We start from the raw sequence: 85,799 nt of genomic DNA on the forward strand, positions 1-85,799 counted from the left end.
GCCGAGGTCGCCGCCCTCGCCGACGCCCAGACCGCCCGCTCGCGCGGCGCCTGACCCGCCCACCCGACACACCTGAGGACGGGCACCGGGCCCGGTGGAAGGATGGACGCTCGTGGCGCACACCCCTGAACGGTCGCGCGGCGGTCTCGCAGCCCTGGCGCTCGGCGCGCTCGGCGTCGTCTTCGGCGACATCGGCACCTCGCCGCTCTACGCCCTGCAGACCGTCTTCTCCGTCGACCACAACACCGTGGCGACGACCCCGGGCGACGTCTACGGCGTCATCTCGCTCGTCTTCTGGTCGGTGACGCTCGTCGTCTCCGTCAAGTACGTCGTGTTCATCCTGCGGGCCGACAACGACGGCGAGGGCGGCGTCATGGCGCTCGCCGCACTGGCGCGCACCGCCGTGCGTCCGGGCGGCAAGCGGTACGGGCTCGTCATGCTGCTCGGGGTCCTCGGCGCGTCGCTCTTCTACGGCGACAGCGTCATCACCCCGGCGATCTCCGTCATGTCAGCCATCGAGGGCCTGTCCGTGTCGACACCGGGAGTCGAGCACCTCGTCGTGCCGATCGGCGCCGCGATCATCGCCCTGCTCTTCGCCGGCCAGCGCTTCGGCACCGAGCTCGTCGGCCGCTTCTTCGGCCCCGTCATGGCGCTGTGGTTCGCCGTCCTCGCGGTACTGGGCGTCGCGCAGGTGGTGCGCGACCCGGCGATCATCGCCGGGCTCTCGCCGCACTACGCCGTGCTCTTCGTCGTCCAGCACCCGGGTGTCGCGTTCATCGCCATGGGTGCGGTCGTGCTGTCGATCACCGGCGCCGAGGCGCTCTACGCCGACATGGGCCACTTCGGTCGCGCCCCCATCCGGCGCGCGTGGTTCTTCGTCGTCTTCCCGGCCCTGACGCTGAACTACCTCGGCCAGGGGGCGCTCATCCTGCGCGACCCGTCGACGGCCGCGAGCCCGTTCTTCCACCTGGCGCCCGACGCCCTCGGCCTGCCGCTCGTCGTCCTGTCGACGGTCGCGACGATCATCGCCTCGCAGGCCGTCATCTCCGGGGCGTTCTCGGTGTCGCGGCAGGCCGAGCGCCTCGGCTACCTGCCCCGGCTCACGATCCGGCACACCTCGCGGCGCGAGCGCGGCCAGATCTACGTGCCGGCGGTCAACTGGACGCTCTTCGCCGGCGTCATCGCGCTGCTGCTGCTCTTCCGCTCCTCCGAGCGGCTCGCCACCGCGTACGGCCTCGCCGTCACCGGCACGTTCCTCATCACGACGACCCTGTTCCTCATCCACGCCGAGGCCGCGTGGGGCTGGGACCGTCGCCGCCTGCTGCTGCTCGGGATCCCGCTCGCGGCGCTCGAGCTGACGTACTTCGCCGCCAACCTCACCAAGGTGTTCCACGGCGGCTGGCTGCCCCTCGTCATCGCGATCCTCGTGGCGACGGTCATGCTGACGTGGCAGCGCGGGCGGCTGCTCGTCACCGACCGCCGCACCGAGATGGAGGGCCCGCTCGAGCCGTTCATCGACTGGCTGCACACCGACCCGGTGTCCAAGGTGCCGGGCACGGCGGTGTTCCTGCACCCCGGCAAGGTGTCGACACCCCTGGCACTGCGTGAGAACGCGATGTTCAACCACGTCATCCACGAGCTCGTCCTCATCGTCAGCACCTCCTCGGAGAACGTGCCGTTCGTGCCGGACGAGGAGCGCGTCGAGCTCGACCACCTCGGCGACCCCTACGACGCCATCACGCACCTGACGCTGCGGTTCGGGTTCCAGGAGGAGCAGGACGTGCCGCGGGCCCTCGCCCTCGCGCGCGACCAGGGCATCGTCGAGGTCGACCCCGACACCGCCTACTACTTCCTGTCGCGGATCTCGGTGAACCGCGGGCCCGAGCCGACGATGCGGGCCTGGCGCAAGCGGCTCTTCCTGGCCCTGGCCCACAACGCGGCCTCGCCGACCGGCTACTTCAACCTGCCCGAGGACCGCACCGTCTCGATGGGGGCCACCGTCACCTTCTGAGCCCGGGCGCATGGTGGGCGCGTCCACGATGACGACCACCATTGCCGTCGGCGGCGTCGCGCCGTGCTCGAGCAGGCCGCAGCGCGCCGTTCGTGGTCGCCATCCCGGACCCGACCTCCCGTTACTGTCGGACGCGTGACGCCGCCCGCCGAGAGTCCCGTCCGCCCCCGCCGGCCCGACCACCGCCACGCGGACGCGATCGCCTGGGCGCAGGAGCAGATCGACGCGCCGGTCACCTCGGTCCGGCCGCTGGAGGGCGGGCTCACCTCGACGATGCTCGAGCTGTCCGACGCGTCGGGCCGCGGCCACGTGCTCCGCCTCATGACGAACGAGCCGTGGCGCACCCACGGGGCCGAGCTGACGCGTCGGGAGCGCGCCGCGCAGGAGGCCGTGGCCGACACGCCCGTGCCCGCGCCGATGAGCGTCGCGCTCGACGCCGACGGTGCCGAGGCGGGCGTGGCCGCCCACCTCATGACGCGCCTGCCGGGCGCGCCGACGCGTGAGGTCGACGTGGCGACGGTCGAGGCGATGGCGGGCACCCTCGCCACCGTCCACGCGGTGCGTCCCGCCGAGCCCTTCCGCACGTACCAGTCGTGGGCGTGGGAGGCCAAGCGGGTGCTGCCCGCGTGGACGCGGCACCCGGCGTCGTGGACGCGGGCCTTCGAGGTGCTCGCGCAGGAGCCTCCCGGATACTTGCCGACCTTCCTGCACCGCGACTTCAGCCACCGCAACCTGCTCTGGAGCGACGGACGGGTGTCGGGGGTCGTCGACTGGGTCGAGGCCTCGACCGGGCCCGCGTGGCTCGACGCGGCGCACGCCGCCACCACCCTCGCGCTCGCCCACGGTCCGGCCCCGGCGCGGGCCTTCCTCGACGCGTACCGGCCCCTGGCGCCGGAGGAGCCGTCCGCCTTCTGGCTCGTCATGGACGCGGTCGGCTTCCTGCCTCCGCCGGGGCGGGCGCCGCTCTTCTCCACCCCGACCGAGCTGGCACGCCTGGACGCCTGGCTGCACGAGGTGGTGGCCCGATGATCGACGACTTCGCCCGGACCTACCTCCACGACGCGCTGCGGTGGGTGCGCGAGTCGATGCTGACCAAGCTCGACGGCCTGTCGGAGTACGACGCCCGCCGCCCGCTGACGAGCACCGGCACCAACGTGCTCGGCCTCGTGCGGCACCTCGCGATGAGCGAGGCGGTCTACCTCGGCGCCGTCCTCGACCGCCCCCTCCAGGGCATGCCGCGCTACGACGACCCCGGCTACACCAACCGCGACCGGCTCTGGGTGCCCGAGGACCTCTCGCGCGCCGACGTCCTCGAGGAGTACGAACGGGCCTGCCGGCACGCCGACGCAACCATCGAGGCGCTGCCGGTCGACGCTCCCGGCTTCGTCCCGTGGTGGCCGCGCCCGCACGTCATGCTCTTCAACGTCCTGGTCCACGTGCTCACCGAGACCAACCGGCACGCGGGCCACGCCGACCTGCTGCGCGAGCAGCTCGACGGCGTCACGAGCCACGACGCAGGGCCCGTCTCCGAGGAGGAGGATGCCGACCGGGCGCGCCACCGGGGCCGCGTCGAGCACGCCGCCCGGGCCGCGCAGGAGCGGGCGGACGCGCGTCGGGAAGATACCCATGGGGGTATGAGTTAGCATCGGTGGCAGTGACCGACGCACACCCGGAGGAATCCGTGATCTTCACCCAGTACTACCTCGACTGCCTGTCGCAGGCCTCCTACCTGGTCGGCGACGAGAGCACCGGCCGTGCGGTCGTCGTCGACCCGCGCCGCGACGTCGCCGAGTACCTGGCCGATGCCGAGGCGCGGGGCCTGCAGGTCGTCGGGGTCGTCAACACCCACTTCCATGCGGACTTCGTCTCCGGCCACCTCGAGCTGGCCCGCGCGACCGGCGCCTGGATCGGCTACGGCGAGGGCGCGGCCACCGACTTCCCGGTGCGCCACCTCGCCGACGGTGAGCGGATCTCCCTCGGCGAGGTGACGCTCGAGGTCATGGCCACGCCCGGCCACACGCCCGAGTCGATCTCGGTGCTGGTCTTCGAGCACGCCGACGACGACGTCGCCTACGGCGTCCTCACCGGCGACGCCCTCTTCATCGGCGACGTCGGCCGGCCCGACCTGCTCGCCTCGGTCGGGGCCTCCGCCGAGGAGCTGGGCCGGATGCTGTACGACTCCGTGCAGCGCAAGCTCATGGGGCTGCCCGACGCCGTCCGCGTCTTCCCCGCCCACGGGGCCGGGTCGGCGTGCGGCAAGAACCTGTCCACCGAGCGTCAGTCGACCATCGGTGAGCAGCGCGCCCTCAACTACGCGTGCCAGCCGATGACCGAGGGCGAGTTCCTCGCCGTCGTCACGGCCGGACAGCCGGCCGCGCCCGAGTACTTCCTCTACAACGCGACGCTGAACAAGCAGTCCCGTGACGTGCGCGCCGTGGATGCCGCGGTGCCCGCCCTCGGCGTCGACGCGGTCGCGGCGGCCCTCGCCCGTGGGGCGCGCGTCCACGACGCCCGCGACGTGCAGGAGTTCGCGGCCGGGCACCTGCGTGGGGCGGTCAACGTGCCGGTCGACGGGCGGATGGCCGAGACCGTCGGCATGGTCTTCGCGCCCGACGAGCAGATCGTCGTCATCGCCCCCGAGGGTCAGGAGCAGGAGGTCGCCACCCGCTTCGCCCGGATCGGCTACGACCACGTGCTCGGCTACGTCGCCGACCCCGAGGCCTACCTGCTGGCGCACCAGGACGAGGTGGTCCGGGCCAGCCGCCTGTCGGTCGCCGAGGTCGACGCGGCCCGCGAGCGTCACGACGTGCAGCTCGTCGACATCCGCAACGCCGGCGAGGTCGAGGCCGGGACCGTGCCCGGTGCGCGGCACATCCCGCTCGCCGAGCTGGCCCGCCGCGCACGCGAGCTCGACCCGACGCGTCCGGTCCTCGTCTTCTGCGCGGGTGGCTGGCGCAGCTCGGTCGGGGCGAGCCTGCTGCGCTCCCGGGGCTTCGTCGACGTGTCCGACATCCTCGGCGGCTTCGGCGCCTGGGACCGCGCCCGTGCCACCGTCGCCTGATCCCGGCCCCCGGACCGGGGTGTCGTCGTGCTGATCGCCGTCCCGCTCGGGCTCGCCATCGGCCTGGCGCTCGGCGCGCTCGGCGGGGGCGGCTCGATCCTCACCGTCCCGGCCCTCGTGTACGTGCTCGGCCAGGACGCCCGCACCGCCACGACGAGCTCGCTCGTCATCGTCGGGCTCACCTCCCTCATCGCCCTCGTCCCGCACGCCCGGGCCCGACGCGTCCGGTTCGGTCAGGGACTCCTCTTCGGCGCGCTCGGCACCGCGGGCTCCCTCGCCGGCTCCGCGCTGTCGGCGTCGGTGCACCCGGACACCCTGCTCACGGCGTTCGCAGCCCTCATGCTCCTCGTCGCCACCCTCATGGTGCGACGGGCCCGGCGCGCCCGCGACACCCCGCGCGACCTCGCCCACGAGTTCGACCCCACCCTCGAGCCGATGCTGAGGCTGCGGCCGTTCTCGTGCGCGTGCCCGCGGGTGGTCAGGATGGTCGTCACCGCCACCGCGGTCGGCCTGCTCACCGGGTTCTTCGGTGTGGGAGGCGGTTTCGCGCTCGTGCCGGCCCTCGTGCTCGCGCTCGGCTTCCCCATGCCGGTGGCCGTCGGCACGTCGCTGCTCGTCATCGCGGTCAACAGCGCCACGGCCCTCGCCGCCCGGCTCGGCTCGGGGGGCACCCACCTCGACTGGACGCTCATCGGCGTCTTCACCCTCGCGGCGGTCGCCGGCAGCCTCGTCGGCGGACGGCTCACGAGCCGTGTCGACCCGCGTCACCTCACGACCGCCTTCGCGGTGCTGCTCGTGCTCGTCGGCCTCTACACGGGCGCCCGCTCGCTCGGCGTCGTCGGCTAGGTCGACGCCCTCCGACGCGTCGTGCGGGCCAGACGTGCCACGCGATCGCGACACCAGGACGCCGGGACGCCGGCGAGGACGCCCAGCGCGCCTGGGTGGCGAAAAGCAGTCGCCGCAGGCTCGCCCGGCCGTGAGACTGCCGGGATGACGAGCAGCGAGGTGTGGACCGAGCAGGACGCGGCGACCTACGACGAGGACGCCGCCGAGCAGTTCGCGCCCGAGGTGCTCGGGCCCACCGTCGACCTGCTGGCTCGCCTGGCCGCGGACGGCCCGGCGCTCGAGCTCGCCGTCGGCACCGGACGCGTCGCGCTGCCGCTCGCGGCCCGAGGTGTACCCGTCTCGGGCATCGAGCTGTCCGAGCCGATGGCGGCCCGCCTGCGCGCCAAGGACCCCGACGGACGCGTGCCGGTCGTCGCCGGCGACATGGCCACGACCGTCGTCGACGGCGTCGGCGCCCACTCGCTCGTGTACCTCGTGTGGAACAGCATCTCCAACCTGCGCACCCAGGCCGAGCAGGTGCAGTGCTTCCGCAACGCCGCCCGCCACCTGCGCCCCGGCGGCCGGTTCGTCATCGACCTCTGGGTGCCTCCGCTGCAGCGGATGTCGCCCGGCCAGGACGCCGTGCCGATGGAGATCGGGCGCGACCACCTCGTCTTCGACACCTACGACCTCGTCACCCAGGAGAGCGCCTCGCACCACTACCGCACGCGCCCCGACGGCACGGTGCACCACGGCGTCGGGCCTTCCGCTACATCTGGCCCGCGGAGTGCGACCTCATGGCGCAGCTGGCCGGCCTCGAGCTGGAGTCGCGGTGGGCCGACTGGTCCGGCGCGCCGTTCACCGCTTCGAGCGAGTCCCACGTGTCGGTGTGGCGCAAGCCCGAGCCCGAGCCCAGGCCCTGACCCGGCGGGCCGGGCCAGGGCCGGACCGACGCGTCAGAACGTGCGCGTCACCTTGTTGAGGCCACGCGGCCGGTCGGGGTCGAGGCCCCGGCTCACGGCCAGCGACCGGGCGAGGCGCTGCAGCGGGAGGATCTGAACGACGGGAGCGAGCTGCTCGTCCATCCCCGTGGGCAGCGGCACGGCCGGCGCGGGCCCGCCGTCGGGTGGCGCGCCGACGACCGTGAGGTCGGCCCCGCGCGAGCGCAGCGCCTCGACGACCGGGTCGAGGGCACGGCCGCCGGGGCCCTCCGGCACGACGACGAGCACCGGGCGGTCGGCGTCGATCATCGCGAGCGGGCCGTGCAGCAGGTCGGCGCCGGAGAAGGCGTGCGCCGACAGGTAGCACGTCTCCATCAGCTTGAGGGCGGCCTCGCGCGCCGTCGGGTAGGCGTAGCCGCGGGAGGTGGTCACGAGCTTGTCGACGAAACGGAAGCGGGCCACGACGTCGTCGACGTCGGCCTCGAGCGCGGCGTGGGCCCAGTCGGGTACCCGGCGGGCGGGCTCGTGGGGCAGGGAGGCCCACGCGCGGACGACGAGCCACAGCGCGAGCAGGCTCGAGGTGTAGGTCTTCGTCGCCGCGACCGAGCGCTCGGGCCCGGCGAGCACGTCGACGGACAGCTCGCTCGCCCGCTGGAGGGGGGAGTCGTCGGTGTTGGTGACGGCGAGGGTCAGGGCGCCACCGGCTCGGGCCCGCTCGGTGGACTCGACGAGGTCGGGGGAGCCGCCGCTCTGGCTCACGGCCACCCAGAGGACGCCGTGGAGGTCGGGCTGGCGCTCGTACGCGGTGTAGACCGACGTCGAGACGAGGCCGCAGGGCAGGCCGAGCGTCGTCTCGACGAGGTACTTGGCGTAGAGGGCGGCGTGGTCGGAGGTGCCGCGGGCGGCGAGCAGCACGAACCGGGGACCGGCGGCGCGGATGCGCGCCGCGACGGCCTCGATCCGGTCGTGCGCCGCGAGCAGGCGGGTCAGGGCCTCGGGCTGCTCGGCGATCTCGGCCGCCATGAGACCGCCGGCGTGGGTGCTCACGACGTCCCCGCGCGGGCGACCGCGGCGCCGGACGCCTCGGAGGCCGCGGCCCGGGCCGACGCGTCGGCGAAGAGCGTGGCGATGGTGCGCCGGATCGGCTCGTAGTGCTCGGCGAACGCCGTCTGCAGCCGCTCGACGTCGCGGGCCACGATGGCGTCGACGATCTCCTCGTGGGCCTCGGCGGTGCGCATCCAGTCGGAGTCCTGGACCTTGAGGGTGGGGGCCACGCGTGCCTGCACCTGCCAGAACGCCTCGGTCAGCTGGGTCACGAGGTCGTTGCCGATGGCCTTCATGAGGCGGATGTGGAAGGCGCGGTCCTCCTCGACGTACGGCTTGCCCTCGATGGCGAGGCGCCGCATGCGCACGGCGAGCTCGCGCAGGTGGGCCACCTCGACCTCGTCGAGCGTCTCGATCATGTGGGCCGAGAGGCCCTGCTCGAGCATCTGGCGGATGTTGACGAGGTCGGTCATGACCTTGCCGTCGGTGCCGGTGCTGAGCAGCCCGCGGAAGGCAAGGCTCTCGACGAGGGCGTTCATCGACAGCCGCCCGACGTAGGAGCCGTGGCCGTGGCGCACCTCGACGATGTCGAGGGCGGAGAGGCTCTTGATCGCCTCGCGCACACTGGTGCGGCTCGCGCCGATGGCGGCGATGAGCTCGTTCTCGGTCGGCAGCAGGTCGCCGGGGCGCAGGCGCTCCTCGAGGATGAACTGCTTGATGCGTTCGACCACGTCGTGGTTGCGTGAGCGAACGGGACTGGCCGTGACGTGCCCGTCCGGTCGGAGATCCGACATCTGTACCCCTTCACATCGATTCGGTAGGAGCAATCTACAAGACATCCTTCCTCTTTTGGAAGACATATGATGTACTACCTGCGTTCACGGCGCGGTGAGTCCGCGCCCCCAGCACCGGATCGGCGACCCTCACGACCGATCCCCACGGACCCCAGCAGGAGAGAACCGTGACCCGTGACCTCGCGCAGCGCGACACCCCTCTGCTCGACCCCGCCGGCCTGACCGGCGTCTCCCGACGCAGCTTCCTGCGCCTGAGCGGCACCCTCGGCGCCGCGGCCGCCATCACCGGTGCCCTCGCCGCGTGCGGCGGTCCCAGCTCCACCGGCTCCGCGGCCGGCGGCGCGGGCGGCTCGGCCGACACGATCCAGGCCACGCTCGCCTTCACCCTCTCGAGCGGCCTCGACCCGATGAACGCCTCGAGCGCCGTCGCCACCGCCGCCAACCAGCACGTCTTCGAGGGGCTCGTCGACCTCGACCCGATCACCCGTGAGCCCTACGCGGCCCTCGCCGCCGCGATGCCGACCGCCTCCTCGGACGGCCTGACGTGGACCGCGAAGCTGCGTCCCGGTGCACAGTTCTCCGACGGCAAGCCGGTCACGGCCGAGGACGTCGCGTGGTCCTTCACCCGGGCGCTCGACCCGGCCAACGCCGCCCTCATGGCCCAGTTCCTGCCGTTCATCGACTCCGTCAAGGCCGTCGGCACCGACACCGTGGAGTTCGCCCTGAAGACGCCGTTCGCGCTCTTCCCGCAGCGCGTCGCCGTCATCAAGGTCGTGCCCAAGGCGCTCACCGCCACGGCCGACCTCGCCAAGGCCTTCGACGCCAAGCCGGTCGGCTCCGGCCCCTGGAAGCTCGACAGCGCCGACGCCACGACGGGCCTGCGCTTCTCGGCGCACGACGCGTACAACGGTCCCAGGAAGGCCCGCGCCAAGAAGATGGTGTGGAACACGACGACCGAGGGCGCCACCCGCATCGCCGACATCCAGGGTGGCCGCGTCCAGGCCATCGAGGCAGTGCCCTACGTCAACGTCGCCCAGCTCGAGGGCAAGGCCCAGGTCGAGGACCGGCAGGCCTTCAACCAGCTCTTCCTGCTCTTCAACTGCTCCGCCAAGCCCTTCGACGACAAGCGCGTCCGCCAGGCGCTGCACTACGCGCTCGACCGCGACGCCATCATCAAGACGGCGCTGCAGGGCTACGGCACGCCGGCCCGCAGCTACCTCGACGAGGGCAACAAGGACTTCCAGGAGGCTGCGACCGTCTACGGCTACGACCCGGGCAAGGCCAAGGCCCTGCTCGCCGAGGCCGGCGTCAGCAACCTGTCCTTCGAGCTCGTCACGACGAACACCGCCTTCATCGTCGACATCGCGCCGCTCCTCGTCGACCAGTGGAAGAAGATCGGCGTCACGGCGACGATCAACACCGCGCCCTCGGCGTCGGTCTACGCCCCGGCCCCCGACGGCCTCGTGTCCAAGGACGGCTTCCGCGTCCTCGCCGCGTCCGGCGACCCGACGGTCTTCGGTCCCGACGCCGACCTGCTCCTGCGCTGGTACTACACCGGTGATACGTGGCCCAGGACCCGCGCCCGCTGGACCGGCCCGGCCCCCACGAAGGTCGCGCAGCTGCTCGACCAGGGCGCCGCAGCGAGCGACGCCGGCACGCAGAAGCAGATCTGGAAGCAGGTGCTCGACATCGTCGCCGACGAGGCCGCGATCTACAGCGTCCTGCACACGAAGATCGTCACCGCCTGGGACGCCAAGCACCTCGACGGCTTCAAGGCCGCCGCGACCACCGGCCTCTACTTCCTCGACGCCACGCCCAAGGCGTGACCTCCCGGCTGGGCCGGCCCGATCCCCCGGGCCGGCCCGGCACCCCCTGACCACCCAGTACCCCTGTCCCCGAGGAGGATCGGATGCCAACGGTCCTGAAGATGACGCTGCGGCGCGTGATCACGCTCGTCCCGCTGCTCTTCGGCATCGCCCTGTTCGTCTTCGTCGTCATGCGCCTGTCACCCGTCAACTCCGCGGTGTCCGCGCTCGGCGACCAGGCCACCCCGGCCCAGATCGCCGAGTACGAGCACGCCCGCGGCCTCGACCAGCCCGCGCCCGTGCAGTTCTTCCGCTTCGTCGCCAACCTCCTGCACGGCGACCTCGGCGAGACGATCGGCGTGGCGCGGCCGGTGTCCGAGCTCGTCGCCCAGGCCCTGCCGCTGACCCTCCAGCTGACGGTCCTCGGGGTCGCGGCCGCCCTGCTCATCGCGCTCCCGCTCGGGATCCTCGCCGCCCTGTTCCGCGACCGGTGGCCCGACCAGGTCATCCGCGTCGTGTCGATGGCCGGCATCGCGATCCCGTCGTTCTGGCTCGCGCTGCTCATGATCCAGCACCTGTCGCTCGGGCTCGGCTGGTTCCCCAACGCCGGGTACGTCAACCCGTCCGACGGCGTCGGGGCGTGGTTGCAGTCGATGACGCTGCCTGCGCTCGCCCTCGCCGTCCCCGTGGGGTGCTCGCTCGCGCGCATCGTCCGCACCTCGATGGTCGAGGAGCTCGACCGCGACTACGTGCGCACCGCGTACGGCGCCGGGCTGCCCCCGGTCGTCGTCGTCGGCCGCAACGTGCTGCGCAACGCGCTCGTCAACCCGCTCACCGTGCTCGGCCTACGGATCGGCTACCTCCTCGGCGGCACGATCATCATCGAGGCGATCTTCACGATGCCCGGCATGGGCACCCTCGTCATGCAGGCGGTCGGCACCAACGACACCAACCTCGCCCAGGGCACGATCCTCGTCATCGCCTTCTGCTTCGTCGTAGTCAACCTCCTCGTCGACGTCCTCTACCTGTTCGCCAACCCCCGACTGCGGGGAGGTCACTGATGTCCTTGCGTCCCGAGCTCACCGCCCGGCTCTCCGACCCCCGCCGCCTCGGCCCGGCCCGTCTCGGCGCCCTGCGGCGCCTGCCCACCCTCTCGCGGGTGGCCGCGGGCTTCGTCCTGCTGCTGCTCGTCGTGGCCGTCTTCGCCGACGTCCTGACGCCGCACGACCCCACAGCCACCGGCCTGGCGCCGGTCAACACGGGCCCCGGTGCGGACTTCTGGTTCGGCGTCGACCGGTCCGGCCGCGACATCTTCTCGCGGCTCGTGGCCGGGACCCGGCGATCCCTCGTCGTCGGGTTCGGTTCTGCCGCCATCGCGCTCGTGCTCGGAACCGCGCTGGGCGCCATCGCGGCCACGAGCCGGCGCGCCGTCGACGAGACCGTCATGCGCGTCCTCGACGTCGTCATGGCCTTCCCGACCATCGCGCTGTCGGCGGTGCTCATCGTCGCCTTCGGCAAGAACAGCCTCGTGGTGCTCGTGCTCGCCATCGGGTTCGTCTTCACCCCGTCGATCGCCCGCGTCGTGCGCGCCAACGTCCAGTCGCAGTACCGCGAGGACTACGTCTCGGCGGCGCACGTCATCGGTGCCGGCCGCCTGCACGTGCTGGGCCGTCACGTCGTGCGCAACTGCGCGGCGCCCGTGCTCGTCTTCGTCACCGTCATGGTGGCCGACGCGATCGTCTTCGAGGCGTCGCTGTCGTTCATCGGCGGTGGCTTGCCCGGGCACGTCGCCGAGTCCTCGTGGGGCTCGGTCATCGCCTACGGCAAGGACGTCCTGCTCGCCGGGTCGTGGTGGGCCACGTTCTTCCCCGGCCTGCTCATCCTGCTCACCGTCCTGTCGCTCAACGTGCTCTCCGAGGGCATCTCCGACGCGTGGGCCGCGCCCGCCGTCCGGCCCGGTGCGCGCCGCGGTGGGGCGCAGGACGACGCCACGGCCGAGGGGGAGGCCGACGACGCCGCGCTCGAGGACGCCCACGTCACGCTCGACCTGACCGACGCGGCCGAGGCTGCGGCCCCGGCACCCGGCGAGGTGCTCGCCCTGCCCGGTCTCGACCTCGCGGCGCAGCGCCTGCGCGAGCGGGCGCGACCGCTGCCGCAGGGTGAGCCGATCCTGTCCGTACGCGGTCTCCGCGTCGGGTTCGAGGGCCGCCACGACGGCGTCGACATCGTCGACGGCATCAGCTTCGACGTGCGGCCCGGCGAGGTGCTCGGCCTCGTCGGGGAGTCCGGCTCCGGCAAGTCCCTGACGGCGCTGTCGATCATGGGGCTGCAGCCCCGCGGTGCGCGCCTCGGCGGCCGCGTGCTCTTCGACGGCACCGACCTGCTCACGCTCCCGGCGGCCCAGCGGCGCCGGCTGCTCGGGCGCGACATCGCGATGGTCTACCAGGACGCGCTCTCGGCCCTCAACCCGGCGCTGCGCGTCAAGTCCCAGCTCGACCAGCTGATCCGACGCGGCGGGACCCGAACCGCCACCGAGCTGATGGAGCTCGTGGGCCTGGACCCCGAGCGCACCCTCGGCGCCTACCCGCACGAGCTGTCCGGCGGCCAGCGCCAGCGCGTCGTCATCGCCATGGCCCTCTCGCGCGACCCGCGGCTCATCATCGCCGACGAGCCGACGACCGCCCTCGACGTCACGGTCCAGGCCCAGGTCATGCAGCTGCTGCTGACCCTGCGCGAACGGCTCGGCTTCGCCCTCGTCCTCGTCAGCCACGACCTCGCCCTCGTCAGCGACGTCAGCGACCGCGTCGTCGTCATGTACGGCGGGCAGATCGTCGAGGCCGGCGTGACCGCCGAGGTCATCGGGGCACCGGCGCACCACTACGCCCGCGGCCTGCTCGGGTCGGTGCTCTCCCTCGAGACCGGTGCCGAGCGGCTGACCCAGATCCGTGGCGTCGTGCCCTCGCCGGCCGACTTCCCGGCCGGCTGCCGGTTCGCCGACCGCTGCCCCCTCGCGACCGACGTGTGCCGCCGCGAGGCGCCGACGCTCGAGGGCGACGCCGGCACGCACGTCGTCGCCTGCCACCACCCGGCCCACCCGGTGGGCCCGCCCGAGCCCGACCGGGCTCCCCGGCTCACCGAAGGAGCGCTGTCGTGACGCGCCAGGACCCCCCGACCCTCGACCCGGTGCTGCGCCTCGAAGACGTCTCGGTGGTGCACCGCACCCAGGGCACCGGCCTCTTCGGCCACGGCAGCCTGCACGCCCTCACCTCGGCCGACCTCGTCGTCGGCCCCGGCGAGACCGTCGGCGTCGTCGGCGAGTCCGGCTGCGGCAAGTCGACGATGGCCAAGGTCATGGCCGGGCTGCAGCGCCCGACGACCGGCACCGTCACCTTCCGCGGCCGCGACGTCTGGGCCATGGGGGACCGCGAGCGGCGACGGCACCTCGGCCAGGGCATCGGGATGGTCTTCCAGGACCCCGCGGCCTCCCTCAACCGCAGGATGCCGGTGCGCCAGGTGGTCCGCGACCCCCTCGACGTGCACCGCGTCGGCTCCACGGCGGATCGCGACCGCAGGGTGGCCGAGCTGCTCGACCTCGTCGGGCTGCCGCAGTCGGCCGCCGACGTCCTGCCGGGCCAGCTCTCCGGCGGCCAGCGCCAGCGCGTCTCGATCGCCCGGGCCCTCGCGCTCGAGCCGTCGCTCGTCATCGCCGACGAGCCGACGAGCGCCCTCGACGTGTCGGTGCGTGCGCAGATCCTCAACCTGCTCCTCGACCTGCGCACCCGGCTCGGGATCGCGATGGTGTTCGTGTCCCACGACATCCAGACCGTCAAGCGGGTCAGCGACCGCGTCGTGACCATGTACCTCGGACGCGTCGTCGAGGACACCCCGGCCGGGCTGCTGCCCGACGACGGCGCCCACCCCTACACGCGGGCGCTCTTCTCCGCGACCCCCGGCCTGCTCGACCCCATCGAGCCGATCCCGCTCGTGGGCCCGGTGCCCTCGGCGGCCAACCCGCCGAGCGGCTGCCCGTTCCGTACGCGCTGCTGGAGGGCGACCGACGTCTGCGGCGAGCTCATGCCAGAGCCCGCCGTGACCGCCGGCCACCTCGTCCGCTGCCACCACCCCGTCCCCGCCGGGACCGGCACGGCCACGCTCGTGGCCGAGGCGGTCTCGGCCACGAAACCCGTTGCCACCAAGGAGCTCTCATGACCACGACCGCCGCCGCCTTCGGGGGGCTGGTGCCGCCGGTGATCACCCCCCTCACCGCCGAGCGCGAGGTCGACACGGGCTCCCTCGAGCGCGTCGTCGGCCGGATGCTCGACGCCGGCGTCGACGGCCTCTTCGCCCTCGGTTCGAGCGGCGAGACGGTCTTCCTCGACGACGCGCAGCGCGACCTCGCGCTCGAGGTCATCGTCAAGACGGCCGACGGGGCCGTGCCCGTCATCGCCGGGGCCATCGAACCCGCGACGGCCCGCGTGGTCGGCCGGGCCCGGGCGGCCGAACGCCTCGGGGCGCAGGCGGTCGTCACGACCGCGCCGTTCTACGCCATCGTCGGGCCGACCGAGGTGGAGCGGCACTTCCGCAGCGTCCACGCCGCCGTCGACCTGCCGCTGCTCGCCTACGACATCCCGGTCTGCGTCCACACGAAGATCTCCAACGGCCTCATGCTCGACCTCGCCCGTGACGGCGTCGTCGTCGGCGTCAAGGACTCGAGCGGCGACGACATCGGCTTCCGCCAGCTGCTCCTGCTCCTGAAGGACGCCGGCCTCGACGGCTTCGCGACCCTGACGGGCCACGAGGTCATGGTCGACGCGATGCTGCTGGCCGGGGCGTCCGGCTCGGTGCCCGGCCTGGCGAACGTCGACCCGGCCGGGTACGCCCGGCTGCACGCGGCCGTCGCGGCCGGGGACTCTGCCACGGCGCGCGCCGAGCAGGAGCGGCTCACCCGGCTCTTCCGCATCGTCGAGGCCGCGGACCCCGCGACGTCGGCTGGCATGACGCGTGGCGCCGGCTCGTTCAAGACGGCCCTGCACGTGCTCGGCGTCATCGAGAGCAACCAGGTGTCGCTGCCCCTGCGGCCCCTCGACGACGCCGAGGCGGCCCGCATCCGCACCGTCCTCGAGTCGGCCGAGCTGCTCTGAGCCATGGGTGATCTCGTCCCCGACGCGACGGCCGACGCGATGGCCGACCCCATGGCCGACCTCGCCGTCGGCCTCGACATCGGCGGCACGAAGTCCTCGGCCGCCCTCGTCGACCGGGAGGGCCGCGTGCACCGCTCGGTGTCCGCCCCCACCCCCGGTGCCGACGGGGCCGAGGCCGTGCTCGCCACGGCGGCCGGGCTCGTGCGCTCCCTGACCGACGCCGGCGAACGGGTCGTCGGCCTCGGCGTCGGCACCGCGGGCGTCGTGGCCCCGGGGTCGGGGCGCATCGTGTCGGCCACCGACGTGCTGCGCGGCTGGGCCGGCACCGACGTCGGTGCCGGCCTCACCGACCGCACCGGCATCGGTCGCGTCGTCGTCGACAACGACGTCCACGCCCACGCCCTCGGCGAGACGTGGCGCGGAGCCGCCACCGACGCGACGAGCGTGCTCTTCGTGGCCGCGGGCACCGGCATCGGCGCCTCGGTGGTCGTCGACGGACGCGTCTGGCACGGCGTCCGCGGCGTCGCCGGCCACCTCGGCCACCTGCCCTCACCGGAGGCGTCCGGGATCCTCTGCGTCTGTGGCGGATCCGGGCACGTCGAGGCCATCGCGGCGGGCCCCGCCATCGTGCGCCACCACGACGCGCACGCGGCTGAGCCCGCCGGCGACCTGCGCACGCTGGCGCGCCGCGCCGCCGGCGGTGACACCGGGGCCGCGGCGTCGATCGACCTCGGGGCTCGTGCCCTCGGCCGCGTCGTCGGCGGGGCCGCCAACCTGCTCGACCCGGACGCGGTCGTCGTCGGGGGAGGGGTGGTCGGCGCCGGTGCGCTGTGGTGGGCCGCCCTGGAGGACGCCCTGCGCGCCGAGCTGCTGCCACCCCTGCGCGACCTGTCCGTGCGCCCGGCGCTCCTCGCCGCCGACGCCGCGCTCGTCGGCGCCGCCCGCCTCGTCTGGGAGGACCTCGCGTGACCGTGATCGACACCATCCGCGGCGGACTCGTCGTCTCGTGCCAGGCCTACCCGGGCGAGCCGATGCGCCACAGCAACACGATGCGCCGGGTCGCCGAGGCCTGCGTCGCAGGGGGAGCGGTTGGCCTGCGCCTCCAGGGGCTCGACGACCTTCGCGCCGTGCGCGAGCACGTCGCGGTGCCGGTCATCGGCCTGTGGAAGGTCGGGCACGAGGGCGTCTTCATCACCCCGACCGTCCATCACGCCGTCGAGGTGGCGCGCACGGGCTGCGCCGTCGTCGCCGTCGACGGCACCCGCCGCCCGCGGCCCGACGGCTCGAGACTCGCCGACACCGTCGCGGCCGTGCACGCCGAGGGTGCCCTCGTCATGGCCGACTGCGCGACGCTCGCGGACGGCCTCGCCGCCGCCGACGCCGGTGCCGACGTCGTGGGCACGACGCTCTCCGGCTACACGACCGACACCGTCGCCGGCGACGGTCCCGACCTGAGCCTCGTCGCCGCCCTCGCCGCCCGTCTCCACGTCCCCGTGGTGGCCGAGGGCCGGGTGCACACGCCCGACCAGGCCCGCGCCGCCCTCGACGCGGGCGCGCACAGCGTTGTCGTCGGCACCGCGATCACCCACCCCACGACCATCACCTCCTGGTTCGCCCGGTCACTCGCCGGCTGAACCGCGCTCTCCCGCAAGACAACCCGTCCCAGCCCGGCGACCGTCGCCGGGTGATCCCGTCATGTCCGGAGGTACCGTGCACCACGCCCGACGACGCGCGTCCACGCCCGCGCCGACCCCATCGCCCACCCCGTCACCGACGTCGCCGACGTCGCCGACGTCGCCGACGTCGCCGACGTCGCCGACGAGAGCCGCACGCCGCACGCGCGGCGTCGTCGCGGCCGGCCTGGTCGCGGCTCTCACGGCCATCGCGCCGGCGGCTTCCGCGGCCTCCGCCGCCGGCACGACCGTGCCGACCGACCCGCCCGGCACCTTCACCGAGCAGAACCTCGCCGCCGACCGCACGGCGGCGAATCTCTTCTACCGGATCCCCGCCCTCGCCCACCTCGGCGGCGGTGTCGTGCTCGCCGCGTGGGACGCCCGGCCCGGCAGCTCGGCCGACGCCCCCAACCCCAACTCGATCGTCCAGCGGCGCAGCACCGACAACGGGCGCACGTGGGGGCCGATGACCACGGTCGCCGCCGGCCACGTCGCCGACGCGTCGGGGCCGAAGTACGGCTACAGCGACCCGAGCTACGTCGTCGACGCCGCAGCCGGGAAGGTCTTCGCCTTCTTCGTCTTCTCCAAGGACCAGGGCTTCGGCGGCAGCCACTACGGCAACGACGACGCCGACCGCGACGTCATCAGCGCCGCGGTCGTCGAGTCGACCGACGGTGGCCTGCACTGGTCCGCGCCGCGCCTCATCACCTCCGTCGTCAAGCCGGGGACGAGCGCCACGAACCCGCAGCCCGGCGACGTCCGCTCGATGTTCGCCTCGTCCGGCGAGGGCATCCAGCTGCGCCACGGCGCGCACGCCGGCCGGCTCGTGCAGCAGTACTCCGGCTACGTGCGGCAGGCCGACGGCTCCGAGGCGTTCCAGGCCTGGAGCGTCTACTCCGACGACCACGGCGCCACGTGGGTCAAGGGCGCTCCCGTCGGTACGGGGATGGACGAGAACAAGGTCGTCGAGCTGTCGGACGGGCGGGTCATGCTCAACAGCCGCGACAGCGCCGGCTCGAAGTACCGCAAGGTGGCGGTCTCGACCGACGGGGGAGCAACGTACGGCCCGGTCACCCTCGACCGCCAGCTCATCGACCCGACGAACAACGGCTCGGTCACGAGGCTGTTCCCCGACGCCGCCACCGGCAGCGCCGACGCCCGCAAGCTACTCTTCACCAACTCGGCGAGCCAGACCGACCGCGTCGACGTCACGGCCCGGGTCTCGTGCGACGACGGCGCCACCTGGCCCGGGCGGCGCGTCGTGCGCAGTGGCTTCTCGGCCTACTCGACGGCGACCCGCCTGGCCGACGGGCAGATCGGCGTTTTCTACGAGGCGGGCTACACGAGCGACATGGAGCTCGCGCGGTTCGACGACGCGTGGCTGGGCTACGTCTGCGCGCCTCTGTCCGCCGCCGACCGCACCGTTCAGGCGGGGTCGACGACCTCGGTGCCGGTGACCGTGACCAACCAGGAGGCATCGACGCTGTCGGGGGGCTCGGTCACCATGGCAGTCCCGGCCGGCTGGAGCGCCGGAACCGTCGCCGTGCCCGACGTCGCGCCCGGCGCGTCGGCCACCGTCGACGTACCACTCACCGTCCCCTCGACGGCCACCGCGGTGCAGCGCATCGACACCGTCTACACCGTCGGGGACGGACGCACCTCGCACCGCGACGTCGTCGTGACGCCGCAGGGCGCCGCGCAGGTCGGACTGACCGTGACGGGCGCCGCCCCGACGCGCGACGTCGTCGCGAGCCCCTACGCCGCAGGGGAGCGACTCGGCTACACCCTGACGGTCACCTCCACCGGCAACGTCACGGCCGCGTCCGTGCCGAAGGCGAGCAACCTCGAGGCGAACTTCGCACCGCCCGCGACGCCGAACTGCCGCTACCTGACGCTCGCCGCCGGAGCGCGGTACACGTGCACGCCCTCGCACGCCCTGACGGCGGTCGACGTCGACCGGGGCTGGTTCACGCCCACCGCCTCATTCACCGTCACCGCCTCGAGCGACCCCAACGTCACCAAGGACGTGTCGTTCACCGGCGCTCCCGTCTTCCTGCGCGACCCGGCCACCGTCCCGCTGTCGGCGTCGGTCACGGGCGAACGCGGCGACGGCGCAAGGGATCTCGCGACCCAGCCGTACGTGGCGGGTGAGCTGCTGCCGTACCGCTTCGCCGTCGCCAACACCTCGCCGTTCGTCGAGACCGTCGCCCCGACCGGTGGTGTCTTCGCCCCGCTCGTCCCGCCGGGCTCCGGCAACTGCCGGTGGACCAACCTCGCGGTGGGCGGGTCATACACGTGCTCGACGCCCCGGCACACGGTGACCCAGGACGAGGTCGACGCCGGCTTCTTCCGGGCGACGTCGACGTGGACGGCGACCGCGACGGGCAAGGCGACGGTCACCTACCCCGTCGACGGCGGCGAGGTCGACCTGAGGGTGCGTCAGCCCGCCCTCGCCGGCACGGTGACGCCGACCTGGGTCGACGTCGACGGCGACCGGTACGCCAGCGTGGGTGACCGCGTCGAGGTGGTGCGCACGCTCGGCAACGCCGGCAACGTCAGCCTCACCGACGTGAGGGCGGACGGTGCCGACCTCGCCGACTCGACCCTCGGCATCGGTGCGTCGAGCTCGGCGACCACGTCGGCGACGCTCACCGCCGACGACGTGGCGGCCGGCACGGTGACCGTGGCCGGGTTCACGGCCTCGGCGCGCAACGGCGACCGGGTCGTGACGACGCAGGTCGCGGCCGAGACGCTGCGCCTGGCCGTCCAGCCGCCACGCCCGACCCGCGAGCCGTCGTTCGTCCGCGAGGGCTATGCCGGGCAGGCCTCCCCGGTCGACCTCGGCCTCGAACCGGCCTACGCGCCGGGCCGTCGCCTGACGGTCCACGGCCTCGAGTACGGCCGTTGGTACTTCCTGCACCTCGACCGCTCGGGCACCCGGCTCGGCTGGGTCTTCCCGACGCCGGACGGGACCGCGGACCTCATCGTGCCGCCCACGGCGTACGGCGAGGACACGCTCGTCGCCACCGACGAGTCGGACGCCGTCGCCGGCTTCGGGGGCACGCGCATCCTGCCCCCGCAGGCCGTGCGCTGACGGCCGACGTCCTTCGCGTGACCGCTGACGCGCCCGCCCTGACGTCGCCCGACGTCCGGGGCGGGCGCGTCGCCCGACGCCCGGGGCGGGCGCGTCGCCCGACGCCCGGGGCGGGCGCGTCGCCCGGCGTCCACGCTGCGGGAACCACGGACGCGATGTCAGGAGTGATGCCACACTTTGCCCATGACATGGCAGAGCGTCTGGGCCTTCACCCTCTTCGCCGTCGTCGTCACCCTGGTGCCGGGGCCCGACTTCGCCGTCGTGCTGCGCGGTGCGCTCGTCGGTGGGCGTGGCCGTGGGCTGTGGACCGCCGCCGGCGTCACGACCTCGAACGCCGTCCAAGGGGTGGCGGTGGCCCTCGGCGTCGGCGCGCTCGTGGTGGCGAGCCGGCCGGTCTTCACCGCGGTCAAGTGGGTCGGTGTCGCCTACCTGATGTTCCTGGCTGCCCAGGCCCTGCGCGCCGCGCTGAGCGGACGCTATGCGGCCCCTGACCCCGACGCGCCACGCCTCAGCGGCGCGCGCCAGGCTTGGCTCGGGTGGCGCCGGGGGCTCACGTCGAACATCACCAACCCCAAGGTGCTGGCCTTCTACCTCGCCGTGCTGCCGCAGTTCCTGCCCGCGGGCGGGTCGGCGGTGCAGGCCGTGCCGCTCGCGCTCGTGCACGCCGCGGTCTCGGCCGCCTACCTCGCGCTCGTCGTGGTCGGGGCCGACCGGGCCCGACGCGTCCTGCAGCGTCGCCGGGTCCGCCGCGCGGTCGACGCCGTGACGGGCACGGCGATGCTCGGGTTCGGCCTCCGGCTCGCGACCGAGCACGCCTGAGGGGCGCCTGCGGGTCAGCTGCCCTCGGCGTCGTGGACGCCGGCGGGCACGCCGTCGCGCCCGTCGTCGCGCCCGTCGTCGCGCCCGTCGGAGCGCTCGGCCCGGTGACGCCGGACCTGCCACACGACGACGGCGACGACCACGAGGGCCGCGACGACGATCGCGGCTCCGCGCCCGAGGTAGGACTCGACCTTGGCGTACGACTGCCCGGCCACGTAGCCGATCGTCACGACGGTCGCGCCCCACGCGATGCCGCCGGCGGCGTTCCACCGCAGGAAGGTCGGGTAGTGCATCCGCGACATCCCGGCGAGTGCCGGCATGACCGCCCGCAGGAACGCGGTCCACCGGCCGAGGAACACGGCGACCCCGCCGCGTCGGCCGAGGAAGTCCTGGGCGTTGTCGATGCGCTCGCGGTGCCGGTCGAACGCCCGCAGCCGCACGACCCGGCCGCCGAGGTGGCGGCCGACCTCGAAGCCGACGCTGTCGCCGAGGATCGCGGCGACGATGACGACGACGAGCACGGCGGCGTACGGCACGTGGCCGAGCGAGGCGGCGACCCCGCCGAGGATGGCGACGGTCTCGCCCGGGATGACGAAGCCGACGAAGATCGCGTCCTCGGCGAAGACGACGAGCCCGACGGCGACGAGGACGAGCCAGGTCGGGGCCTGCAGGATCTGCTGCATGGCCGTGTCGAAGAACTGGGTCACGGTTGGGCTCCTCGTCCGCTCGTGGTCCGCCGGCGATCGGTGCCCCGGGTTCGAGGGTGTGGCGTGCATCCAGTCTGGGAAAGGAGTCTGGACGTCCGCTGGGAGGTGGTCACGCGCTCAGCCGCCCAGGACGAAGCCGACCGGGTCGATGCCGAGCACGAGCAGGAGCGCCGACGCGCCCGCGACGCCGGCCAGCACTCCGGCACCGATGCCGACGAGCGCCGCACCCCACGCTTGGCCGGGCCCGCGGGCCACGAACCACGCCAGGAGCGGGCCGCCGAGGAGCGTGAGGCACGCCCCGGTCGCGAGGGCCAGGACGTACCGGTGCTCGTCGGGCGGGGCGACGTGCGACTCCGGCGAGAGCACGAGGAAGCCCCCGTAGCCGATGGCGTGCATGACGAGCAGCGCCCACGCCAGCACGGCCAGCCCCGCAGTGGCGAGAAGCCCGACACCGAGCGCCCACGCGACTGCGCGGGCGGGGTCGGACGGCGTCGCGGCCGACGCGGTGGACGCCGACGACGTGGCGGACCCGCTCGACGCGTCCGGCGGCGTCCCGGGGACGGAGGTGGACATGTCCTGAGGGTGACAGGCCGGGGCCGGGCGCGGCGTCGGTACGCGCACTCAGGCGTCGGGTCCGTGCCCGCAGCCGTCACGCTGACCGCCCAACAGCGCCTTTCAACCGGGCCGTCCCACCACTACGGGACTCGCCGGAGCAGGCCTGAGCGACGCGGCAGCCGGCCCGTGGGGCATCCTTGGAGCCGCACACGACAGGGGCTCGAGGATGGACGACGCAGACAGGACGTTGGCGCGCGTGACGGCCGTACCCGCAGGTGGAGCGTCCGTCGGCGGGTCGACCGCGGAGCTCGAGATGCAGGTGGCGGTCCTGGCCGCCGACTGGCTGGCCGGGCGCCGGACGCCCGGGTTCCGGCGTCTCGGAGTCGGCCTTGCGCAGATCGAGGCGGGTTTCGCAGCGATCGAGCCGACGGTCCGGGACGGCGTCTGCTCGATGCAGCCGCGGATGGGCTACGACCCGCACAGCCGCGCCGTCGAGCTCGACGACCAGTCGCGCCGACGGGGTATCCGCATGCGGTACATCACCACCGAACGCAGCCTCGCGCTCTACCCGCTCATCACCTCCGAGATGCCGCACGTCCAGTTCGGCCCGGTGCCGGTCCAGCTCATGGTCATCGACGACCGGACCCTCGTCATCGCCGGGCCCCTCAGCGAGACGGGTCAGCCGACGGCGTGGCTCGCGACGAGGGCCGACCTGGTCGAGCGCTCACGCGCGATCTTCGAGGCGACCTGGGCCCGCTCCCGACCGGCCGTGCCCGAGGGGATGGACCCGCCGTTCACGCGGCGCCAGTGCGAGGTCGCCCGACGCGTCGTGCGCGGGGCCAAGGACGCCGGCATCGCGCGCGAGCTCGACATCTCGCTGCGCACGGTGGCCGCGGACGTGGCCCAGCTGATGCAGGGCGTCGGTGCCACGTCACGGGCCGAGCTGGCGATGATCTTGCTCGGCGGCACCGACCTGCCCCGCTCGCCGCGCCCGCGGCCCCGCCCGCCCGCCGAGCCGGCCGAGCACGACTGAGGGCCGTGCCCGGTCCGGGTCCGGTGCGGGACCGTCCGGTTCGCGGGGTCGGCTGCTCAGTGCTGGTAGGTGCCGTGCAGGACGGCCCGGGCGAGCGTCTTGAACGCGAGGTTGAACGAGACGACCGCCGGGGTCACGGAGTCGTCGACGCCGAGGGTCGGCTCCGATACCGCGTGCACCACGAAGAAGTAGCGGTGCGGCTGGTCGCCCTCGGGCGGTGCCGCGCCCATGAAGCCCGCCTCACCGGCGTCGTTGCGCACGTGGAAGGCCGAGCCGGGCAGCGCGCCGGACGCGGCGCCGGTGTCGAGCGCGGTGACGTCGGCCGGGAGGTCGACGAGGACCCAGTGCCAGAAGCCCGAGGGCGTCGGCGCGTCGGGGTCGAAGCAGGTGACGACGTAGCTGCGGGTGCCCTCGGGGGCGCCGCTCCACGACAGCTGGGGCGAGGTGTTGCCGCCGGCGGCCACCTGGGCGTCCGACAGCGGCTCGCCGTCGGTGACGTCGGAGCTGGTGACGGTGAACGAGCCGACGGCGGGCAGCAGCTCGTACGGGTTCGGCGTGACCGGGCGGTCGAGGCTCATGCGGGACTCCTCGGGTCGAGGTGGCGGCGCGCCGGGCGTGGTGCGCCGGATGGGGTGTCGCGTCGTGCCACACGCGCGACGTGCGGGGCGTGCTGGCCCCTCGTCCCGACCCTAGACCGGTGGGCGCGGCAGCGGCGGACCGGCGAGGCGCATCCGCGCGAACGGCTGACGGGCCCGAGACTCCACGGCTAGATTCGAGGCACGCGGTGGGTCGGGCCGTGGGGAGGTGCGCATGGCCGAGGAGCACGTGACCGGCGGCGAGCCGCCCGAACCCGTCAGGCGGCCGCCCGGCGTCACCGTGGTCGTCGTGCTGACGGCACTCGTGGCGCTGCTCGATGTCGCCGTCGGCGTCCTCGTCCTCGTCGCCGGCCAGCTGCCGGAGGCGGCCGGCCGCGACCTGCGCGACGCGCTCGCCGGCCTCGACGTGCCGGTCGTGGCGGTCGGGGTCGTCTTCCTCGTGCTCGGCGCGGCCGAGGCCGTGCTCGTCGTGCTGCTCCTGCGCGGAGCCAACACGGCGCGCCTCGTCCTGACCCTCGTGCTCATCGTGCGCCAGGCGTACGCGTGGGCACTCGTGGGGGAGTCCGCGGGCGGCACGCTGCAGGCGGTGGTGACGCTGGTGGGCAGCCTCGTCGTGCTGGCCCTGCTGTGGACGCGTCCGGCCACGCGGTTCTTCGAACGGCACGACGAACGTGCCGTGTCCGACACGGTCGCGGGCCTGTCGCCCGGGGCCGGCGCCGATGCCGGCACCCGGCTGCTCGACTTCCTCTCACGCCTCACCGTGCTGGCCCTGACCGTCCTGCTGACGCCGGGCGTCGCCGTCGACAACGGCACGGTCCTCGTGCTGGCCGTCGTCGCCATCACCGTGGCCGGCTGGCTCCTCGTGCCCGTGTTCGTCCGGGTGGCGGCGCTCTTCGGGTGGGTCGGGGCCATCGCGCTCGCGCTGTTCGCCAACACGGCGGTCATCGGGCTCGGACTGTGGCTGACGCCGGGGGTGACGGTCGACAGCGTCGGTGCGGTCGTCGTCGCCTCGTGGGTCTACGGCGCCGTCATGGCCTTGCTGACGTGGGTCTTCTCGATCAGCACGCGCGACTACCTCACGGTGCACGCCGTCCGGATGTCACGCGCCGCGGGGGAGGGTCGCGTCGAGGACCCCGACGTCCCGGGGGTGGTCTTCGTGCAGCTCGACGGGGTGCCGGCCCCCTTGCTCGAGAACGAGATCCGGTCGGGCAACCTGCCCACGATCAGCCGGTGGGTCCGGTCGGGCACGCACACGTGGACCGAGTGGCGGGCCCGGGTGCCGTCGACGACCCCGGTGAGCCAGGCCGGGCTGCTCCACGGCTCCAACGAGGGCATCCCCGCCTTCCGCTGGTACGACCGCGACGAGGGACGGCTCGTCGTGGCCAACCGGCCCGAGGACGCCGCCCTCATCGAGCGGCGGATCTCCGACGGTCGCGGCCTCCTCGCCGACGACGGCGTCAGCATCTCCAACCTGTTCTCCGGTGACGCCCCCACCTCGCTGCTGTCGATGAGCGGCCTGCGCGACAAGGACGTCCGGCTCGGGCCGTCGAGCTCGTACGCCGCCTTCTTCACCCACCCGGCGGGCTTCGTGCGTGGCGTCGTCATGTCGCTGGGCGAGATGGTCAAGGAGGTCTTCCAGGCCCGCCGCCAGGAGCGGCGCGACGTGCGCCCCCGCATCCACCGGGGCGGGTCCTACGTCGTGCTGCGCGCGGTCACGAACGTCCTGCTGCGCGACCTCAACGTGGCCCTCGTCGTCGAGGCGATGATGCGCGGCGCGCGGTCGGTGTACGTCGACTTCGTCGACTACGACGAGATCGCCCACCACGCGGGGGTCACCCGCCCCGAGTCGCTGGCAGCGCTCTACGGCCTCGACGAGGTGCTGCAGACCCTCGACACCGTCGCCCGGTCCGGGGCCACGCCGCGCCGGTACCACTTCGTGCTCCTGTCCGACCACGGCCAGAGCCAGGGCGCGACCTTCCGCCAGCGCTACGGCCAGTCGCTCGAGGACCTCGTCGCCACGCACCTCGCGACCGGCTCCGGCGTCGTGGCCTCGACGCACGAGGTCGAGTCGTGGGGCCCGGTCAACGTGCTCCTCGCGCAGCTGTCGGGGCAGAAGAGCGTCACGGGCCAGCTGACGCGACGAGCGCTGGGCGACAAGGGCGCCCGGGTCGGACCCGAGGCCACGACCCGCACGCCGGCGACCATCGCCACGACCGTCCCCACCGCCACGACTGACACCACGACGTCCACCACGATGTCCACCACCGACGCCACCACGGACGCCGGTGCCGAGGGAGCCGACCGCCCCGAGACCGTCGTCGTCGGCTCGGGCAACCTCGGTGGCATCTGGTTCGCCCGCAGCCACGAGCGGCTGCGCCTCGAGGAGATCGAGGCGCAGCACCCGGGGCTCGTCGAGGCCCTCGCCACCCACCCGGGCATCGCGTTCGTCGTCGTCGACAGCGGCGGTGGGCCGGTGGCGATCGGCGCCCACGGCTCGCGCCTGCTCGAGAGCGGACGCGTCGAGGGGGCCGACCCGCTCGAGCCGTTCGGCGAGGACGCGGCCGCCGACTTCCTGCGTGTCGCCCGGTTCCACAACGCGCCCGACGTGTACGTCAACTCGCTGCACGACCCGGTCCTCGACGAGGTGGCCGCCTTCGAGGAGCTCGTCGGCTGCCACGGGGGCGTCGGCGGGTGGCAGACCCGCCCGCTGCTCGTGCACCCGTCCGAGTGGACGCTCGACGCCGACCTCCTCGAGGGTGACGGGATCGTCCACGGCGCCGACCACGTGCACGTCCAGCTCGTGCGGTGGCTCGAGCGGCTCGGCCACCGGCAGGACCTGCCGGCCTCGGGCGGCGTGGGCGGCGTGGGCGGCGTGGGCGGCGTGGGCGGCGTCGGCGTCGAGGCGGTCAGCCCGACGACCAGCGGCTGACGGCCCCGGCGTCCTCGAGCGCGTCGTAGACCGCCTCCATGAGGAGGGTGTGCCCGCTCGCGTTCGGGTGGTCGCCGTCGTCGAGCAGGTCGTTCGTCGGGTCGCGGTCGCCGGCCTCGCCCTTGAGCGGGGTGTAGGCGTCGACGTACACGGCGCCGGTCGCGGTGGCCACCTGGTCGACGATGCTGTTGACGACCTTGGTCAGGGCGTCGCTGCCGATGACGAAGGCGTTGCCCTGGGCCCGTCCCACGGCGCCGTCGACCGTGACGTTCCAGTACCCGACGACGGCCACGCGCAGGTCGGGGTTGGTGTCGACGGCCTTGATGCCGTCGACGATCCGCGTCAGGCCGTCGTGCAGGCCCGTGAGGGTGTCGGTCCAGCACGGCGAGCTCTCGGCGGGCAGGCAGGTCGGGTCGTCCACGCGGTCGAGGTCGAAGTCGTTGGCGCCCACCTCGACGACGACGAGGTCGGCCTGCGCGAGGTCGCGGTGCGTCGACGCCGAGGCGAGGTCGCGCTCGACGTCGCTCGTCGTCCAGCCGCCGACGGCGTCGTTGTGCACGACGGGCGTCCGGCCGGTGACCGAGCCGAGCCGGGTGCCGAGCTGCTCGACGTACCCGGCGCAGTCGCACGTCGTGGCCGACGGCACGGAGTCGCCGAGCCCGACGACGACGAGGGGGCCGCGCGCCGTCGTCGTGGCGCCGGTCGTCGGCGTGCCGCTGCGTCCCGCGGCCGCGGCGCCGGGTGTCGGCGACCCGGCGACGGCCCGGACGAGCGTGCCCGGCCCGACGCCGGCGGCGAGGGCGACCGCCACGAGGGCGGCGGCGCAGGCCGCGACGACGAGCCCGATGACGACGTGGTGGGTCCGCAGCCCGAGGCCGGGGCGCGGCGCGGCCGGTCCGCGCCCGCCGGGTCCGGGCGGGCGACGGTGGCGGCCGGCGTCAGCCATGGAACCCCGGCAGCGTCTGGCCGAGCCAGACCATCGCGCGGCCGACGTACGGCTCCCAGACCGTGTCGCGGTGGCCGCCGCTCGCCAGGACGGTGGCAGTGACGTCGAGCGGAGGCTTGGCGACGCTGAGGAACTTCGAGGTCGACGGGTAGGACAGCGGGTCCTGGCGCGAGGTCAGCACCCACAGCGCGACGGGCGGGGGGCTGGTCCGGGCGAGCCGGATGAGGTCGTAGGCCTCGGTGCCGCGGGTCGTCAGAGGGTCGTAGCCGGCCGAGAAGTCGGGGCGGAAGTAGCCCTGCATGACGACCGCCGCACCGAAGACGTCGGGGTGGCGCATCGACAGCGATGCCGCGCACCAGGCGCCGTAGGAGTAGCCCACGAGCGCCCATGACGTGCGGTCGCGACGGGCGTGCAGGTGGGTCACGACCCACGCCGGCAGGTCGCGCGAGAGCCAGGTGTCGGTCTGCGGCAGGCCGGGCGCCCCGTTGACGCACTCGGTGTCGAGGCTGGCGGGGGTGTCGATGCGGGGGATGACGATGATCGACGGGGCGAGCCGGTGCTGGGCGACGAGCTCGTCGGCGGTGCTGAGGAAGTTGAGGCGCGAGAAGGACTGCGGGCTGCCGGGGAAGCCGTGCAGCCCCTCGATGACCGGGTAGGTGCGCGACGCGGCGGGGTCGTAGCCGGCCGGCAGGTAGACGAGCACCTGACCGGACGTGCCGGTGCGCGGGTCGGTCACCGTGTAGGTCTGCAGGCGCGAGCCCGGCTGCGGCAGAACGAAGCTCGTGCGGCCGGTCGCATGGGCGAGCCCGGGACCGACGACTCTGGCCTCGACGACCTGCTTGACGCCGCCGCCGTGGTGCAGCTGCACCTCCGCCGAGCGCGAGCCGAGCAGGTCCGACCAGCTGGAGTAGAAGAGGTACTGGTCGTTGAGGGCGGCGCCGGCCAGGGCGACGACCACGACGTTGAGCAGCAGCACCTGCCCGCCGCGCACGGCGCCCCGGGCGAGGCGACCGCCCCAGTGCGGCCAGCCGACGACGACGAGGGCGAAGAGCGCGAGGGCCAGGACGACGAGCAGGACGATGAGGCCGGGGTCGGTCAGCTCCACGACGGGGTCTCCCGCTTCTCGCGGGGCCGCGCCGGCTCGGGTCGCACGAAGGGGAAGGTGAGGACCGAGCGGATCGAGGTGTTGGTCAGGAGCATGACGAGCCGGTCGACGCCGATCCCGAGGCCGCCCGTCGGTGGCATGCCGAGCTCGAGCGCGTGGAGGAAGTCCTCGTCGACCTCCATCGCCTCGGGGTCGCCGGCCGCGGCCCGCAGCGACTGCTCGGTGAGCCGGCGGCGCTGGTCGACGGGGTCGGTCAGCTCGCTGTAGGCCGTGCCCACCTCCATCCCGGCCACGACGAGGTCCCACCGCTCGACGAGCCCGCGCTCGGTGCGGTGCGGGTGCACGAGCGGCGAGGTCTCGACCGGGAAGTCGGTGTAGAACGTCGGCAGCACGGTCACCGGCTCGACGAGCTCGGCGTAGAGCTCCTCGACGACCGCTCCCCAGCCGGCCCGCTCCGGCACGGTGACGCCGTGCCGGCTCGCGACCTCGAGGAGGACGTCGAGGTCGGTGTCGGGCCCGACGCGCAGGCCGACGGCCTCGCTCACGGCGTCGAGCACGCGGACCACCGGGAAGGGGGCGCCGACGTCGACGAGGTCGACCCCGTCGAGGCCGGCGCGGACGCGCTCGGGCGTCGGCAGCGGGATGACCGGACGCCCGTGGACGGCGGTCGCGGCCTCGCGCACGAGGCATTCGGCGAGGTGGCGCATCGTCACGTAGTCGGCGTGCGGCTCGTAGACCTCGAGCGAGGTGAACTCGGGGTTGTGGGTGGCGTCGGCGCCCTCGTTGCGGAAGCTGCGGCCGAGCTCGAAGACCGGCCCGATGCCGCCGACGAGGAGACGCTTGAGGTAGAGCTCGGGCGCGATGCGCAGCGACAGGTCGGTGCCGTAGGCGTTGATGTGGGTGCGGAAGGGCCGGGCGGTCGCGCCCCCGTGGGTCACGTGCAGCATCGGCGTCTCGACCTCGAGGAAGCCGCGGTCGGCGAGCGTGCGGCGCAGGGCCGCCACGACGCTCGAGCGGCGGCGCAGCAGCTCGAGCTCGCCCGGGTGCGCCAGCAGGTCGGTCGACCGCCGGCGGACCCGGGCCTCCGGGTCGGCGAGCCCCCGCCACGGCACCGGGTGCAGGGCCTTGGCCTCGAGGCGCCAGTCCTCGACGAGCAGGGTCGGGGTGCCGGTGCGCGAGTGGCCGGTCTCGGCGACGAGCCGCACGAGGTCGCCGGTGTCGACGTCGGCCGCGAACCGGTCCACGGACCGGCGCCCGGTGCGCGAGGACTCGAGCAGGGCCTGGACCCGGGCGCCGGCCTCCTCGAGGGTCACGAAGACGACGGCGCCGTGGTCGCGCAGCTCGCGGACGCGGGCCACGACCTCCACGGCCTCGCCCTCGGTCCACGTGCCGCAGCGCACGCCGGGCACGAGCGCGAGCGGGGTGGCCGTGCCGCCGCCCACGGGGTAGGGGTCGATCCCGGACGCGCGGAGCCGGTCGAGCGTGGCGAGCCGGTGCCGCGACTCCTCGCTGCGTCGCGGGGCGAAGCGTCCGGGGTCGGTCAGGGGGCCGCTGGCCTCGAGCGCCGCCACCTCGGCGAGGCGCTCGGCGTCGAGGACCCCGCTCGTCGAGCGGTGCCGGGCCGGCCAGGGCACGAAGCCCTCGAGGGCCGCCGCGGCGACGGCGATCTGCGGCAGCGACAGGCCGTCGTCGTAGCAGAGGAAGCGCGGCGTCCACTCGGGGTCGTACTTGTCGGTGGCGCGGTAGAGCCGCTCGAGCTGCCAGAAGCGGTCGAAGAGCCCGAGCACCGACGCGTTGAGCCGGGTCAGGGTGCCCGAGCCGAGCCGCGCGGAGCCGGCGAAGACGCCGCGGAACATGCAGAAGTTGAGCGACACGTGCCCGACGCCGAGCTCGTCGGCCCGGGCGAGCACCTCGGTGACCATGAGCTCGGTCGTGCCGTTCGGGGCGGCGGGCGAGCGGCGCATGAGGTCGAGGGACACACCGCCGCGACCCCACGGCACGAAGGTGAGCAGGCCGACCGGGACGCCGTCCTCGCCGGTCGCGAGGACGTGCACGACACGGCCGTCGGCCGGGTCGCCGGTGCGCCCCAGAGCCATGGAGAACCCGCGCTCGGTGTCGCTCGAGCGCCACTGCCGCGCCAGGGTGTCGGCCTGCTCCCGCTCCTCGGGCGACAGGTCGGCCTGGCGCCGCACCCGGACGGTGACGCCGGCCCGACGGGCCCGCGTCGCGGCCTGGCGCACCCGGGTGAGCCGGGCGCTGTCGAGGTCGACCCGGCGGGGGTCGAGGACCGCCTCGTCGCCGAGCGCCACGACGCGCATCCCGCGCGAGGCGTAGGCGCGGGCGCCCTCCTCGCTCGCGGCGATGACGGCCGGCAGCCAGCCGTACTCCCGTGCCTCGGCGCGCCACGCGTCGATGGCGGGCAGCCACGCCTCGCGCGGGCCGATCGGGTCGGCCGCGGCGAGGGAGACCCCGGCGGCGACGGCGTACGTGACCGCGGCACGGCCCTCGCCGTCGAAGACGGAGGCCTTGTCGCGCCGGGTGGCGAAGTAGCCGAGTGAGTCGCCGGCGCCGCTGCGGGCGAGCAGGCGCCGCAACGACACCTCGCGGTCGGGCGACCACCGGTTGACGGGCCTCGCCGAGGCGAGGAAGAGCGTGACGGCCACGAGGATGGTCAGGCCGACGCAGAGCGCCACGACGTCGACGACCCACGGCGGCACGAAGCCGCCGGGCCGGGGGGACACGCCACCGAGCACGGCGAAGACGGTGCCGACGACGGCGCGGGCCTGCGACCGGGGCACCCCGACCGCGCCGAGCAGCCCCCAGGCCACGCCCAGCGTCGCGAGGGAGCCGACGACGAGCGCCACCGCCGCGAGCCACCCGGAGCCGCGCTGGAGGCGTCCGGTGAACTGGCCGCGGAGGCGCCACAGCCACCAGCCCGCCGCGAGGGCCACGACGATGCCCGCGATGTCGACGACGCGTCCGAGGTCGCCACGGGTCTGCCACATCCACACGAAGGGGCGGCGGGCGGGCGGCAGCACCGCCACGAGACCGATGAGCACCCCGAGCGCCTGGAAGGCGGCGACGACCCAGAGGCCGATGCGCTTGCGGCCCAGCAGGGCCCGCGTCACGATCGCCAGCACGACGACCGACACGACGGTCGGCGCGACCGGCACGTTGAGCAGCCCGAAGACGACCTCCGCGGGCGAGGGGCCGGGCCGGCGCGGGTGGAACAGGGCGAGGAGCAGGGCCGCCGCGATGGCGACGGCGTAGGTTCCGGTGAGGACGCGCGCTGCGCGGGGCGAGCCCGGGTCGACCGGTCGGCGAGTGGCCATGGCACGACGATGGACCGCAGCGCTGGACGTTCGCTGGACGTCTCCTGTGGGCCTCGTGACGCGCAGGGAACTCTCAGGTTGCCACCGTGTCCTGCCGGGTATCGCCATGGGGGAGCGACGAGGTGACCGAGGTGACCGAGGCGGCCGACGAGCCGCCACGACCGGGAGGAGCCGGCATGGCTGGTGCGGGACGGACGAACCGGGTGGGACGGGCGGGGGCGCTGCTGGGCGGGGTCGGCGCGGGGGTCGCGGCGCTCGCGACGTGGGACCTGCTGCAGCGCAAGCACACCATCCTGCGGCGCTATCCGGTCGTCGGTCACCTGCGCTACCTGCTCGAGGACATCCGCCCCGAGCTGCAGCAGTACTTCATCGAGCGTGACTGGGACGGCCGTCCCTACGACCGCGACACCCGGTCGGTCGTCTACGAGCGGGCCAAGGGCATCCACGGCGAGCGGCCCTTCGGCACCGAGCTCGACGTCAACGAGGTCGGCTACGAGTACCTCGTGCACTCGATCGCGCCGACCGACCCGCCGAAGCAGCCGTTCCGGGTCGTCGTGGGTGGCCCCGACTGCTCCCGGCCCTACCCCATGGCCCTGCTCAACGTGTCGGCGATGAGCTTCGGTGCCCTGTCTGCCAACGCGATCCGCGCCCTGAACAAGGGCGCCGCGATGGGTGGCTTCGCCCACGACACCGGCGAGGGCGGCCTCTCGCCGTACCACCTGGAGAACGGTGGCGACATCGTCTGGGAGATCGGCACCGGCTACTTCGGGGCCCGCACCAAGGACGGCGACTTCGACCCGGACTCCTTCCGCGACAAGGCGGCCCACGACGCCGTCAAGTGCGTGTCGCTCAAGCTGAGCCAGGGCGCCAAGCCCGGTATCGGTGGCGTGCTCCCCGCGGCCAAGGTGACCAAGGAGATCGCCGACATCCGCGAGGTGCCGCAGGGGGAGAAGTGCGTCAGCCCCTCCTCGCACCGCGTCTTCCACACCCCGGTCGAGCTCGTCGAGTTCATCGCCCGGATGCGCGAGCTCGCGGGCGGCAAGCCCGCCGGCTTCAAGCTCTGCGTCGGCTCGCGCGTCGACGCGCTCTCGATCTGCAAGGCGATGCTCGAGGTGGGCACGACGCCCGACTTCATCGTCGTCGACGGCTCCGAGGGCGGCACGGGCGCGGCACCGCTCGAGTTCGAGGACCACGTGGGCATGCCGCTGACGCACGGCCTGATGACCCTGCACAACGCCCTGGTCGGCGTCGGGCTGCGCGACCGCATCCGGATCGGCGCGAGCGGCAAGGTGGCCGCCGGCAACGACATCGTCAAGCGCCTCGTCCAGGGCGCCGACTACACGAACGCCGCGCGCGCCATGATGATGGCCGCCGGCTGCATCCAGGCCCAGCGCTGCCACACCGACAAGTGCCCGAGCGGCGTCGCGACCCAGAACGCCCGCCGCGCCAGGGCGCTCGACGTCGGTGACAAGAGCGTGCGCGTCAAGCAGTACCAGGAGGCCACGGTCGAGTCGGCCATGAAGATCATGGCGGCCATGGGCGTCACCGACCCCTCGCAGCTGAACCCCCACCACCTGCGCCGCAACGTCACCGCGACGACGACGCACTCCTACGCCGAGCTCTACGAGTGGCTCGAGCCCGGGCAGCTGCTCGCCGAGCCGCCGCAGGCCTGGGCGGCCGACTGGGACCTCGCCACGCCCGACCGGTTCGCGCCGCACGCCTCGCCCCGCCACCTCTGAGGGAGGACCACATGACCACCGTCGCCGAGCACGTCGTCAGGGCGCTCGCGGACGCCGGCGTCAGGCAGGTGTGGGGCGTCGTCGGCGACGCCCTCAACCCGCTGACCGACGCCATTCGCACCGAGGAGCGCGTCGAGTGGGTGGGCGTGCGCCACGAGGAGGTCGCCGCCTTCGCCGTCAGCGCGCAGGCCCAGCTGACCGGCACCATCGGCGTCTGCATGGGCACCGTCGGGCCGGGATCGATCCACCTGCTCAACGGCCTCTACGACGCCAAGAAGTCGCACGCCCCGGTCCTCGCCGTCTGCGGCCAGGTGCCGAGCGAGGAGATCGGCAGCGACTTCTTCCAGGAGGTCGACAACGACGCGCTCTTCGCCGACGTGTCGGTGTGGGCGCACACGCTGACCTCGCCGAGCCAGCTGCCGCACCTGCTCGAGCAGGCCGTCAACGCCGCCTACGCCCACCGCGGCGTCGCGGTGCTGACGCTGCCCGGCGACGTCGGCGGGCTCGACGTGCCCAAGGGCGCGGCGCCTGCGTCGTTCGCCCCGGCGGCGGTGCCGGCGCCGGCACCCGAGGACCAGGTGCGCGCGGCGGCCGAGGTGCTCGGCGGCGACGTCGCCGTGACGCTGCTCGTGGGCTGCGGCGCCCGCGAGGCCCGCGCCGAGGTGCTCGAGCTGGCCGACACGCTCGCGGCCCCGATGGTGCTGACGCTCAAGGCCAAGGAGGGCCTCGAGCGCGACAACCCGTTCGAGGTCGGCCAGTCCGGGCTCATCGGCAACCCGGCGGCCGCCAAGGCGATGGACGCCTGCGACGTGCTGCTCCTCGTCGGCACCGACTTCCCGTACCGGGACTGGTACCCGACGGGCAAGACCGTCCTGCAGCTCGACGCGCGGGGCGAGCACATCGGGCGTCGCACCAGCGTCGACCACGCCCTCGTCGGCGATGCCCGGTCCACCCTGCGCGCGCTGCTGCCGCTGCTGACCCGACGCGAGGACCGCCGCCACCTCGAGGCCGCGACCGACGCCTACCGCGCGTGGCACGACCGCCAGGCCGCCCTGCTCGACCCCGACCACGACGAGTCGCTCCTCGGTCGCGCCCGCGCCCTGCTCGACAACCCCGACGAGCGGATCCGGCCGGAGGCCGTGGCCGCGGCCGTCGACCGGCACGCCCCGGACACCACGGTCTTCACGAGCGACACCGGTATGTCGACGGCGTGGCTGGCGCGTCACGTGCGGATGGGCGGCACCCGCCGGCTCGTCGGCTCCTACAACCTCGGCTCGATGGCCAACGCGATGCCGATGGCCCTCGGTGCCCAGGCCCTCGACCGGTCGCGGCCGGTCTGCGCCTTCGCCGGCGACGGCGGGCTCATGATGCTCCTCGGCGACCTGCGCACGGCGGTCACCTACCGGCTCCCCGTCCGGGTCGTCGTCTTCGACAACGGCCGCCTCGGCATGGTCAAGCTCGAGCAGGAGCAGGGCGGCCTGCCCGAGTTCGGCACGCAGCTGGACAACCCCGACCTCGCCGCCGTCGCCTCCGCGATGGGGCTCGCGGCCCGGCGGGTCACCGACCCCGCCGAGCTCGACGACGCCGTCCGCTGGGCCTTCGGGGTCGACGGGCCGGTGCTGCTCGACGTCGTGACCAACCCCGACGAGGTGGCCGTGCCCCCGAAGCCGACCCTGGCCCAGGGCTGGGGCTTCGCGATCGCGAAGTCCAAGGAGGTCCTCGAGAGCCGACGATGAGGAGGTCACCGTGTGCCGACTGTTCGGCCTGACCGCCGGGCGCACCCGCGTCCGGGCCACGTTCTGGCTGCTCGATGCCCCCGACAGCCTCGCCGAGCAGTCGCACGCCAACCCCGACGGCACCGGCCTCGGCACCTTCGACGCCGACGGACGACCGGTCGTCGAGAAGCAGCCGCTCGCCGCCTTCGACGACGCCGACTTCGCGAGCGAGGCGCGCGAGCGGGTCAGTGCGACGTTCGTGGCGCACGTGCGGCACTCCTCCGGCGCCGCCCTGCGGCCCGAGAACACCCACCCCTTCGAGCAGGACGGGCGGCTGTTCGCGCACAACGGCGTCGTCGAGGGGACGGACGCGCTCGACCGCCACCTCGGCGAGGACCGCCGCCTCGTGCACGGGCAGACCGACTCCGAGCGGCTCTTCGCGCTCGTGACCCGCGAGACCGCCCGCGCGGGTGGCGACGTCGGCGCCGGGATCACGGCCGCGCTGCGCTGGGTCGCCGACGAGCTGCCCGTCTACGCCGCCAACCTCGTGCTGACGACGGCCACCGACCTGTGGGCCGTGCGCTACCCGGACACCCACGTGCTGTGGGTCCTCGAGCGGCACCGACCCCTGGGCCGGCTGCACCACCGGTCGCGGGCCGGCACGCGGGTGCTGTCCGAGGAGCTGTCCGACACCCCGAGCGTCGTCGTGGCGAGCGAGCGCCTCGACGAGGACCGTTGGCGGATGCTCGAGCCCGGCGTCCTGCTCCACGTCGACGAGGCGCTGCGGGTCACCCAGGAGGTCGTCGTCGACCACGAGCCTCGGCACCGGCTCACCCTCGAGGACCTCGGGGCGGCGGCGGCCGTGTCGCAGCGCCCGACGGGTCGGGGCTGAACCACCGGAAGGCGGGGGACGCGGGGGGGCGGCGGAAATGCGCTCAGCCGCGCACGACGCGACGGGCGAGGTCGGTCCAGCCGGCGAGGATGCGGTCGCGGTCGATGCCGAGGTCGAGCTGCTGGCGCAGGATCGGCACCTCGAGCGGGGCCAGGAGCGCGGTGGCGAGCACCGGGAGGTCGCCCTCGACGCCCGCGGAGGCGAGCAGCACCCGCACGTGCGCCGTGTGGAACGCAGCGGCCGGCAGCGAGCGGCCGTAGCGGCCGACCGCGGCCACGACGAGGTCGCCGTGCAGCAGGTTGCGGTCGAGGCGGGACTCACCGAAGGCGAGCAGGCGCGTCAGCGGTGGGGCGCCCGGGCCGAGCGGCGGGGGACCGGAGATGACCTGCTGCTGCCAGACCGTCTCGCTGTGGTTGAGCAGCGCCGCCATGAGGCCGGCCCGGCTGCCGAACCGGCGGAACACGGTGCCCTTGCCGACGTGCGCGGCGGCCGCGACGGCGTCCATGGTCACGGCGTCGACCCCGCACGTCTCGACGAGCCGGTGGGCGGCGTCGAGGAGGGCCTCGCGGTTGCGCGCGGCGTCGGCCCGCTCGGCGCGCTCGGGCGCCAGCCCGAGGTCGACGGGCTGCCCCGGGCGGCGTCCGGCGGCGACGGGCGGACGGGTCGATGGCACCCGCCGATCGTAGGGGGAGCCGCGGACGGCGTCCGCCGGTTTTCGGGTCCCCGGGTGCCTCCGCGCAGGGGAATAGAAGCGGACCAAGGTCCGTTTGGGTCGACATGACCAACGCTGCCACCCCCCGCACCCGCGTCGCCGTCCTCGTCGGGAGCCTGCGCACCGACTCGGTGAACCGCCGCATCGCCGAGGCGCTGCGCGACCAGGCGCCCGAGGGCGTCGAGCTCGACATCGTCGACGGTCTCGGTGCGCTCCCGTTCTACAACGAGGACATCGACGGTGCCGAGGCGCCCTCGGTCGTCGCCGACCTGCGACGCGTCGTCGGCTCGGCCGACCGCGTCCTCGCCGTGACGCCCGAGTACAACGGCACGATGCCCGCCGTGCTCAACAACGCCACGTCGTCGCCGACGTCGAGGTGTCGCAGACGACGATCGACACCGACGTCCTCGGCGACCCGGCCGTCTTCGCCCGGCTCACCGACGCGCTCGCGACGCTCGTTGCGACCGACGCGTCCGTGGCCGCCTGAGCCTCCCCTCCCGACGCGCCGCCCGCGACGCGTCGCCACGCCTCTGACCTCCTGACCCCACCCCCCTGACCCACGACCACGAGGCCGGGCCGGCGCTGCCGGCCCGGCCTCGGTCCGTCACGGTTGCCGGGCGCGACGGCCCCTCCGGCGTAGACTCGAACCGGCGCACGATCGCCAGGGCGACGCGGCCCCGACCCAACGCGGCACGACCTCTCCCGACCCGGTCGGGGGCGTCGGGGCGGCTCACCCGTGACCAACGGACCAGGAGGTGCCATGGGTGACAACATCGGACTGTGGGTGCTGCTCGGCGTCGTCGTCATCGTCGTCGCGGGGGCCGCGTTCATGCAGAGCCGCCGCGGGGGCGACAACGACACGCTGAACCGGCACGCCGACGACACCGCCGTCGAGCGCGACCACCACCCCGAGGGCGCCGAGCGGTCGCACCTCGTCGGCAACCCGCCCATCGACACCATCACGACCCAGGGCTGGGGCGTGGCCCAGGCGGGCGAGGGCGCCGAGCCGGAGGAGCTGCCCGAGGACGTCCACCCGGAGTTCCACGAGGACCCGCGCCACCGCCGCAAGCACTAGCCGCGCTGCTCCCACCGCACCGGAGGCCGCGTCCCGCACGCCGGGACGCGGCCTCCGCGCGTCGGCACGTCGGGACGCGGCGCCCGGCGGGGCAGACTGGCGGCATGGCGAGCGTCGAGACGAACTGGGCCGGCAACCACTCCTACACCGGGCGCGTCGAGCGGCCGGGCAGCATCGAGGCGCTGCAGGAGGTCGTCGCGCGCGAGCCGCGGGTCCGGCCGCTCGGGTCGCGGCACTCCTTCACCGACCTCACCGACAGCGACGGGGTGCTCGTCTCCCTCGAAGGCCTTCCGACGAGCGTCGAGGTCGACCCCGGGGCGCGCACCGCGACCGTCCGGGGCCGGGCCCTCTACGGCGAGGTCGCCCGCGCCCTCGAGGGCCGGGGCTGGGCGTTGGGCAACCTCGCGTCGTTGCCGCACATCTCGGTGGCCGGCGCGGTCGCGACCGGCACGCACGGGTCCGGCGATGCCAACGGCTCGCTCGCGACGGCGGTGTGCGGCCTGGAGGTCGTCGGCCCCGACGGCGCGCTCCGGACGTTGACGAGCGGCGACGCCGACCTGCCGGGCAGTGTCGTGGCGCTCGGTGCGCTCGGCGTCGTCACCGGCCTGACGCTGCGGCTCGAGCCGACCTTCACGGTGCGCCAGGACGTCTACACGGGCCTGTCGTGGGAGCGCCTGGCCACCGACCTCGACGCCGTCACCTCCGACGCGTACAGCGTCAGCCTCTTCACGCGCTGGGACGACGCGGGCATCTACCAGGCGTGGCGCAAGAGCCGCGAGGACTCGGCGCCGGACACCTTCTTCGGTGCGCCGCGGGCGGCGGCCACGATGCACATGCTCGAGGGCGGACCCACCGAGTCGGTGACCCGCCAGCAGGGCGAGTCCGGCCCGTGGCTCGACCGGCTGCCGCACTTCCGGATGGAGTTCACCCCGAGCCGCGGCGAGGAGCTGCAGAGCGAGTACCTCGTGCCGCGCACCGCGGCCCGTGAGGCGATCGCGGGCCTGCGCGCCCTCGGCGACCGGATGGCGCCGGTTCTGCAGGCGTGCGAGCTGCGCACGGTGGCCGCCGACGACCTGTGGCTGAGCAGCTCCTACGGCCACGACGCCCTCGGCATCCACTTCACGTGGGTGCGTGACGTGCCGGCCGTCTACGCCGTGCTGCCCGCCCTCGAGGAGCTGCTCCTGCGGCGCCTGAGATCAGGCCCGGGGCGACCCGTCGACCGTCGGCAGCAGCCCGTCGCGCAGGGCGCCGGCGAACGAGGTGACCTCGGGCAACGCGCCGAGCAGGCACACCTGGTAGGCGTGGTAGACGTCCGGCTTGCCCTCCCACACGGTGCTGGCCGGCTCGAGGGCCGGGGACAGCTCGTGCCGCCACGAGCCGAGCCGGTCGTCGACGAAGTGGTCGCGGGCGTGCGCCCACCACGTGTCGTACCACGTGCCGTAGGTCGGGTCGCCGGTCACGAGCTGGAGCGTGCGGGCCGTGGCGATCCCCTCGGCGACGACCCAGTGGAGGCGGTCGCGCACGACCGGCGTGCCCTCGAAGTCGGTCGTGTAGACGAACCCGTCCGCGCCGTCGACCGCCCACCCCTCGTGGACCGCGACGTCGAAGAGCGACCGGGCGTCGTCGAGCAGCCACGCGGGCGCGGCGCCGTCGAGGCCGTGGCGCAGGTGCAGGCACAGGCGCGACCACTCGAGCAGGTGGCCGGTGGTGACGCCGTAGGGCCGGAAGGGGTCGCCGGGCCGGTCGCGGTTGTAGCCGGGGTCGGGCACCCAGTCGGGGCTGAAGTGCTCGGGCAGCCGGAAGCCCCAGTCGCGGGCGAAGGCGTGCACGACGCGCTCGACGACGCTGCGCGCGTGGTCGAGCCAGCGCGGGTCGCGCGTCACGTCCCACGCCGCGAGCATCGCCTCGACGGTGTGCATGTTCGCGTTGGCCCCGCGGTAGGGCTCGAGGTCGGTCCAGCCGCGGTCCCAGACGTCGACGACGAGCCCGTCGGCGTCGCGCCAGAACCGGCGGTCGAGCACGTCGAGCGCGGCGTCGAGCAGGTCGTCGCCGTCGGGGTGCCGGGCCGCCGAGGCGGTCGCGGCCGCGAGCACGACGAAGGCGTGGTCGTAGGCGCGCTTCTCGGTGACCTCGGGCCGGCCGGACGCGTCGGCCGAGGCGAACCAGCCACCGGCCTCGGCGTCGGCGAGGACGCCGCCCGGGGCGAAGGCGGCCACGCCGTGGTCGAGCAGGTCACGGCAGGAGTGGTCGCCCTCGAGGACGGCGAGGCCGGCGACGTGCGTCATCCGGGCGGTGATCCACGTCTCGACGCCGCTGCCCTCGTCGAGCCGCCCGGCGTCGTCGAGCCGGCCGAAGCCGCCGGCGGGATGGACGGCGCCCCGGGCGAAGGCCCTCAGGCCGCGTCGCTGCTCGGCGAGCCAGGCGAGGTGCTCGGCGCTCTGCGGGCCGGCCGGTGACGTCTCGGGTGCGGTCATGCCGCCAGTCTGCCGAGCGTCGGCTCAGAAGTCGCCGGCGTGGCTGCGCAGGCGCGTCAGCGTGTCGACGAGGTCGCGCACGTCATCGGGTCCGAGGCCCGGCTGCTCGAAGACCTCGGTGTTGAGGGCCTTGGTGGCCCGCTCGGCCAGCTCGCGACCCGTCGATGTCAGCGCGACGAGCATGGCGCGTCGGTCCTCGGGGTGCGTGGAGCGCACGACGAGGCCGGCGTCCTCGAGCCGGTCGACGGCGTTGGTGACGCTCGTCGGGTGCACCTGCAGCCGGCTGCCGATGACCTTCATCGGCAGCGACCCGCGGCGGCTGAACCACAGGAGCATGAGCACCTCGTACCGGGCGAAGGTGACGCCGAGCGGCTTGAGGGTGGCCTCGACGCGCGCCAGCACGATCTGGTGCGCGCGCATGAGCGAGGTGATGGCGGCCATGCCGTCGGCGGCGGTGTCCCAGCCCTGCTCGTGCCACTGCTCGCGGGCCCGCGAGATGGGGTCGAAGCCGAGGCCGGAGCCGGCCGGCGCGCTCGTCTCCGCAGTCATGCGCCCATCGTAGGGGGGTGACGCGTTGACGTCCATTATTTGGAAGTCCTAGTATTTTCGCCATGTCCGACGCAGCGCAGCGCGAGCTCCACCAGCCGTCCCACCACGTCCGCATCGTCACCGCCTCGAGCCTCTTCGACGGCCACGACGCGTCGATCAACATCATGCGGCGGATCATGCAGAGCCAGGGGGCCGAGGTCATCCACCTCGGGCACAACCGCTCGGTCCAGGAGGTCGTCGACGCCGCGATCGAGGAGGACGCCCAGGGCGTCGCGGTCAGCTCCTACCAGGGCGGGCACGTCGAGTACTTCGAGTACCTCGTGCAGCTGCTCCGCGAGAACGGCGCCGGCCACGTGCGGGTCGTCGGCGGCGGCGGTGGCGTCATCGTCCCCGAGGAGATCTCCCGCCTGCGCGAGTCCGGCGTCACGATCTTCAGCCCCGAGGACGGCCAGCGCCTCGGTCTCGTCGGCATGGTCAACGGCGTCGTCGCCGACTGCGACTTCGACCCGTGGGGCGTCTCGGTCCCGACGCTCGAGGCCGTCCTCGCCGGCGACCGCGCCGCCGTCGCCCGCGCCGTCACCGGCGCCCAGGAGGGCCAGCTCGGCGACGAGCTGCTCGCCGGGCTCCGCGAGGCCGCGTCGCGCCGGCACGTGCCGGTCCTCGGCATCACCGGCACCGGTGGCTCCGGCAAGTCCAGCCTCACCGACGAGCTCGTGCGCCGCCTGCGCCTCGACCAGCAGGACAAGCTGCGCGTCGCCGTCCTGGCCGTCGACCCCACCCGCAGCCGCGGCGGCGGCGCCCTGCTCGGCGACCGCATCCGGATGAGCGCCCTCGACGGCGACCGTGTCTTCTTCCGCAGCCTCGCCACGCGCGGCAAGAGCCAGGTCCCGGCCCGCCTCGACGACATCCTCGCCGTCGTCAAGGCCGCCGGGTTCGACCTCGTCGTCCTCGAGACCCCCGGCATCGGCCAGGGCGATGCCGCGATCGTCGAGCACTCCGACGTCTCGCTCTACGTCATGACGCCCGAGTTCGGGGCGAGCAGCCAGCTCGAGAAGATCGACATGCTCGACATGGCCGACGTCGTGGCCATCAACAAGTTCGAGCGCCGCGGCGCCGAGGACGCCCTGCGCGACGTCGGCCGCCAGATGGTCCGCAACCGGGAGGCCTTCGGCAAGGGCCCGGCCGACATGCCCGTCTACGGCACGAGCGCCGCCACCTTCAACGACGACGGCGTCACCGCGCTCTACCAGGAGCTGCGGAACCTGCTGTCCGACAAGGGGATGCCGGTGCAGGAGGGCGTGCTGCCGCACGTGTCCACCAAGCAGTCGACGCGCATCGCCACGGTCGTGCCCGCCGCTCGCGTCCGCTACCTCGCCGAGATCAGCGAGACGGTCCGCCGCTACCACGCCGACACCGCGCGGTTCGCGGCCGCCGCGTCCCGCGTGCAGCGCCTCGACCTCGTGCGCGGCGAGCTCGCCGACGCCGGCTCCGACGCGTCCGGCGTCGACGGCCTGCTCGAGGCGGCCCGCACCGACGTCCCGCCGCCGGTCGCCGACGCCCTCGCCGGCTGGCCGGCCGTCGTCGAGTCCTACTCGGGCGACGAGCAGGTGGTCAAGGTCCGCGACCGCGAGCTCGTCACCAAGCTGACCCGGGAGTCCCTGTCCGGCAACACGATCCGCCGCGTCTCGCTGCCGCGGTACACCGACCACGGTGAGCTCGTGTCGTTCCTGCGCCGCGAGAACCTGCCCGGCTTCTTCCCGTTCACGGCCGGCGTCTTCCCGTTCAAGCGCGACAACGAGGACCCCGCCCGCATGTTCGCCGGCGAGGGCGACCCGTTCCGCACCAACCGCCGCTTCAAGCTGCTGTCCGAGGGCCAGCCGGCCACCCGCCTGTCCACGGCGTTCGACTCGGTCACGCTCTACGGCCGCGACCCCGACCCGCGCCCGGACGTCTACGGCAAGGTCGGCACGTCCGGCGTCTCGGTGGCCACGCTCGACGACATGAAGGTGCTCTACGGCGGCTTCGACCTCGTCTCGCCCACCACGTCGGTGTCGATGACGATCAACGGCCCCGCGCCGACGATCCTCGCCTTCTTCCTCAACACGGCCATCGACCAGCAGGTCGACGCCTTCGGCGAGCGCGAGGGCCGCGAGCCCTCCGCCGAGGAGCGCGCCGAGCTCGAGGCGTACGCGCTGGCCAACGTCCGCGGCACGGTGCAGGCCGACATCCTCAAGGAGGACCAGGGCCAGAACACGTGCATCTTCAGCACCGAGTTCAGCCTGAAGATGATGGCCGACATCCAGGAGTGGTTCATCGAGAAGAAGGTCCGCAACTTCTACTCGGTCAGCATCTCCGGCTACCACATCGCCGAGGCCGGGGCCAACCCCATCAGCCAGCTCGCCTTCACGCTGGCCAACGGCTTCACCTACGTCGAGAGCTACCTCGCGCGCGGCATGGCCATCGACGACTTCGCGCCCAACCTGTCCTTCTTCTTCAGCAACGGCATGGACCCCGAGTACTCGGTGCTCGGTCGCGTCGCCCGACGCATCTGGGCCGTCGCGATGAAGGAGCGGTACGGCGCCGGCGAGCGCAGCCAGAAGCTGAAGTACCACGTGCAGACCTCGGGTCGCAGCCTGCACGCGCAGGAGATGGACTTCAACGACATCCGCACGACGCTGCAGGCGCTCATCGCCATCTACGACAACGCCAACAGCCTGCACACCAACGCCTACGACGAGGCCGTCACGACGCCCTCGGAGGAGTCGGTGCGCCGCGCGCTCGCGATCCAGCTCATCATCAACCGCGAGTGGGGCCTGGCGATGAACGAGAACCCGCTGCAGGGCTCCTTCGTCATCGACGAGCTCACCGACCTCGTCGAGGCGGCCGTGCTCAAGGAGTTCGACCGCATCACCGAGCGCGGCGGCGTGCTCGGCGCCATGGAGACCGGCTACCAGCGTGGCCGCATCCAGGACGAGTCGATGCTCTACGAGCACCGCAAGCACGACGGCAGCCTGCCGATCATCGGCGTCAACACCTTCCGCAACCCGCACGAGGGGGAGACGCCCCGTGAGGTCGTCCTCGCGCGCGGCACGGAGGAGGAGAAGCAGGGCCAGCTCGCGCGGGTGCGGGCCTTCCGCTCCGAGCACGAGGACGAGGCACGGGCCGCGCTCGAGGAGCTGCGGCGCGTCGCCATCGAGGGCGGCAACGTCTTCGACGTCCTCATGCGTGCGGCGCGGGTGTGCTCGCTCCAGCAGGTCACCGAGGCGTTCTTCGAGGTCGGCGGCCAGTACCGCCGCAACGTCTGACCTCGGCGAGCAGCCGCGACGTGTCGCTCGTCGACGACCTCGGCGCGCCGGTCCCGCTCAGGGGCCCGGCGCGCCGCGTCGTGTCGCTCGTGCCGTCGATCACCGAGGCGGTCGCGGCGACCGCCCCGGAGGTCCTCGTCGGGGCGACCGACTGGTGCCCCCACCCCGAAGGCCTTGCGGTTCAGCGGGTCCGGGGCACGAAGAACCCCGACCTGCGCGCCGTCGCGGCACTGTCGCCCGACCTCGTCGTGGCCAACAAGGAGGAGAACCGCGAGCTCGACGTGCGCCGGCTGCGCGACTCCGGCGTCGCGGTGTGGGTCACCGACGTCGAGACGGTGCCGGGTGCCCTGGACTCCCTCGAGCGCCTCTTCCTCGAAGGCCTCGGCGTCGACGCGCCCGGCTGGCTGCACGCGGCGCGCGACGAGTGGGGCGGGCCCGTGCCCGAGCCGACGCTCGAGGTCGCCGTCGCGATCTGGCGCGACCCGTGGATGGCGGTCGGGCGCGACACGTTCACCGGCGACGTCGTGGCGCGGCTCGGCTGGCGCAACGTCCTGGCGGGCGACCCCGAGCGCTACCCGCACGTCGACCTCGGCGACCTCGACCGCGAGGGCCGTACCGTCCTGCTACCCGACGAGCCCTACGTCTTCACGCCGGACGACGGCCCCGAGGCCTTCGCCCACGCCCGCACCGCGCTCGTCAGTGGTCGGCTGCTGACCTGGTACGGCCCGTCGCTCGTCGGCGCCCGGCGGGCGCTGCTCGACGCCGTCAGCGGGTCCTGACCCCGCCGGCGTCGCCGTGACCCGAGGGAGGCGGGTGGTCGTGACGCCGGGCCGGTCGTGCCCGGGCCGGCCCGGCGTCCGGTTCGGGTTACCCCGGACGCGGCCGGCTCAGTCGTCGAGGACGACGAGACCCGCGAGGAGCAGCCGCCGGGTCAGGTCGAGGCCCACCATGTCGGCCCGCAGCACGCCGTCGTCGACGAGCGCGATGAGGGCGCCGACGTCGTGCTCGCCCACGGTGAGGTCGGGCAGCCGGCTCGTCAGGCGCGCGCCGCCTCCGGGCTCACCCCCGAGACGTGCGCCGAGGTGCGGGCGCAGCCGCACGCACGAGTCGCCGCCGATGTCGTCGGCGGCCGCCACCTGGGCGAGCGGCCCGACGGGCGCGGCCCGCTGCGTGTCGCGCCACCGGCCCTGCAGGGCCGCGACGACGTCGGTGGCGGGTACGGCCCGCAGGGCCTCGAGGAGTGCCTCCCGGGCCACCTCGATGTCGTCGTCGAGGGACGCCGTGCGCGGCCCGCCGGGAGACAGGGGCAGCGTGCCGCGCACCCGCTCGGACCGGCTCGCGGCCTCGACCGCGAGCGTCGCCAGCTCGTCCGCCAGGTGCCGCCGCGTCCACACGTGGACGCCGATGGTGACGTGCGTGCTGACGCCACCCAGGGCGGTCGCCGAGTGGATCCAGCCGCGCGGCAGGTAGAGGACGTCGCCGCGGCGCAGGGTGAACTCGTGCGCCGGGTCGTGGCGGGCCGCCTCCTCGACGTCGGAGCGGTGGTCGGTCCACGGGTCGTCGCGCAGTGGAGCGGGCCGGACCGGTGGCCGCAGCCGCCACTGCTTCTCTCCCGAGGTCTGCACGACGAACACGTCGTGCACGTCGTAGTGGTCGTCGAAGCCGCGGCTCTGCCGGGGCGTCACGTAGGCGTTGGCCTGGACCGGGTGGCCGAGCTCCTCGGCCAGCTGCTGCGTGAAGTCGATGATCGGGCCCCACGTGCGGTGCAGGCCCTGCAGGACGATGGTGGCGCCGGCGGCGAAGTGACCGAGCAGCTTGTCGTCGCTGACCTGGTCGGCGATCCCGGCGCCGACGCCGCCGCCGGCCGTGAACTCGCGGTCGCCGAGGGTGCGGCCGTCACGGGCCACCCGGAGGAACGGGGTGCGCAGTCCCCGGCGCGAGACGAGCTCGTCGACGTCGTCGCGGCCGAGCAGGTCCGCCGCGCCGGTGAGCAGCTCGTCGGCCCGGGACACGAGGGGTTGGCGCCCCCAGTGCTCGCTCGCGAAGCCGGACTGGGACAGGGGGACGAGGCGGGCGAGAGCCGAGTGCCCGCGCGAACGCAGGGGCACCCGGCTCGTCGTGTCGACAGTCATCGTGGCGCGGTCGCTCGCGCTCAGCCGGCGCCGCCGTCGGCACCGCCGTCGTGGGTGCCGGTGTCCGCGCCGCCGTCGGCCGGGCCCTCGGCGCCGCCGTCGGCACCGCCGTCGTGGGTTCCGGTGTCCGCGCCGCCGTCGGCCGGACCCTCGGCGCCGCCGTCGGCGCCGCCGTCGTGCGTTCCGGTGTCCGCGCCGCCGTCGGCGGGACCCTCGGTGGTCGGGTCGTCCGACGAGAGTGGCGTGTCGGTCATGGCGTCCTCCTCCACTGGGTGGGCGGCGTCGAACGACACCGTCCTCGGCGACCTACCCGTTCGGGCGGCGGATCACACGTGCCGGGCGCCGGGCGGGCCGGGGTGCGGGCTGCTCTGGCGGCGTGCGCGATTCCGTGGTGGCATCGGGGGCATGGGGATCGCCAAGGGAGACACCGTGCACTGGAACACCTCGCAGGGCCGCACCACCGGCACGGCGGTCGAGAAGCGGGTCAGGCAGTTCACGTTCGACGGGCAGAAGTTCAACGCGTCCGAGGACGAGCCCTACTGGATCGTCGAGTCCGGCAAGACGGGCGCGAAGGCTGCCCACAAGGAGTCCACGCTTGAGGGTTCCTGACCCGGGGGTGGCACCCCGGCCGGCTCAGGTGAGGTGGTCGAAGTCGCCCCTCGTCCAGGCGGCGTGGCGGTCGGCAGACGCGCGCAGGACCTCCTTGGCCCGCGTTCGGACGACGGCCCCGAAGTTGTTGTAGAGCCGGTCGAAGTGCAGCCCTTCGAGCTGCGTGGCGATCCGCTGGACCACGTTGCCCGACAACGGGATCCGGTTCGGGTAGCTGCGCATGAAGCTGACCGAGCGCCCGTCGGGGTTGGGGAAGACGGCGTCGCCGGCGAGGAGGACGCCGTTGCCGTCGTTGCCGGTGGACCACTCCACCACGGCCTGGCCGCGGAAGTGCCCGCCCACGCGGTGCAGGGTCAGTCCCGGCGCCACCGGACGCGTCTGCCCCCACAGCTCGAGGAGGGGGTCGCGGCGGCGGACCCATTCGGCGTCGCGCTCGTTGACGAGCACCGGCACGCCGCCGAGGCCCCGGGCCCACTCGGTCTGGACGCCGTACATGTGCGGGTGGCTCGCGGCCACGGCGAGGACCGGGCCGAGGGCGCGGACCTGCTCGAGCGCCGCGTCGTCGACGTAGCCGACGCAGTCGAAGAGCAGCACGCCCTCGGGCACCTGCACGACCATCGTCTGCTGGCCGATGCCGACCTCGGGCCGGGCCCGCAGGCCCCAGAGGCCGGGCTCGACCTCCCCGAGCGTGATGCGGGTCCCCGCGTCGCGCAGCTGCTCGAGCGTCGTCCAGCGCTGGCCGTCGGCGGGCACCCACTGGCGCTCGTCCTCGCAGATGGCGCAGGCCTCGGGCGGCTCGGGAAGGTCATCGGTCTCGACGGCGCACGTCGCACAGATCCAGGTCACGACACCACCCTGCCGTCTCGGGCCCGGCGCGACCACCGCGTTTGCGGGAGGATGCACGGGTGATCCTGCACCTGCGCGCCGCCGTCGAGGAGCTCTACGCCGAGACCCCGTCGCGGTTCACGGCGCGCCGCTCCGAGCTGGCCGCCCAGGCCAAGGACGCCGGCGACAAGCAGCTCGCCGCCGCGGTCACCGCCCTGCGCAAGCCCACGGTGGCGGCCTGGGCCGTCAACCACTTCGTCCGCACGTGCCGCGACGAGGTCGACGAGCTGCGCTCCTTCGCCGAGCTGCTCCGCGAGGCCCAGCGCACGCTCGACGCCGACCAGCTGCGCGTGCTCGGGCGTGAACGCTCCCGCCGCGTCGACGCCGTCGCCGACCGCGTCGCGGAGGAGGCCGCCTCGGCCGGCCAGCGCGTCGGGGGCGGCGTGGCCGTGGAGGTGCGCGACACGCTGACCGCGCTCATCGCCGACGAGGACGCGGAGGCGTCCGTCCTCACCGGTGCGCTCGTCAAGGCGCTCAGCTACTCCGGCTTCGGCTCCGTCGACCTCGAGGACGCCCTCGCGCTCGAGGACCTCCCGCGGGGCGAGGACGCAGGGCGTCCCTCGCTCTCGGTCCTCGACGGGGGCGGTGGCGAGGCCGTCGACCTCGAGGAGCGGCGCCGGGCCCGACGCACGGCCGAGCGGACCCGCCTCGCCTCGGCGCTCGAGTCCGCCCGCGAGGCGCTGCGCTCGGCCGACCGGCAGGTGGCGGTGCTGACGGCGCGCCAGGAGGAGGTCACCGAGGGCATCGCCGACCTCGAGCGGCGCCTCGCCGCGGCCCGGGAGCGCCTCGCCAAGGTCGGTGCCGAGCTCGCCGGCGCCACGAGCGAGCGTGACGCGCAGGAGGCGCGCGAGGAGCAGGCGCGTCGCGCCCTGGAGGACCACGACGACTCGGAGTGAGGCTCAGACGCGCGGCGTGCGGTGGCGCAGCCGACGCAGGCGACCCGACAAGCCGTCCGACGCGGCGTCGTCCGCCTTCTCGTCCGCCGGGCTCTCGGTCTCGTCGGCGCCCTCGGCCCCCTTGTCGGCCCTCGAGGTCCCGGGCTGCCGCTCGCCGGGCTGCGGTCGGGCCAGCTCCGGCAGCAGCTCGTACTTGTGGGTGTAGATGTCGACGAGCGCGAGGACCAGCGCGGCCACCGGCACGGCGACGAAGGCGCCACCGACGCCGAAGAGCGCGGCTCCGAACATCACCGCGGCGAACGACACGGCGGGGTGGACGTCGACGGCCTGGGCCGAGATGCGCGGCTCGAGGGTGAGGTTCTCGATCTGCTGGTAGACGAGCGCGAAGGCGAGCATGGCCAGGCCCTGCCACGGCTCCTCGCCCACGAGGCCGACGAAGACCGGCAGTGCGATGGCGATGTAGGTGCCCACGGTCGGCACGAACTGGGCCACGAGCCCGGTCCAGATGCCGAGGGCGAGCCAGTAGGGCATCCCGATGAGGAACATGAACGCCGCCGAGAGCCCGCCGCAGATGGCAGCCAGGACGAGCCGCGCCGACACGTAGCCACCGGTCTTGATGACGGCGAGCTGCCAGGCCGTGCTCATGACCTCCTGCTGTCGGGGCGGCACGAGCCGGGCGACCCAGCGCCGCAGCCGCGGCTGGTCGGCCGAGAAGTAGAAGGTGAAGAAGGCGAAGGTCAGGCTGCTGAACGCCGCCCCGAGCACCGTCGCGACCGCACCGATGAGCCCGCCCGCGAGGTCGGTCGCCACGGTCGCAAACGCCGACGTGCCGCCGCCGAGCGCGTGGAGCACGGTCTGGGGGTCGAGGCGCATGCCGAGGTGCTCGCTCGCCCACGTGAGTCCGCTCTCGACGAGGGCGGGGATCGAATGGACGAACGTCGCGAGCTGGTCGGCGAGCAGCTGCCCGAAGGCGAGGAGGAAGACGGCGACGGCCAGGAGCGTCGCGCCCATGACGATCCCCGTGGCGGCGCCCCGACGCATGCGGCGCGACAGCCGGGCCACGGCCGGCTCCATGGCGATGGCGGCCAGCATCGACATGACGAGCGTGAAGATGACGCTGCCCCCGTCGTCGAGCACCCAGCGGCCGAAGGCGGCGAAGGCCAGCACGGCGACGAGCACCCACGCGGCCCGCCAGACGTTGCGCTGGTCGAGGCGCACGACGACGTGCGGCGCGTCGCGATCGGCCGGCGACGGCGTCTCGAGCGGGGGGTCGGTGTGACCCGTCATGCCCCGATCGTCTCAGGAACGGGGCCCGCGCAGGCAGGGTCCGGGGCGGCTCGTGCCGATTTCGTATCCGCGCCCGGGACCGTGTAGTCTCACCGACGCACAGCAGGTCGAAACTCGGCCCCGCGACGCGGGTCCCGAAGGTTCGACCGTGCCCCAATAGCTCAGTCGGCAGAGCGTTTCCATGGTAAGGAAAAGGTCTAGGGTTCGATTCCCTATTGGGGCTCTGGTCGGTCGGTTCCCGGCAGCCCGCGCGAGCGGCTTCCGGTGCCGGCAGCCCATGGCGGGGTAGCTCAGCTGGTTAGAGCGCACGACTCATAATCGTGAGGTCGCGGGATCGAGCCCCGCTCCCGCTACCACAGGAGCGCGGCGGTCCACGGATTTCTCGATTCGGTGGCCCGTCGCGTAACCTTTAGCGTCGCGTCCCGTGCCGACGCGAGGGTCAGCCCCGGGCACGCGCACGGGACACCAGTCGCAAGACGACCCGATACATCCCAGCACGTTCCCGAAAGAGCAGGTTGCCGTGGCCAGCAAGAGCAGCGACGTCCGTCCGAAGATCACGATGGCGTGTGTGGACTGCAAGGACCGCAACTACATCACCAAGAAGAACCGTCGGAACAACCCCGACCGTCTCTCCTTCAACAAGTTCTGCCCGAAGTGCGGCAAGCACACGGAGCACCGCGAGACCCGCTGACGCGGACCGCTCTTCGCGCGTCACCTCACGACCGCTCCCTCGGCCACCGGCCGGGGGAGCGGTCGTCGTGTACCGGTCGATAGGCTGCCCGCATGCCGGTGAACGCAGACTTCCAGGGCCGGGTCTACCCGCCCACCGAGACCTACCGCGTCAGCGCGGCCAAGATCCGCGAGTTCGCCGAGGCGGTCGGCTCGGCCGACCCCGTCCACGTCGACGCCGACGTCGCCCGCTCCCGGGGCTACGCCGACGTCATCGCGCCGCCGACCTTCGCGGTCCTCATCGCCCAGCAGTGCGACGCCCAGCTGATCCGCGACCCCGAGGCCGGCATCGACTTCTCCCGCGTCGTCCACGGCGAGCAGCGCTTCACCCACCACCGGCCCCTCACGGCCGGCGACGCCGTCGTCGGCACGCTCCACGTCGACACCGTCCGAGAGGCCGGCGGCCACGCCATGGTGACCACCCGCACCGAGCTGGCCACCGAGGGCGGCGAGGCCGTCTGCACGGCCACGTCCACCATCGTCATCCGAGGAGCCGAGTGATGAGCAGCGACACCACCGCCGGCGTGCGCGCCCTGTCCTCCGTCTCCGTCGGTGACGCCCTGCCCCCGCACACGGTGCACATCGACCGGGCACGCCTCGTGCAGTACGCCGGCGCGTCCCTCGACCGCAACCGGATCCACTGGGACGAGCGTTTCGCCAAGGAGGTCGGCCTGCCCGACGTCATCGCCCACGGCATGTTCACCATGGGCTCGGCCGTCACGGTCGTCACCGACTGGGTGGGCGACGCCGGCCGCGTCGTCGAGTACGGCGTCCGCTTCACCAAGCCCGTCGTCGTGCCCTACGAGTCCGGCGCCGACGTCGAGGTGTCGGGCGTCGTCAAGGCCGTCGACGCCGAGACCGGCCGCGTCACGGTCGAGCTGACCGCCACGTGCGCCGGCGAGAAGGTCCTCGGCCGGGCTCTCGCCGTCGCGCGCCTCGACTGAGGGGGCCGTGGTGCACGAGCAGCACGACGTCCCACTGTCCGGGATGACGACGATGCGGGTGGGCGGCCCTGCGGCCCGCCTCGTCACCGTCACCACGACCGACGAGCTCGTCGACGCCGTCCGTGAGGTCGACGACGCCGACGAGCCGCTCCTGCTGCTGTCCGGCGGCTCCAACCTCGTCGTGGCCGACGAGGGCTTCGCCGGCACCGTCGTGCGCGTCGCGACGTCCGGGATCACGCCGGAGTCGGCCGACTGGTGCGGCGGCGCGGTCGTCCGCGTCGCGGCGGGCGAGGGCTGGGACGACGTCGTCGACCGCTTCGTCGGCGAGGGCTGGGCCGGCGTCGAGGCCCTGAGCGGCATCCCGGGCCTCACCGGCGCCACCCCGGTGCAGAACGTCGGCGCGTACGGCCAGGACGTCTCGCAGACGATCTACCAGGTGCGCACGTGGGACCGCCGCGAGCAGGCCGTGCGCACCTTCGCCAACGACGACTGCGCCTTCACCTACCGGCACTCCCTCTTCAAGGGCACCGACCGCTACGTCGTGCTCGACGTCGTCTTCCAGCTCGAGGTCGCCGACCTCGCCCGACCCGTCGCCTACGCGGCGCTCGCCGAGGGTCTCGGCGTCGAGCTCGGTACGCGGGTGCCGCTCGCCGACGCGCGGGCCGCGGTCCTCGAGCAGCGCCGGCGTCGCGGCATGGTGCTCGATGCCGAGGACCCCGACACGTACTCGTGCGGGTCCTTCTTCACCAACCCGATCCTGAGCCGCCACGAGTTCGACGACCTCGTCGAGCGCGTCGGTGAGCGGCTCGGCTACGAGGGGCCCACCCCGCCGCGCTTCGCCGAGCCCGACGGCCGCGTCAAGACCAGCGCCGCCTGGCTCATCGACCACGCCGGCTTCGCCAAGGGCTTCGGCCTGCCGGGCCCGGCGTCGCTGTCGACGAAGCACACGCTCGCGGTGACCAACCGCGGCGACGCGACGACCTCCGAGGTGCTCGACGTCGCCCGACGCGTCCGCGACGGCGTGCGCGAGGCGTTCGGCGTCACGCTCGTCAACGAGCCGGTGCTCGTCGGCGAACGCCTCTAGCCGGGCACAGGCACTTCTTCGCAGGTAGGCGAACGGCCCCGGTTCCCAAGGGAATCCGGGGCCGTCGTACGTGCCGTCGCCTCGAGGTCAGCGGGTCAGCTGCACCCAGTAGGTGTGGGGCTGGATCTTCTTGTCGGTCGTGCTGACCTGGTAGGCCGGGCGGGCGTACTGCAGGCGCAGGTACGTCGACGTGCCGCGGTCGACCTTGAAGAAGAGCCAGCCGCGCTCGGTCTGGTTGCGCTTGGCCGGCGTCAGCGGGATCGCGTGGTAGGCCTTGCCGAACTCGGCCGTGGCCGAGACGGTCTGCTTCGGGCTCGTCGCCACGAGGGAGATCATCGCGGGGTCGAGGGTGGCCGAGTAGCGCGAGCCGGCCTGGAGCTGGACCTTGACGCCGACGATCTCGAACGCCTCAGCGCCGACCGGCTGGTTCGACGGGAAGGGCAGGTTGCGCGAGATCTTCAGCGCCGTGATGGTGTGCCCGAGGTCGGGGTCCTTGATGACGGCCTTGATGTCCTTGGTCGAGAACGTCGCCGGTGCCGTCGGCGTCGAGGTCGTCGTGGCCGACGACGTGTCGCCGGACGTCGACGTGGCCGGGGGCGTCGTGCCCGCGGCCGAGCTGGCGGTCGGGTCGGCCGTCACCGGGGCCTCGCTGCTGCAGGCGGACAGCGCGGTGAGGGCGATGACGGGGGCGGCCAGACCCACGACGGCGAGGCGTCGCAGCCGGGCGCCCGAGGTGGTCTGGGGGCGTGCGGGGGCGGGGGTCTGCGTCTTCATCTCCCGGACAGCATGACTGCGCGGCCCAGCCCCGGGCAAACTCGCGCCGCCCGGCGGACCCCCGTGACCGGCGTCCTGACGCGTGCCGGCGGGACCGGTGCGTCCCGGTCTGTGCGGGATTGGGGTGTGGCGGTCCTCACGCCGGGCCGGTTCGGCTGGCCGCCCACCCCGACGCCAGCTGGCTCACTCCGGCGCGTCGAGCCACCCGGCGAGGTCCTCGAGCGCCTGCTTGCGCACCCGCTCCGGAGCGAGGCTGCCCTCGATCGAGCCCCGGGCGAGGTCGGCGAGGCCGGCGTCGTCGAAGCCGAGCTCGCGGGCGGCAGCGTACTGGGCGGCGAGCCGCGAGCCGAACAGCAGCGGGTCGTCGGCGCCGAGCGCGACGGGCACCCCGGCCTCGACGATCCGCCGCAGCGGCACGTCGGCAGGGTCGGCGTAGACCCCGAGGGCCACGTTGCTGCCGGGGCACACCTCGAGCGTCACGCCCGCCTCGGCGACGGCGTCGAGCACCTGGGGGTCCTCGACGCAGCGCACGCCGTGGCCGATCCGGTCGGGGGCCAGCGACTCGAGGGTCTCCATGACGGACTGCGCGCCGAGCAGCTCGCCACCGTGCGGCACGAGCGCCAGGCCGGCCCGACGGGCGATCTCGAACGCGGGTGCGAACTCCGGCGTGCTCCCGCGTCGCTCGTCGTTGCTCAGGCCGAAGCCGACGACGTCGCCGGCCTCGTCACCGGCGTGGCGCGCCGCGAGGCGGGCGAGCGTGCGGGCCTCGAGCGGGTGGCGCATCCGGCTGGCCGCCACGACGACACCGACGCCGATCCGGCCCCGGGCCGACACGGACCGGGCCTCGTCGAGGACGATCTCCAGGGCGGGGGTGATGCCGCCGACGAACGGGGCGTAGGACGTCGGGTCGACCTGGATCTCGAGCCAGCGGGAGCCCTCGTCGGCGTCGTCCTCGGCCGCCTCGCGCACGATCCGGCGCATGTCCTCCTCGCTGCGCACGCAGCTGCGCGCGGCGTCGTAGAGGCGCTGGAAGCGGAACCACCCGCGCTCGTCGGTGGCGCGGGCCAGACGCGGCGGCCAGTGCCCGGTGAGGGCGTCGGGCAGGCGCATCCCGTGCCGCTCGGCGAGGTCACGGACCGTGTCGACGCGCATCGACCCGGTGAAGTGCAGGTGCAGGTGGGCCTTGGGCAGGGCCAGCACGTCGCGCGTCATGGCCGACAGCATCCCACCGCGCACGGCACGCCCCCAGGGCATAGGCTCGCCGGACCGGCGCGCCGCGGCGCCGGAGGAGCACCGGGAGGCGTCGTGCGGGTCGGCAGAGCGGCCCCGATGGGCTCCGTGCGCTCCGTGGGCCCCGTGGGCCCTTGGGGCCGTGGGGGCTCGGTGGTCTCCGTGGTCTCCGTGGCGGTGGCCGCCGTGGCGGTCGTGCTCCTCGCCGCCTGCAGCGCCGCGCCCTCGGGGCGGTCGGCCGCCCCGGTCGGTGCCGACGACCTCTCGCCCGCGCTCGCCGCCAGCGTCGGTGCCCACGTCGCGGCCGCCTCCGTCACGGCCACCTTCCGCGTCGGGGGTGGCGAGACCTTCCGCGTCGAGCTCGACCGGCCCGACCTCGTCGAGCACGTCCGCCGCCTCCTCGCCGGCGAGGGCGGGCCGACGGTCCCCATCGGCGCCGTCGTCCGCGACGACCCGGGCCCCAACGCACCGTGGTCCTGGCACCTCGACCCGGACACCGTGGAGTTCGCCTCCAGCGCCGTCGACGCCTGCGACGGCACGCCGTCCGAGGTCGAGGGCGGGTTCCTCGACGCGCAGGACTACTGCCCGCGGGCTGCCGAGCTCGTCGCCGTCGACGACGTGCCCTGAGCCGTCCCCGACGCCGTTCCCCGACGCGTGGCCTGACGCACGAGGGCCCGCGGCACCGTGCGGTGCCGCGGGCCCCCGTCGTGCGGTGACTCGTTCGTGCGCTGGGGTGTCCCGGGTCAGCGGTCCTCGGGCTCGTCGGCGATCTCGTCGACGACGTGCATGGCGGCCTCCTCGGCCGACGCCCCGGCGCCGTCGACACCGACGTCACGGCCCCACGCCTGCTTCTCGTCGTCCTCGTGGGCGCCCTCGTCGTCGGCCACGAGCCGGCCGGCGCGCTCGTCGCCCACCTCGTGGTCGCCGAGCCAGTCGTCCTCGGCGGCGATGGAGTCGGGGTCGTCGCCCCCGATGCGCTCCTCGTCGAGGCCGCTCTCGTTCTCGGGCCGGCCGTACGCCGAGTTCGGGTCGGGCTCCTCCTGGAGGATCCGCTCGTCGATCGTCTCGTCCTCGGCCTCCTCGCGCGGGGTCGTGCCGTGGGCGTTGACCCCCTGGGGGCGGTCGTTGGGGGAGTAGCCGCGGTCGAGGACGTCCTCGAGGTCGCCGTCCTCGAGGGTGTCCTCGGGCTGCAGCTGGTCCTCGTCGTCGACGCTGTAGCTCGTCAGGTCGTCCTCGATGTTCTCGTTCGGCTCGATGCCGCTCATCGTGCTCCTTCGGTCTGCTCGGCCGCGGCGCCCGCGGTGGCGCCCTCGCCCCCTGCCCCTACCCCGGAGGCCCGGCCCGCGGTCAGCGACTCGGCGGCGGCGAGCGCGACGCACGTCGCGACACCGGCCATGGCGGTGCGGACGTCCTCGAGCGTCGGGAAGGTCGGGGCGAGCCGGATGTTGCGGTCGCGCGGGTCCTGACCGTGCGGGAACGAGGCGCCGGCCGGCGTCAGGGCGATGCCGGCCGCCTTGGCCAGCTCGACGACGCGCGAGGCAGTGCCGTCGAGCACGTCGAGGTTGACGAAGTAGCCGCCCGTCGGGTGGCTCCACGTGGCCACCTCGAGCCCGGCCAGGCCCGCCGTCAGGGCCTCGTCGACGGCCGCGAACTTCGGCGCGATGATCTCGCGGTGCTTGCGCATGTGCGCCCGCACCCCGTCGGCGTCGCGGAAGAACTCGACGTGACGCAGGTGGTTGACCTTGTCCGGGCCGATCGAGGCCATCGACAGGTGCTTGAGGTACCACGCGACGGTGGCCTGGCTCGCCGCGAGGACGGCCACGCCGGCGCCCGCGAAGGTGATCTTCGAGGTCGAGGCGAACATGATCGGGCGGTTCGGGTTCCCCGACGCGGCCGCGAGCGTGAGGATGTCGGCGCTCTTGGCCTCGTCCTCGGTCAGGTGGTGGAACGCGTAGGCGTTGTCCCAGAAGATCGTGAAGTCGGGGGCGGCGGTCGGCATGGCCGCGAGGCGGGCGGCGACCTCCTGCGACACCACGGCGCCCGTCGGGTTGGCGTACGTCGGCACGATCCAGATGCCCTTGACGCTCGGGTCGTCCTTGACGAGCGCCTCGACGGCGGCCATGTCGGGGCCGTCGTCGTGCATGTCGACGGTCACCATCTCGATGCCGAGCTCGGCGAGCATCGAGAAGTGGCGGTCGTAGCCGGGCACGGGGCAGACGAACTTCACAGCCGGCTCCTGCGACCAGGGCCGCGGGGAGTCGACGCCGCCGAAGAGGAGGAAGTCGACGACGGTCGTGTACATCATCGTCAGGCTCGAGTTGCCGCCCGCCACGACCTGCGACGCCTCGACCCACAGCAGCTCGGCGAAGATGTCGCGCAGCTCGGCCAGGCCCTCGAGCCCGCCGTAGTTGCGCACGTCGACGCCGGCCCGGTCCTTGGTCGTCGTCGGCAGGTGCAGCAGGTCGTTCGACAGGTCGAGCTGGGCGCTCGAGGGCTTGCCGCGCGTCAGGTCGAGCTTGAGCGAGCGGGCCTCGAGGGCCGCGTACGCCGACCGCTGCTCGGCGAGGAAGGCGGCGAGGTCGTCGTCGGACAGGGACGCGAGGGGGCTGCGCGAGTTCGTCACGCTCTCGATCCTGCCACCGCCCCGGCTCGCGGGGCAGGGTGGTCCGCATGGCGGTGGGCGGCCCGCTGGTGTCGTGGCCGGCGACCTGAGAGGATGGCGGACGGCGCTCACGGCGGCCGGTTCGCATCGGGCCGATCCGTCCCGTATGATCGTCGCTCGGACGGCTGACGCTGGCCATGCTGACGCATGCCGTCCCGCCCCGGTCACCCAACGACCGTGGCGAAGGGCAATAGCTCAATTGGTAGAGCACTGGTCTCCAAAACCAGCGGTTGGGGGTTCGAGTCCCTCTTGCCCTGCGCATCCCAGTGATGTGGTCGTCGTGCAAGGCGGCACGCGGCTCCTGTCCCGGACACCCCGGGGCCTGTCGCGGGCCGGTTCCCCAGGCAGAAAGTAGGAATCGTGACGGAGACGAGCGCCAAGCGCGGGTCCGGCCGGGCCGACAAGGCTCGTGGCGGCAACCCGGTGTCGCGGTTCTTCTCCGCGCTGAGCCTCTTCGTCCGGCAGATCCTCGACGAGCTGCGCAAGGTCGTGCGGCCCACGGGCCCCGAGCTCGTGCGGTACACGACCGTCGTCGTGGTCTTCGTCGTGGTCATGATGGCCCTGGTGTCGGCGCTCGACTTCGGTCTGAGCAAGCTGATCTCGTGGGTCCTCACCGGTTCGACGACCTAGGTCGGCCACCGGGGCGGGAGCGCGAGTCGCGCCCGGCCCCGACACCGGGAGTCACCGCCAGCCGCTCCGGCTGGTCCACGAGCAAGGAAGCAGGTCAGAGCGTGTCCGAGCAGTTCGCCCCGCAGGGCGCCCCGAACGGCGAGAGCACCGAGAGCGACGTCCTCGACCCGACGGTCGACGCGTCCGACGCCTCGGTCGACGCCGCGGGTGAGGACACCGCCGACGTGACGGTCGACGAGACGACCGGCGAGGTCGTCGACGACACGACCGACGAGGACACCGACCTCACCGACACCGACGAGTCCGACGCCGACGAGTCCGCCGAGGCCACCGATGTCGTCGAGAGCGCCGACCCCGTCGCCGACTTCAAGCGCGACCTGCGCATGAAGGACGGCGACTGGTACGTCGTGCACTCGTACGCCGGCTACGAGAACCGCGTCAAGGCCAACCTCGAGACGCGCATCCAGACCCTCAACATGGAGGACTTCATCTTCGAGATCGAGGTCCCCATGGAGGAGGTCACCGAGATCAAGAACGGGCAGAAGAAGCAGGTCCGTCGCGTCCGGATGCCCGGGTACGTCCTCGTCCGCATGGACCTCACCGACGAGAGCTGGGGCGCCGTGCGCCACACGCCCGGCGTCACCGGTTTCGTCGGCAACGCCCACCAGCCCGTGCCGCTCTCGCTCGACGAGGTCTTCACGATGCTCGCCCCGACCTTCGAGGCCGCCGCACCGGCCGGTGCCGCCGCTTCGGGCGCCGCGAGCGCCCCGAAGGACGTCCGCGTCGTCGACTTCGAGGTCGGCGAGTCGGTCACCGTCATGGAGGGCCCGTTCGAGACCCTCCCCGCCACGATCTCCGAGATCAACGCCGACACCCAAAAGCTCAAGGTGCTGGTCTCGATCTTCGGCCGGGAGACCCCGGTCGAGCTGTCCTTCGGTCAGGTCGCCAAGATCTGAGCGAACCGGTCCGCGCCCGTCGCGGTCCGCACCGTCCGTCCCCGCGGCACCCCGCGGAGGCATGCAACCGGGTCATCGCCCACGGCGTCGGCCCACAACGCAGAAGGTAGGCAACCATGCCCCCCAAGAAGAAGGTCTCCGGCTTCATCAAGCTGCAGATCCAGGCCGGCCAGGCCACCCCCGCCCCGCCCGTCGGCCCGGCCCTCGGCCAGCACGGCGTCAACATCATGGAGTTCGTCAAGGCGTACAACGCCGCGACGGAGGCCCAGCGCGGCAACGTCATCCCGGTCGAGATCACGGTCTACGAGGACCGCTCGTTCACCTTCGTGACGAAGACCCCGCCGGCCGCCGAGCTCATCAAGAAGGCCGCCGGTGTGGCCAAGGGCTCGGGCGAGCCGCACAAGACCAAGGTCGCCAAGCTCTCGCGCGAGCAGGTCCTCGAGATCGCCCGCCAGAAGATGGAGGACCTCAACGCCAACGACGAGGAGATGGCGGCGCGCATCATCGCCGGCACCGCCCGTTCGATGGGCATCGACACCGAGCTCTGAGCCCCGCTCGGAGCAACGCGTCACCCCCGGCCGCACGGCAGACGGACCGTCTGCCGTCGGCCACGTGGGAGGGCCAGCGCTGGTCCGCACCACGACTCCACCACCACGCAAGGAGCAGTTCCATGAAGCGCAGCAAGAACTACCGCGCAGCCGCCGAGCTCATCACGCCCGGCAAGGTCTACGCCCCGCTCGAGGCCGTCCGCGTCGCCAAGCAGACCGCGAAGGCCAAGTACGACGAGACCGTCGAGGTGGCCTTCCGCCTCGGTGTCGACCCCCGCAAGGCCGACCAGGCCGTCCGCGGCACCGTCAACCTGCCGCACGGCACGGGCAAGACGGCCCGCGTCCTCGTGTTCGCCAACGCCGACAAGGCCGAGGCGGCTCGTGAGGCCGGCGCCGACTACGTCGGTTCCGACGACATGCTCGAGAAGGTCCAGGGCGGCTGGCTCGACTTCGACGCCGTCGTCGCGACGCCCGACATGATGGGCAAGGTCGGTCGTCTCGGCAAGGTCCTCGGTCCGCGTGGCCTCATGCCGAACCCGAAGACCGGCACCGTGACGATGGACGTCGCCAAGGCCGTCACCGACATCAAGGGCGGCAAGATCGAGTTCCGCGTCGACAAGCACGCGAACCTCCACTTCATCATCGGCAAGGCCTCCTTCGACGAGGCGAAGCTCGTCGAGAACTACGCCGCCGCCCTCGAGGAGATCCTGCGTCTCAAGCCGGCCAGCTCCAAGGGCCGCTACATCGAGAAGGCCACCGTCTCCACGACGATGGGCCCGGGCATCCCGCTCGACTTCAGCAAGACCCGCAACCTCCTCGCCGAGGAGGACCAGGCCTGATCGCCTGACCTGCGCGTAGCACAACGCCGGAGCCCGTCACCCCGCCGAGGGGTGGCGGGCTCTCGCGTTCTCGACGGGTGGCCCGAGCCGATGCTGGGTACGGTCTGCAGATGAGCCGACAGACACGCAGCACCAGACGTTGGGTCGTTGCGGGCGTCAGCGCGGGCCTCCCGCTCGCCCTGCTGGCACCCCAGGCCGGGGCGCAGCCCCCGGCATCCCCGACCGCCCCCGGCCAGGCCTCCACCACCGACCGCGGCTGGCACGGCCGCCCCACCCCGCTGCCCAAGGTCGCCGTGATGACCGGCTCCGGCGGCGCGGTCAGCTCGGTCGACCGCGACGCCTCGCAGGTCGGCATCGACGTGCTCGCCCGGGGCGGCAACGCCGCCGACGCCGCCGTGGCCACGGCCGCCGCGCTCGGGGTCACCGAGCCCTACAGCGCCGGCATCGGCGGTGGCGGCTTCCTCGTGTACTACGACGCGCGGGACAAGAAGGTCAGCACCATCGACGGGCGCGAGACCGCCCCGATGTCCTTCACCGAGCAGGCGTTCATCGACCCGGCCACCGGCAAGCCCTACCCCTTCGCCACCGCCGTCAACTCCGGCCTGTCGGTCGGTGTCCCGGGCACCCCCGCCCTGTGGGCCAAGGCGTTGCGCGACCACGGCACGCTGTCCTTCAACGCGGCCCTCAAGCCCGCCGAGCGCCTCGCGGCCACGGGCTTCGTCGTCGACCAGACCTTCCACGACCAGACCGCCCAGAACGCCGCCCGGTTCAGCGTCTTCCCGGAGACCGCCCGCGTCTTCCTGCGCGACGGGCAGGCCCCGGCGGTCGGCTCGAGGTTCACCAACCCGGACATGGCCAAGGCCTACCGCACGCTGCGCACCCAGGGCGTCGACGTGCTCTACCGCGGTCGCCTCGGCGAGGCGATCGTGCGCGAGGCCAACGCCCCCCACACCCGGCCGGGCAGCAGTGTCATGGGCGGGAAGATGACGACGCGTGACCTTGCCGCGTACCGGGCGCTGACCAAGGCGCCGATCCACTCGCGCTACGAGGGCCTCGACGTCTACGGCATGCCGGTGCCGAGCTCGGGCGGCATCGCCGTCGCGGAGATCCTCAACCTCATGAAGGCCTACGAGGACCGCACCGGCACGAAGACGTCCGCGCTGTCCGACGTCGACTACCTGCACCGGTTCTCAGAGGCGTCGGCCACGGCCTTCGCCGACCGCAACCGCTACGTCGGCGACGTGCCGGGCGTGCCGGTGTCCGAGCTCGTCAGCCCGGACTTCGCGGCCGAGCGGGCCTGCCTCTTCGACCCGACGAAGGCCCAGCCGAGGCCGATCCCGTTCGGCTCGCCCGACGGTTCCTACACCTCGTGCACCCCGGGCTCCACCGCCCAGAAGGAGCCGTACGAGGGCCTGTCGACGACCCACCTGACGGCGACCGACCGGTGGGGCAACGTCGCGTCCTACACGCTGACCATCGAGCAGACCGGCGGCTCGGGCATCACGGTGCCGGGGTGGGGGTTCCTGCTCAACAACGAGCTGACCGACTTCGACTTCACCCCGCTCACCCCGGGCGTCCCCGACCCGAACCTGCCCGGCCCGGGCAAGCGGCCGCGCTCGTCGATGAGCCCGACGATCCTCATGAAGGACGGCGCGCCGTTCCTCGCCGTCGGCTCGCCCGGTGGCGCGACGATCATCACGTCGGTCTCGCAGACGGTCCTCGGCTACCTCGACCGCGACCTGTCGCTCGTCGACGCGATCGCGGCGCCGCGCCTCTCCTCGCGCAACAGCGCGTCGGGGGAGGGCGCCGAGCCGGCGTTCCTGGCCGGTCCCGCTGCGGCCGGCCTGCGGGCGCTCGGCCACACGCTCACCGACGCCGGCGAGATCGGGGCCGTGACGGCGATCCGCAGCCTCGGCCACGGCCTCTTCGAGGCGGCCGCCGAGCCGACGCGTCGAGGCGGAGGCTCGGCCATGGTGGTGCACCCCGCACCCTGACGGCCCTGACCCCCGCCCGTCGCGCTCGCCACCTGTCCCACCGTCGGGGCAGGTGGCGAGCGGCGTTCCCGGGCCACTCGAGATCCGCGTGGGCCAGGAGTCGGTGCTCGTGCCGGCCGACATCGCCTTCGGTGACGTCCGCCCGCCGGATTGCCCGGCTGCAGGAACCTGCAGGAACGGGACTTTCCGGAAAAGTACCCATAGCACACCGGGTATCCGAGTCGTTAACCAGGGGCATCGGTCACAGGGGATCGGTGGCATGGCATCACGTCAGGAGACATCCATGAGCACCATGCACCGGGCGGCTTCGGCAGCCTTCGTAGGGGCGGCCTTGGCCGTATCGTCCGTCCAGCTCGCGGCTCCGGCCGGGGCTGCATCCCTCCCGAACGTCGGCGTCCAGTCGTACGCCTACGGCTCGTACGCAGTCGTCGGGAGCGTCGTGAAGTCCGGTCCCGTGGCCTACGCCGGCATCGGCTGCACCACGTCCTTCGGGCGCACGGTCAAGGGCACGGCAGCGGCGGTCAACGCCGCACGGCTCGGAACGGTCGGCGCCACGACCACCGTCGCGTCCTCGTCGATCGAGAACGGCCTCAAGGTCGCTCGCACCAGCGCGAGCACCGGGGCGGTCAACCTGCTCGGCGGGCTGGTGCGCTCGAACGCCGTGACCTCGGCGAGCACCGCCGTCGTCAACGGCGCCGGTACGTTCACCGGCGGCAACCGGTCCGAGCTGGCCGGCCTCGTCGTCGCCGGGCGTGCCCAGAGCGCGACGCCGGCGCCCAACACCGCGCTGTCCCTGCGTGGCTCCGACGGTGCGGCGTACGCCACGGTCTACCTCAACCGCCAGACGAAGACCTGGGTCGGCTCGGAGTGGCGGGTGCAGACCATCGCGCTGCAGGTCGTCGTGAGCGGCAAGAACCCGCTCGACCTCCCGATCGGCTCGAACGTCCTCGTCGGCGTCTCCAGCTCGTCGCTGACCAAGCCCGTCGTCGGGCTCGTGGCCGGCAGGGGTTACGCCACGAGCGCCACGGCCGCCGACGGCCGCGTGCTCTCGAGCCCCACCGCACTGGCCCAGCCGTTCTGCGGCGGCAGCAGCTCGAGCGCGACCGTCGCGTCGGCCACCGTGCCCGGCGTCGTCACCACCGGCACGACGACGACCACCGCGAACGCCACGGCGACGGCGAGCAGCCGCACCGTGCGCGTCGTCGACCGCATCTCGGGACCCAGCGTGCTCGCCGGGCTCCTCGGCGCCACGACGATCGTCGCCGACACCTCGGCCACCCAGTCGAGCCCCGGAGGCACGGTGGCCCTGGTCGACCGCAGCTCCTTCGTGGGGCTCGGCATCAAGGGACTGCCGGCGATCAACGCCTCGGTCCCGGCCAACACCGTGGTCACCGTGCCCGGCCTCGGCAAGGTGACGCTCCACAAGGTCACCCGCACCGCGAAGTCCATCGAGGTCGTCATGGTCGAGGTCGTCACCGACCGCGTGCTCGGGTCGCTGCCGACCGGTTCGGTCGTCCGCATCGGCTACAGCTACAGCGCCGTCGTCTGACCGTCCACGCCGTGGCGCCGGGTCGAGCAGTCGGCCCGGCGCCTCAGGCGGTCTTGGGGCTCGGCCAGTTCCAGGCCGTGCAGCCCTTGAGGCCGTACGTCTGCTGCATCATGACCGGCGCGACCTTGCCGGCGCCGCCGCAGTAGGCGTGCGCATGGCCGATGCCGTGGCCCACCTCGTGGTTGACGAGGTACGTGCGGTAGGCCGCGACGTCGGTGCCGTACGCCTCGGCGCCGAGCACCCAGCGGCGCAGGTTGAGCGCGACCCGGCCCCCGTTGTGGCAGCTGACCTGCCCGCGGGTCTCGAGCGGGGCGCAGAGGTGGTCGGTGGTGTCCGGGCTGGCCAGCGTGATGCGCAGGTCGGGCCGGACGCCCTGGTCGACCTGCGCGGGCGACAGGCCCACGAAGCGGACGTGGTCGACGCCTTGCCAGCCGCGCGCGTCGGTGAGCGTCGAGACGACGGTCCGGGCGTACTCGTCGCGGTCGACGCCGAGGCCGCCCTCGATCTCGAGGGTGAAGCGCACGACGCGCCCGCTCGTCGCGTGGCTGCGCACGGCGTCGGTGGGTACCGGCAGGACCGTGAAGCGTCCGTCGCCCTTCGCGACGACCTTCGCCGGGGTCGGGGTCGAGGTCGTGGGCGAGGGGGTGGTGGGCGACGTCGTGGACGACGCCGCGCGCCGGCCGTCACCCGATGCGTCGGTCCCCGGCAGCAGCGGCGAGGCCGGGACCGTCTCGATGGCGTCGACGTGCACGAGGGGTCCGGTTCCGGCGGCGAGCGCCACGCCGGACACCACCGAGAGCGCGCTGGGCGTCTGCGGCTCACGGGCCCCGGCCCACGTGACCGACCAGACGTCGGCGGCGACGCAGGCCAGCACCGCCGCTCCGGCCCAGAGCCGCCGGCGTCGGATGGCCCGCGCCCCGGGGTGCTCGGCCCGGCGTCCTCGCCCGCCAGTCACCATGGGGGTCACGCTAGGACCTCGCGCGCGCGAATGCGAGGATGCCGGGGCGGACCCGCCGCGTCGGCCCTCGCCGATTTGGTCGTGCGAGGCCCAGCCCGTAGTCTTGTCCGCGACCAATGACCGCCGGTTGGGGACGTGGCCACCACGACTCCCGAAGGTCCCGCACGATGCGGGCAGCCAGCGCAGGCCGATCGAGTGAGAACGGCACGTCCGCGTGCCCGTCCGAGCCCCGAGCGCCTGCGCCGGGGCTCTTTTCGTGCAGGCCCTACGGACTCCTCCGGCGTCACCACGCAAGGGAAGGAGGCCCAGATGGCAAACGCCGAGAAGACGGCAGCCATCGCCGAGATCACGGACCGGTTCCGTGAGTCCGGCGCGGCCGTTCTCACCGAGTACCGCGGTCTGACCGTGAAGCAGCTGTCCACGCTGCGCAACTCGATCCGAGAGCACGCCACCTACGCCGTGGTCAAGAACACGCTGACGGAGATCGCCGCCAAGGAGGCCGGGATCACGGCCTTCGACGGCCACCTCCAGGGCCCGTCCGCGATCGCCTTCGTCACCGGTGACCCGGTCGAGGCGGCCAAGGGCCTGCGTGACTTCGCCAAGGCAAACCCGCTCCTCGTGATCAAGGCTGGCGTCCTCGACGGCAAGCCGCTGACCGCCGAGGACATCACGAAGCTCGCGGACCTCGAGTCCCGCGAGGTTCTCCTGGCCAAGCTGGCGGGCGCCATGAAGGGCTCGCTCAACAAGGCCGCCTACCTGTTCGTCGCTCCTCTGTCGCAGACGGCCCGCGTGGTCGACGCCCTGCGTCAGAAGGTCGAGGCTCAGGGCCCCGCCGCGCCGGCTGCCGCCGACGAGGCCACGACCGACGTCGCCGAGGGTGGCGACGAGAGCTGACGCGCCACGCGTCGCTCACCCACCAAACCGCCACTCACGGCAAGAAACAGGAAGGAAGCCACCATGGCTAAGCTCAGCACCGACGAGCTCCTTGACGCCTTCAAGGAGATGACCCTCATCGAGCTCTCCGAGTTCGTCAAGCAGTTCGAGGAGACCTTCGAGGTCACCGCCGCCGCCCCCGTCGCCGTTGCGGCCGCGGGCGCTGCCGGTGGCGGCGCCGCCGCCGCCGAGGAGGAGGAGAAGGACTCGTTCGACGTCGTCCTGACCGCCGCCGGCGACAAGAAGATCCAGGTCATCAAGGAGGTCCGCGCGCTCACGAGCCTCGGCCTCAAGGAGGCCAAGGACCTCGTCGACGGCGCCCCGAAGCCCGTCCTCGAGAACGTCGACAAGGCTGCGGCCGAGAAGGCCAAGGAGCAGCTCGAGGGCGCCGGCGCCACCGTCGAGCTCAAGTGATCTGACCCGGCCGGTTCACGCCGGTCGGGATCACTGCTTCACCGCGAAGGCGGGTCCGACCACCAGGTCGGGCCCGCCTTCCGCATGTCCGGTGGCCTGGTGCCTCGGACTCTCGGCGCCTCGCCGCCGGCGCCGGAGGGCGCCGCTCGCTCAGGAGCAGGGGCGGCGGTGCCGCTCGCACGTGAGCCGGCGCTCGAACGGTCGCCGCCCCTGAATCGCTCCCGACTCCCTCCGACGCCCACGGACCTGGTCAGCCGGCGCGATCAGGCGTGGGCCAGGGCGTCCTCGAGGGCGGCCAGGACCAGGGCGACGCGGTCCCGCCGGGCGTTGTGTCCCATGAGCCCGATGCGCCACACCGTGGAGGCGAACTCTCCTGCGCCGGCGCCGATCTCGACGTCGTGCCGCTCGAGCAGGTAGCGGCGCACCGCCGCGGAGTCGACGCCCTCGGGCACGTTGACGGTGGTCAGCTCGGGCAGGCGCGCCCCCTCCTGGGCGAAGAGGGTCAGCCCCAGCTCCTGCAGCCCCTCCTGGAGGAGGCGCCCGGCCTCGGCGTGACGCGCCCAGACGTGCTCCAGCCCCTCGTCGGCGATGCGGCGCAGCCCGGCGTGCAGGCTCGCGACCATCGCGGTGGGTGCCGTGTGGTGGTAGGTGCGCTGGCCCTTGCCCTCGGCCTCGCCGACGTAGCCGCCGAGCAGCCCGAGGTCGAGGTACCACGACGACGGCTTCTCGACGCGTCGGGCGAAGGCGCGCTCGCTGATGGTGAAGGGCGCGAGGCCCGGGGCGACGCCGAGGCACTTCTGGGTGCCGGCGTAGCCGACGTCGATGCCCCAGTCGTCGGCGCGCAGCTCGATGCCGCCGATGCTCGTGACGGCGTCGACGAGCAGGAGCGCGTCGCCCTTGCCGGCGCCGAGGGCGGCGATGTCCGAGCGGACGCCCGTGGACGTCTCGGCGTGGACGGCCGCGATGATCGCGGGGGAGGGGTGCGCGTCGAGCACGCGCTCGGCGTCGACCGGGCTGCCCCACTCGTGGTCGACGCGCACGACCTCGGCGCCGTGGCGCCCGGCGACGTCGACCATGCGCTCGCCGAAGAGGCCGTTGACGGCCACGACGACGACGTCGCCCGGGCGCACCGTGTTGACGAACGCGGTCTCCATGCCGGCCGAGCCGGTGGCCGACAGCGGCAGGGTGCGCCGGTTCGCGGTGCCCCAGACGTACCGGAGCAGGTCGCACGTCTCGTCCATGACGGCGAGGAAGACGGGGTCGAGGTGCCCGAGCAGCGGCGCGGCGAGCGCCAGCGTCGCCTCGGGGTAGGGGTTGCAGGGCCCGGGGCCGAAGAGGTGGCGCTCGGCGATGGGCCGGCTCGCCGTGGTGGGGGCCGCCGTGGGTGCGGTCGTCGATGAGGTCGTCGATGCGGTCGTCGATGCGGTCGTCGCGGTGGCGGTGGACTGGTCGGTGGTCATCAGAATCCGGCTCCGGGGTTGAGGATGCCCTGCGGGTCGAGGGCGGTCTTGATGCGGTGGGTCAGGGCCATGACGTCGGGGCCCAGCTGCTCGGGCAGGGCGGCGCGCTTGAGCCGCCCGACGCCGTGCTCGCCGGTGATGGTGCCGCCGAGCCCGATGGCGAGGGTCATGACCTCGCGGAAGGCGATGGCTGCGCGGCCCCGGGCCGCCTCGTCGCCGGGCGGGTGGACGATGACCGGGTGGGTGTTGCCGTCGCCGGCGTGCGCGACGACGGGGATCTCGACCTCGCGGGCCCTGGCGATCTCGGCGATGCCGGTGAGCAGCTCGGGCAGCCGGGGCACCGGCACGCCGACGTCCTCGAGCATCAGGGTGCCCTTGCGCTCGATCGCCACGATCGCGGCCCGCCGCGCGGCGACGAACAGCTCGCCCTCGTCCGGGTCGGTCGTCGTGAAGCACTCGCGCGATCCGTTGGCCGTGCAGAGCGCCTCCATGAGCGCGATCTCCTCGCCGCGGGCCGCGCCGGGGGCGTCGGACTGCGCCACGAGGAGCGCCCCGGCGTCGCGGTCCAGGCCCATGGCGCGGTAGTCCTCGACGGCGTTGATCGACGCGTGGTCCATCAGCTCCATCATGGAGGCGCGCAGCCGGCCGCCGATGGCCACGACGGCCCGCGCGGCGTCGGCGACGTCGTCGAAGGTGGCCACGAGGGTCGCGGGTGGCGCCTGCGCGGGCACGAGCCGGAGGGTGGCCCGGGTGACGACGCCGAGCGTTCCCTCGCTGCCGACGAAGAGCTTGACGAGCGAGAGGCCCGCCGTGTCCTTGATGCGCTCGCCGCCGAGGCGCACGAGCGTGCCGTCGGCCAGGACGACGTCGAGGCCGAGGACGTAGTCGGTCGTCACGCCGTACTTGACGCAGCAGAGGCCGCCGGCGTTGGTCGCGACGTTGCCGCCGATCGAGCAGATCTCGAACGAGGAGGGGTCGGGTGGGTACCAGAGGCCGTGCTCGGCGGCGGCGCGCTTGACCTCGGCGTTGAGGGCGCCGGGCTCCACGACGGCGGTGCGTGTGGCCGGGTCGATCTCGATGGCGCGCATCCGCTCGAGGCTGAGCACGACGCAGCCCTCGACGGCGTTCGAGCCGCCGGACAGGCCGCTCCCGGCGCCGCGCGGCACCAGCGGGACGCCGTGCTCCGACGCCCACCGGACCGTGGCCTGAACGTCGGCGGCGCTCGTGGCCCGGACCACCGCGAGCGGCGTGCCGGCATCGGGGTCCGCGGTGTAGTCGAAACGGTAGGCGGCGACGCTGTCGGGCTCGGTGAGCACGGCCCCCGGGGGCAGCGCGTCGGTCAGGCCGGCGAGGTCGTGGAGGTCGGGAGCGTCCCTGCTCACTGTCGTCACTGACCCACCGTAACCACCGGGGCGGCCGCTCGCCGGGGGCGACGGGGCACGCACGGCCGGGTGGCCGCCCGGCGCCGCCGGCCGCGATCTGCTGCACGACGTGCCGACCGGGTGGCGTGATGCTGCGGGTAGGTTGACCCGCATGGGATGGCTGTCGCGCGCCAAGGGGTCCACCGACGACGCGGACGGCGCGGGGGCCGCGCCGGCACCCGGCGTGTCGACGCCCCCTGGGCCGCCTGCACCGACGCCCGCACCGGCGTCCGCACCGACGCCCGCCGGGCCGCCGGTCGGGTCGCCCGTCGCCGGGATGCCGGCCCCGCCCGTTCCCGCGGCCCCGGCCCCTGCCGGTTCGGACCCGTCGACGGCCTCGCCGACCGGCCGGTACGGGCCGCTCGTCAGCGTCACCGGCTTCGACCTCGCCCCGCCCGAGCTCGAGTGGCAGCTGCCGCTCAACGGCGAGCTGTACCGGCTCATGCCGGGCTCGGACCGTCCGGACTACTCGCTGCTCGTGCTCGAGCGCCCGGTCCACTTCTACCCCAAGGAGGGTTTCGACCTCGGCCGGGTCGAGCCCGAGCAGCGCGTCGCCGACCGACGTGGTCGCCAGATGGTCCGGGTGCACGCGCTCCTGCTCTGCGCCCGGTTCGTCGGCCAGCAGCTGCACCCCGGGATGAAGGACCTCGCCGTCAACCTGGCCTACGTCATCGACAACTCGCTCGCGCGTGACGCCGTCGTCGACTTCGGCAAGATCGAGTTCGCCGCCGTGGGTTTCCTCAGCGAGGGGCACCTGCCGCGGTCGACCCCAGCCGAGGCCCCAGCGAACACGGGGCCGTCGGGCACGGAGCCATCGAGCACGGACGCCGCCGAGCGCGTCGGGGCCCTGCTCGACGAGGTGGCGCGCACGCTGCACGCCGGCGTCGCGGCCGCCCGCGGCACCGACGTCGAACGCCTCCTCGCGACCGTCACCGTCGGGCCGGACCACCGTTTGACAGGGTTGTCGGGCAACGCCGACGGCCAGGCACCGGTACCGACGCCCGAGACGTTCGAGCAGGTCAACGCGGCCCTGGCGGGTCTGGGCGGCCTCGGCACGGCCGGTCGCGTCGCGACGGTGTCGCTGCGCGTCGAGGACGGCGTCGCGAGCCACGAGGTCACCGCGACGCACGACTGAGATGCACGACTGAGACGCACGACTGAGGTCGCGGCGTCCCGACGGGTCCCGACGCGTCAGCCGGGCACGTCGTGGTAGGCGATCACCGCGTCGGGGTCGACCCGCCGCCCGGTGCTCAGCTCCCACACGGCGCCGTCGAAGCTCTCGAACACGAGCACGGCGTCCGAGCCGCTCGTGTACTCGACGAAGTCGCACCTGCCCACGGGACCGGTGCCGGTGTCGCCGGTCGCGGTGTACGTGGCGGTGCCGGCCTCGTCGAGGATCCAGTCGCGCCCGTCGAGGGTGATGCCGTCGAGGTCGGGCTCGGCGACGAGGTCGTGGCGCGTCGTCCACTCCACGACGGTCTCGCGCTGTCGCGGGCGGATGGCGACCCACTCGGGGGTCCCGGCGCGCGCGCCCACGACGCAGTGCTCCTCCCAGCGGCGGCCCTCGCTCGTGAACCGCAGCGTGCCGAGCACGAGGCGGGGCCGACCCTCGACCTCCACGAACGCGCCGGGCATGACCTGCGAGGACCGCAGTCGTGCCCGCATCCGGCCTCCTCGTCGCTCCCCGACGTGCGACGTGCGCCACACAGCGTTCCCCAAGGTTAGGGCCCCGTGCGTCGGAATGGTGGTCCGACGCGAACTCGCGCGTAACTTCGTCCGGCACCACTCGTTTCCCAGTCAACCGAGTCGAGACGGTCGAGAACGAGTAGGTGCCACATGGGTGTGGAGATCGCGGTCAGCGGTCTGACGAAGACCTTCGGGTCCCAGACGATCTGGAAGGACGTGACCCTGACGCTCCCCGCGGGGGAGATCTCGGTGATGCTGGGCCCCTCCGGCACCGGGAAGTCCGTCTTCCTCAAGACGCTCGTCGGGCTGCTCAAGCCGGACGCCGGGTCGATCGTCATCAACGGCCAGGACCTCACGCGGCTGCGCGAGCACGACCTCTACGAGGTCCGCAAGCTCTTCGGCGTCCTCTTCCAGGACGGCGCGCTGTTCGGGTCGATGAACCTCTACGACAACGTCGCCTTCCCGCTGCGCGAGCACACGAAGAAGAGCGAGTCGGACATCCGGCGGATCGTCACCGAGAAGATGGACCTCGTCGGCCTCTCCGGCGCCGAGGGCAAGCTCCCGGGCGAGATCTCCGGCGGCATGCGCAAGCGCGCCGGGCTGGCCCGCGCGCTCGTGCTCGACCCCGAGATCCTCCTCATCGACGAGCCCGACTCCGGCCTGGACCCCGTGCGCACGAGCTACATCAACCAGCTCTTCATCGACCTCAACGCGCAGATCGACGCCACGTTCCTCATCGTCACGCACGACATCAACACCGCGCGCACCGTGCCCGACAACATCGGCCTGCTCTACCACCGGCACCTGGCGATGTTCGGGCCGCGCGAGATGCTCCTGTCCTCGGAGGAGCCGGTCGTGCGCCAGTTCCTCAACGCCCAGACCGTCGGACCGATCGGCATGTCCGAGGAGAAGGACGCCGACGAGCTGGCCGCCGAGTCGGGTCAGGAGCTGCCGCCGCTCCCGCCCATCGCCCTCCAGCTGGGCACGAGCGACGGCGCGCCCCGGCGCGCCGAGCGCCCCGCGGGCGAGTGGTGCCGGGCCAACGGCGTCACGCCTCCGCCCGGGTCGTTCGAGTCCCACCGGGCGGGCGTGCCCGGGGTTCGGGCCGAGGCGCCCCCCGCTCCGCCGGCCGCAGCCCCCGCTGCACCGTCGCAGCCCGAGCCGGCCGCCGCCCTGGACGGGGTGGGCTGAGATGGCTGCACCCCTCACCGGCGCCCTGCGGCAGTCGGGCTCGCTCTTCGCGCTCGCCCTCGACGTGTTCCGGGCCCTGCCGCGTCGCCCGTTCCAGGTCAAGGAGTTCATCCAGCAGGCCTGGTTCATCGCCAGCGTGACGATACTGCCGACGGCCCTCGTGTCGATCCCGTTCGGCGCCGTCATCGCCCTCCAGCTCGGCACCCTGACCCGCCAGCTCGGCGCGCAGTCCTACACGGGTGCCGCGAGCGTCCTCGCCGTGCTGCGCGAGGCCAGCCCGATCGTCACCGCGCTGCTCATCGCCGGCGCCGGCGGCTCGGCCATCTGCGCCGACCTCGGCTCGCGCAAGATCCGCGAGGAGATCGACGCGATGGAAGTGCTCGGCATCAGCCCGATCCAGCGCCTCGTCGTGCCGCGCGTGCTCGCCTCCATGCTCGTCGCGCTGCTGCTCAACGGCCTCGTGTCCGTCGTCGGCGTCGTCGGCGGCTACGTCTTCAACGTCATCGTCCAGGGCGGCACGCCGGGCGCCTACATCGCGAGCTTCACCGCGCTCGCGCAGCTGCCCGACCTCTGGACCGCCGAGATCAAGGCGCTGGTCTTCGGGGCCATCGCCGCCGTCGTGGCCGCCTACAAGGGTCTCAACGCCGGCGGCGGTCCCAAGGGCGTGGGCGATGCCGTCAACCAGAGCGTCGTCATCACCTTCATGCTCCTGTTCGTCGTCAACTTCGTCATCACGGCCGTGTACTTCCAGGTCGTCCCGCAGAAGATCTGAGGCCACGATGACCACGACGACCACACCCACCCCGACGCCGTCCGGCCGCCCCCCGCGGTCCCGGGCCGAGCGCCGTGGCCCGGTCGGCCCCGCCGCCGCCAAGGCCCTGCGCGTCGCGAGCGCCCCGGCGCGCTCGCTCGACTCGCTCGGCGAGCAGATGCGCTTCTACGTCCGGTCGCTGGCGTGGAGCGGCCGCACGCTGCGCCGCTACAAGAAGGAGGTCGTGCGCCTCCTCGCCGAGGTCTCGCTCGGCACGGGCGCGCTGTCGGTCATCGGCGGCACGGTCGGCGTCATCGCCTTCCTCGCCTTCTTCACCGGCACGGAGGTCGGCCTGCAGGGCTACTCCTCGCTCGACCAGCTCGGCACCGGCGCGTTCACCGGCTTCTTCTCCGCCTACCTCAACACCCGCGAGATCGCCCCGCTCGTCGCGGGCCTGGCGCTCGCGGCGACCGTCGGGTGCGGCTTCACCGCCCAGCTCGGCGCGATGCGGATCTCCGAGGAGGTCGACGCCCTCGAGGTCATGGGCATCCCGTCGCTGCCCTTCCTCGTCACCACGCGGATGATCGCCGGGTTCGTGGCCGTCGTGCCGCTCTACGTGCTCGGGCTGCTCAGCTCCTACGCCGCCACCCGGTTCATCTCGACGTCCTACTTCGGGCAGAGCGAGGGCACCTACGACCACTACTTCCACCTGTTCCTGCCACCGGGCGACGTCTTCTGGTCCTTCGGCAAGGTCATGGTGTTCGCCGTCGTCATCATCCTCATCCACTGCTACTACGGCTACACGGCCTCCGGCGGCCCGGCCGGCGTCGGCGTCGCCGTCGGCAAGGCGGTGCGCACCTCGATCGTCGCCATCAACATCGTCGACTTCTTCCTGTCCCTCGCCATCTGGGGCGCGACGACGAGCGTGAGGATCGCCGGATGAGCGCCACCGCGCCCGAGCGCGTCACCGACGTCAGCACCGACTCGACGCCCGGCCCGCTCACCCAGCACACGCGAAAGCGGCTGGGGCAGAAGGCCTACGGGCTCGTCTTCCTCCTCGTCGTGGCGCTGCTCGTCGCGCTGTCGGTCGCCACGTTCCAGAAGCGGTTCACCCCGGTCGTCATGGTGACCCTCGAGACCAACCGGCTCGGCAGCCAGCTGCAGGAGAGCAGCGACGTCAAGCTGCGCGGCATGCTCGTCGGCGAGGTCCGCAGCGTGTCGGCCACCCCCGATGGCGCGCGCCTCGAGCTGGCCCTGCAGCCCGACCAGGTCGACAAGATCCCGGAGAACGTCAACGCCCGCCTCCTGCAGAAGACCCTCTTCGGCGAGCGCTACGTCGACCTCGTCACGGTGGCCGCGCCGAGCGCGAAGCACCTGCAGGCGGGCGACGTCATCACCCAGGACCGCAGCACCGTCGGCATCGAGCTCGAGAGCGTGCTCGACGACCTCTACCCGCTGCTGCGCACCGTCCAGCCGGCCAAGCTCGCCACCACCCTCAACGCGCTGTCGACCACCCTCGACGGCCGCGGCGAGCGCATCGGCAACAACCTGCAGATGCTCGACCGCTACCTCAAGGCGATCAACCCGCAGATGCCGGTCATCCAGGACGACGTCAGCCTGCTCGCCGACGTCAGCAACCTCTACGCCGACGTCAGCCCCGACCTCTTCCGGCTCACCGAGTCGCTGCGGGTCACCAACCGCACGATCGTCGAGAAGGACCAGCAGCTGGCGGCGTTCCTCGTCGGCACGGCCGGGTTCGCCAACACGACGGCGGGCTTCCTGCGCGACAACGGCGACCGGATCATCCAGGTCGGACGCGTGTCCCGCCCGACGCTGCAGCTGCTGTCCGAGTACTCGCCGATCTACCCCTGCATGGCCTCGGGGCTCGTCAACTGGCTCCCGCGCGTCAACCAGGCCTTCTCCGGCGGCGTCTTCCACATCACCCTCGAGGTCGTGCCCCCGCGCGACGCCTACAAGCCGGGGGAGGAGCCACGGTGGCAGGAGCAGCGCGGCCCGAACTGCTTCGGCCTGCCGAGCCCGACCGGCTCCCAGTCGAACCCGTTCAAGGGGCACCACTTCGACGACGGATCGCAGCCCGCGGGCAGCGGCACCCCGTTCAGCGCGATCCCGCAGGCGCTGCTCGGCGGTGCCGGCGCGTCCGACTCGGGGTCGGCGGGCACCCTCGACGAGCAACGCCTCGTCGCAGCGCTGCTCGCCCGTGACGACTCCGCCGGCGCGAGCCCGAGCGGCATCCAGACGTTGCTCGCGGGACCGCTCATGCGCGGAACGGTGGTGAGCACCCGATGAAGTGGAAGGGCTCGCTGTTCAAGCTCGTCGTCTTCGCGCTCGTGACGCTCGCCGCCACCGGCGTGCTCGCGATGACCATCGCGAACATCCAGCTCGGCTCCAAGGCGACGTACACGGCCATGGTCACCGACGCCACCGGCGTCGTCGAGGGCCAGGACGTCCGGATCGCCGGCGTCCGGGTCGGCGAGGTCTCGGGCGTCCGGGTCGCCAAGGCCCCGGGCACCGGCCAGGACGTCGCGCAGATCGACTTCACGGTGCTCAAGAGCTCGGTGCTGACCCAGGGCACCGAGGTCACCGTCAAGTACCGCAACCTCGTCGGCCAGCGCTACCTCGCGCTGACGCAGGGCACCGGCTCGCCGGCCCCGCTCGCCGACGGTGCGACCATCCCGCTCGCGCGCACCCACCCGGCCCTCGACCTCACGGTCCTGTTCAACGGCTTCAAGCCGCTCTTCGCAGCGCTGTCGCCCAAGGACGTCAACGAGCTGTCCGGGCTGCTCGTCGAGACCCTCCAGGGCGAGGGCGGCAACGTCAACGCGCTGCTGGCCAAGACCGCGAGCCTCACCTCGACCCTGGCCGACCGCGACGCCGTCATCGGCCGCACCATCGACAACCTCAACGCCGTCCTCGGCACGGTCGACGCCCACGACCAGCAGCTGCTCGACCTCATCGACCAGCTCCAGCGGTTCACCAGCGGCCTCGCCGCCGACCGCGAGACCATCGGGCGCACGCTGACCGGCATCAACGACCTCTCCGCCGAGACGGCCGACCTGCTCGTCACGACGCGTCCGCTCATCAAGGACGACGTCGCGCAGCTGCGGACCCTGTCGACGACCCTCAACAAGCCGGCCAACGTCAAGCAGTTCGAGGACTTCATCTCCTCGGCGCCCCAGCGCATCGAGACGCTGACCCGCACGGCCACCTACGGCTCGTGGTTCAACTTCTACCTGTGCCGGTTCGACACCAAGACCCCGATCCTGCCCGGCGTCACGCCCTCCTACGACGTCGCGGCCGCGAGGTGCCAGCCATGAGATCGCGCAGTGTCCCCTTCCGCGAGCGCAACCCGGTGCCGATCGGCATCGCCGGGCTCGTCGCCATCGCCCTGCTGCTCTACCTCGCCTTCAACGCCTCGAGCCTGCCCCTCATCGGCGGCGGCACCGGCTACAGCGCCGCCTTCACCGAGGCGGGCGGCATCCGGCCCGACGACGACGTCCGTCTCGCGGGCGTCAAGGTCGGCAAGGTCACGGGCGTCGACCTCGAGGGCTCGCACGTGCGCGTCGACTTCGTGGTGACCGACGACGCCGTCGAGCTCGGCTCGCTCACCGGCGCGTCGATCCGGATGAAGACGCTGCTGGGGGAGAAGTACGTCGCCCTCGACCCGAAGGGCAGCGGGCAGCTCGACGCCGGGGCGCAGATCCCGACGTCGCGCACCGTCAGCTCCTACGACGTCATCAACGCCTTCCAGGACCTCACGACGACGACCGAGCGCATCGACACCGACCAGCTCGCGAAGTCCCTCACCGTCATGGCCACCGAGTTCCGCGACAGCCCGAAGTACGTCCGCTCGACGCTCGATGGCCTCTCCCGCCTGTCGCGCACCGTCGCGAGCCGCGACGAGCAGCTGTCCGCGCTTCTCCAGCGGGCCAACCGCGTCACCGGGCTGCTCAAGAGCCGCAACGAGCAGGTCGGCACGCTGATCCGCGACGCCGACGCGCTCATGGTCGAGCTGGCCAAGCGCCGTGAGGAGATCCGCACGCTCTTCCGCAACACCTCGGCGCTGGCCCAGCAGCTCACCGGCCTCGCGCGCGACAACCGGGCCCAGCTCAAGCCGGCGCTCGACGAGCTCGACAGGACCCTCGCCCTGCTGCAGAAGCACGACGCCGACCTCCAGAAGACGATCAAGCTGATGGCCCCCTTCACCCGCGTGTACGCCAACACCCTCGGCACCGGCCGCTGGTTCGACACGTGGGTCAGCAACCTCGTCGTGCCGGTCGGCACACCGGGACTGTCGCTGCCCGGCACGTCGCTGCCGCAGCTGCTCGGAGGTGGACGCTGATGGCCGGCACGCCTGCAGCCCGCTCGCGGTCGCTGCTCACGACGCTCGTCGTCGCCGTGGTCGTGGCCGCGCTCGCGGCCGGCGCGTACACCTTCTGGCCGCGCGCCGAGCAGACGAGCGTCAGCGCCGACTTCACCCGCGCCGTCGGGCTCTACCCGGGCTCGGACGTGCGCATCCTCGGCGTCCGCGTCGGGCAGGTCGACACCGTCGTGCCCGAGGGCGACCACGTGCACGTCACGTTCAGCTACGACTCGAAGTACCGCGTGCCTGCCGACGCCAAGGCCGCCATCGTCGCGCCGTCGCTCGTGTCCGACCGGTACGTGCAGCTGCTGCCCGTGTTCACCTCCGGCCCGGCGCTCACGGCCGGTACGCGAATCCCTCTGCAGCGCACGGCGGTTCCGGTCGAGCTCGACCGCGTGTCGCAGAGCCTCGACGACCTCATGGTCGCCCTCGGCCCCGACGGCGCGAACAAGGACGGGGCGCTCTCGCAGCTGCTCCAGACGTCGGCCGCCAACCTCGACGGCAACGGGACGAAGATCAACGGCACGGTCCACGACCTCTCGACCGCGCTCTCGACGCTGTCCGGCAGCCGCGAGGACCTCTTCGGCACCGTGAAGAACCTCCAGTCCTTCACCTCGATGCTCGCGACGAACAACGACCAGGTGCGCCGCCTCAACAGCGACCTCGCCACGGTGGCGGTGCAGCTGTCGGCCGAGCGCGACGACCTGAAGTCGGCGCTTAAGAACCTCGGGGTCGCCGTCGACGAGGTGCAGTCCTTCGTCCGCGACAACCGCGCCGTCGTCAAGACCGACCTCGACCGTGCCGTCACGGTCACCGGCTCGCTCGTCAAGCAGCGCGACGCCCTGGCCCAGGTGCTCGAGAACGCCCCGACGGCGCTGTCGAACCTCCAGAACGCCTACCACCCGCAGACCGGGACGCTCGACACCCGCAACAACGCCAAGGGCCTCGACGACCCGCTGCTGCTCGTCTGCTCGATCCTCACGGGACCGACGAAGACCGGCAACACCAAGCTGTGCGACACGCTGCGCCAGGCGCTGCTGCTCAAGCTTCCGCAGCTGCCGAGCCTGCCGAGCGGCACCCTGCTGCGCGGCACGCCGCAGCCGGGCGGGCTCGTCGACCTCCGAGGTGCCGACCCGACCCTCGGCGGCCTGCTGGGAGGTGGCAGCTGATGTCCCCGCTGATGTCGCAGGAGAGCCCGATGCGTCCCGTCCGCACCGTCCTCAAGGCCACCGCCACCGCGGTCGTCGCGTGCCTCGCCGTGGGCGGCTGCAACGCCTACGACCTGCCGCTGCCCGGCGGCGCCGGTGGGGGAGCGGACGGCTACACCGTCACCGCCGAGTTCTCCGACGTGCTCGACCTCGTCCCGCAGTCCTCGGTCAAGGTCAACCAGGTCACCGTCGGCACGGTCGAGGACATCACCGTCAACGGCTGGACCGCGACGGTGCGGATGCGCCTGCCCCGGTCGGTGGTCCTGCCCGACAACGCCACCGCCGAGCTCAAGCAGACCTCGTTGCTCGGCGAGAAGTACGTGGCGCTCGCGCCGCCCACCGGCGTCGCGCCCGAGGGCCGGCTGTCCGACGGCGACCGCATCCCACTGTCGCGCACGACCCGCAACCCCGAGGTCGAGGAGGTGCTCGGCGCGCTGTCCCTGCTGCTCAACGGCGGTGGCGTGGCCCAGCTCAAGACGATCGAGGCCGAGCTCAACAACGCCCTGCGTGGTCGCACCGCCGACGTGCGCGACGTCATCGGCCAGCTCGACACGTTCGTCGGCGGCCTCGACGCGCAGAAGTCCGAGATCGTGCGGGCGCTCGACGGCATCGACCGGCTCAGCAAGACCCTCGCCGACCACCGCGACGACATCGGCAAGGCGCTCGAGGAGCTGCCCAAGGGCCTGAAGATCCTCGCCGACCAGCGCCGGCAGCTGACCGCGATGCTCACCGCGCTCGACCGGCTCGGTGCCGTCGGCACCCGCGTCATCAAGGGCTCCAAGGCCGACCTCGAGGCCAACCTGCGCGCGATCAGCCCGATCCTGCGCCAGCTGAACAAGGCGGGCGACGACCTGCCCAAGAGCTTCCAGCTGCTGCTGACCTACCCGTTCCCGAACAACGCGCAGTCGACGATCAGGGGCGACTTCACCAACCTCTGGATCACCCTCGACGCGAACGTCGGCACCATCGCCGACAACCTCGGCATCGGCAAGCTGCCCTCGGGCGGCCTGCCGTCGCTGCCGAGCGTGCCGCTCCCGTCGCTGCCCTCCGTCCCCTCGGTTCCCGTGCCGACCGTCCCCGGCGTGCCGTTGCCGACGACCCTGCCGGGCCTGCCGCTCGGCCAGTCGGCCTCGGGTTCGGGCTCCGACGGCTCGGCCTGGTCCTCGCTCTTCCCCACGGGAGGCTCCCGGTGATCACCCGTACCGTCCGCATCCAGCTGGCCGTCTTCGCCCTGCTGTCGGTCGTCCTCGTGGCCGTGCTCTCGGCCAACTACGTCGGCCTCACCGACAAGATCATCGGCGGCAGCTACGTCGTGTCGGCCGACCTCGCGGAGTCCGGCGGCATCTTCGTCGGCGCCGAGGTCACCTACCGGGGTGTCACCGTCGGACGCGTCGAGGCAATGCACCTGTCCGGCAACGGAGTCCGCGTCGACGCGAGGCTCGACCGCGGCACCGAGGTGCCCAAGGACACCAAGGCCGTCGTCGAGAACCGCTCCGCGGTCGGCGAGCAGTACCTCGACCTCCAGCCACGCACCGACCGGGCTCCCTACCTCGCCGCAGGCGACGTCGTGCCCCGCGACGACACCGCCTTCCCCATCCGCATCGACCAGCTGCTCCGGCACGTCGACCGCACCGTGGCCTCCGTGCCGCGCGACGCCCTCGTCACGACGGTCGACGAGCTGGGCAACGCCTTCGCGAACGGTGGCTCCGACCTGCAGCGCCTCGTCGACTCCGGTGACGCGCTCACCACCGCCGCCACCCAGGCGCTGCCCGAGACGACGCGGCTCATCGACGACGGCCGCATCGTCATGACGACGCAGAAGAAGAGCGGCGACGACATCCGCACGAGCCTCGCGGGGTTCGCCGACGTCGCCGACGCCCTGAAGCAGGCCGACCCCGACCTGCGCCTCGTCCTCGACCGCGGCGCCGTCGCCGTCAAGCAGCTCGACGGGCTCATCGCCGAGAACAAGCAGAGCCTCGCCGCGCTCCTCGCCAACTTCATCACCATCGGCAACGTCACGACCGCCCGCCTCGACGGCATCGAGCAGATGCTCGTCACCTACCCCGACGTCGTCACCGGCGGCTTCACCGTCATCCCGGGCGACGGCACGGCCCACTTCGGGCTCGTCCTCAACGTCGATGACCCCAAGGCGTGCGAGGCCGGCTACGGCGGCACGAAGAAGGTCGAGCCGCACCGCACCCAGAACCTGCCCCCGACGAACTTCGACGCGCACTGCGCCGCGGCCCGCGGCTCGGGCGTCAACGTCCGCGGTGCCCAGAACGAGCCGAAGCCGCGCCCCGGCGCCCAGGGCGGCGCCAGCTACCCGATGGCCTTCGGCTCGACGCCGGTCGCCCTCGGCAACCCGGCCGTGACCTCCGACAGCCCCGCCTCGTTGTCAGTCCAGGCACCGGTCGCCCCGACCGGTGGACCCGGTTCGGCAGCGAACCCGACCAGCACCACCGACAACGGTCCGAGCTGGCTCTGGATGATGCAGGAGGCGCTCCGCTAGGCGCCGCCCCGCACCACCCGGGACCACGGGCCGGTGACGGAAGGACACCCCTCGAATGACCACGGTCACCCACAACCCACCCGGCCGGCGCGACGCCTCCCCGGACGCCCCGCGTGACGCCGACCGCGTCCACGCCGCGGACGCCTCGGAGCCTGCAGACGCCCTCGAACCGTACGCAGACCTCGAGGCCCGCGACGCCGAGGAGCCGGCGGACGAGCGGCTCGAGGTCCGACGACCCCGCACCTGGCGGCCCACCCCGCGCGTCCTCTGGGCGCTCGCGGCGGTGCTCGCGCTCGCGGCCGTAGCGGTCGCAGGCACGCTCGGACGCGCCGCGTGGCAGGCCCGACAGGCCGACGAGTCGCGCTCGGCCGCCCTCGCCGCCGGCCGGCAGATCGCCGTCAACTTCGTGACGATGCGGGCCTCGACCTTCGACGCCGACACCAAGCGCGTCCTCGACGAGGCCACCGGCCAGTTCCGCACCGAGTACGCCTCGACGCTGGCCCAGCTCAAGCCCGTCGTCACCGCGAACCGCACGGTCTCGACCGTCGAGCGCGCCGAGGCCTCGCTCGTCTCCTCCGACGACGACTCGGCCCGCGTCATCGTCGGGGTCGTCGCCCCGACGACCAACAGCTCGACGAGCACCCCGGAGAAGAAGACCTACCGCCTGCGCCTCGACCTCGTGCGCGTCGGCGACGCCTGGAAGGTGAACGCCCTTGACTTCGTCAGCTGACACCCGCCGGACGCCGCAGCCCGCCGCGTCGCCCAAGGCTCCGGCTCGCCGACGCGTCGCCGGCTCGCGGCGCCGCGAGCCCGCGGGCACCGGCCGCTCGGACGCGCTGCGCACTGTCACCGCGCCGGCCCCCGACGACGCGCGCCCCTCTGCGCCGGCGGACACCCGCCCCGTCACGCCGACCACGCCCCGCGACGACGCCCCGGCGGCCGTCCCGGTGGAGGACGCCGCGGACGCGTCGACGATCGACGAGCAGACCACCGGTCGGCGGCGCCTCTGGCCCGCCGCCACCGCGGCCGTGCTCGCGCTCGCGCTGCTCGCGACGACGCTCGTCCTCTCGCTGCGCCCGAACGTCTCCGATGCCGAGCGCGGCGCGGCCGTCGGCTCGGCCCGCACGACGCTCGAGAGCCTCCTCAGCTACACCGGCACCACCTTCGACCAGCACGTGGCCCAGGTGACGCCGCAGCTCGCCTCGCCCTTCCGCGAGCAGTTCGCGAAGGTCGCCACGGCCGACATCAAGCCGATGGCGGTCAAGAACGGCGCGACCGTCCAGGCCAAGGTCTACGACGCCGGTGTCATGGACACGTCCGGCGACGGCGGCGAGGGCACCACGGTGCGCGTCATGGCCTTCGTCAACCAGGCGACGACGACGAAGGCGAGCACGACCCCCGCGATCGACCAGAACCGGGTCATCGCGACGATGCGGAAGGTGGGGGAACGCTGGCTCGTCAGCGACCTGTCCGCATTCTGAAGGGGGCTGGTCCCGGGCGCCCACTGGGGTCGTCCGGGACCGGGGCCGGGGAGGGCCCGGGGTTGGCATACTGCCCCCTGTGAAGCTCATCCAGGCCAATGGTGTCCCCGAGTCCCTCGCCCGCGTCGACGCGCCGCAGGCCCCTCCGGTCCGGGTCGGACTCGTCCAGCACGCGTGGGTCGAGGACCCCGCCGCCCTCGTCGAGACGCTGCGTGACGGCATCCGCACCGCCGCGCAGGCCGGCGCGTCGGTCGTCTTCCTGCCCGAGCTGACGCTGTCGCGCTACCCGGCCGACACGCTGCCCGAGGGCACCCCGAACGCCATCGCCGAGGACCTCGAGACCGGCCCGACGGTGACCTTCGCCCGCGAGGCCGCCCGCGACTTCGGCGTCCACGTGCACGCCTCGCTGTACGAGAAGGCGGACGCCCCCGACGGCTCGGCCGACGGGCTCGGCTTCAACACCGCCGTCGTCGTGGCGCCGGGCGGCGAGGTCGTCGCGCGCACCCGCAAGACCCACATCCCGGTGACGGCCGGCTACTACGAGGACAAGTACTTCCGTCCCGGCCCCCCGGACGCCGCCTACCCGGTGGTCGAGCTCGCCGACCCGGCCCTGCGCCTCGGCCTGCCGACGTGCTGGGACGAGTGGTTCCCCGAGGTCGCGCGCCTGTACTCCCTCGGCGGCGCCCAGGTGCTCTGCTACCCGACGGCGATCGGCTCCGAGCCCGACCACCCCGACTTCGACACCCAGCCGCTGTGGCAGCAGGTCATCGTCGGCAACGGCATCGCCAACGGCCTGTTCATGGTCGTGCCGAACCGCTACGGCACCGAGGGTCTCATCACCTTCTACGGCAGCTCGTTCATCTCCGACCCGTACGGCCGGATCCTCGTCCAGGCCCCGCGCGACGAGGAGGCGGTGCTCGTCGCCGACCTCGACCTCGCCCAGCGACAGGACTGGCTCGACCTGTTCCCGTTCCTGGCCACCCGCCGCCCCGACTCCTACGCCGCCCTCGCCGAGCCGGTCCGGCCCGAGCACCGGCGCGAGGTGGCCGGGTGAGCTCGCCCGTCCCCGACGCCTCGGGCGATCTCGACGTCCCCACCTCGCCCGACGGGCCCGGCTGGCTCATGCCGGCCGAGACCGACCCGCACGACTGCACGTGGATGGCCTGGCCGAGCCAGGGCTACACGCTCGGCGACACCCCGGAGGAGGTCGCCTCGGCCCGGGCCACCTGGGCCGCCGTCGCAGCCGCGGTCGTCGAGTTCGAGCCGGTCCGGATGGTCGTGACCCCGGCCGACCTGCCGGTCGCCGAGTCGCTCCTGCACCCGGCCGTCGAGCTCGTACCGGCGGCCCTGGACGACGCGTGGATGCGCGACATCGGCCCGAGCTTCGTCCGGTCGGGTGACGGCACCCGGCTCGGCGCCGTCGACTGGGTCTTCAACGGCTGGGGCGCGCAGGCCTGGGCCAGCTGGGAGCACGACGCGCGGATCGGCACGTTCGTCGCCGAGATGGCGGGGGCCCGGCGCATCGGCTCCGACCTCGTCACCGAGGGCGGCGGCATCCACGTCGACGGGCTCGGCACGGTGCTGCTCACCGAGACCGTCCAGCTCGACCCGGGCCGCAACCCGGGCCTGACCCGCGCCGACGTCGAGGCCGAGCTGGCGCGGACCATCGGCGCCACGGCGTTCGTCTGGCTGCCGCGCGGCCTGACGCGCGACTACGACGAGTTCGGCACCCGTGGGCACGTCGACATCGTCGCGACGATCCCGAGCCCGGGCGTCGTGCTCCTGCACGAGCAGCAGGACCCCGGCCACCCGGACCACGCGGTGTCGCGGCAGCTGCGCGAGCTGCTCGAGGACGCCCGTGACGCCCGGGGGCAGCGGTTCGAGGTCGTCGGCGTGCCGGCGCCGCGGACCCTCTCCGACGCCGAGGGCCCGGTCGACTGGTCCTACATCAACCACCTCGTCGTCAACGGCGGTGTCATCGCGTGCACGTTCGGCGACCCCCAGGACGACGCGTCGCTCGGGGTCCTGCGCGAGGCCTACCCGGGGCGCCGGGTCGTCGGCGTCGACGCGCGGCCGCTCTTCGACCGCGGCGGCGGCATCCACTGCATCACCCAGCAGCAGCCCTCGCTCTGAGACCGTGGCGGGCGCCGCTCCCCGGACCCGGGGAGGGGCGCCCACCTCGGCACCGCGACGGGATGCCTGCGGCGTCCGTGCAGGTCAGACGGGCTTCAGGCGGGCCTCAGGCGGGCCTCACGCCTGGGGCAGGCGGCGGTGTACGTCCTCGCTCATCCGCACCACCGAGATGCCGAACTCGAGGCCGATGCGCACGACCGCGAGCCAGATGACCGCGACGATCGGCCCGAAGATCAGGGCGGCCAGGCCGGTGCCGACGCTCGAGGCGAACCCGCCGATGACGGCGAAGACGTAGCCGACAGCCGCCCACACGACGGCGAGCACGTAGACGATCCGGACGATCTTCGGCGTCACGAAGGTGTTGAACGAGAAGTCGAACAGTGCCGGGAAGAAGCCGGCCGAGGAGTCGGCGAGGGCCTCGCCGCCGGAGCTGACGAAGACGCCGGGGCCGCCGTGCGCCTGGTGCGGCTCGTGGTGCGGTGGCTCGGGGTGACCCACCGGGCCGGGCCCACCCGGGGGCGGGGGCGGCGTGCCCGGCCCACCGGCCGACGCGGGCGGCGGGGGCGGCGTCGCCGGAGCAGAGGGTGACGACGGTGACGAGGGCGTCGGGGGCGTCGAGGGCGTCGAGGGCGGCGGGGGCGCCGATCCGGGGG

The 85,799-nt window shown here is 73.4% G+C and carries 78 protein-coding genes, 3 tRNA genes and 1 pseudogene (1 of these 82 only partly in view); 58 read left to right on the plus strand and 24 right to left on the minus strand.

Annotated features, from left to right (window positions below; all coding sequences use genetic code 11):
* From BIV28_RS11970 to BIV28_RS12000, 7 genes are all read left to right on the plus strand, one after another.
* Positions 1-54 carry the 3' end of a hypothetical protein gene (locus BIV28_RS11970; protein WP_207555943.1) on the plus strand. It extends 507 nt beyond the left edge of the window, so 54 of the gene's 561 nt are visible here — the last part of the coding sequence; the start codon falls outside the window, past its left edge; its stop codon occupies positions 52-54.
* 58 nt (positions 55-112) lie between these two features.
* The gene (locus BIV28_RS11975; RefSeq protein ID WP_076262077.1) at positions 113-2,011 is read left to right on the plus strand and encodes a potassium transporter Kup; all 1,899 of its coding nucleotides are present in this window, start codon (positions 113-115) and stop codon (positions 2,009-2,011) included.
* A 135-nt stretch (positions 2,012-2,146) separates the two neighbouring features.
* Entirely contained in the window at positions 2,147-3,040 is an 894-nt protein-coding gene (locus BIV28_RS11980) for a phosphotransferase family protein (RefSeq protein ID WP_083707280.1), read from the plus strand.
* Complete coding sequence (locus BIV28_RS11985; protein ID WP_076262078.1) at positions 3,037-3,654, plus strand: DinB family protein; 618 nt, start codon at positions 3,037-3,039, stop codon at positions 3,652-3,654. Before BIV28_RS11980 ends, BIV28_RS11985 begins: the two co-directional genes overlap by 4 nt.
* Before the next feature lie 11 nt (positions 3,655-3,665).
* Positions 3,666-5,072, plus strand: coding sequence for an MBL fold metallo-hydrolase (locus BIV28_RS11990; protein WP_242652932.1), 1,407 nt, complete (start codon positions 3,666-3,668; stop codon positions 5,070-5,072).
* Between the two features lie 27 nt (positions 5,073-5,099).
* Positions 5,100-5,918 (plus strand): sulfite exporter TauE/SafE family protein, encoded by an 819-nt coding sequence (locus BIV28_RS11995; protein WP_076262081.1) that lies wholly within the window; start codon positions 5,100-5,102, stop codon positions 5,916-5,918.
* A 144-nt stretch (positions 5,919-6,062) separates the two neighbouring features.
* The gene (locus BIV28_RS12000) at positions 6,063-6,956 is read left to right on the plus strand and encodes a class I SAM-dependent DNA methyltransferase (protein ID WP_341350221.1); all 894 of its coding nucleotides are present in this window, start codon (positions 6,063-6,065) and stop codon (positions 6,954-6,956) included.
* On the opposite strand, the gene BIV28_RS12005 is transcribed toward BIV28_RS12000, so the two are convergent.
* A complete protein-coding gene (locus BIV28_RS12005) occupies positions 6,854-7,885 on the minus strand; it encodes an SIS domain-containing protein (RefSeq protein WP_341350222.1) in 1,032 nt (343 codons plus the stop codon). The genes BIV28_RS12000 and BIV28_RS12005 overlap by 103 nt on opposite strands.
* Complete coding sequence (locus tag BIV28_RS12010; protein ID WP_242652934.1) at positions 7,882-8,613, minus strand: FadR/GntR family transcriptional regulator; 732 nt, start codon at positions 8,611-8,613, stop codon at positions 7,882-7,884. The genes BIV28_RS12005 and BIV28_RS12010 overlap by 4 nt, the downstream gene beginning before the upstream one ends.
* A 230-nt stretch (positions 8,614-8,843) precedes the next feature.
* Here BIV28_RS12010 and BIV28_RS12015 point away from each other — a divergent pair, with 230 nt between their 5' ends.
* The 9 genes from BIV28_RS12015 (at position 8,844) to BIV28_RS12055 (ending at position 21,208) form a co-directional block, all read left to right on the plus strand.
* Positions 8,844-10,502, plus strand: a complete 1,659-nt coding sequence (locus BIV28_RS12015) for an ABC transporter substrate-binding protein (protein ID WP_076262084.1) — start codon at positions 8,844-8,846, stop codon at positions 10,500-10,502.
* Positions 10,503-10,585: 83 nt separating this feature from the next.
* Positions 10,586-11,542 carry an ABC transporter permease gene (locus BIV28_RS12020; protein WP_076262086.1) on the plus strand — a complete coding sequence of 319 codons (957 nt, stop codon included), beginning with the start codon at positions 10,586-10,588 and terminating at the stop codon, positions 11,540-11,542.
* Positions 11,542-13,635, plus strand: a complete 2,094-nt coding sequence (locus BIV28_RS12025) for a dipeptide/oligopeptide/nickel ABC transporter permease/ATP-binding protein (protein WP_076262088.1) — start codon at positions 11,542-11,544, stop codon at positions 13,633-13,635. Before BIV28_RS12020 ends, BIV28_RS12025 begins: the two co-directional genes overlap by 1 nt.
* Positions 13,632-14,690, plus strand: coding sequence for an oligopeptide/dipeptide ABC transporter ATP-binding protein (locus BIV28_RS12030; protein WP_076262089.1), 1,059 nt, complete (start codon positions 13,632-13,634; stop codon positions 14,688-14,690). Before BIV28_RS12025 ends, BIV28_RS12030 begins: the two co-directional genes overlap by 4 nt.
* Entirely contained in the window at positions 14,687-15,622 is a 936-nt protein-coding gene (locus BIV28_RS12035; protein ID WP_076262091.1) for a dihydrodipicolinate synthase family protein, read from the plus strand. Before BIV28_RS12030 ends, BIV28_RS12035 begins: the two co-directional genes overlap by 4 nt.
* A 3-nt stretch (positions 15,623-15,625) precedes the next feature.
* On the plus strand, positions 15,626-16,591 hold the full coding sequence (locus tag BIV28_RS12040) for an ROK family protein (RefSeq protein WP_242652936.1): 966 nt from the start codon (positions 15,626-15,628) through the stop codon (positions 16,589-16,591).
* Complete coding sequence (locus BIV28_RS12045; protein ID WP_076262093.1) at positions 16,588-17,256, plus strand: N-acetylmannosamine-6-phosphate 2-epimerase; 669 nt, start codon at positions 16,588-16,590, stop codon at positions 17,254-17,256. Before BIV28_RS12040 ends, BIV28_RS12045 begins: the two co-directional genes overlap by 4 nt.
* A gap of 289 nt (positions 17,257-17,545) precedes the next feature.
* Positions 17,546-20,389, plus strand: a complete 2,844-nt coding sequence (locus BIV28_RS12050) for an exo-alpha-sialidase (RefSeq protein WP_242652938.1) — start codon at positions 17,546-17,548, stop codon at positions 20,387-20,389.
* Between the two features lie 183 nt (positions 20,390-20,572).
* Positions 20,573-21,208, plus strand: a complete 636-nt coding sequence (locus BIV28_RS12055; protein ID WP_207555944.1) for a LysE family translocator — start codon at positions 20,573-20,575, stop codon at positions 21,206-21,208.
* 14 nt (positions 21,209-21,222) lie between these two features.
* Here BIV28_RS12055 and BIV28_RS12060 read toward each other — a convergent pair whose 3' ends face one another.
* Both BIV28_RS12060 and BIV28_RS12065 read right to left on the minus strand, forming a co-directional pair.
* Positions 21,223-21,915 carry a DedA family protein gene (locus BIV28_RS12060; RefSeq protein ID WP_242652940.1) on the minus strand — a complete coding sequence of 231 codons (693 nt, stop codon included), beginning with the start codon at positions 21,913-21,915 and terminating at the stop codon, positions 21,223-21,225.
* A gap of 117 nt (positions 21,916-22,032) precedes the next feature.
* The gene (locus BIV28_RS12065; protein WP_076262096.1) at positions 22,033-22,488 is read right to left on the minus strand and encodes a hypothetical protein; all 456 of its coding nucleotides are present in this window, start codon (positions 22,486-22,488) and stop codon (positions 22,033-22,035) included.
* Between the two features lie 238 nt (positions 22,489-22,726).
* Between BIV28_RS12065 and BIV28_RS12070 the strand changes: the two genes are divergently transcribed.
* Positions 22,727-23,503 (plus strand): helix-turn-helix transcriptional regulator, encoded by a 777-nt coding sequence (locus BIV28_RS12070; protein WP_076262097.1) that lies wholly within the window; start codon positions 22,727-22,729, stop codon positions 23,501-23,503.
* A 56-nt stretch (positions 23,504-23,559) separates the two neighbouring features.
* Here the strand turns inward: BIV28_RS12070 and BIV28_RS12075 are convergent, their stop codons facing one another.
* Positions 23,560-24,081, minus strand: a complete 522-nt coding sequence (locus BIV28_RS12075) for a YbhB/YbcL family Raf kinase inhibitor-like protein (protein ID WP_076262099.1) — start codon at positions 24,079-24,081, stop codon at positions 23,560-23,562.
* Between the two features lie 232 nt (positions 24,082-24,313).
* Between BIV28_RS12075 and BIV28_RS12080 the strand changes: the two genes are divergently transcribed.
* Positions 24,314-27,028 carry an alkaline phosphatase family protein gene (locus BIV28_RS12080; protein WP_076262100.1) on the plus strand — a complete coding sequence of 905 codons (2,715 nt, stop codon included), beginning with the start codon at positions 24,314-24,316 and terminating at the stop codon, positions 27,026-27,028.
* Here BIV28_RS12080 and BIV28_RS12085 read toward each other — a convergent pair.
* The 3 genes from BIV28_RS12085 to lysX are packed head-to-tail and all read right to left on the minus strand — an operon-like array spanning position 27,006 to position 32,411.
* A complete protein-coding gene (locus tag BIV28_RS12085; RefSeq protein WP_083707284.1) occupies positions 27,006-27,974 on the minus strand; it encodes an SGNH/GDSL hydrolase family protein in 969 nt (322 codons plus the stop codon). The genes BIV28_RS12080 and BIV28_RS12085 overlap by 23 nt on opposite strands.
* On the minus strand, positions 27,967-29,079 hold the full coding sequence (locus BIV28_RS12090; protein ID WP_076262102.1) for an alpha/beta hydrolase: 1,113 nt from the start codon (positions 29,077-29,079) through the stop codon (positions 27,967-27,969). Before BIV28_RS12090 ends, BIV28_RS12085 begins: the two co-directional genes overlap by 8 nt.
* Positions 29,070-32,411, minus strand: a complete 3,342-nt coding sequence (gene lysX / locus BIV28_RS12095) for a bifunctional lysylphosphatidylglycerol synthetase/lysine--tRNA ligase LysX (protein ID WP_076262103.1) — start codon at positions 32,409-32,411, stop codon at positions 29,070-29,072. The genes BIV28_RS12090 and lysX overlap by 10 nt, the downstream gene beginning before the upstream one ends.
* Positions 32,412-32,587: 176 nt before the next feature.
* On the opposite strand from lysX, the gene BIV28_RS12100 reads away from it, so the two are divergent.
* The 3 genes from BIV28_RS12100 to BIV28_RS12110 are packed head-to-tail and all read left to right on the plus strand — an operon-like array spanning position 32,588 to position 36,757.
* Positions 32,588-34,150: an FMN-binding glutamate synthase family protein gene (locus BIV28_RS12100; RefSeq protein WP_076262232.1), complete on the plus strand. Its 1,563-nt coding sequence runs from the start codon at positions 32,588-32,590 to the stop codon at positions 34,148-34,150.
* An 11-nt stretch (positions 34,151-34,161) separates the two neighbouring features.
* The gene (locus tag BIV28_RS12105; protein ID WP_076262105.1) at positions 34,162-35,886 is read left to right on the plus strand and encodes a thiamine pyrophosphate-dependent enzyme; all 1,725 of its coding nucleotides are present in this window, start codon (positions 34,162-34,164) and stop codon (positions 35,884-35,886) included.
* Positions 35,887-35,896: 10 nt separating this feature from the next.
* Complete coding sequence (locus BIV28_RS12110; protein ID WP_076262107.1) at positions 35,897-36,757, plus strand: class II glutamine amidotransferase; 861 nt, start codon at positions 35,897-35,899, stop codon at positions 36,755-36,757.
* Between the two features lie 43 nt (positions 36,758-36,800).
* Here BIV28_RS12110 and BIV28_RS12115 read toward each other — a convergent pair whose 3' ends face one another.
* Entirely contained in the window at positions 36,801-37,430 is a 630-nt protein-coding gene (locus BIV28_RS12115) for a TetR/AcrR family transcriptional regulator (RefSeq protein ID WP_076262108.1), read from the minus strand.
* A gap of 104 nt (positions 37,431-37,534) precedes the next feature.
* Between BIV28_RS12115 and BIV28_RS12120 the strand changes: the two genes are divergently transcribed.
* From BIV28_RS12120 to BIV28_RS20275, 3 genes and pseudogenes are all read left to right on the plus strand, one after another.
* Complete coding sequence (locus tag BIV28_RS12120) at positions 37,535-38,011, plus strand: NADPH-dependent FMN reductase (RefSeq protein WP_207555945.1); 477 nt, start codon at positions 37,535-37,537, stop codon at positions 38,009-38,011.
* A gap of 218 nt (positions 38,012-38,229) precedes the next feature.
* Positions 38,230-38,544 carry a hypothetical protein gene (locus BIV28_RS12125; protein ID WP_076262110.1) on the plus strand — a complete coding sequence of 105 codons (315 nt, stop codon included), beginning with the start codon at positions 38,230-38,232 and terminating at the stop codon, positions 38,542-38,544.
* A gap of 104 nt (positions 38,545-38,648) precedes the next feature.
* Positions 38,649-39,071, plus strand: a pseudogene (locus BIV28_RS20275) (FAD-binding protein); the annotation flags it as partial.
* A gap of 669 nt (positions 39,072-39,740) precedes the next feature.
* Here the strand turns inward: BIV28_RS20275 and BIV28_RS12135 are convergent.
* Positions 39,741-41,018, minus strand: a complete 1,278-nt coding sequence (locus BIV28_RS12135) for an AGE family epimerase/isomerase (protein WP_076262111.1) — start codon at positions 41,016-41,018, stop codon at positions 39,741-39,743.
* 24 nt (positions 41,019-41,042) lie between these two features.
* Positions 41,043-41,567 carry a MarR family winged helix-turn-helix transcriptional regulator gene (locus tag BIV28_RS12140; RefSeq protein WP_076262234.1) on the minus strand — a complete coding sequence of 175 codons (525 nt, stop codon included), beginning with the start codon at positions 41,565-41,567 and terminating at the stop codon, positions 41,043-41,045.
* Between the two features lie 62 nt (positions 41,568-41,629).
* Here BIV28_RS12140 and icmF point away from each other — a divergent pair, with 62 nt between their 5' ends.
* On the plus strand, positions 41,630-44,872 hold the full coding sequence (icmF, locus tag BIV28_RS12145) for a fused isobutyryl-CoA mutase/GTPase IcmF (protein WP_076262112.1): 3,243 nt from the start codon (positions 41,630-41,632) through the stop codon (positions 44,870-44,872).
* A 20-nt stretch (positions 44,873-44,892) separates the two neighbouring features.
* Positions 44,893-45,651 (plus strand): helical backbone metal receptor, encoded by a 759-nt coding sequence (locus BIV28_RS12150; RefSeq protein WP_076262114.1) that lies wholly within the window; start codon positions 44,893-44,895, stop codon positions 45,649-45,651.
* 108 nt (positions 45,652-45,759) lie between these two features.
* Here BIV28_RS12150 and BIV28_RS12155 read toward each other — a convergent pair whose 3' ends face one another.
* Both BIV28_RS12155 and BIV28_RS12160 read right to left on the minus strand, forming a co-directional pair.
* A complete protein-coding gene (locus BIV28_RS12155) occupies positions 45,760-47,004 on the minus strand; it encodes a cupin domain-containing protein (protein WP_076262115.1) in 1,245 nt (414 codons plus the stop codon).
* Positions 47,005-47,024: 20 nt separating this feature from the next.
* Complete coding sequence (locus tag BIV28_RS12160; protein WP_076262235.1) at positions 47,025-47,258, minus strand: BatC protein; 234 nt, start codon at positions 47,256-47,258, stop codon at positions 47,025-47,027.
* 151 nt (positions 47,259-47,409) lie between these two features.
* Here BIV28_RS12160 and BIV28_RS12165 point away from each other — a divergent pair, with 151 nt between their 5' ends.
* A complete protein-coding gene (locus BIV28_RS12165; protein WP_076262117.1) occupies positions 47,410-47,613 on the plus strand; it encodes a hypervirulence associated TUDOR domain-containing protein in 204 nt (67 codons plus the stop codon).
* A gap of 24 nt (positions 47,614-47,637) precedes the next feature.
* Here BIV28_RS12165 and BIV28_RS12170 read toward each other — a convergent pair whose 3' ends face one another.
* Positions 47,638-48,459, minus strand: coding sequence for an MBL fold metallo-hydrolase (locus tag BIV28_RS12170; RefSeq protein WP_076262118.1), 822 nt, complete (start codon positions 48,457-48,459; stop codon positions 47,638-47,640).
* Between the two features lie 59 nt (positions 48,460-48,518).
* On the opposite strand from BIV28_RS12170, the gene BIV28_RS12175 reads away from it, so the two are divergent.
* The gene (locus BIV28_RS12175; protein WP_076262120.1) at positions 48,519-49,394 is read left to right on the plus strand and encodes a hypothetical protein; all 876 of its coding nucleotides are present in this window, start codon (positions 48,519-48,521) and stop codon (positions 49,392-49,394) included.
* Positions 49,395-49,397: 3 nt separating this feature from the next.
* On the opposite strand, the gene BIV28_RS12180 is transcribed toward BIV28_RS12175, so the two are convergent.
* Entirely contained in the window at positions 49,398-50,681 is a 1,284-nt protein-coding gene (locus tag BIV28_RS12180) for an AI-2E family transporter (protein WP_083707285.1), read from the minus strand.
* A gap of 150 nt (positions 50,682-50,831) precedes the next feature.
* On the opposite strand from BIV28_RS12180, the gene BIV28_RS12185 reads away from it, so the two are divergent.
* The 6 genes from BIV28_RS12185 (at position 50,832) to BIV28_RS12210 (ending at position 53,438) form a co-directional block, all read left to right on the plus strand.
* Positions 50,832-50,904, plus strand: a tRNA-Thr gene (locus BIV28_RS12185).
* Positions 50,905-50,960: 56 nt separating this feature from the next.
* A tRNA-Met gene (locus BIV28_RS12190) sits at positions 50,961-51,037 on the plus strand.
* A 164-nt stretch (positions 51,038-51,201) separates the two neighbouring features.
* A complete protein-coding gene (gene rpmG, locus BIV28_RS12195) occupies positions 51,202-51,372 on the plus strand; it encodes a 50S ribosomal protein L33 (protein WP_076262121.1) in 171 nt (56 codons plus the stop codon).
* Between the two features lie 92 nt (positions 51,373-51,464).
* A complete protein-coding gene (locus BIV28_RS12200) occupies positions 51,465-51,911 on the plus strand; it encodes an FAS1-like dehydratase domain-containing protein (RefSeq protein ID WP_076262123.1) in 447 nt (148 codons plus the stop codon).
* Positions 51,911-52,354 (plus strand): MaoC family dehydratase, encoded by a 444-nt coding sequence (locus BIV28_RS12205; protein ID WP_076262124.1) that lies wholly within the window; start codon positions 51,911-51,913, stop codon positions 52,352-52,354. The genes BIV28_RS12200 and BIV28_RS12205 overlap by 1 nt, the downstream gene beginning before the upstream one ends.
* Positions 52,355-52,364: 10 nt before the next feature.
* The gene (locus tag BIV28_RS12210) at positions 52,365-53,438 is read left to right on the plus strand and encodes a UDP-N-acetylmuramate dehydrogenase (protein WP_076262237.1); all 1,074 of its coding nucleotides are present in this window, start codon (positions 52,365-52,367) and stop codon (positions 53,436-53,438) included.
* A gap of 87 nt (positions 53,439-53,525) precedes the next feature.
* On the opposite strand, the gene BIV28_RS12215 is transcribed toward BIV28_RS12210, so the two are convergent.
* Both BIV28_RS12215 and BIV28_RS12220 read right to left on the minus strand, forming a co-directional pair.
* Entirely contained in the window at positions 53,526-54,212 is a 687-nt protein-coding gene (locus BIV28_RS12215; RefSeq protein WP_076262126.1) for a hypothetical protein, read from the minus strand.
* A 183-nt stretch (positions 54,213-54,395) separates the two neighbouring features.
* Positions 54,396-55,424 carry an adenosine deaminase gene (locus BIV28_RS12220; protein ID WP_076262239.1) on the minus strand — a complete coding sequence of 343 codons (1,029 nt, stop codon included), beginning with the start codon at positions 55,422-55,424 and terminating at the stop codon, positions 54,396-54,398.
* 180 nt (positions 55,425-55,604) lie between these two features.
* On the opposite strand from BIV28_RS12220, the gene BIV28_RS12225 reads away from it, so the two are divergent.
* Entirely contained in the window at positions 55,605-56,069 is a 465-nt protein-coding gene (locus tag BIV28_RS12225) for a BP74-related protein (protein ID WP_207555947.1), read from the plus strand.
* A 116-nt stretch (positions 56,070-56,185) separates the two neighbouring features.
* Here BIV28_RS12225 and BIV28_RS12230 read toward each other — a convergent pair whose 3' ends face one another.
* Positions 56,186-56,707 carry a DUF5709 domain-containing protein gene (locus BIV28_RS12230; protein ID WP_076262127.1) on the minus strand — a complete coding sequence of 174 codons (522 nt, stop codon included), beginning with the start codon at positions 56,705-56,707 and terminating at the stop codon, positions 56,186-56,188.
* Positions 56,704-58,065 (minus strand): aspartate aminotransferase type Ic, encoded by a 1,362-nt coding sequence (locus BIV28_RS12235; RefSeq protein WP_076262129.1) that lies wholly within the window; start codon positions 58,063-58,065, stop codon positions 56,704-56,706. The genes BIV28_RS12230 and BIV28_RS12235 overlap by 4 nt, the downstream gene beginning before the upstream one ends.
* Before the next feature lie 223 nt (positions 58,066-58,288).
* Here BIV28_RS12235 and BIV28_RS12240 point away from each other — a divergent pair.
* The 7 genes from BIV28_RS12240 to BIV28_RS12270 all read left to right on the plus strand — a co-directional run bounded on the left by BIV28_RS12240 (position 58,289) and on the right by BIV28_RS12270 (position 64,620).
* Positions 58,289-58,361: transfer RNA gene (locus BIV28_RS12240), tRNA-Trp, on the plus strand.
* Positions 58,362-58,464: 103 nt separating this feature from the next.
* Complete coding sequence (gene secE, locus BIV28_RS12245) at positions 58,465-58,734, plus strand: preprotein translocase subunit SecE (RefSeq protein ID WP_076262130.1); 270 nt, start codon at positions 58,465-58,467, stop codon at positions 58,732-58,734.
* Positions 58,735-58,835: 101 nt separating this feature from the next.
* The gene (nusG, locus tag BIV28_RS12250) at positions 58,836-59,690 is read left to right on the plus strand and encodes a transcription termination/antitermination protein NusG (protein ID WP_076262132.1); all 855 of its coding nucleotides are present in this window, start codon (positions 58,836-58,838) and stop codon (positions 59,688-59,690) included.
* A gap of 116 nt (positions 59,691-59,806) precedes the next feature.
* Positions 59,807-60,238: a 50S ribosomal protein L11 gene (rplK, locus tag BIV28_RS12255; protein ID WP_076262133.1), complete on the plus strand. Its 432-nt coding sequence runs from the start codon at positions 59,807-59,809 to the stop codon at positions 60,236-60,238.
* Between the two features lie 122 nt (positions 60,239-60,360).
* Positions 60,361-61,077, plus strand: a complete 717-nt coding sequence (gene rplA, locus BIV28_RS12260; RefSeq protein ID WP_076262135.1) for a 50S ribosomal protein L1 — start codon at positions 60,361-60,363, stop codon at positions 61,075-61,077.
* 110 nt (positions 61,078-61,187) lie between these two features.
* Positions 61,188-63,071, plus strand: a complete 1,884-nt coding sequence (ggt, locus tag BIV28_RS12265) for a gamma-glutamyltransferase (protein WP_076262137.1) — start codon at positions 61,188-61,190, stop codon at positions 63,069-63,071.
* Positions 63,072-63,354: 283 nt separating this feature from the next.
* Positions 63,355-64,620 carry a choice-of-anchor P family protein gene (locus BIV28_RS12270; RefSeq protein ID WP_076262138.1) on the plus strand — a complete coding sequence of 422 codons (1,266 nt, stop codon included), beginning with the start codon at positions 63,355-63,357 and terminating at the stop codon, positions 64,618-64,620.
* A 43-nt stretch (positions 64,621-64,663) separates the two neighbouring features.
* Here the strand turns inward: BIV28_RS12270 and BIV28_RS12275 are convergent, their stop codons facing one another.
* Complete coding sequence (locus BIV28_RS12275) at positions 64,664-65,578, minus strand: DUF3152 domain-containing protein (RefSeq protein ID WP_083707287.1); 915 nt, start codon at positions 65,576-65,578, stop codon at positions 64,664-64,666.
* A 309-nt stretch (positions 65,579-65,887) separates the two neighbouring features.
* Here BIV28_RS12275 and rplJ point away from each other — a divergent pair, with 309 nt between their 5' ends.
* The gene (gene rplJ, locus BIV28_RS12280; protein WP_076262140.1) at positions 65,888-66,472 is read left to right on the plus strand and encodes a 50S ribosomal protein L10; all 585 of its coding nucleotides are present in this window, start codon (positions 65,888-65,890) and stop codon (positions 66,470-66,472) included.
* Positions 66,473-66,535: 63 nt separating this feature from the next.
* Positions 66,536-66,925 carry a 50S ribosomal protein L7/L12 gene (gene rplL / locus BIV28_RS12285; protein WP_076262142.1) on the plus strand — a complete coding sequence of 130 codons (390 nt, stop codon included), beginning with the start codon at positions 66,536-66,538 and terminating at the stop codon, positions 66,923-66,925.
* A gap of 263 nt (positions 66,926-67,188) precedes the next feature.
* On the opposite strand, the gene BIV28_RS12290 is transcribed toward rplL, so the two are convergent.
* Both BIV28_RS12290 and BIV28_RS12295 read right to left on the minus strand, forming a co-directional pair.
* Entirely contained in the window at positions 67,189-68,385 is a 1,197-nt protein-coding gene (locus tag BIV28_RS12290; RefSeq protein ID WP_083707288.1) for a pyridoxal-phosphate-dependent aminotransferase family protein, read from the minus strand.
* A complete protein-coding gene (locus tag BIV28_RS12295) occupies positions 68,385-69,767 on the minus strand; it encodes an FAD-binding oxidoreductase (protein ID WP_207555955.1) in 1,383 nt (460 codons plus the stop codon). Before BIV28_RS12295 ends, BIV28_RS12290 begins: the two co-directional genes overlap by 1 nt.
* Positions 69,768-69,918: 151 nt before the next feature.
* On the opposite strand from BIV28_RS12295, the gene BIV28_RS12300 reads away from it, so the two are divergent.
* Positions 69,919-70,941, plus strand: a complete 1,023-nt coding sequence (locus BIV28_RS12300) for a hypothetical protein (RefSeq protein WP_207555948.1) — start codon at positions 69,919-69,921, stop codon at positions 70,939-70,941.
* A 56-nt stretch (positions 70,942-70,997) separates the two neighbouring features.
* On the opposite strand, the gene BIV28_RS12305 is transcribed toward BIV28_RS12300, so the two are convergent.
* Positions 70,998-71,471, minus strand: coding sequence for a DUF4178 domain-containing protein (locus tag BIV28_RS12305; RefSeq protein ID WP_076262145.1), 474 nt, complete (start codon positions 71,469-71,471; stop codon positions 70,998-71,000).
* Positions 71,472-71,642: 171 nt separating this feature from the next.
* Here BIV28_RS12305 and BIV28_RS12310 point away from each other — a divergent pair, with 171 nt between their 5' ends.
* The 13 genes from BIV28_RS12310 to BIV28_RS12370 all read left to right on the plus strand — a co-directional run bounded on the left by BIV28_RS12310 (position 71,643) and on the right by BIV28_RS12370 (position 85,146).
* On the plus strand, positions 71,643-72,683 hold the full coding sequence (locus BIV28_RS12310) for an ABC transporter ATP-binding protein (RefSeq protein WP_278247773.1): 1,041 nt from the start codon (positions 71,643-71,645) through the stop codon (positions 72,681-72,683).
* 1 nt (position 72,684) lies between these two features.
* Positions 72,685-73,455 carry an MlaE family ABC transporter permease gene (locus BIV28_RS12315; RefSeq protein ID WP_076262147.1) on the plus strand — a complete coding sequence of 257 codons (771 nt, stop codon included), beginning with the start codon at positions 72,685-72,687 and terminating at the stop codon, positions 73,453-73,455.
* A gap of 7 nt (positions 73,456-73,462) precedes the next feature.
* Complete coding sequence (locus BIV28_RS12320; RefSeq protein ID WP_242652942.1) at positions 73,463-74,377, plus strand: MlaE family ABC transporter permease; 915 nt, start codon at positions 73,463-73,465, stop codon at positions 74,375-74,377.
* Positions 74,374-75,741 carry an MCE family protein gene (locus BIV28_RS12325; protein WP_083707289.1) on the plus strand — a complete coding sequence of 456 codons (1,368 nt, stop codon included), beginning with the start codon at positions 74,374-74,376 and terminating at the stop codon, positions 75,739-75,741. Before BIV28_RS12320 ends, BIV28_RS12325 begins: the two co-directional genes overlap by 4 nt.
* On the plus strand, positions 75,738-76,769 hold the full coding sequence (locus tag BIV28_RS12330) for an MCE family protein (RefSeq protein ID WP_076262148.1): 1,032 nt from the start codon (positions 75,738-75,740) through the stop codon (positions 76,767-76,769). Before BIV28_RS12325 ends, BIV28_RS12330 begins: the two co-directional genes overlap by 4 nt.
* Positions 76,766-77,794: an MCE family protein gene (locus BIV28_RS12335; protein WP_076262150.1), complete on the plus strand. Its 1,029-nt coding sequence runs from the start codon at positions 76,766-76,768 to the stop codon at positions 77,792-77,794. Before BIV28_RS12330 ends, BIV28_RS12335 begins: the two co-directional genes overlap by 4 nt.
* Positions 77,794-78,984, plus strand: a complete 1,191-nt coding sequence (locus BIV28_RS12340) for an MCE family protein (protein ID WP_076262152.1) — start codon at positions 77,794-77,796, stop codon at positions 78,982-78,984. The genes BIV28_RS12335 and BIV28_RS12340 overlap by 1 nt, the downstream gene beginning before the upstream one ends.
* Complete coding sequence (locus BIV28_RS12345; RefSeq protein ID WP_242652944.1) at positions 78,984-80,216, plus strand: MCE family protein; 1,233 nt, start codon at positions 78,984-78,986, stop codon at positions 80,214-80,216. The genes BIV28_RS12340 and BIV28_RS12345 overlap by 1 nt, the downstream gene beginning before the upstream one ends.
* Complete coding sequence (locus tag BIV28_RS12350) at positions 80,213-81,532, plus strand: MCE family protein (protein WP_076262154.1); 1,320 nt, start codon at positions 80,213-80,215, stop codon at positions 81,530-81,532. The genes BIV28_RS12345 and BIV28_RS12350 overlap by 4 nt, the downstream gene beginning before the upstream one ends.
* Before the next feature lie 55 nt (positions 81,533-81,587).
* Positions 81,588-82,262 carry a hypothetical protein gene (locus BIV28_RS12355; protein ID WP_242652946.1) on the plus strand — a complete coding sequence of 225 codons (675 nt, stop codon included), beginning with the start codon at positions 81,588-81,590 and terminating at the stop codon, positions 82,260-82,262.
* Positions 82,246-83,013, plus strand: coding sequence for a hypothetical protein (locus tag BIV28_RS12360; protein WP_076262155.1), 768 nt, complete (start codon positions 82,246-82,248; stop codon positions 83,011-83,013). Before BIV28_RS12355 ends, BIV28_RS12360 begins: the two co-directional genes overlap by 17 nt.
* A 79-nt stretch (positions 83,014-83,092) precedes the next feature.
* A complete protein-coding gene (locus tag BIV28_RS12365; RefSeq protein WP_076262157.1) occupies positions 83,093-84,067 on the plus strand; it encodes a nitrilase-related carbon-nitrogen hydrolase in 975 nt (324 codons plus the stop codon).
* 68 nt (positions 84,068-84,135) lie between these two features.
* Complete coding sequence (locus tag BIV28_RS12370; protein ID WP_076262257.1) at positions 84,136-85,146, plus strand: agmatine deiminase family protein; 1,011 nt, start codon at positions 84,136-84,138, stop codon at positions 85,144-85,146.
* 117 nt (positions 85,147-85,263) lie between these two features.
* On the opposite strand, the gene BIV28_RS12375 is transcribed toward BIV28_RS12370, so the two are convergent.
* Positions 85,264-85,644: a DUF4282 domain-containing protein gene (locus tag BIV28_RS12375; protein ID WP_083707290.1), complete on the minus strand. Its 381-nt coding sequence runs from the start codon at positions 85,642-85,644 to the stop codon at positions 85,264-85,266.
* Between the last annotated feature and the right edge of the window lie 155 nt (positions 85,645-85,799).

Origin of the sequence: Intrasporangium flavum (genome assembly GCF_001956915.1) — a bacterium.
In the GTDB taxonomy this organism is placed as follows: domain Bacteria; phylum Actinomycetota; class Actinomycetes; order Actinomycetales; family Dermatophilaceae; genus Monashia; species Monashia flava.

Excerpts from the sequence above, each read along its gene's own strand:
- BIV28_RS11985 (WP_076262078.1), top strand. The coding sequence starts at position 3,037 with ATGATCGACGACTTCGCCCGGACCTACCTCCACGACGCGCTGCGGTGG.
- BIV28_RS12000 (WP_341350221.1), top strand. The coding sequence starts at position 6,063 with ATGACGAGCAGCGAGGTGTGGACCGAGCAGGACGCGGCGACCTACGAC.
- BIV28_RS12020 (WP_076262086.1), top strand. The coding sequence starts at position 10,586 with ATGCCAACGGTCCTGAAGATGACGCTGCGGCGCGTGATCACGCTCGTC.
- BIV28_RS12025 (WP_076262088.1), top strand. The coding sequence starts at position 11,542 with ATGTCCTTGCGTCCCGAGCTCACCGCCCGGCTCTCCGACCCCCGCCGC.
- BIV28_RS12035 (WP_076262091.1), top strand. The coding sequence starts at position 14,687 with ATGACCACGACCGCCGCCGCCTTCGGGGGGCTGGTGCCGCCGGTGATC.
- BIV28_RS12040 (WP_242652936.1), top strand. The coding sequence starts at position 15,626 with ATGGGTGATCTCGTCCCCGACGCGACGGCCGACGCGATGGCCGACCCC.
- BIV28_RS12055 (WP_207555944.1), top strand. The coding sequence starts at position 20,573 with ATGACATGGCAGAGCGTCTGGGCCTTCACCCTCTTCGCCGTCGTCGTC.
- BIV28_RS12065 (WP_076262096.1), bottom strand. The coding sequence starts at position 22,488 with ATGTCCACCTCCGTCCCCGGGACGCCGCCGGACGCGTCGAGCGGGTCC.
- BIV28_RS12075 (WP_076262099.1), bottom strand. The coding sequence starts at position 24,081 with ATGAGCCTCGACCGCCCGGTCACGCCGAACCCGTACGAGCTGCTGCCC.
- BIV28_RS12080 (WP_076262100.1), top strand. The coding sequence starts at position 24,314 with ATGGCCGAGGAGCACGTGACCGGCGGCGAGCCGCCCGAACCCGTCAGG.
- BIV28_RS12085 (WP_083707284.1), bottom strand. The coding sequence starts at position 27,974 with ATGGCTGACGCCGGCCGCCACCGTCGCCCGCCCGGACCCGGCGGGCGC.
- lysX (WP_076262103.1), bottom strand. The coding sequence starts at position 32,411 with ATGGCCACTCGCCGACCGGTCGACCCGGGCTCGCCCCGCGCAGCGCGC.
- BIV28_RS12100 (WP_076262232.1), top strand. The coding sequence starts at position 32,588 with ATGGCTGGTGCGGGACGGACGAACCGGGTGGGACGGGCGGGGGCGCTG.
- BIV28_RS12105 (WP_076262105.1), top strand. The coding sequence starts at position 34,162 with ATGACCACCGTCGCCGAGCACGTCGTCAGGGCGCTCGCGGACGCCGGC.
- BIV28_RS12120 (WP_207555945.1), top strand. The coding sequence starts at position 37,535 with ATGACCAACGCTGCCACCCCCCGCACCCGCGTCGCCGTCCTCGTCGGG.
- BIV28_RS12125 (WP_076262110.1), top strand. The coding sequence starts at position 38,230 with ATGGGTGACAACATCGGACTGTGGGTGCTGCTCGGCGTCGTCGTCATC.
- BIV28_RS12135 (WP_076262111.1), bottom strand. The coding sequence starts at position 41,018 with ATGACCGCACCCGAGACGTCACCGGCCGGCCCGCAGAGCGCCGAGCAC.
- BIV28_RS12140 (WP_076262234.1), bottom strand. The coding sequence starts at position 41,567 with ATGACTGCGGAGACGAGCGCGCCGGCCGGCTCCGGCCTCGGCTTCGAC.
- icmF (WP_076262112.1), top strand. The coding sequence starts at position 41,630 with ATGTCCGACGCAGCGCAGCGCGAGCTCCACCAGCCGTCCCACCACGTC.
- BIV28_RS12155 (WP_076262115.1), bottom strand. The coding sequence starts at position 47,004 with ATGACTGTCGACACGACGAGCCGGGTGCCCCTGCGTTCGCGCGGGCAC.
- BIV28_RS12160 (WP_076262235.1), bottom strand. The coding sequence starts at position 47,258 with ATGACCGACACGCCACTCTCGTCGGACGACCCGACCACCGAGGGTCCC.
- BIV28_RS12165 (WP_076262117.1), top strand. The coding sequence starts at position 47,410 with ATGGGGATCGCCAAGGGAGACACCGTGCACTGGAACACCTCGCAGGGC.
- BIV28_RS12180 (WP_083707285.1), bottom strand. The coding sequence starts at position 50,681 with ATGACGGGTCACACCGACCCCCCGCTCGAGACGCCGTCGCCGGCCGAT.
- BIV28_RS12200 (WP_076262123.1), top strand. The coding sequence starts at position 51,465 with ATGCCGGTGAACGCAGACTTCCAGGGCCGGGTCTACCCGCCCACCGAG.
- BIV28_RS12205 (WP_076262124.1), top strand. The coding sequence starts at position 51,911 with ATGAGCAGCGACACCACCGCCGGCGTGCGCGCCCTGTCCTCCGTCTCC.
- BIV28_RS12215 (WP_076262126.1), bottom strand. The coding sequence starts at position 54,212 with ATGAAGACGCAGACCCCCGCCCCCGCACGCCCCCAGACCACCTCGGGC.
- BIV28_RS12220 (WP_076262239.1), bottom strand. The coding sequence starts at position 55,424 with ATGACGCGCGACGTGCTGGCCCTGCCCAAGGCCCACCTGCACCTGCAC.
- BIV28_RS12230 (WP_076262127.1), bottom strand. The coding sequence starts at position 56,707 with ATGAGCGGCATCGAGCCGAACGAGAACATCGAGGACGACCTGACGAGC.
- rplK (WP_076262133.1), top strand. The coding sequence starts at position 59,807 with ATGCCCCCCAAGAAGAAGGTCTCCGGCTTCATCAAGCTGCAGATCCAG.
- rplA (WP_076262135.1), top strand. The coding sequence starts at position 60,361 with ATGAAGCGCAGCAAGAACTACCGCGCAGCCGCCGAGCTCATCACGCCC.
- ggt (WP_076262137.1), top strand. The coding sequence starts at position 61,188 with ATGAGCCGACAGACACGCAGCACCAGACGTTGGGTCGTTGCGGGCGTC.
- BIV28_RS12270 (WP_076262138.1), top strand. The coding sequence starts at position 63,355 with ATGAGCACCATGCACCGGGCGGCTTCGGCAGCCTTCGTAGGGGCGGCC.
- BIV28_RS12275 (WP_083707287.1), bottom strand. The coding sequence starts at position 65,578 with ATGGTGACTGGCGGGCGAGGACGCCGGGCCGAGCACCCCGGGGCGCGG.
- rplJ (WP_076262140.1), top strand. The coding sequence starts at position 65,888 with ATGGCAAACGCCGAGAAGACGGCAGCCATCGCCGAGATCACGGACCGG.
- rplL (WP_076262142.1), top strand. The coding sequence starts at position 66,536 with ATGGCTAAGCTCAGCACCGACGAGCTCCTTGACGCCTTCAAGGAGATG.
- BIV28_RS12290 (WP_083707288.1), bottom strand. The coding sequence starts at position 68,385 with ATGACCACCGACCAGTCCACCGCCACCGCGACGACCGCATCGACGACC.
- BIV28_RS12300 (WP_207555948.1), top strand. The coding sequence starts at position 69,919 with ATGGGATGGCTGTCGCGCGCCAAGGGGTCCACCGACGACGCGGACGGC.
- BIV28_RS12305 (WP_076262145.1), bottom strand. The coding sequence starts at position 71,471 with ATGCGGGCACGACTGCGGTCCTCGCAGGTCATGCCCGGCGCGTTCGTG.
- BIV28_RS12310 (WP_278247773.1), top strand. The coding sequence starts at position 71,643 with ATGGGTGTGGAGATCGCGGTCAGCGGTCTGACGAAGACCTTCGGGTCC.
- BIV28_RS12315 (WP_076262147.1), top strand. The coding sequence starts at position 72,685 with ATGGCTGCACCCCTCACCGGCGCCCTGCGGCAGTCGGGCTCGCTCTTC.
- BIV28_RS12320 (WP_242652942.1), top strand. The coding sequence starts at position 73,463 with ATGACCACGACGACCACACCCACCCCGACGCCGTCCGGCCGCCCCCCG.
- BIV28_RS12325 (WP_083707289.1), top strand. The coding sequence starts at position 74,374 with ATGAGCGCCACCGCGCCCGAGCGCGTCACCGACGTCAGCACCGACTCG.
- BIV28_RS12330 (WP_076262148.1), top strand. The coding sequence starts at position 75,738 with ATGAAGTGGAAGGGCTCGCTGTTCAAGCTCGTCGTCTTCGCGCTCGTG.
- BIV28_RS12335 (WP_076262150.1), top strand. The coding sequence starts at position 76,766 with ATGAGATCGCGCAGTGTCCCCTTCCGCGAGCGCAACCCGGTGCCGATC.
- BIV28_RS12340 (WP_076262152.1), top strand. The coding sequence starts at position 77,794 with ATGGCCGGCACGCCTGCAGCCCGCTCGCGGTCGCTGCTCACGACGCTC.
- BIV28_RS12345 (WP_242652944.1), top strand. The coding sequence starts at position 78,984 with ATGTCCCCGCTGATGTCGCAGGAGAGCCCGATGCGTCCCGTCCGCACC.
- BIV28_RS12355 (WP_242652946.1), top strand. The coding sequence starts at position 81,588 with ATGACCACGGTCACCCACAACCCACCCGGCCGGCGCGACGCCTCCCCG.
- BIV28_RS12370 (WP_076262257.1), top strand. The coding sequence starts at position 84,136 with ATGCCGGCCGAGACCGACCCGCACGACTGCACGTGGATGGCCTGGCCG.